This is a genomic window from Mesorhizobium sp. M1295 (genome assembly GCF_040318135.1).
In the GTDB taxonomy this organism is placed as follows: Bacteria; Pseudomonadota; Alphaproteobacteria; order Rhizobiales; family Rhizobiaceae; genus Mesorhizobium.
This window is the reverse complement of the sequence record NZ_JAMYLU010000020.1, coordinates 1-113,163: the sequence shown is the minus strand read 5'-3', so window position 1 is coordinate 113,163 and position 113,163 is coordinate 1. Positions and strand designations below refer to the sequence as shown.

The 113,163-nt window shown below is 60.6% G+C and carries 113 protein-coding genes and 7 pseudogenes (1 of these 120 only partly in view); 65 read left to right on the top strand and 55 right to left on the bottom strand.

Annotated elements, in window-relative coordinates; genetic code table 11:
- The 7 genes and pseudogenes from NKH29_RS24785 to NKH29_RS24755 all read left to right on the top strand — a co-directional run.
- On the top strand, positions 1-79 hold the final stretch of the coding sequence (locus NKH29_RS24785) for an ABC transporter permease (RefSeq protein ID WP_353000776.1). The gene continues 941 nt to the left of window position 1, outside the view; the window shows 79 of its 1,020 coding nt (coding positions 942-1,020); its start codon lies off the left edge, out of view; the stop codon is at positions 77-79.
- Between the two features lie 126 nt (positions 80-205).
- Positions 206-1,052 (top strand): annotated as a pseudogene (locus NKH29_RS24780) (ATP-binding cassette domain-containing protein).
- An 88-nt stretch (positions 1,053-1,140) separates the two neighbouring features.
- Positions 1,141-2,145: a Gfo/Idh/MocA family oxidoreductase gene (locus NKH29_RS24775; protein WP_353000774.1), complete on the top strand. Its 1,005-nt coding sequence runs from the start codon at positions 1,141-1,143 to the stop codon at positions 2,143-2,145.
- Positions 2,142-3,101 carry a sugar phosphate isomerase/epimerase family protein gene (locus NKH29_RS24770; RefSeq protein WP_353000772.1) on the top strand — a complete coding sequence of 320 codons (960 nt, stop codon included), beginning with the start codon at positions 2,142-2,144 and terminating at the stop codon, positions 3,099-3,101. The genes NKH29_RS24775 and NKH29_RS24770 overlap by 4 nt, the downstream gene beginning before the upstream one ends.
- Positions 3,102-3,112: 11 nt before the next feature.
- A complete protein-coding gene (locus NKH29_RS24765) occupies positions 3,113-3,421 on the top strand; it encodes a MocE family 2Fe-2S type ferredoxin (protein WP_352790324.1) in 309 nt (102 codons plus the stop codon).
- Positions 3,422-3,427: 6 nt separating this feature from the next.
- A complete protein-coding gene (locus NKH29_RS24760; RefSeq protein ID WP_353000770.1) occupies positions 3,428-4,207 on the top strand; it encodes a TIM barrel protein in 780 nt (259 codons plus the stop codon).
- A gap of 139 nt (positions 4,208-4,346) precedes the next feature.
- Positions 4,347-5,171 carry a 3-methyl-2-oxobutanoate hydroxymethyltransferase gene (locus NKH29_RS24755; protein ID WP_352790330.1) on the top strand — a complete coding sequence of 275 codons (825 nt, stop codon included), beginning with the start codon at positions 4,347-4,349 and terminating at the stop codon, positions 5,169-5,171.
- Between the two features lie 899 nt (positions 5,172-6,070).
- Here NKH29_RS24755 and NKH29_RS24750 read toward each other — a convergent pair.
- Positions 6,071-6,301, bottom strand: a complete 231-nt coding sequence (locus NKH29_RS24750; RefSeq protein ID WP_095521422.1) for a helix-turn-helix domain-containing protein — start codon at positions 6,299-6,301, stop codon at positions 6,071-6,073.
- Positions 6,302-6,855: 554 nt separating this feature from the next.
- On the opposite strand from NKH29_RS24750, the gene NKH29_RS24745 reads away from it, so the two are divergent.
- Positions 6,856-7,302, top strand: a complete 447-nt coding sequence (locus NKH29_RS24745) for a helix-turn-helix domain-containing protein (protein WP_352496483.1) — start codon at positions 6,856-6,858, stop codon at positions 7,300-7,302.
- Entirely contained in the window at positions 7,268-7,873 is a 606-nt protein-coding gene (locus tag NKH29_RS24740) for a PIN domain-containing protein (RefSeq protein WP_352516125.1), read from the top strand. The genes NKH29_RS24745 and NKH29_RS24740 overlap by 35 nt, the downstream gene beginning before the upstream one ends.
- Before the next feature lie 24 nt (positions 7,874-7,897).
- Here NKH29_RS24740 and NKH29_RS24735 read toward each other — a convergent pair whose 3' ends face one another.
- Positions 7,898-8,710, bottom strand: a complete 813-nt coding sequence (locus NKH29_RS24735) for a thermonuclease family protein (protein ID WP_352590882.1) — start codon at positions 8,708-8,710, stop codon at positions 7,898-7,900.
- A 147-nt stretch (positions 8,711-8,857) separates the two neighbouring features.
- Here NKH29_RS24735 and NKH29_RS24730 point away from each other — a divergent pair, with 147 nt between their 5' ends.
- From NKH29_RS24730 to NKH29_RS24720, 3 genes are all read left to right on the top strand, one after another.
- On the top strand, positions 8,858-9,103 hold the full coding sequence (locus tag NKH29_RS24730) for a KTSC domain-containing protein (RefSeq protein ID WP_353000768.1): 246 nt from the start codon (positions 8,858-8,860) through the stop codon (positions 9,101-9,103).
- 61 nt (positions 9,104-9,164) lie between these two features.
- Positions 9,165-10,058 (top strand): ATP-dependent DNA ligase, encoded by an 894-nt coding sequence (locus NKH29_RS24725; RefSeq protein WP_353000766.1) that lies wholly within the window; start codon positions 9,165-9,167, stop codon positions 10,056-10,058.
- Between the two features lie 539 nt (positions 10,059-10,597).
- Positions 10,598-11,236 (top strand): glutathione S-transferase family protein, encoded by a 639-nt coding sequence (locus NKH29_RS24720; protein ID WP_352496487.1) that lies wholly within the window; start codon positions 10,598-10,600, stop codon positions 11,234-11,236.
- A gap of 156 nt (positions 11,237-11,392) precedes the next feature.
- On the opposite strand, the gene NKH29_RS24715 is transcribed toward NKH29_RS24720, so the two are convergent.
- Both NKH29_RS24715 and NKH29_RS24710 read right to left on the bottom strand, forming a co-directional pair.
- On the bottom strand, positions 11,393-11,635 hold the full coding sequence (locus tag NKH29_RS24715) for a hypothetical protein (protein WP_353000764.1): 243 nt from the start codon (positions 11,633-11,635) through the stop codon (positions 11,393-11,395).
- A gap of 9 nt (positions 11,636-11,644) precedes the next feature.
- Positions 11,645-11,827 (bottom strand): hypothetical protein, encoded by a 183-nt coding sequence (locus tag NKH29_RS24710; protein ID WP_352496489.1) that lies wholly within the window; start codon positions 11,825-11,827, stop codon positions 11,645-11,647.
- Between the two features lie 81 nt (positions 11,828-11,908).
- On the opposite strand from NKH29_RS24710, the gene NKH29_RS24705 reads away from it, so the two are divergent.
- Positions 11,909-12,202 carry a hypothetical protein gene (locus tag NKH29_RS24705; RefSeq protein WP_352496490.1) on the top strand — a complete coding sequence of 98 codons (294 nt, stop codon included), beginning with the start codon at positions 11,909-11,911 and terminating at the stop codon, positions 12,200-12,202.
- Between the two features lie 64 nt (positions 12,203-12,266).
- Here the strand turns inward: NKH29_RS24705 and NKH29_RS24700 are convergent, their stop codons facing one another.
- Positions 12,267-12,413: a hypothetical protein gene (locus NKH29_RS24700; protein WP_352496491.1), complete on the bottom strand. Its 147-nt coding sequence runs from the start codon at positions 12,411-12,413 to the stop codon at positions 12,267-12,269.
- Between the two features lie 55 nt (positions 12,414-12,468).
- Between NKH29_RS24700 and NKH29_RS24695 the strand changes: the two genes are divergently transcribed.
- Positions 12,469-13,626 carry a S1 family serine peptidase gene (locus tag NKH29_RS24695; protein WP_353000762.1) on the top strand — a complete coding sequence of 386 codons (1,158 nt, stop codon included), beginning with the start codon at positions 12,469-12,471 and terminating at the stop codon, positions 13,624-13,626.
- A gap of 225 nt (positions 13,627-13,851) precedes the next feature.
- On the opposite strand, the gene NKH29_RS24690 is transcribed toward NKH29_RS24695, so the two are convergent.
- Entirely contained in the window at positions 13,852-14,931 is a 1,080-nt protein-coding gene (locus NKH29_RS24690) for an FAD-binding oxidoreductase (protein WP_353000760.1), read from the bottom strand.
- An 88-nt stretch (positions 14,932-15,019) separates the two neighbouring features.
- On the bottom strand, positions 15,020-15,877 hold the full coding sequence (locus NKH29_RS24685; protein ID WP_352496494.1) for a LysR family transcriptional regulator: 858 nt from the start codon (positions 15,875-15,877) through the stop codon (positions 15,020-15,022).
- Between the two features lie 134 nt (positions 15,878-16,011).
- Here NKH29_RS24685 and NKH29_RS24680 point away from each other — a divergent pair, with 134 nt between their 5' ends.
- From NKH29_RS24680 to NKH29_RS24655, 6 genes are all read left to right on the top strand, one after another.
- Positions 16,012-17,094: an amidohydrolase family protein gene (locus NKH29_RS24680; RefSeq protein WP_352496495.1), complete on the top strand. Its 1,083-nt coding sequence runs from the start codon at positions 16,012-16,014 to the stop codon at positions 17,092-17,094.
- 11 nt (positions 17,095-17,105) lie between these two features.
- Positions 17,106-17,459: a Rieske (2Fe-2S) protein gene (locus NKH29_RS24675; protein WP_292653661.1), complete on the top strand. Its 354-nt coding sequence runs from the start codon at positions 17,106-17,108 to the stop codon at positions 17,457-17,459.
- Positions 17,460-17,558: 99 nt separating this feature from the next.
- Positions 17,559-19,166 carry an ABC transporter substrate-binding protein gene (locus tag NKH29_RS24670; RefSeq protein WP_352590893.1) on the top strand — a complete coding sequence of 536 codons (1,608 nt, stop codon included), beginning with the start codon at positions 17,559-17,561 and terminating at the stop codon, positions 19,164-19,166.
- A 100-nt stretch (positions 19,167-19,266) separates the two neighbouring features.
- A complete protein-coding gene (locus NKH29_RS24665; protein WP_353000758.1) occupies positions 19,267-20,313 on the top strand; it encodes an ABC transporter permease in 1,047 nt (348 codons plus the stop codon).
- 14 nt (positions 20,314-20,327) lie between these two features.
- Entirely contained in the window at positions 20,328-21,194 is an 867-nt protein-coding gene (locus NKH29_RS24660; protein WP_502896978.1) for an ABC transporter permease, read from the top strand.
- Entirely contained in the window at positions 21,184-22,815 is a 1,632-nt protein-coding gene (locus tag NKH29_RS24655) for an ABC transporter ATP-binding protein (protein WP_352496498.1), read from the top strand. The genes NKH29_RS24660 and NKH29_RS24655 overlap by 11 nt, the downstream gene beginning before the upstream one ends.
- 342 nt (positions 22,816-23,157) lie before the next feature.
- Here the strand turns inward: NKH29_RS24655 and NKH29_RS24650 are convergent, their stop codons facing one another.
- Positions 23,158-24,030, bottom strand: coding sequence for a ferritin-like domain-containing protein (locus tag NKH29_RS24650; RefSeq protein ID WP_353000756.1), 873 nt, complete (start codon positions 24,028-24,030; stop codon positions 23,158-23,160).
- Positions 24,031-24,550: 520 nt separating this feature from the next.
- Between NKH29_RS24650 and NKH29_RS24645 the strand changes: the two genes are divergently transcribed.
- The 6 genes and pseudogenes from NKH29_RS24645 to NKH29_RS24620 all read left to right on the top strand — a co-directional run bounded on the left by NKH29_RS24645 (position 24,551) and on the right by NKH29_RS24620 (position 30,560).
- Positions 24,551-24,763 (top strand): cold-shock protein, encoded by a 213-nt coding sequence (locus tag NKH29_RS24645; protein WP_031194806.1) that lies wholly within the window; start codon positions 24,551-24,553, stop codon positions 24,761-24,763.
- Between the two features lie 479 nt (positions 24,764-25,242).
- On the top strand, positions 25,243-25,494 hold the full coding sequence (locus tag NKH29_RS24640; protein ID WP_352590899.1) for a BrnA antitoxin family protein: 252 nt from the start codon (positions 25,243-25,245) through the stop codon (positions 25,492-25,494).
- 168 nt (positions 25,495-25,662) lie between these two features.
- Complete coding sequence (locus NKH29_RS24635) at positions 25,663-26,802, top strand: metallophosphoesterase family protein (protein ID WP_353000755.1); 1,140 nt, start codon at positions 25,663-25,665, stop codon at positions 26,800-26,802.
- Positions 26,799-28,886, top strand: a complete 2,088-nt coding sequence (locus tag NKH29_RS24630) for an AAA family ATPase (protein WP_352911518.1) — start codon at positions 26,799-26,801, stop codon at positions 28,884-28,886. The genes NKH29_RS24635 and NKH29_RS24630 overlap by 4 nt, the downstream gene beginning before the upstream one ends.
- 2 nt (positions 28,887-28,888) lie before the next feature.
- Positions 28,889-29,200 (top strand): annotated as a pseudogene (locus NKH29_RS24625) (MarR family winged helix-turn-helix transcriptional regulator); the annotation flags it as partial.
- 244 nt (positions 29,201-29,444) lie between these two features.
- Positions 29,445-30,560: a Fic family protein gene (locus NKH29_RS24620; protein WP_352885455.1), complete on the top strand. Its 1,116-nt coding sequence runs from the start codon at positions 29,445-29,447 to the stop codon at positions 30,558-30,560.
- A gap of 277 nt (positions 30,561-30,837) precedes the next feature.
- On the opposite strand, the gene NKH29_RS24615 is transcribed toward NKH29_RS24620, so the two are convergent.
- The gene (locus NKH29_RS24615; protein ID WP_353000780.1) at positions 30,838-31,827 is read right to left on the bottom strand and encodes a Tim44 domain-containing protein; all 990 of its coding nucleotides are present in this window, start codon (positions 31,825-31,827) and stop codon (positions 30,838-30,840) included.
- A 351-nt stretch (positions 31,828-32,178) separates the two neighbouring features.
- On the opposite strand from NKH29_RS24615, the gene NKH29_RS24610 reads away from it, so the two are divergent.
- The 5 genes from NKH29_RS24610 (at position 32,179) to NKH29_RS24590 (ending at position 37,061) form a co-directional block, all read left to right on the top strand.
- Complete coding sequence (locus NKH29_RS24610; protein ID WP_352484283.1) at positions 32,179-32,898, top strand: FadR/GntR family transcriptional regulator; 720 nt, start codon at positions 32,179-32,181, stop codon at positions 32,896-32,898.
- Between the two features lie 15 nt (positions 32,899-32,913).
- Positions 32,914-34,119: a mandelate racemase/muconate lactonizing enzyme family protein gene (locus tag NKH29_RS24605; RefSeq protein WP_352590911.1), complete on the top strand. Its 1,206-nt coding sequence runs from the start codon at positions 32,914-32,916 to the stop codon at positions 34,117-34,119.
- Between the two features lie 39 nt (positions 34,120-34,158).
- Positions 34,159-35,142, top strand: a complete 984-nt coding sequence (locus tag NKH29_RS24600; protein WP_352848460.1) for a sugar ABC transporter substrate-binding protein — start codon at positions 34,159-34,161, stop codon at positions 35,140-35,142.
- Positions 35,143-35,346: 204 nt separating this feature from the next.
- Positions 35,347-36,327 carry an ABC transporter permease gene (locus NKH29_RS24595; RefSeq protein ID WP_353000753.1) on the top strand — a complete coding sequence of 327 codons (981 nt, stop codon included), beginning with the start codon at positions 35,347-35,349 and terminating at the stop codon, positions 36,325-36,327.
- A gap of 2 nt (positions 36,328-36,329) precedes the next feature.
- Positions 36,330-37,061 (top strand): ATP-binding cassette domain-containing protein, encoded by a 732-nt coding sequence (locus NKH29_RS24590; RefSeq protein ID WP_031194992.1) that lies wholly within the window; start codon positions 36,330-36,332, stop codon positions 37,059-37,061.
- 52 nt (positions 37,062-37,113) lie between these two features.
- On the opposite strand, the gene NKH29_RS24585 is transcribed toward NKH29_RS24590, so the two are convergent.
- The 16 genes from NKH29_RS24585 to NKH29_RS24510 all read right to left on the bottom strand — a co-directional run bounded on the left by NKH29_RS24585 (position 37,114) and on the right by NKH29_RS24510 (position 54,146).
- Positions 37,114-38,028 (bottom strand): sugar-binding transcriptional regulator, encoded by a 915-nt coding sequence (locus tag NKH29_RS24585; protein WP_352717644.1) that lies wholly within the window; start codon positions 38,026-38,028, stop codon positions 37,114-37,116.
- 183 nt (positions 38,029-38,211) lie between these two features.
- Positions 38,212-39,267 carry an NAD(P)H-dependent glycerol-3-phosphate dehydrogenase gene (locus tag NKH29_RS24580; protein ID WP_353000751.1) on the bottom strand — a complete coding sequence of 352 codons (1,056 nt, stop codon included), beginning with the start codon at positions 39,265-39,267 and terminating at the stop codon, positions 38,212-38,214.
- On the bottom strand, positions 39,268-40,350 hold the full coding sequence (locus tag NKH29_RS24575; RefSeq protein WP_023722153.1) for an ABC transporter ATP-binding protein: 1,083 nt from the start codon (positions 40,348-40,350) through the stop codon (positions 39,268-39,270).
- An 80-nt stretch (positions 40,351-40,430) separates the two neighbouring features.
- Complete coding sequence (locus NKH29_RS24570) at positions 40,431-41,756, bottom strand: iron-containing alcohol dehydrogenase (protein WP_353000749.1); 1,326 nt, start codon at positions 41,754-41,756, stop codon at positions 40,431-40,433.
- A complete protein-coding gene (locus NKH29_RS24565; protein ID WP_353000747.1) occupies positions 41,749-43,278 on the bottom strand; it encodes a xylulokinase in 1,530 nt (509 codons plus the stop codon). Before NKH29_RS24565 ends, NKH29_RS24570 begins: the two co-directional genes overlap by 8 nt.
- Positions 43,279-43,343: 65 nt before the next feature.
- Positions 43,344-44,873 carry an ABC transporter substrate-binding protein gene (locus NKH29_RS24560; protein WP_023722150.1) on the bottom strand — a complete coding sequence of 510 codons (1,530 nt, stop codon included), beginning with the start codon at positions 44,871-44,873 and terminating at the stop codon, positions 43,344-43,346.
- Positions 44,874-44,920: 47 nt separating this feature from the next.
- Complete coding sequence (locus tag NKH29_RS24555) at positions 44,921-45,820, bottom strand: carbohydrate ABC transporter permease (RefSeq protein ID WP_023722149.1); 900 nt, start codon at positions 45,818-45,820, stop codon at positions 44,921-44,923.
- Positions 45,820-46,731, bottom strand: coding sequence for a carbohydrate ABC transporter permease (locus NKH29_RS24550; protein WP_352590931.1), 912 nt, complete (start codon positions 46,729-46,731; stop codon positions 45,820-45,822). The genes NKH29_RS24555 and NKH29_RS24550 overlap by 1 nt, the downstream gene beginning before the upstream one ends.
- Before the next feature lie 779 nt (positions 46,732-47,510).
- Complete coding sequence (locus NKH29_RS24545; RefSeq protein WP_352484293.1) at positions 47,511-48,203, bottom strand: amino acid ABC transporter permease; 693 nt, start codon at positions 48,201-48,203, stop codon at positions 47,511-47,513.
- A 19-nt stretch (positions 48,204-48,222) separates the two neighbouring features.
- The gene (locus NKH29_RS24540) at positions 48,223-48,939 is read right to left on the bottom strand and encodes an amino acid ABC transporter permease (RefSeq protein WP_353000745.1); all 717 of its coding nucleotides are present in this window, start codon (positions 48,937-48,939) and stop codon (positions 48,223-48,225) included.
- Positions 48,940-49,008: 69 nt separating this feature from the next.
- Positions 49,009-49,836: a transporter substrate-binding domain-containing protein gene (locus tag NKH29_RS24535; RefSeq protein ID WP_353000742.1), complete on the bottom strand. Its 828-nt coding sequence runs from the start codon at positions 49,834-49,836 to the stop codon at positions 49,009-49,011.
- A gap of 24 nt (positions 49,837-49,860) precedes the next feature.
- A complete protein-coding gene (locus NKH29_RS24530) occupies positions 49,861-50,601 on the bottom strand; it encodes an amino acid ABC transporter ATP-binding protein (RefSeq protein WP_023721559.1) in 741 nt (246 codons plus the stop codon).
- Between the two features lie 56 nt (positions 50,602-50,657).
- Complete coding sequence (locus NKH29_RS24525) at positions 50,658-51,221, bottom strand: peroxidase-related enzyme (RefSeq protein ID WP_352484296.1); 564 nt, start codon at positions 51,219-51,221, stop codon at positions 50,658-50,660.
- Complete coding sequence (locus tag NKH29_RS24520) at positions 51,218-51,700, bottom strand: CMD domain-containing protein (RefSeq protein WP_023723195.1); 483 nt, start codon at positions 51,698-51,700, stop codon at positions 51,218-51,220. Before NKH29_RS24520 ends, NKH29_RS24525 begins: the two co-directional genes overlap by 4 nt.
- Complete coding sequence (locus NKH29_RS24515) at positions 51,697-53,166, bottom strand: NAD(P)-binding domain-containing protein (protein ID WP_023723196.1); 1,470 nt, start codon at positions 53,164-53,166, stop codon at positions 51,697-51,699. The genes NKH29_RS24520 and NKH29_RS24515 overlap by 4 nt, the downstream gene beginning before the upstream one ends.
- On the bottom strand, positions 53,163-54,146 hold the full coding sequence (locus NKH29_RS24510; RefSeq protein WP_352484297.1) for a LysR family transcriptional regulator: 984 nt from the start codon (positions 54,144-54,146) through the stop codon (positions 53,163-53,165). Before NKH29_RS24510 ends, NKH29_RS24515 begins: the two co-directional genes overlap by 4 nt.
- Positions 54,147-54,376: 230 nt before the next feature.
- Here NKH29_RS24510 and NKH29_RS24505 point away from each other — a divergent pair, with 230 nt between their 5' ends.
- The 5 genes from NKH29_RS24505 (at position 54,377) to NKH29_RS24485 (ending at position 60,629) form a co-directional block, all read left to right on the top strand.
- On the top strand, positions 54,377-55,447 hold the full coding sequence (locus tag NKH29_RS24505; protein ID WP_352817326.1) for an NAD/NADP octopine/nopaline dehydrogenase family protein: 1,071 nt from the start codon (positions 54,377-54,379) through the stop codon (positions 55,445-55,447).
- A gap of 803 nt (positions 55,448-56,250) precedes the next feature.
- A complete protein-coding gene (locus NKH29_RS24500; RefSeq protein WP_353000739.1) occupies positions 56,251-57,924 on the top strand; it encodes a LuxR C-terminal-related transcriptional regulator in 1,674 nt (557 codons plus the stop codon).
- Between the two features lie 202 nt (positions 57,925-58,126).
- On the top strand, positions 58,127-58,807 hold the full coding sequence (locus NKH29_RS24495; protein ID WP_352848479.1) for a hypothetical protein: 681 nt from the start codon (positions 58,127-58,129) through the stop codon (positions 58,805-58,807).
- Positions 58,808-58,869: 62 nt separating this feature from the next.
- The gene (locus tag NKH29_RS24490; protein WP_353000737.1) at positions 58,870-59,094 is read left to right on the top strand and encodes a hypothetical protein; all 225 of its coding nucleotides are present in this window, start codon (positions 58,870-58,872) and stop codon (positions 59,092-59,094) included.
- A 17-nt stretch (positions 59,095-59,111) separates the two neighbouring features.
- Entirely contained in the window at positions 59,112-60,629 is a 1,518-nt protein-coding gene (locus tag NKH29_RS24485; protein WP_353000735.1) for an alpha/beta fold hydrolase, read from the top strand.
- Between the two features lie 243 nt (positions 60,630-60,872).
- Here the strand turns inward: NKH29_RS24485 and NKH29_RS24480 are convergent, their stop codons facing one another.
- Positions 60,873-61,919 carry an NAD(P)-dependent alcohol dehydrogenase gene (locus NKH29_RS24480; protein WP_023723149.1) on the bottom strand — a complete coding sequence of 349 codons (1,047 nt, stop codon included), beginning with the start codon at positions 61,917-61,919 and terminating at the stop codon, positions 60,873-60,875.
- A 728-nt stretch (positions 61,920-62,647) separates the two neighbouring features.
- Between NKH29_RS24480 and NKH29_RS24475 the strand changes: the two genes are divergently transcribed.
- Both NKH29_RS24475 and NKH29_RS24470 read left to right on the top strand, forming a co-directional pair.
- The gene (locus NKH29_RS24475) at positions 62,648-63,067 is read left to right on the top strand and encodes a hypothetical protein (RefSeq protein WP_353000734.1); all 420 of its coding nucleotides are present in this window, start codon (positions 62,648-62,650) and stop codon (positions 63,065-63,067) included.
- A gap of 1 nt (position 63,068) precedes the next feature.
- On the top strand, positions 63,069-63,635 hold the full coding sequence (locus NKH29_RS24470; RefSeq protein ID WP_352496462.1) for a type II toxin-antitoxin system VapC family toxin: 567 nt from the start codon (positions 63,069-63,071) through the stop codon (positions 63,633-63,635).
- Between the two features lie 87 nt (positions 63,636-63,722).
- Here the strand turns inward: NKH29_RS24470 and NKH29_RS24465 are convergent, their stop codons facing one another.
- The gene (locus NKH29_RS24465) at positions 63,723-63,902 is read right to left on the bottom strand and encodes a hypothetical protein (protein ID WP_023723152.1); all 180 of its coding nucleotides are present in this window, start codon (positions 63,900-63,902) and stop codon (positions 63,723-63,725) included.
- A gap of 167 nt (positions 63,903-64,069) precedes the next feature.
- Between NKH29_RS24465 and NKH29_RS24460 the strand changes: the two genes are divergently transcribed.
- On the top strand, positions 64,070-64,753 hold the full coding sequence (locus tag NKH29_RS24460) for a phosphotransferase (protein WP_353000732.1): 684 nt from the start codon (positions 64,070-64,072) through the stop codon (positions 64,751-64,753).
- 341 nt (positions 64,754-65,094) lie between these two features.
- Here the strand turns inward: NKH29_RS24460 and NKH29_RS24455 are convergent, their stop codons facing one another.
- Entirely contained in the window at positions 65,095-65,334 is a 240-nt protein-coding gene (locus NKH29_RS24455) for a hypothetical protein (protein ID WP_352790366.1), read from the bottom strand.
- Positions 65,335-65,379: 45 nt separating this feature from the next.
- On the opposite strand from NKH29_RS24455, the gene NKH29_RS24450 reads away from it, so the two are divergent.
- Together NKH29_RS24450 and NKH29_RS24445 are read left to right on the top strand one after the other, a co-directional pair.
- Positions 65,380-65,769, top strand: a complete 390-nt coding sequence (locus tag NKH29_RS24450) for an antitoxin Xre/MbcA/ParS toxin-binding domain-containing protein (RefSeq protein WP_031195508.1) — start codon at positions 65,380-65,382, stop codon at positions 65,767-65,769.
- Positions 65,766-66,284 carry an RES family NAD+ phosphorylase gene (locus NKH29_RS24445; RefSeq protein ID WP_353000730.1) on the top strand — a complete coding sequence of 173 codons (519 nt, stop codon included), beginning with the start codon at positions 65,766-65,768 and terminating at the stop codon, positions 66,282-66,284. The genes NKH29_RS24450 and NKH29_RS24445 overlap by 4 nt, the downstream gene beginning before the upstream one ends.
- A 123-nt stretch (positions 66,285-66,407) precedes the next feature.
- Here the strand turns inward: NKH29_RS24445 and NKH29_RS24440 are convergent.
- Positions 66,408-66,576 (bottom strand): annotated as a pseudogene (locus NKH29_RS24440) (integrase); the annotation flags it as partial.
- A gap of 270 nt (positions 66,577-66,846) precedes the next feature.
- Here NKH29_RS24440 and NKH29_RS24435 point away from each other — a divergent pair.
- From NKH29_RS24435 to NKH29_RS24410, 6 genes are all read left to right on the top strand, one after another.
- Positions 66,847-67,656: a class I SAM-dependent methyltransferase gene (locus NKH29_RS24435; protein ID WP_084643179.1), complete on the top strand. Its 810-nt coding sequence runs from the start codon at positions 66,847-66,849 to the stop codon at positions 67,654-67,656.
- A gap of 628 nt (positions 67,657-68,284) precedes the next feature.
- Positions 68,285-69,553 (top strand): amino acid ABC transporter substrate-binding protein, encoded by a 1,269-nt coding sequence (locus NKH29_RS24430; RefSeq protein WP_353000728.1) that lies wholly within the window; start codon positions 68,285-68,287, stop codon positions 69,551-69,553.
- A 161-nt stretch (positions 69,554-69,714) separates the two neighbouring features.
- The gene (locus tag NKH29_RS24425; RefSeq protein WP_352496556.1) at positions 69,715-70,587 is read left to right on the top strand and encodes a branched-chain amino acid ABC transporter permease; all 873 of its coding nucleotides are present in this window, start codon (positions 69,715-69,717) and stop codon (positions 70,585-70,587) included.
- Positions 70,588-70,595: 8 nt separating this feature from the next.
- Entirely contained in the window at positions 70,596-71,582 is a 987-nt protein-coding gene (locus NKH29_RS24420; RefSeq protein ID WP_352496557.1) for a branched-chain amino acid ABC transporter permease, read from the top strand.
- Positions 71,579-72,325 carry an ABC transporter ATP-binding protein gene (locus tag NKH29_RS24415; protein WP_352885444.1) on the top strand — a complete coding sequence of 249 codons (747 nt, stop codon included), beginning with the start codon at positions 71,579-71,581 and terminating at the stop codon, positions 72,323-72,325. The genes NKH29_RS24420 and NKH29_RS24415 overlap by 4 nt, the downstream gene beginning before the upstream one ends.
- Positions 72,322-73,038, top strand: coding sequence for an ABC transporter ATP-binding protein (locus NKH29_RS24410; RefSeq protein WP_352915306.1), 717 nt, complete (start codon positions 72,322-72,324; stop codon positions 73,036-73,038). The genes NKH29_RS24415 and NKH29_RS24410 overlap by 4 nt, the downstream gene beginning before the upstream one ends.
- Before the next feature lie 319 nt (positions 73,039-73,357).
- Here NKH29_RS24410 and NKH29_RS32700 read toward each other — a convergent pair.
- A pseudogene (locus NKH29_RS32700) lies at positions 73,358-73,507 on the bottom strand (ISNCY family transposase); the annotation flags it as partial.
- A 103-nt stretch (positions 73,508-73,610) separates the two neighbouring features.
- On the opposite strand from NKH29_RS32700, the gene NKH29_RS24405 reads away from it, so the two are divergent.
- Positions 73,611-73,781 (top strand): hypothetical protein, encoded by a 171-nt coding sequence (locus NKH29_RS24405; RefSeq protein WP_023723176.1) that lies wholly within the window; start codon positions 73,611-73,613, stop codon positions 73,779-73,781.
- 52 nt (positions 73,782-73,833) lie between these two features.
- Here the strand turns inward: NKH29_RS24405 and NKH29_RS24400 are convergent, their stop codons facing one another.
- Positions 73,834-74,100, bottom strand: a complete 267-nt coding sequence (locus tag NKH29_RS24400) for a response regulator transcription factor (protein ID WP_352885442.1) — start codon at positions 74,098-74,100, stop codon at positions 73,834-73,836.
- Between the two features lie 141 nt (positions 74,101-74,241).
- On the opposite strand from NKH29_RS24400, the gene NKH29_RS24395 reads away from it, so the two are divergent.
- The 6 genes and pseudogenes from NKH29_RS24395 to NKH29_RS32695 form a co-directional block, all read left to right on the top strand.
- Positions 74,242-74,697 (top strand): SRPBCC family protein, encoded by a 456-nt coding sequence (locus tag NKH29_RS24395; protein WP_352590985.1) that lies wholly within the window; start codon positions 74,242-74,244, stop codon positions 74,695-74,697.
- A gap of 203 nt (positions 74,698-74,900) precedes the next feature.
- On the top strand, positions 74,901-75,959 hold the full coding sequence (locus tag NKH29_RS24390) for an adenylate/guanylate cyclase domain-containing protein (RefSeq protein ID WP_352911051.1): 1,059 nt from the start codon (positions 74,901-74,903) through the stop codon (positions 75,957-75,959).
- An 881-nt stretch (positions 75,960-76,840) separates the two neighbouring features.
- Positions 76,841-77,269, top strand: coding sequence for an SgcJ/EcaC family oxidoreductase (locus tag NKH29_RS24385; RefSeq protein ID WP_031194889.1), 429 nt, complete (start codon positions 76,841-76,843; stop codon positions 77,267-77,269).
- Positions 77,270-77,339: 70 nt separating this feature from the next.
- Entirely contained in the window at positions 77,340-77,525 is a 186-nt protein-coding gene (locus tag NKH29_RS24380) for a hypothetical protein (protein ID WP_156948243.1), read from the top strand.
- A gap of 643 nt (positions 77,526-78,168) precedes the next feature.
- A complete protein-coding gene (locus NKH29_RS24375; RefSeq protein ID WP_353000726.1) occupies positions 78,169-79,914 on the top strand; it encodes an adenylate/guanylate cyclase domain-containing protein in 1,746 nt (581 codons plus the stop codon).
- A gap of 161 nt (positions 79,915-80,075) precedes the next feature.
- Positions 80,076-80,212, top strand: a pseudogene (locus NKH29_RS32695) (integrase); the annotation flags it as partial.
- 179 nt (positions 80,213-80,391) lie between these two features.
- Here NKH29_RS32695 and NKH29_RS24370 read toward each other — a convergent pair.
- Together NKH29_RS24370 and NKH29_RS24365 are read right to left on the bottom strand one after the other, a co-directional pair.
- On the bottom strand, positions 80,392-80,541 hold the full coding sequence (locus tag NKH29_RS24370; protein ID WP_023721868.1) for a hypothetical protein: 150 nt from the start codon (positions 80,539-80,541) through the stop codon (positions 80,392-80,394).
- A 348-nt stretch (positions 80,542-80,889) separates the two neighbouring features.
- Positions 80,890-81,104: pseudogene (locus NKH29_RS24365) on the bottom strand (LacI family transcriptional regulator); the annotation flags it as partial.
- Between the two features lie 309 nt (positions 81,105-81,413).
- Between NKH29_RS24365 and NKH29_RS24360 the strand changes: the two are divergent.
- The 5 genes and pseudogenes from NKH29_RS24360 to NKH29_RS24340 all read left to right on the top strand — a co-directional run bounded on the left by NKH29_RS24360 (position 81,414) and on the right by NKH29_RS24340 (position 85,579).
- Positions 81,414-83,264, top strand: coding sequence for an SDR family NAD(P)-dependent oxidoreductase (locus tag NKH29_RS24360; RefSeq protein WP_353000724.1), 1,851 nt, complete (start codon positions 81,414-81,416; stop codon positions 83,262-83,264).
- A gap of 645 nt (positions 83,265-83,909) precedes the next feature.
- Positions 83,910-84,128 (top strand): annotated as a pseudogene (locus NKH29_RS24355) (DsbA family protein); the annotation flags it as partial.
- Between the two features lie 44 nt (positions 84,129-84,172).
- Positions 84,173-84,517: a DsbA family protein gene (locus tag NKH29_RS24350; RefSeq protein WP_352859594.1), complete on the top strand. Its 345-nt coding sequence runs from the start codon at positions 84,173-84,175 to the stop codon at positions 84,515-84,517.
- 400 nt (positions 84,518-84,917) lie between these two features.
- Positions 84,918-85,184, top strand: coding sequence for an AbrB/MazE/SpoVT family DNA-binding domain-containing protein (locus NKH29_RS24345; protein ID WP_031194881.1), 267 nt, complete (start codon positions 84,918-84,920; stop codon positions 85,182-85,184).
- Complete coding sequence (locus tag NKH29_RS24340) at positions 85,181-85,579, top strand: type II toxin-antitoxin system VapC family toxin (RefSeq protein WP_352516340.1); 399 nt, start codon at positions 85,181-85,183, stop codon at positions 85,577-85,579. The genes NKH29_RS24345 and NKH29_RS24340 overlap by 4 nt, the downstream gene beginning before the upstream one ends.
- 87 nt (positions 85,580-85,666) lie before the next feature.
- Here NKH29_RS24340 and NKH29_RS24335 read toward each other — a convergent pair whose 3' ends face one another.
- From NKH29_RS24335 to NKH29_RS24305, 7 genes are all read right to left on the bottom strand, one after another.
- Positions 85,667-85,906, bottom strand: a complete 240-nt coding sequence (locus tag NKH29_RS24335; RefSeq protein ID WP_352590998.1) for a ricin-type beta-trefoil lectin domain protein — start codon at positions 85,904-85,906, stop codon at positions 85,667-85,669.
- Positions 85,907-85,960: 54 nt separating this feature from the next.
- Positions 85,961-86,809, bottom strand: a complete 849-nt coding sequence (locus NKH29_RS24330; RefSeq protein ID WP_023721860.1) for a carbohydrate ABC transporter permease — start codon at positions 86,807-86,809, stop codon at positions 85,961-85,963.
- A gap of 6 nt (positions 86,810-86,815) precedes the next feature.
- Positions 86,816-87,697 (bottom strand): carbohydrate ABC transporter permease, encoded by an 882-nt coding sequence (locus tag NKH29_RS24325; RefSeq protein WP_198030552.1) that lies wholly within the window; start codon positions 87,695-87,697, stop codon positions 86,816-86,818.
- 158 nt (positions 87,698-87,855) lie between these two features.
- Positions 87,856-89,109, bottom strand: a complete 1,254-nt coding sequence (locus tag NKH29_RS24320) for an ABC transporter substrate-binding protein (protein ID WP_031194880.1) — start codon at positions 89,107-89,109, stop codon at positions 87,856-87,858.
- 698 nt (positions 89,110-89,807) lie between these two features.
- Entirely contained in the window at positions 89,808-90,953 is a 1,146-nt protein-coding gene (locus NKH29_RS24315; RefSeq protein WP_352483933.1) for an ABC transporter ATP-binding protein, read from the bottom strand.
- Between the two features lie 142 nt (positions 90,954-91,095).
- Positions 91,096-92,034, bottom strand: coding sequence for a PfkB family carbohydrate kinase (locus tag NKH29_RS24310; RefSeq protein ID WP_023721856.1), 939 nt, complete (start codon positions 92,032-92,034; stop codon positions 91,096-91,098).
- Entirely contained in the window at positions 92,031-92,837 is an 807-nt protein-coding gene (locus NKH29_RS24305; protein ID WP_352496431.1) for a beta/alpha barrel domain-containing protein, read from the bottom strand. Before NKH29_RS24305 ends, NKH29_RS24310 begins: the two co-directional genes overlap by 4 nt.
- 232 nt (positions 92,838-93,069) lie before the next feature.
- Here NKH29_RS24305 and NKH29_RS24300 point away from each other — a divergent pair, with 232 nt between their 5' ends.
- Positions 93,070-93,831: a DeoR/GlpR family DNA-binding transcription regulator gene (locus NKH29_RS24300; protein WP_023721854.1), complete on the top strand. Its 762-nt coding sequence runs from the start codon at positions 93,070-93,072 to the stop codon at positions 93,829-93,831.
- Between the two features lie 97 nt (positions 93,832-93,928).
- Here the strand turns inward: NKH29_RS24300 and NKH29_RS24295 are convergent, their stop codons facing one another.
- From NKH29_RS24295 to NKH29_RS24270, 6 genes are read right to left on the bottom strand one after another with little or no spacing between them, the layout of a single operon-like run.
- On the bottom strand, positions 93,929-94,921 hold the full coding sequence (locus NKH29_RS24295; RefSeq protein ID WP_352548581.1) for an ROK family protein: 993 nt from the start codon (positions 94,919-94,921) through the stop codon (positions 93,929-93,931).
- A complete protein-coding gene (locus NKH29_RS24290) occupies positions 94,921-95,643 on the bottom strand; it encodes a ribulose-phosphate 3-epimerase (protein ID WP_352483931.1) in 723 nt (240 codons plus the stop codon). Before NKH29_RS24290 ends, NKH29_RS24295 begins: the two co-directional genes overlap by 1 nt.
- A complete protein-coding gene (locus tag NKH29_RS24285) occupies positions 95,640-96,473 on the bottom strand; it encodes an alpha/beta fold hydrolase (protein ID WP_352496435.1) in 834 nt (277 codons plus the stop codon). The genes NKH29_RS24290 and NKH29_RS24285 overlap by 4 nt, the downstream gene beginning before the upstream one ends.
- Complete coding sequence (locus NKH29_RS24280) at positions 96,473-97,291, bottom strand: sugar phosphate isomerase/epimerase family protein (RefSeq protein WP_352483929.1); 819 nt, start codon at positions 97,289-97,291, stop codon at positions 96,473-96,475. Before NKH29_RS24280 ends, NKH29_RS24285 begins: the two co-directional genes overlap by 1 nt.
- The gene (locus tag NKH29_RS24275) at positions 97,291-98,367 is read right to left on the bottom strand and encodes a Gfo/Idh/MocA family protein (RefSeq protein WP_023721849.1); all 1,077 of its coding nucleotides are present in this window, start codon (positions 98,365-98,367) and stop codon (positions 97,291-97,293) included. The genes NKH29_RS24280 and NKH29_RS24275 overlap by 1 nt, the downstream gene beginning before the upstream one ends.
- Positions 98,368-98,377: 10 nt before the next feature.
- A complete protein-coding gene (locus NKH29_RS24270) occupies positions 98,378-99,151 on the bottom strand; it encodes a sugar phosphate isomerase/epimerase family protein (protein WP_353000778.1) in 774 nt (257 codons plus the stop codon).
- 437 nt (positions 99,152-99,588) lie between these two features.
- Between NKH29_RS24270 and NKH29_RS24265 the strand changes: the two genes are divergently transcribed.
- Together NKH29_RS24265 and NKH29_RS24260 are read left to right on the top strand one after the other, a co-directional pair.
- Positions 99,589-100,737, top strand: a complete 1,149-nt coding sequence (locus tag NKH29_RS24265; protein WP_352811980.1) for a Gfo/Idh/MocA family protein — start codon at positions 99,589-99,591, stop codon at positions 100,735-100,737.
- 15 nt (positions 100,738-100,752) lie between these two features.
- Positions 100,753-101,730 carry an alpha/beta hydrolase gene (locus tag NKH29_RS24260; protein WP_352811982.1) on the top strand — a complete coding sequence of 326 codons (978 nt, stop codon included), beginning with the start codon at positions 100,753-100,755 and terminating at the stop codon, positions 101,728-101,730.
- On the opposite strand, the gene NKH29_RS24255 is transcribed toward NKH29_RS24260, so the two are convergent.
- The gene (locus tag NKH29_RS24255) at positions 101,718-102,740 is read right to left on the bottom strand and encodes a LacI family DNA-binding transcriptional regulator (RefSeq protein WP_352859537.1); all 1,023 of its coding nucleotides are present in this window, start codon (positions 102,738-102,740) and stop codon (positions 101,718-101,720) included. The genes NKH29_RS24260 and NKH29_RS24255 overlap by 13 nt on opposite strands.
- Before the next feature lie 56 nt (positions 102,741-102,796).
- Here NKH29_RS24255 and NKH29_RS24250 point away from each other — a divergent pair, with 56 nt between their 5' ends.
- Together NKH29_RS24250 and NKH29_RS24245 are read left to right on the top strand one after the other, a co-directional pair.
- Positions 102,797-103,147, top strand: a complete 351-nt coding sequence (locus NKH29_RS24250) for a hypothetical protein (RefSeq protein ID WP_352848513.1) — start codon at positions 102,797-102,799, stop codon at positions 103,145-103,147.
- 301 nt (positions 103,148-103,448) lie between these two features.
- A complete protein-coding gene (locus NKH29_RS24245; RefSeq protein WP_352848517.1) occupies positions 103,449-103,694 on the top strand; it encodes a type II toxin-antitoxin system Phd/YefM family antitoxin in 246 nt (81 codons plus the stop codon).
- 111 nt (positions 103,695-103,805) lie between these two features.
- Here the strand turns inward: NKH29_RS24245 and NKH29_RS24240 are convergent, their stop codons facing one another.
- From NKH29_RS24240 to NKH29_RS24205, 8 genes are all read right to left on the bottom strand, one after another.
- A complete protein-coding gene (locus NKH29_RS24240) occupies positions 103,806-104,636 on the bottom strand; it encodes a BtpA/SgcQ family protein (RefSeq protein WP_352811987.1) in 831 nt (276 codons plus the stop codon).
- The gene (locus NKH29_RS24235; RefSeq protein ID WP_352859532.1) at positions 104,633-105,541 is read right to left on the bottom strand and encodes a ribokinase; all 909 of its coding nucleotides are present in this window, start codon (positions 105,539-105,541) and stop codon (positions 104,633-104,635) included. The genes NKH29_RS24240 and NKH29_RS24235 overlap by 4 nt, the downstream gene beginning before the upstream one ends.
- Before the next feature lie 3 nt (positions 105,542-105,544).
- Positions 105,545-106,315, bottom strand: a complete 771-nt coding sequence (locus tag NKH29_RS24230) for a glutamine amidotransferase (protein WP_352848525.1) — start codon at positions 106,313-106,315, stop codon at positions 105,545-105,547.
- Positions 106,316-106,343: 28 nt separating this feature from the next.
- Positions 106,344-107,432 carry a phosphotriesterase family protein gene (locus tag NKH29_RS24225; RefSeq protein WP_352848528.1) on the bottom strand — a complete coding sequence of 363 codons (1,089 nt, stop codon included), beginning with the start codon at positions 107,430-107,432 and terminating at the stop codon, positions 106,344-106,346.
- 4 nt (positions 107,433-107,436) lie between these two features.
- A complete protein-coding gene (locus tag NKH29_RS24220; RefSeq protein WP_352483919.1) occupies positions 107,437-108,441 on the bottom strand; it encodes an ABC transporter permease in 1,005 nt (334 codons plus the stop codon).
- Positions 108,438-109,235 (bottom strand): ATP-binding cassette domain-containing protein, encoded by a 798-nt coding sequence (locus NKH29_RS24215; RefSeq protein WP_023721835.1) that lies wholly within the window; start codon positions 109,233-109,235, stop codon positions 108,438-108,440. Before NKH29_RS24215 ends, NKH29_RS24220 begins: the two co-directional genes overlap by 4 nt.
- Before the next feature lie 74 nt (positions 109,236-109,309).
- Entirely contained in the window at positions 109,310-110,248 is a 939-nt protein-coding gene (locus NKH29_RS24210) for an ABC transporter substrate-binding protein (RefSeq protein WP_352915269.1), read from the bottom strand.
- A 116-nt stretch (positions 110,249-110,364) separates the two neighbouring features.
- The gene (locus tag NKH29_RS24205) at positions 110,365-110,976 is read right to left on the bottom strand and encodes a cupin domain-containing protein (RefSeq protein ID WP_031194868.1); all 612 of its coding nucleotides are present in this window, start codon (positions 110,974-110,976) and stop codon (positions 110,365-110,367) included.
- Positions 110,977-112,311: 1,335 nt separating this feature from the next.
- Between NKH29_RS24205 and NKH29_RS24200 the strand changes: the two genes are divergently transcribed.
- Positions 112,312-112,893: a sulfocyanin-like copper-binding protein gene (locus NKH29_RS24200; RefSeq protein ID WP_352718092.1), complete on the top strand. Its 582-nt coding sequence runs from the start codon at positions 112,312-112,314 to the stop codon at positions 112,891-112,893.
- Positions 112,894-113,163: the final 270 nt, after the last annotated feature.

The window sequence follows — 113,163 nt, the reverse complement described above, 5'->3', positions numbered from 1 at the left end:
CCAGTCGTTCCGCGACTTGGCTCTGTATTTCAGACCGCGGAGCAAGCGAACCCTGCCGCGGGAGCCAGCAAACCCATGAGAAACGAGTTGCCACAGGAGCCGTGCCCAGCGGTCGCTTCGATCAACGAGCATCGTGCTTCTATGAACACGGTCGCCGATCAATCGCATCAGGCAAGCCGGTTCGCAGATGAAGAGTGAGCACGCCATGAACGACAAACCTGCCATTCTCGAGCTGAAAAGCGTCAACAAATCCTTCGGTCCGATCGATGTCCTGCACGATATTTCGCTGAGGGTGCGCGCCGGCGAAGTGCTTTGCCTTCTCGGCGACAACGGCGCCGGCAAGTCCACCCTCATCAAAACGTTGGCCGGTGTCCACAAGCCTAGCAGCGGCCAGATACTGATGGATGGTCAGCCAGTGACCTTCACTGGACCGAGTGAGGCGCAGGGACGGGGAATCGCCACGGTGCATCAGTTCGGCGGCACGTTCCCGCTGATGAGCATCGGGCGGTCCTTCTTCGTCGGCGTCGAGCCGACTAAAGGTTGGGGACCGTTCAAGATCTACGACCGCAAGCGCGCCAACGAGATCGCGGTGAAAGCGGTCCGGGATTTCGGAATTACCCGCATTGATGACGGTGACCGCCTGGTCGGCGGCCTGTCGGGCGGAGAGCGCCAGTCGCTTGCCATTGCCCGCGCTGTGTATTTTGGAGCGCGCGTGCTGATCCTGGATGAGCCGACCGCGGCGCTCGGCGTCAAGCAGGCCTCGCATGTGCTGCGTATCGTCAATGAGGCCAAGAAGCGTGGCTTGGCGGTGGTCTTCATCACCCATCAGGTCATGCACGCCATGACCGTCGGCGATCATTTCGCGGTGCTGATCCGCGGCGCCATCGCCGATGATTTCCGCAAGGGCCAAAGGTCCCGCGAGGAGATTACGGATCTGATGGCTGGCGGCGAAACGATGGCCGATCTGGAGGCTCAGGTCGAGGGGTTACATGGAAACCCATGAAAGGCATCCGCCGTCCTTCCAGGTGCTGGGGGGCCCAGCCGCTCGTTAGATTTCTTAAAAGGCGCCAACCAGGAGTGGCTCCATGCCGCCGAGTTGGCCGTTGCCCGTAAATTCGAAAAAGCAAAAGCAGGACAGAAATGACAATCCGCATTGCGGTGATCGGCGCCGGTTTGATGGGCGCGGATCATGCCAAGATAGTTGCCGAGGAACTGCCCGGCGCAACCCTTCAATTGGTCTGCGACATGGATGAGCAGCGCGCTCGTTCTGTTGCCGGCGCGTGTGGCGCTATCGACATTGCCACCGACCCCAAGGGCGCCATCACGCGGCAAGACGTGGACGCCGTGATCATTGCGAGTCCCGATTTCACGCATGCGCCGCTTTCGATGGCCTGCATTGCCGCCGGCAAGCGCGTCCTATGCGAAAAACCGCTGTCACAAGCGTCGGCTGACTGCATCGCGGTGATGGAAGCCGAACAGAAAGCGGGGGCGAAATTCGTCCAGCTCGGCTTCATGCGGCGTTACGACCGCTCCTATCAGGAAATGAAGCAAGCGCTCGATAATGGTCGTCTCGGCCGGGCGCTGATGATGCACAATTTTCACCGCAATGTTGAAACGCCTGCGGCCGACTTCACCGGTGCTATGGCCATCACCAATTCGGCCCCGCACGAATTCGATGTCGTGCGATATGTGCTCGGCACCGAATATGCTGCCATCTCCGCATTCCAGCCAAGCCGCTCGGACGCGCGTGTGGCACCTGTCGTCATGGTGCTGGAGACGGTGGACGGGCAGCTCGTCAACATCGAGATCAACAACAACGCCGCCTATGGCTATGACGTTCGCGCCGAGCTGATTGGCGAGAACGGCGCCGTGGCAACCAACAACGTTGCCTACACCCGCACGGAGTCAGCGCTTACCCAAAGCACAAACTACGACGCCGACTGGCGCACCCGCTATTACGATGCCTATCGCCGCCAGAACCGCGACTTCCTTCGCTTCGTCGTGACTGGTGAGTTCCCCACGACCGCCTCGGATTGCTGGGACGGCTACTGCGCCGCCGTCGTTGCCGAGGCTGGCGTGGTAGCGCTGAAGGAAGCCCGTCGTACGCCTGTCCAGATGATTGCAAAGCCGGAGTTCTACGCGTGAAGCTGGGTTTCGTTTCAGACAGTCTCGGTAATCTGCCGCTCGACGCCGTGCTAAATCATGCCAAGCGCATGGGGGTGTCCGGCATCGAGGTGAACACTTGCGGCTGGTCGACCGCCCCGCATTTCCGGCTTTCGTCCATGCTGGGTAACAGGGAAGCGCAGAAGCGGATTGCTGCAGCCTTCGAGGAACGCGGCCTGGAGATCATAAGCCTCAACGCCAACGGCAATCCGCTGCACCCAACCGATCCGGCCCAAGGCCAAGGCTTGAAAGACACGATCCGCGTGGCCGGCGAGATGGGCATTCGCACCGTCTGCACCATGAGCGGTCTGCCGGCAGGCAGCGCTAGCGACAGCATGCCGAACTGGGTCGTCTCGTCTTGGCCGACGGAAACGCAGACCATCCTTAGATATCAATGGGAAGATAAGCTGATACCCTTCTGGACCGAGATCGCGGCGCTGGCGAAGGAAAACGGTGTCGATCGCATCGCGCTCGAACTCCACGGCAATCAGTGCGTATACAACGTGCCCTCGCTCCTGAAACTGCGGCAAGCGGTCGGACCTGTCCTAGGCGCCAATCTCGACCCCTCGCACCTGTTCTGGATGGGCGCTGATCCTCTCGCTGCCGCCGACGCGCTAGGCGAGGCCGTCTATCACGTTCACGCCAAGGATACGATGCTCAACCGGCCGGTTCAGGCAACGACCTCGCTGCTTGAGAATGGGAGCCTGATGAACATTCCGGCACGGTCCTGGAGCTACATTACACTTGGGTTCGGGCACGGCGAGGAGTGGTGGCGGCAGTTCTGCTACCGACTCAGGATGGCTGGCTATGACGGCTGGCTTTCCATCGAGCACGAAGACGTCCTTCTGAATTCGCTGGAGGGACTCGAGAAGTCCGTCGCGCTGCTCCAGGGCGTGATGCCGTCCGCTCCCGCAGACTTCAAACCGCAAGATATCTGAGGAGAGAATCAATGCCCTGGGTTGACGCTTGTGCCGCTGACGAAATCGAAGCCGAGGAAGCCAAGCGCTTCGAGGAAGGCGGCCGTACCTTCGCCATCTTCCGCAACGACGCGGATGAATACTATTGTACAGACGGGCTTTGCACGCATGAGAAGATCCACCTCGCGGACGGTCTCGTCATGGGTAATACGGTGGAGTGCCCCAAGCACGCTTCCGTTTTCGACTTCACGACTGGCGAAGTAGAGACGCCCCCTGCCTGCGAGAACCTCAAAACTTACAAGACGAAGGTCGAGAACGGCCGCGTCATGGTCGAGGTTTGAGCCGTTATGAGCCAACCCTTCCAGTTGGCCGCCTGCGCCGAGATGCTTTGGCTTGATCGTCCGATGACTTGGCGCGTCGCACGTCTGCATGAGATGGGTTTCGGCGTCGGATTGTGGAATTGGCCGGACCATGACCTCGCAGCGCTCGAGAAGTCGGGGGCGACCTTCACTATTATGAACGGCTACCTCGAAGGAAGGCTCGCCGACGACGAGGGCGCCGACATGCTCTTGAAGTCCGCCCTAGAGACCGCAAGAGTCGGAAAGCGCCTCGGGATTGCCAGGCTCAACCTGCACGGCACCGGTCTCGGCGAAGGCGGCATTCCTATTGTGAAGTCTGAGGTCGAGACCGGCCCCATGTGGCTGAAGGCGCGGGATACGTTGAACCGCATCTGTGACATGGCCGAGGCCGAAGATGTCGTCTTCACGTTTGAAAACCTGAACCTGCTTGACCACCCGGGCTGCCCCTTCGGCTCGACGGCAGCGGTGCTGGCGTTGGTGTCATCTATCAATAGACCCCAACTGCGGATCAACCTCGACCTTTATCACACTCAGATCGGCGAGGGCGATATCGTGCGCTGGTGTCAGAAATGCCTGCCCTTCATCGGCGAGGTGCAGGTGGCCGATAATCCGGGTCGTTGCGAGCCGGCGACAGGCGAGATGAACTGGCCCAACATCGCGAGAGCTCTGTTCGACATGGGGTATCGCGGGCCGGTGGGTCTGGAAGCCTTTGCCCAAAACGATCCTGAGGCAGCGCTGGTCGCTTTCCGGCGAGCTTTTACGGTGTGAGCCATGCGGGGATGCTCATCGGCGCGACGCGGGGCGGGCGCCATGATCAAGGGCGGCAAGCTGTCCGACCATGCTTTCCGATCCGAGCGCCGCTCGCAGATTCCTTTCAAGTTCACCTGACCTGCAGTGGAGGCTGATTATGGGCATGTATCACAACCGTCCTCATGTCGAGGATATCCGAAAGATGAAGAGGAACGGACAGAAGATATCCATGCTCTTCGTCAGCACGCCCGACGAGGCAGCCGCCGCTGCCGCGGCAGGCATTCACATGCTCTCCATCGAGGGCCGATACTTTGACCAGGAAATGCGACAGGCAGCCGGCGACTGTTTCGTTCAGGTCGGTCTGCCTTACGGCGGCTGGGGCAGCTTTGCTGGCCGTCCGCTCGCTACGGCAGAGGACTATCTGCGTGCGGCTTTCCACTTTGCTGGCATTGGCGGCGACGCCTTCTACTGCTCCGCGTCCTACGACATCCAGAAGGCGCTCTGCGACAACCACCTCCCTGTCGTCGGGCATATCGGCCTGATCCCTTCGTACATCACCTGGACCGGTTGGCGCGCAGTCGGAAAGAGCGCGGAAGAAGCGATACGCCTCTGGCGGCACACCCAGAAACTCGAGGAGATCGGTGTCTTCGGGGCGGAACTGGAAGTCGTGCCCGACCGGGTGGCGAAATTCCTGACCGAAAACTCGTCACTGGTCATGCTTGGCATGGGCGCCGGCGAGCATGCAGATGCGCAATACCTCTTCACAGAGGATGTCTGCGGCTATGGCAAGAACCATAAGCCTCGGCACGGAAAGGTTTACCGGAACCTCGGCCCTGAGCTGCAGAAGATCCAAGACGAGCGCGTGGCGGCGTTCAGGGAATACAAAGCCGACGTCGATTCCGGGCGGTACCCCGGTTACGAGCACACAGTTCCGATTGGGGACGCTGACTTCGATAGCTTCATGCGAGCAGCCAAAGGGTGACAACCATGCGTGCGGGGCTATCCGATTGCTCAGGAGCGGGTGTCAGGCAAGTCGAAGTCCGCAACACGAAGGCGCCAACGCTTGCTGAACTCAAAATGCTGATTGCCAAGAGGGAGCTGATCCTTCCGGCGAAGTTGGAAACTCTCGCTCGCGTGATGTTTGCAGAGCCAGACTGCGTTGCCTTCGAAAATTCCGCCTCGATCGCTCGCCGGTGCAACGTGTCAACGACAACCTTATCTCGCCTCGCTCCGCGCCTTGGCTTCAGGTCTTTTAAAGAAATGCAGAACTGCTTCCGAAATCACATCCTTGATCGAAAGGCCCAGCGCAAGCCGAGCTGATAACTCGGCTACATCGATCACTCAGAAGTCAGACCCGCGCCTTGAGCAAGCCCGCGGCCCAAAGTTCAGCTTTCTAGCCCGGCGTACCCAGAAGCTGACTTTCCGCTTAGGCCCAATTTCAGTGATCCCGATTAGAGGCCAGTGGGGCCGTTCTTGAGAGCAATATATCGTTTCGGCGAGCGGCGATTGCCGATATCTCCGTCGCTCAGTAGGTTGGTCAAAGGGTGCAGTGGCGCGAAATCGACGCTGCATTGTGGGGCAGGGAAGGCGCATGTCTTGCCCCAATCAATGCCGTTGCGCGATAATTGGCATTCTGCTCACTACCACCCGTCACACCGCGATAGAGTCGGTGGCAGGGGAAACTCGTAAGCCACTGACTTTGGAGAGAATTTGGATCGAGGCGTAGAACATTGTGATCCAGCATGCCGTGGGGTGTCGAGCGGGATTGTTATGAGCCACCCGCGCCACTCCATATCTATCTGATAGTTAACGTGAAAATTGGGATAGCGAAGTTAGTGAGGGCGGTTTCTGGGGTGCGTAGGGAGCTCTATTCGACGAGGTTCACGATTGCTCATGTTCCTTCCCGTTGAGTCGATTTGTCGCGCGGCACTTAACAGTTTGCTGATTTGCCCATTGGTTTAGGTCGGCCACGGGATAGACGATGGACTTTCCAATCTTCACGAACGCTGGCCCGACGCGCATTGCTCGCCAGTTGGCCAATGTCCCGGTCGAGATAGCGCCGCGAAAACGTTCGCTCACTTCCTCCGGTGTCAGATAAAGTGGTTCCGTCATCTTCTACCTCAAACCAAGTCTCGGTTGGGATGATCGGGTCCGCGAATGATGAACGGAGACGACCTCCTACGCTCGGGGTCGACAAGGCAATCTTCATTGAGAACATCAGTCGATACCGGGGCGTCACGCATCTCTACGGCGACTTCGCGCAAGACTAAAAGGGGGTTCTGACCACGGTAGGACCATCTCGGGCTGCCGGCTAGAAAAAGGCCGGAAGGAAGCGCGATCATTAGTCTGATGCTCCGGGCAGGATCAACCAGCAGGGCCCTCCGAAGGCAGAGGTCACAGGTTCGAATCCTGTCGGGTGCGCCAAGGTTTTCAATCACTTACGTCCTTTTCACGGGCTGACCTCTGGGCCGTCCCACACTGCCTTCCCACATAAACGGCTTTTGGCAAGTTGGAAACGTCAGGGGCGTGGCTCCGGCGAGCGAAGATCGGCACCTGCGGGGAACGGGAACCAAAGAGGTGACGGTTCGTTCACTTGTTTCGGTTATTTCGGATATTGCGATTGTTGATTCGCGGTGCTATATCCGTTGAACACAGGGAAGACGACCATGACAACGCTGCTCGAACGACCGATATTGCCTTCGGCCGACGACGCCGAATTGGCTGCGCAGGCCAGCCGCCACCTTTCTAGAGCCAAACACGAGGGCGCTGAATTGCGCGTTCAAGTGGATGGAGGAGAGATGCTGCGCCTTCCTAAGGCAGTGAATGATCTTCTCTATCATTTGCTGACCGAAATGGCGCAGGGTAACGCCGTTACCCTGTTCCCAATCCATGCCGAACTGACGACACAGGAAGCCGCTGACTATCTGAACGTGTCACGTCCTTATCTTGTTCGACTTCTCGAGGAGGGCAAGGTGAAGTTCCACATGGTAGGAACTCATCGTCGAGTTAAGTTCCGTGATTTAGATGCGTTCCGCAAGTCAACTGAGGAAGAGCGTCAGCGTGTAATGGACGAACTAGCTGCCCAAGCGCAAGACTTGGGGATGGGCTATTAGGAAGTCCAGTTACACCGTCATTCTTGACGCCTGCGCACTGTACCCAGCCCCGCTGCGAGACTTCCTCATGGAGCTCGCAGCGGGAGGGCTGTTCCGTGCGAAATGGACCGAGCGCATTCATGACGAATGGATTCGTAACGTCCTTAATGACCGCAAGGACCTTAAGCCAGAGCAGTTGTTGCGGACGAAGCAGCTGATGAATCAGGCTGTACCTGACTGCTCGGTCGAAGGCTACGAGGATCTGATCGAAGGCCTGAAGCTCCCAGACGGTGATGACAGACATGTTCTTGCAGCCGCCATCCACACGGCTTGCGACGCCATCATCACTTTCAATCTAAAAGACTTTCCGCGAGACTACCTAGCGAAGTTCCAGCTAGAGCTCCTGCATCCGGACGAATTTCTGTTCCATCAGTTCGGGCTGAATACAGCTGCGGTCGTTGTGGCGGCGCAACGCTGTCGCGCGCGCTTGAAAAACCCTCCTAGGACGGCAGAGGAATACCTCGACACCCTCGAACGGCAAGGGCTCACCAAAACCGTGGCCGAACTCCGACACTACGCCGCCGTCATTTAGTCGCAGCCGTTCGCACTCGGCACATTAACACAGCGTCTCGCATGCCACGCCGTCGCTATCGCGGTCCAACTTTCCACCCCAGGAGCAGTTGCTAAGATACCATTGGGCCTCGTCGCACGAACTGATCTGCTTGCACGTTCGCCGCGGCTCGCATGAGTAACCGTTCTGCGCGACCAACTTGCGGCTGACGAGGCCAAGCGGCTGGCTGGGCGTCGCCCTATCGGCGTGCGCCGCCCGCCACTCCCAGGGCGCCTGAAACGTTCCGACCCACAGACCGACCTTCGCCGCCTTTGCCTTTGCTTGCTGCTCCGCGTACGCGCCGTGGCTGTAGCGCGGCCAATCCAGCGCCTGGCCGTTCTCGACCATCCATGAGGCGACACTGGAGCCGTCCGCCCGCCAGCAATCGCCGACAAAGCGGCCGTAGCGGTCCCAAGTGACGAAACTGCATTGCACCGGCCTCGAGGCGGCCAGGAACGTGTCCAGCGCGTTAGCGGCCCGTCGCCCGCAGGAATACTCAGAACCGTTCGCGTCGTTGCAGTACTGCCGGCTCTCGGGCGCATCGATGCCGTTGAAGCGGATGCGCTGGCCGTGGATCTCGATCGTATCGCCATCGATGACAGACGCGACACCGGCGATCGGCGCCGGCTTTGAACCGATCCAGTTTGATACGTTGAGCTCGGGCACAGGATCGCTATGCTGCATGACGAACTGCGTCACGTAGGCTGCCATCGCCGCCAAGGCCACGAACACGAGCCGCTTCGGAACGCCAGCCAGTTGGCGCACGCGCCCCGGCTTACGCCACTGGTCGGTTCGACCATTATAGCGAGACTTGCCCAACCCCTGTCTCCTCTTGAGGGGCAGAGTGCTTCTAATTGACGGCCAAGTCTAGAGCCGACGGCGGTCGGGTTCTTGGCCGGCGCACCGCACTGACCCAGGAACGCCACCGCTTCTCTGATCGTTGACTGCTTTTATTGAGCCGCGGTCATGCCATCTACCTCGATCCGCAAAACGGAATATGATCCCGGCAGCAAAACCCTCTCGGTGTGGTTCGTGGCCAGCGGAAAAGGGTACGTATTCGAGGACGTCCCACCGGAAACTTACGCCGCGTTCCGAGCTGCATTCGCCAAGGGCCGCTACTTCGACGACCATATCCGCAATCACTTCCGTTACCGAGATCGGTATGGCATCCGATCTGCCCGCGTCTCCTCCCTCCAGAGACGCGGGCTTTGAGGTTCGCGGAACCGAAACGTTCAAAGTTTATTGAATCGGGTTGGTGTGGCGTGGAGTTTGTATGAACGGGGCGAGGCTGGCGTTTATCCGTCCGATGGAGCCCAAGCTGGTCGCAAAGCCACCCGAGGGTGAACACTGGATTCACGAGATCAAGCTCGATGGCTACCGAACCCAGATCATCTTAAACAGCCCTGACGATATTCGCGCCTTCAGCAGCAGCGGAGCGGATTGGACGAGGAAATACACCGGCATCATCGAGGCGGCGCGGGATCTCGACGTCAAGAGCGCGATCTTTGAGGGCGAGGCGGTCGTCACGGGCGTGAATGGCCTGCCCGATTTCGACGCACTACAGAAAGCCGTACACAGCGATCGCTACGCCACGATCCTCGGCGCCTTCGACATCATGCATCTTGACGGCCACGATCTGCGCGACGTTGGCTGCAAGGCGCGCCGGGAAATTTTATTTGGCATCATCAAGCCGAACAGCCGCATCCAGTTCAGCGAGGCTCTACCCGGTGATGCCAAGTCGATTTTCTACCTCGCTGACCAGGCTGGCCTTGAAGGGATCGTCTCCAAGCGCGCCGACAGCCCGTATCGGAGTGGCCCGACGTTGAATTGGCTGAAGACTAAGAGCTGGACGGTCGAGGAATTCGAACTGCTCGGCGTCGAGCGCGAGCCGGGCAAGGCGGCGTTCGCCTTGCTCGCGCATCCCGACGCCGGAAAGTATGTCGGTTCAGCCTTCATCTCGTTGGGGCGCGACATGAAGGAGCGGCTGTGGAAGCGGGTCAAGGAACATGCCGGCCCACCTCCGGGCGGCATCAAGAAGCGACCGGCGACGCTGTGGGTTGAGCCAGGCGTGAAGCTACGGATCAAGCATCTTCGTGGCGAGCACAGGTATATACGCCACGCTTCGCTGCTTGGCTTCGGCGACGATCCGGAGCGTCCGGGGAGATAAGGGCTCGCCTGCCAAATCCAGCAATGGCCGGCGGGCCCCCATCAGCGCAATGAAGGGACTTTTCTTGCTCCGATTTCTCCTTTCGGAGATGACGCTACCAACTATGAATGGGATGCGGCAGTTCCCGACGCCGCCCGTGCACCGGACCATTGAGCAGTCAGGTCAGACTTGGGTCCCGATGATCGGAGCGACGGTGCTGGGGCGCACCTCAATTGGGGCAGCGGGTCAGTCGCTCGACCGTCTCAATAATCGCCTTTGCCAGCGCCTCGCCCTCATGCACCGGCAGCGGTCCATAGAGCGTTGACCGCCTGCTCGCTCGGCAGCACGCCGGCGGGGCAGGTTAGCTCGATCGCTATGCGAACGAGCTGCAGGCCGGTTCTTTCGCGTGCTTGGCTTTTGCCCGCGAATGCGGGACTGTCCTGATCGTCGGCTTGTTCCAATCGAACCACCTGCTAGTTACTCCGATCTCATCCCGCTTCTTGGAAAACGGGTTCGCACCCGACGTGATGGGGGGTAAGATGCGGTTTTCGGAGGAATTGATGCATTACACACTCCATGCTGCGCCAGGCTCTTGCTCTTTTGCACCTCACATCGTCATGGAGGAGATTGGAAGGCCCTATTCGCTGGCGTTGATGTCGCCAGGCCATCCCGAAGCCAAGACCGACGAATTTCACCGCTTAAACCCGAAAGGGCGAATCCCTGTTCTCATTGCCGACAATTTCACTCTCACTGAAGCGCCGGCAATCTTATTTCACCTGGCCCTGACGAATCCAGACGCGCGGCTCCTGGGAGCGGATGCAGAAAATATCATCCGTTCCATCGAATGGTTTAACTGGCTATCGAGTGCGGTTCACGCGGTCGCCGTCCGAATGATCTGGCGCGCCGACTTTTTCTTACCGGATCAATCGATGTACGAGCCCTTGATTCATAAAGGAAAGGAGCACTTGGCTTCTGCGTTTGCCCTTATAGAATCCAAGTTGACGGACCGAGATTGGGCCGTAGGAGAGTCCTATTCAATTGTTGATCCGTATTTGCTCGTATTCTACAGGTGGGGAAATCGTATGGCCGTTGACATGCGAAATACCTACCCAGCTTGGACCTCTCATGCACGTCGGTTGGAGGAGCGAGCGGCTGTGCAACGAGCCTTAACGCAAGAGGGAATATCCCTCTGGGAGTAGCTGTCGCGTTGCCGAATCCAAAAATTCACAAGACCATCGATCCTACGCGGTCGTGCTTAAATGTCTGGTAGCGTTGTTTAGCGGGAAACCAACGCTACGGCCTCATAAATGTAGTTCTCGTCCATCGTCAGGATACTGGCGCTGCGGTGGCGATCGTCAAGGCCGGCCAGCACGCATCATCGCGCGCGCGATGGCGAGCTGCGCCTCGACTTTGGCGTTTTCCTTCTGCGTCATGTTGTCGGCCGCGATCAGCCGCCGAAGCGACCGCATGATTTCGCCGCGCGTCCAACCTGCTTCGGGCATGCAATCAATGATCGCCTGAAAGCCTGGCTCCATCGCCTCCTGGCAATCGATCTCGCGGTCGGCATATTCGCCCTGTCGTCTCGGCGGCGTGATCATGCTCGCTCCCTAGAGATACGCTTCGCCGTCCGCACCATGTTCAAAACAGAACCAGTGCGACGGCTGTTTGGGCTTGGCGAAGCACCATCCTGCATCCTTGCCACAGTCGGGACGCTCGCACCTATGGTGCTGAATGCCAGGCCGCGTGACGGGCTCTATTGCGCCGGGAAGGCGGATCAGGTCGTCGCTCATCGGTAGTTTCTCGGCTTAGGTTGGTTCGAAAGATTCCATAGCCGGTCTTGACGATCAAGGAAATGTTCCTTTTCTGTTCTCATGGCGCACGATCCGATCGACACGCTGGGCAAGGCGACCCGACACAATATGCTCGTCAAGGCCGAATGCAGCTGCGGCAATGTCCGCTACTGCCGCTCGGCCGATCTCATGATGGTCTATGGCGGCGGCGCCGATCCGCTGAAGCTCAAATTCGACTGCAGCCGCTGCAAGCCAACAGTGAAGATCACCTTGCTCGAGATTCACCCCGAGCATCTGCCGAAGCGCCTGATGATCCACAAGCCGATGAAGATTGACGGCAAGATCGTCTGGCATACGGAACGGTTTAGGGCATGACTAGCGATGCTGACCTGAATGGGTTGGCCGGCGCCGCTGGGATTGGGGCCTGACAGGCGACCGGCTAGACAAAGATAAGCGACGTCCCGCCATTAGCGGACGCGCTGGCCGCGATGCGCGCCTGAATACGCGCCCAATCCGCATCAAGGACTGTCTGCGGATCACGACCTGAAACTTCCAGGTTCTCCACCCAGCCACGATAGAGCTTCATTTGGTTTGCTGCTGTTACCTGCGCAGGCACAAAGGCAAGTAGCGCGCCGGGAGTGATGCCAAACTGGGGCCTCTTTGCCGAGAAGTCTCCAGTGTTTGCAATTCCAACCGCGCCAGTGGCTATCTTGGAACCAAGCGCCGACTTGACGCGTAAGCCACGCCCGGCAGCATTTCGCCAGAACGCCAGTTGGCACATCTGGCCAAAAATCGTGCTGTCGGCAGTGACACCCAGCGAGTCGATAGTGCCCGCACCGCATGTGCGGATCGCTGGGGTCGACGTCGACCGCGCTGACGACCACGCGACGGTTCTTCTTAAGAAGCCAGTCAAAGGTGGTGTGCCCATTGCCTTAGCTATGGCGCCGATGCCAAAAGACCAACCGATCATTACGATTTCCGGCTATCAGGATATTGCGAGGAAGGAGATAGACAACCGAGACGCCGTGGTCCAAGCCTGTGCCGTCCGCGACGTTGAATTTTCGCAAGGTGATTGGAATAGGCCGACGGTTTACCATTCCGATTGCGACTTGCACCCAGGCATGTCGGGAGGAGCAGTTATCGTCAAGTCCGAAAGTGGCTTGAACGCCGTGGCTTTGATGATCGAAAGCGGATTGGAGAAATTGAACGGACTTGACTACGATCTTCGGACTGGAAGTTACGGGTCCATGACCGGCCTGGATAACACGTTCCTTTCCGACATCATGGATTTGCGCAAGGCCACTCCGAAGAAAAAGGGAGTGGTCTGGAGCCACTCTCCAGCAAACCGGCCTCCATCGGCGGGGGCCCAATGTGTGACCCGCAGCAAGTTGATCACGCATACCGCGACGGGCAGCTTTCTGTCGTTGCATTTTCACAGCGATTGCGCAACGTCCATCCAATGCACACTGTCAGGCAGCTACAGACTGGCTCGGAGGCTGTTCGATCGATTTGATGACAGTTTTACCCTGGCGGTCGGGGAAACCAACACGCGCAAGTTCTACGGCGTGAACTCGGAGATGGAGGAGTACGATCAGTTTCGGTGCGAGGCAGTGGGCACTACTCCACCCGCCGAGCAAAGCAAGGGTGTGCATGCGGAGCAAACCGAGGCTCAGCCGGCCGAGCCAAGCAAGGTTACGCCGAAAAAGGTCAAGACCGTGACTATCAGGACCGGCGAATGTGCAAACAAACAGAATTGCGTTTCCAATAACTCCACGCCCGGAACGTCGAACAGCAAGTAATGTGTTCGAAGCGAATTAGAGTGTGCTATGGGATTTCATGCTCTTGGTTGCAAAGACAGCCAATTGGGCACTCGTTCCCTAGCGATTGTGCACGAGACGATCTCGCTGGTGAAAGTGATAGGCGGAAAAACAGGTTCCGAAACGCTAACCACTTGCGGTCGCATTAGTATGGCTTGGTCGTGGAACGCAAAGGCTGACCCGATTTCGTCCCGCGATGCGGTACAGTTAGAGATCAAGCAAAACGTCGCCATGTGGGCGGCTGCAGCACGCTAGGATGTAGCCTGCCGATTGATCCTCCAAGGTCAGCCCGCCTAGGTCATCCATGACGACTTCGCCGGACAGCTTGGCGATCCGGCACGTACCGCAAATTCCCTGCTGGCAGGCGGTGGGGATGTGGACGCCACATTGGCGCGCCGCTTCCAGCAGGGTCTCTCCGGGCGCACAGTGATGCGCAATGCCGGAGCGGGCGAAGCGGACCGAAGACGAAATCTTTGAAGCCAGTTCCGAACGCGAACCGTTGCCGCCTCCGAAGCTCTCCTCATGAAACTGTGAAGGGGCGAGGCCGATTGCCTCCAGGCACCGGCGTGCCGCCTTCATGTAGGATTCCGGCCCACAGGCGAAAACGGTCCGGCTGTGAAGATCGGGAACCAGATTCAGGAGCATTTGACTGCTAATGCGTCCAGTTGGACCCGTCCAGGCTGGGTCTTCCTGACGGCAAATGCAAGTCACTTGAACATTGGGAAAGCGAGCGGCAAGTGCGTCCAGTTCGAGCCGAAAGATGATGTCGTCCGGCGTTTTCGCACTGTGAATGAAGTGGATATCCTGGGCGGCTGCGCGGTCGGTAAGTGCCCGCAACATAGACATGACGGGAGTTATCCCGCTGCCACCTGAAAGGAAGAGGGACTTTCCATGCGGCAGATCGTCGAGATTGAACGAGCCGAGCGGCCCTTCGATCTCGATCGCATCGCCCGGCATCAAATTGTCATGGAGCCAATTCGAAACGAGCCCGCCCGGCGTCCGTTTCACGGTAATCTGAAGGTCGAGCGGTCGCGTCGGTGGTGACGAAACAGAGTAGGAGCGCGTCACCGCGGCACCGTCGATCCTCAGGTGCACCAGAACATACTGGCCAGCGCTGAAGCAGAAGATTCGATCTGAAGCGGGTGTGAGAACGAATGTTTTCACATCGTGCGTTTCGTCGATCACGCGCCGGCAGTGCACAAGCTGCGGTGTGGTCTGTGCCCACTGCCGGTGACGCTTTGTTGGGACGAAGCCGGAGGCTGCAAAGGCCGCGTTTGCATTCATCATTCAACTCAGGTTTGGAGTCGAGCCAAGATGCCATTTCAAACCCCGCTGAACAGCCGCGCAATCCTGCCTTTATGATCGGTAATTTCGATTAAACTTCCAGTGACATCACAGCGACCTGGAGGGCTCGGATGCCTTTGCGAATGATGGGTTCGTGTTTGCGGCGCGCGAGTATCGCGGTGTGGACTGGCTGGTGCAGCGTCGGCGCTCCCTCGACCAGGAACGATCGGAGTTCAGCAGTGAACCTGCGCGCATCGTCGCTACGCATATAGCAGGTGCCACCCGTTCGTCGGAGCATGATCTCCGCCAGAGTTTCCGATCCCGTCGAAAGCCGACAGATCGCCAGCTCGGCCAGCAGCTCTGCGTGCGTCTTTTCCAGCACGGCGGTATAGCCCGGGCGAATGTACGTTTCAGGGTCCACGTCGGACAGCGTTCTGGCAGCCGTCGAAACCATCACATATTCCTCGACCATCAGATGTTCGTAGGCGATCTCAGGCAGGTAGCGAGGCGCATAAAGCACGGCGATATCCAGATTTCCCATGCTAAGATCGCTGACCATCTGGTTTGAATAATCCGACTCGACATGGATCGAGGACTTTGGAAGGGCCTGGCATAGTGTCTCGACCCATCCGGGCAGGACCGAGCGGGTCATGCCCACCTGTGCGGCGATGCGCAAGGTGCCCTCGAAACGGTTGAACGCCCGCACGTCGTGGCGAGCTTGCGACCAGGTTGACAGCAGGGATCTGGCGTACGCTTCGAACCGCCGTCCCGCGGCTGTCGGCTCAGCGCCGGCGCGCCCGCGCTGAAAGAGCTCGGACCCGATCGCGCTCTCGAGGTTCTTGATGCGGGTGCTGATCGTCGACTGGGTCAACCCCAAGCGATCGGCGGTACGATTGAAATTTCGCGACTCGATGATGTCGAGAAAGGTTTCGATGTGATCTAGCTGCACGGGACCTCCCGATCGAAAAAGTCGATCATATTGCGCAGGATCATAAGCTTGATCAAACAATACTCAAGGCGGAAGCTGCCCTCGGTGAAATCGGCCGGCAGATCGACCAGGCTGAAGCTACGGAGCTGAGCAACGTGTTCATAGTCGACTGCGATTGTCACAATTACTGGTCAAGCGCGACCGTACTGGAGTCCTACCTTTCCGGCCTATGGAAGGACATGTTCGTTGAAGGCGAGAAGACAGGCCCCGTTGGCGCCTTCCCGCATGGCCATCGTCCCTGGTTTCATCCGCAGGACTTCTCCCGCAAGGACGTCCGTCCGAAAACAGAAGCCGACAACTATCTCATCATGAAGGAAAAACACCTCGACAAGTACAAGGTCGATGTGGCGATCCTGACCGGCGATGAGCCGATCGAGGCTTCCACCCTCGCCAATCCTTATTATGCCAGCGCCCTCGTCAGCGCCTACAATGACTACCAGATCGACCAATGGCTGCCGAAGGACGATCGCTTCATGGGCTCGATCATCATCGCGCCACAGGATCCGAAGCTCGCGGCCGCCGAGATACGCCGTCTGGGCAATCATCCGCGCATGGTTCAGGTTCTCGCTTCGCAAGGCTCCGTCAAGCCTTATGGCGATCCGTTTTACCATCCAATCTACGAGGCTTGCGCCGAGGTGGGGCTGCCCTTTGCCATACATCTGGGCGGCCATGGCGGCGTGAATTCGACCGCGATTGCTCCGGCCCCGACGACATTCTTCTGGGAGACCCATGCCATCCTGCACATGTCGGCGATTTCGCATGTCGCAAGCATGATTGCGCATGGCGTCTTCGAAAAATGGCCGGACCTCTACTTCGTGGTCATCGAATGCGGCGTCGCCTGGGTGCCGTCGGTGCTGTGGCGCCTGGACGCCGATTACAAAGCCCTACGCAAAGAGACGCCATGGCTGAAAATGCTGCCTTCCGAATACTGCCGGCGCAACATCCGCTTTTCCACGCAGCCACTGGAGCAGCCCGCAAATATTCAGCATCTCTGGTCCACTCTCGAGGCAATGGACGGAGAAAATACGCTGATGTTTGCCTCAGACTATCCGCATTGGGATTACGACGATGCCAACACGCTGCAAATCCCTCCTGCCTGGAAGAGCAAGATCATGGGGCTGAATGCGCTGGAGGTTTACAAACGCATCCCCCGCGCGCAAGCGGCGAATGCCGCCTGAGGAAGCAGACGATGCCCGAGAAGACATACATCTGCCGCGTCGACGAGATCGAAACCGGATCTCCCTTCATCGCCAAGATCCGCAGCCTTTCGGTCGGCGTTTTTCGCATCGGAGACTCATTCCACGCGCTGCTGAATGTTTGTCCGCACCGCGGCGCTCCGCTTTGCGAGGGGCCGCAATGCGGAACAACTGCACCGGTCGAAGAGGCGCAATTCATCTATCACCGCGAAAACGAGATCGTGCGCTGCGCCTGGCATGGCTGGGAATTCGACATCAAATCAGGCGCGGCCCTGGTCGATCCGTCCGTTCGCGCGCGCACATTTCCAGTAACCGTCGAAGCGGGCAGCATCTATGTGACGGCCTGATTGAGGTACGGATTCGAAGAGTAGAAGAAAGGTGATCGAAACTAACTTCACAGGTGCTTGACGAACAATAACGCGGAAAATCCGTAATGGGAGAGTCAAATGTCAGAATCTGAATACAAGCTTGGTATCGCTCAAAGCCTGATTGGTCACGGCAAGATTTCCCGCCGTGACTTCATTCATCTTGGGCTGGCCGCTGGGCTGACGGTCACCGCTGCGGACAAGCTCTTTGTCAGCACGGCCCGGGCCGAACCGCTGCAGGGCGGCTTCGCCAAGCTCGGCATGGCACATGGCGCAACGACGGATTCGATCGATCCGGCCGGCTACCCGGACACATTCACACAAACGGCATTCTCCGGCTCGATGTCCAACAGCCTCACCGAGGTCGACGCGAAAGGTAACGTCCAACCGGATCTTGCCGAGAGCTTTGAATCATCCGACGGCGCCAAAACCTGGGTCTTCAAGCTGCGCAAGGGCGCAACCTTCCACAATGGCAAGAATGTGACGGCGGACGATGTCGTGACTTCGCTGCGCTATCATATGGGCGACGAAACCAAATCGGCGGCGAAGCCGCTGCTTGAGCCCGTGGCCAGCATCAAGGCGGATGGCCCGGAGACGGTTGTCTTCACGCTGAAGAGCGGCAACGCCGATTTCCCCTACATCATGAGTGACTACCATCTGGTCATCATGCCGGCCAAGGACGGCAAGGCGGATTGGGGATCGGGCGTTCGCACCGGTGCTTTCGTGCTCGAGAATTTCCAGCCCGGCGTCTCGGCCAAACTCAAGCGCAATCCGAACTATTTCAAGAACGGCAAGCCCTATCTCGACGAGGTGGAGTTCATCGCCATCACCGATCTCGCCGCTCGCATGGCCGCGTTATCGACAGGGGAGGTGGACTATATTGGCCGCGCCGACCTCAAGACCCTCGGCATGTTGAAACGCAATCCCAAGGTGGAGATCGTCGAGGTCACCGGCTATGGCCACTATACCTTGCCGATGAATGTCACGGTTGCGCCGTTCGACAATCCAGACGTCCGAATGGCTTTGAAATGGGCGATTAACCGTCAGGAGATCGTCGACAAGATCTTTCTCGGCCACGCCACGGTGGCCAACGACAACCCGATCGCCCCGGCGATCAAATTCGCCACGAATCCGCAGCCGCAGCACAGTTTCGATCCGGAAAAATCCAAGCATTACCTGAAAAAGGCCGGAATGGAAAAGCTGAAGATGGACCTCTCGGTCGCCGATGCCGCCTTTGCCGGCGCTGTGGACGCGGCTGCCCTCATCCGCGAGACGGCAGCCCAGTGCGGCATCGACGTAAACGTCGTGCGTGAGGCCGAGGACGCCTATTGGGACAATGTCTGGCTCAAGAAACCCTGGTGCGCTTCCTATTGGAGCGGTCGCGCGACGGCCGACTGGATGTTCACGCAAGCCTTCGCCGCAGACTCCAGCTGGAACGAGTCGTTCTGGAAAAATCCCCGCTTCAACGAGTTGCTTGTCCAGGCGCGCGCCGAGACGGACGAGGCCAAGCGGGCGGCAATGTATGCCGAGATGCAGCAACTGACCCATGATGATGGCGGCAGCATCGTGCTGGTCTTCAATAATTTCGTCAGCGCCAAATCCAATAAGCTCGCACATGGCGAGGTGGCGCCGAACTGGGAGAATGATGGATTGAAGATGGCCGAACGCTGGTGGATCGCCACTGCGTGAGAGTGCGGGCCGGACCCGCGATGGCTATTAGGCTCCGGCTTGCAACCGCGTGCCCTGACTGGTGTGGCAGGGCGGCGGCAGCAACGAGAAACGCGTACCCATGAACCCCGTCGCAAGAACGGTTCTGCAGCGCCTTGGCCTCGGCCTGGTCACGCTGTTCATCGTGTCCATCATCATCTTCTCTGCGATTGCAATGCTGCCGGGCGACTTCGCCAAGGCGATGCTCGGGCAATCGGCGACACCCGAAACGGTCGTCGCCTTCCAGCGAGAAATCGGCATCGACCGTCCGCCTGTCGAGCGCTATTTCGTCTGGGTCGGGCAGATGCTCCACGGTGATTTCGGCTCTTCATTCGCGAGCCGCACCGGATACCGGCGCACCGTCGCCGAGATTATCGCCCCGCGCCTCTACAATACGATGTTCCTTGCATCGATGACGGCGCTGATAGCAGTTCCGCTGGCCCTGGGATTGGGCATCCTCGCTGCGCTCTACCGCAATGGCTGGTTCGACCGGCTGGTGAACGCAGTGACGCTGACGACCATTTCGTTCCCCGAGTTTTTCGTCGCCTATATGCTTGCCTACCTCGTCATCTCGCGCGACACGTTCATCGGATCCGAGTTCGCACAATCCCTGCCGCACTGGCTCGCGGTCTCGCTGAACTGGATACTCAATGCAGTTCCTAAGTTCCCGACATTGTCGAATGTGAACGATCAGACGCCGTTTTGGGAACATGTCTGGAGAGTAGCCTTGCCGGCGATCACTCTTACGCTCGTCATCGTGGCGCACATGATGCGAATGACACGAGCGGCGATCATCAACATGCTGGCAAGCCCATATATCGACATGGCGCGTCTCAAGGGAATGTCGCCCATGGCCATCGTACTCAGGCATGCCTTGCCCAACGCATGGGCTCCGATCGTCACGGTGGTGGCGTTCAATCTTGCTTATCTCGTCGTCGGAGTGGTCGTGGTCGAAGTGGTATTCGTCTATCCCGGCATCGGTCAGCTGATGGTTGACGGGGTCAAATCAAGGGATGTTCCGGTGGTCCAGGCCTGCGCCCTGATTTTCGCCGCGACCTACATCCTGCTCAATCTGACCGCCGATATTATTTCCATCGCCACCAATCCAAGACTCTTGCATCCACGATGACCAGCTACGAACCCATGGCTCAGGTTCACAGGCTGAGGCGCTCGCGCGCCACCCGTGCGAAAACGGCGCTGAAGAAGGCACCCTTCAGTGCATGGTTCGGCATCCTCGTGATCCTCGGTTATGTCATCGTTGCGGTGTTCGCGCATTGGATAGCCCCATACGGCGAAACGCAGGTCTTCAGCGAAGCCTTTGCACCGTGGAGCCAGCAGTTCAAATTGGGAACCGACCAGCTCGGCCGGGACATGCTCACGCGCCTGATTTACGGTGCGCGCAACACCATCGGTATCGCCGTCGCGACCACATTGCTGTCCTTCGCGGTCGGCGTCTCGCTCGGCCTTCTTGCCGCATTGTATAGGGGATGGCTCGACCAGATACTGTCGCGTGCGGTGGACGTGTTGATGTCGATCCCAAGCCTGATCTTCGCCCTGGTGCTGCTCTCGATCTTCGGCTCGTCGATCACCAGCCTGATAATCATCATTGCGCTGCTCGATTCCACCCGCGTCTTTCGGCTCGCACGCGCCGTCGGGCTTAACGTGGCAGTGATGGAATATGTCGAGGTGGCGCGATTGCGCGGCGAAGGCCCGAAATGGATCATCGCCAAGGAAATCCTTCCCAATGTCATGCCGCCGCTGGTCGCGGAGTTCGGTTTGCGATTTTGCTTCGTATTCCTCACAATCGCGGCACTGTCCTTCCTGGGCGTCGGTATTCAGCCGCCGACCGCTGATTGGGGGTCGATGGTGCGCGAGAATGCGACCCTGATCACCTACGGTGATGTCACGCCGCTGCTGCCGGCCGGCGCGATTGCCCTCCTTACAGTCTCCGTGAATTTCGTCGTCGACTGGTTCCTGCACGCAACCAGCGGGTTGCGCGATGAAAGGTAGCGGTCCGGGCTCGCGCGAAAAAGGCAAGGATCTGCTGCAGATCCGCAACCTACATGTCGAGGGTTTCTCGGACGAGCGGTGGCATCCCATTGTCCGCGGGGTCGATCTGGCGCTGAAGCGGGGGGAGGTTCTTGGCCTGATCGGCGAGTCAGGCGCCGGCAAATCCACCATTGGCCTCGCCGCGATGGGTTACGCCAAGCCAGGCTGCCGTATTACACAGGGCTCGATCCTGTTCGACGGAATCAATCTTCTGGCACTCAGCGAAACAGGGCGGCGTCGCCTCAGAGGCTCCCGCATTGCCTATGTCGCGCAAAGCGCAGCGGCCTCTTTCAATCCGGCCCACCGACTCCTTGACCAGACTGTCGAAACAGTCGTGGCGCATGGGATTGCCAGCCGCGAGAAAGCGAACCGGAGTGCCGTCGATCTCTATCGCCGTCTTCAGCTTCCAGATCCGGAGACGATCGGCTTTCGCTATCCTCATCAGGTTTCCGGCGGACAGTTGCAACGGGCAATGACCGCGATGGCGATGGCTTGCCGTCCGGACCTCATCATCTTTGACGAGCCAACGACGGCGCTCGATGTGACGACGCAGGTCGAAGTTCTCGCCTCCATTCGCAACATCGTGGAGGAATTCAACACCGCTGCAATCTATGTGACGCATGATCTGGCGGTGGTGGCGCAAATGGCGGACCGGATCATGGTTTTGCGCCATGGACTTACCGTGGAGGAGGCAGAAACGCGCCAGATGCTCGCCTCGCCCAGCCAGGAATATACCAAGACGCTCTGGGCCGTGCGCAAGCTCGCCAAGCCCGAAGTTCCGGCCGATGACTATCTGCTTACGATAGACAACGTCACGGCGGCCTACGGCCGGGCGGTTAAGGTGCTCCAGGATGTCTCCATCAACGTTCCACGTGGAAGAACAGTGGCTGTGGTCGGCGAATCCGGTTCCGGGAAATCGACGCTCGCTCGCGTTGTTACCGGCCTGCTGCCGCCGCTTTCGGGATCGATTTCCTTTGCTGGCCAGGCCCTTTCCAAGACCCTGAAGGCGCGCCCAAAAGAGATCTTGCGCCGCATACAGATGATTTATCAAATGCCCGACAACGCCCTAAATCCGCGGCAGACGGTCGAAGAAGTCATAGCTCGTCCGCTTGAATTCTACCTCGGCCTCAAGGGTGCACAGCGGGATAGGCGGATCGGCGAACTCATGCACATGGTCGAGATGAGCGAAACTTACCTGGATCGTCTGCCGGCCGAACTGTCGGGGGGTCAGAAGCAGCGCGTTTGCATCGCCCGAGCGTTGGCTGCCGATCCGGAACTCATCATCTGCGACGAAATCACGTCCGCGCTCGACCAGATTGTGCAGGAGGAAATCCTGAAGCTCTTAATGCGGCTTCAGCGCGAGCTCGGCATGAGCTACATTTTCATCACCCATGACATTGCCACCGTGCGAGCGATCGCCGACGAGATTGTGGTCATGCACCAGGGGAAAGTCGTTGAGCAGGGATTAAAGAGCGAAGTTCTCACGCCGCCGCATGCCCCCTATACCGAACGGCTTTTGTCCTCCGTGCCGGAAATGGATCCGGATTGGCTCACAAGGCTGCTCGCCAGCCGGAGGATGTGATCGTCGGGCAGAGCGTCGCGTGTCTTCCATATCGCCACCATTTTACAGCTTGGCGGTCGGCCGTACGGAACAATGCGGGAAAATTGGCGGTTCTCGCCGCACCAACTGCAGAGCCTGCTTCTCGGCAAAGCGGTCGGTTCGTTCCGTCCATCGGAACGAACCGAGCGCACTTTCCTGACGTTCTTGTGAACGCCGCAATGATCGCGGTTCGGAATTCAATCAATCTTGGGTGGGGACTCCTGCAGCGGATTTGAATCGTGATCGTCGCGCAGCCGTACCAGCAGTGCCGACCGCAGGTCCGCTGCGTCTCTTCCGGCGATCCGATCGCCGGTCGCGAGCGGGTCAGGTGCTCTTCAGGGTCCCGTTCATCCCTTCCGGATAGAAGCCACCCTTGCTGACGCCGTCCTTGTCGGTGAGATAGACGATCCGCAGCACTTCTTTCGGCGTCCTGGTGAACGCGATCGCGTCGGGCGTCGAGGGAACGAAATTGGCCTTGCCATTCACCTGGATGCCCTGGTCCTTGTCTTCCGGCCCGTCGATCTTGTCTCGTGCATCGGAGACGGCGTTGGCGGCCTTCCAGCCTTTCTCTCCCTTCCGGTATAGAGTGGAGCGCGCCATTCCCATGTGGTAGGCCTCGACCGCCAATATGCCCGCCGCGGCGGCGAGGAAGTCCTTGTTCTTCAGAAGCGTCGCAGCACCGGCATAGGCGGTGACGCCGACATCCTCGAACAGCATGCCGCCGAGAACAAAGTTCGTTTCGTTGCCAAAGGGGTCGAAGTCCCGCCCGAGGCCCGCTGCCTCCGCAACCGCTTTGAACCCAGCATCGAAATCGATGGCCGGCCTGTCGACTGCGTTCTTTGCAAGCGTCTTGCGGTAGAACCGGACATGCGCGAGTTCGTTTTCAGCAACCTCCTGCATGAATTCGCCGATGGCGGGTGTCTCGAAGGACACTTTCTTTCCGCCGACCACATCGCCGGGTTTGGAACCGGCATCGGCGGCGTCGATGCCCTTTCCGGTGGTGCCGCGAAGGTAGTATTCGGCCTCCATGTATTCCAAGTTGAGCGCAAAGCGGAAAATGTCCTCGTCCTGCAGTTCCTCCTTGGCATAGGCGCGAGAAACCGGCGCCAGGCCCGTCGTGGCGGCGAGGCTGGCTCCCAGCCCAAACTGCAATGCGCGGCGACGGGAAAGGTGGAGTGAAGGGATGGCACGTATCATGGCTTCCTCCCAAAAGCCCGCCGGCGTCACCTGTTTGGCACCTTATCGCGGGCAACGCGCCCAACTCCGCCATAGGCGAAATGTTCCTGTAAAGGTCGGACTTTGCAGGGGTTGCTCCCGGATCAATGGCTTTTTGGGCAGCGTAACGTCGGAGTTGGCATCGACTATTTGTGACCAAGCCTCGAGTCCAGACATTGAGGTGACACATTATGAGCCGGATAGGCTACGCCCGCGTCAGCACGGTCGACCAAGAACTCGAAACGCAAGTCGGCAAGCTAAGGGCCGGAGGGAAACGAGCGGGCCGTGATAACCCAGGACAGCAAGGATGGCTGGAGGGGCTTCACGCCGGAAAGGAAAATTCCTGTCGACTTGTGAGACGAGTGGGCCATCCGAGAGAAGTTGGTATTCTGGTCGATCCATCCGGCCTTGCGATTTCTCGCTTTTGCTGCGTCTATCTATGAACCGGTCTGGCCTCTTCGTCGGATCAAACACGCTGGGAAGTCACAAGGAGTATATGCACATGGCAACTGGAACCGTGAAGTGGTTCAACAGCACTAAAGGGTTTGGGTTTATCCAACCCGACGATGGCGGTCAGGACGTTTTTGTTCACATCTCCGCCGTCGAGCGCGCTGGTTTGTCGAACCTCGTTGAGGGCCAAAAGATCAACTACGACATCGAGCAGGACCGACGTACCGGCAAGTCTTCTGCTGGCAATCTCCGCAAAGCGGGTTGATTTCTCTGGCGCGCCGTGGCGAAAGCCGCAGGAGCGCGGCAAGTCGCGAATGTACTGACCGCCGTGTAAAAAAAGCGCGCGAAGCTTGGTGTGATGGAGAGACCTGGGCAGCAGATTGCTGCGACGCTTCAGAAACGATCGTGTGAACCAGGTTGTCAGGTAACGGAAGGCGGGAAGTCCCCCGCGTTTTTCGCGTTTGCGTCCTCCAGCGTAGGATGGTTGGCGACGTGGTGTTGCCCCGTGGAGCACTTTGGCTTGTTGTATCCTACAGCAATGTCATTGAAGATAGCCTGAGTTTGGCCCCACATGGACATCGCGTCGGATTTTTCCTCCCCCTTTGTAGGTTTAAGCTGCCTTCATACTTGGCCAGGCTCAACAGTCCGGCCTTTTTCTTTTTGTGTGGGCTGCGGTACATTGGTTATGATGCGCATTCGCTATGAGGCGCTCGACAAGCATTATGACCAGTCAGGATCATCCAAATGGCAAATCCTCCACGCCGACCCACAAATCCGATGTCAGCCGCTGAAGCCGCCTTCAAGCCGATCAAAAAGCCGGCGGCGCCGGTTCGCGAACCGTCGGCTGCTCCAAATATCAGAGAGCTTGTTTCGATCAGGATCGATAGGGCGGTGCTGGACCACTTCCAGGAAGATGGACCAGGCTGGCAGGATCGGATCAACGACACCTTGCGGCGCGCTATCTCCAAAGAACCGACCAATGCCGATGACAAATGATCAGACGACTACTGATCGGCACGGCGCTGATAGCGGCGACGCAGATGGAGTTGAACGGAAGTATAAGCGTAAGCGATTGCGCACCATTTGGACAACCGACAACGCGCATCCTGGAATTTTTTCATCGAGCCGCGGCCGAACCCCTCTATGCTCCGGGCGGAGACCCGAATGGCATTTCGATTCGTACACACGGCCGACATTCACCTCGACTCGCCGCTACGTTCGCTGGTGCTGCGAAACCCTGATCTTGCCGAACTCGTGGGGGACGCCAGTCGCCAGGCATTTGTCTCGATAATAGACCTCTGCCTTGCGGAACGTGTCGATGCGCTCGTCATTGCCTTATCGCGCATATCGAAACAGCTCGTTTTTCCTGACACGGTCACGATCTTCGGCGGCCGCCCCCAGTCGGTGCTGCAAACGGCCGGCGGGCTTGACGTCGCATTCCATGGATTGAGCTTCGCGAACCCAAAGGCGCCGGAAAGCCTGCTGCCCAAGTATCCGGCGGCCCGGGAAGGGGCGGTCAATGTGGGCATCATGCACACCAGCCTCGCTGGATCGCCCGGTCACGATGTCTATGCCCCTTGCAGCATCGCTGACCTGCACGGCCATGGTTTTGACTATTGGGCGCTTGGGCACATCCACGTGCGCCAAGTCCATCCTGGAGCAAGCACCGTTGTGATGACGGGAATGCCGCAGGGCAGGGACATCAACGAGGCCGGAGAGAAATCCGCCACTCTGGTCACGATACGAGAAGACCGGTCCGTCGAGATCGAGGAAAAACTGACCAGTATCGCGCAGTTCGAGCGGGCGAGCGTCGATCTGACCGGGACGGTCGAATGGTCTGAGGTCGTCGGCCGTGTCCGTTCCGCGCTCGAAGGTATCCGGGGTTCCGTCAGATCCCGCCACGTTGTGGTCCGTCTCGGACTGGCCGGGGCGTCGCCGTTGTCATGCGCGCTGATCCGCGACAGGGACCTGCTGCTGGCCGAAGCCGAGCAGGCGGCGGAGCAGACGGGCGACACATGGGTCGAAAAACTTGAGCTTGATCTCGCTCCACAGAGCGCGGAAACAGCCGATGACGTCGCCGATCCGATTTTCGAACTCGCGCAATCCATGCATGCCAATGTCAAGTCTGAGGCCTTCCGCGCCGAGGCGAGGGCGCTTGTCCAAAAGATGATTGCCGATCTGCCGCCGGACGGGCGCGACTTCGCCGGACGGGACGAAGCTGGGCTGGAACTGTTCATCGACAAGGTGCTTGCCAGCGGTGCCGACCTGGTCACGGCCCGCCTCAAAGCAGGTGGAGCGCAATGAGGCTCCGGCGCCTTGATCTTATTCGTTATGGAAAGTTCACCGACGGGACGATCGAATTCGGCCCAAGGCCGGAGTCCGGTCCCGACTTCCACATTGTGTTCGGGCTGAACGAGGCCGGCAAGTCGACCGCACTTTCCGGTTATCTGGACCTGCTGTTCGGTATCGAGGAACGCAGCCGCTACAATTTCCTGCACGAGTACAGCGCGATGCGTATAGGCGGGGTGCTCGAACTCGCCGGCACTGAGCACACATTCACGCGCACGAAGCAGCGCACCAACTCGCTGCTGAACGCAATGGAGCAACCGGTGAGCGAGGTGGCGATAGCAGCCCATCTCGCAGGTCTGTCGCGGGACGCATACGAGACCATGTTCTCGCTGGACGACGAGACGCTGGAAGCAGGCGGAAAATCAATCCTGGAGTCGCGTGGCGACCTGGGCAAGCTCCTGTTCACGGCCAGCGCCGGTCTTGGGCATGCGAGCGACATGTTGAGCGCGCTAGAGACCGAAGCGGACGGGCTCTATCGCAAGCAGGCTCACGGAACCGAACTTGCGCTGCTCAAGAAGCGCCTTGCGGAACTCAAGTCGCGCAGGGACGCGATCGACACCTTGGCCTCGACTTTTGAGAGCCTTGAGGCCGAACGTCTTGACGCGGCGGAAAAATACGACCGCAGTATTGCTGAACGATCATTGCTGTCGGCTCGGCTTGACACCATTGCCAGGTACCTTCGCGCTATGCCGATCCTCGCCGACATTCGACGCAAGGCGGCCCAGCTTGCCGAGCTGCCTGACATCGCTTCACCATTGCGGACCTGGACAGGCACCGTCACCGGATTGATCGATGACGACGCCAGCCTGAGAACGCGGCTGTCAGGGAACATCGACGACGCCGAGCGAGTGACGACGAAAATCGTGTCGGTCGATGTGGACGAGGCGATCCTGGCAATGTCCGAGCGGGTTCGGGCGCTCGCGGATCGCAAAGTGCGCCATGTCTCCGCAGGCCTTGACCTGCCAAGCCGCAGGACCGAGCTGCAGATACTCGACAGCGCCGTGGCGAATTGCCTTGCCGCCCTTGGAAGATCGTCCGAGGCAGATCCGGCTGCGCTGCTTTTGCCTGCTGCCACAGTCGGCGCTGTTCGCGCCATGCTCGAAGAGCGATCGGGAATCACCACCGGCGTACGCGTTGCCCGCAACGAATGCGCGGCGGCGCTCGATGCACTTCAGGCGGCACGCGAGCGGGTTGGGCAAGAGAGGGGGGTGCCCGAACCTGCCAGGGCAAGGCTGGCCTCGGCCTTGTCGAAAGCGCGAGCCAGCGGGCACCTAAAAGACCTCAGGATGGCCCGCGAGGCGGAGGACGCGAGCACGGTTCGATGGGAGGCGGCAATCGCTCGACTGCATCCCTGGTCCGGAGACGCCGGGGCACTGGCCAGGGTGCCCGTCCCGAGTGTCACGCAAGTTGGTGCATGGAAGGTGCGGGCAGCTGGGTTGGGAAAGGGCAGGGCTGTCCTTTGCGAACGTCTCGCCGAATACCAGGAGAGTCACGACCTGCTCTCGGCTCGCCTGGATGCGCTTCGTGCCTCGATCGATGTGCCCGACGATGAAGCCGCCGCCGCCATCCGCCGCGCCCGAGACAAGGCGTGGGCCAGGCATCGGGGCGAACTTACTGGCCAAACTGCTGACGATTTCGAGGCGCTATTGGCGCGTGACGACAGTGTTGCAGCGGTTCGGCTGGCCAACGCGCGAGAGCTCGCGGAGATCCGGACAACGCTCCGCAGCCTCACCGAAACAACAGCCGCCATCACACGTATCCGCGACCAGCTTGCACAGATCGACCTGGACGATCAGGCTGTACTCTCCGAACTTCGCGAGGTGGCCAGCGAGCTACTGGCAGAGTGCCTGGAATTCTCGCCCGAGCGTCTGATCGAAACGATCGAGGATCATACCTCTGCCCGCATTGATGCGCTCGCGGCCTGGGAGGAGGTCGAGCTGGCACGCAAGAAGGCCCGCCGCGCGCTCGACGAGGGAGAGCAGATCCAGCAGGAGTTGATCGGCGGTGCTACTTCCGGCAAAGGCAGCATGCCCCCTTAGAGATCACAACCAGACCCGAGGACCTCCCGGCGGCTTCCGGCGGGATTCGGCGGCCTGATCAGCAGCTCTGCTTTGCGCTCTATTCGGCAAGCGGGCTGATGACCCGGCTTTACCGGCCGCTGCTCGATCCGCTGGGGCTGACCTACCCGCAATATCTGGCGATGCTCGCGCTATGGGAGCGAGCGCCAAGCACGGTGGGCGAGCTTGGCGAAGTGCTTGGGCTTGATTCGGCGACGCTGACGCCGTTGCTCAAGCGGCTGGAAGCATGCGGCCTGGTCACACGCCGTTGTCATCCCGTCGCACCACGTCGCGTGTCGCTGCACGTGCGGGGTATGAAGAACTTAAGCCGCTCATTGAGCTGGGAGAAAAAACCGAAACGTTCGAGCAACGATTGAGCGCGGCCCGCAATGCGGCGGCCCTACAAGCATGATTAAATTGATCTGGATGGTTAGCCGTTGGATCGCGCCGGGGCAAAGCCGCGACTTCTGAGGCATAGAGAAGATTGCTATAGCTCACAATTGTTGCTATCGTGAGTTATAGCAAGGTGCCCTATCACTCATGGTATGGAATTGGGAGCAAGCGGACTGGCCGCATTTTACCTACGATAAGAAGGCGTTGGAACCGCTGGAAAGCGAGTTCCTGTTGCGATCGGGCGAGTTCCTAGGCGTCTTTCGTCATGTCGGTTCCGACGATCGCGACCAGATCCGCATCGATCTTATCAGCGAAGAGGCCTTGAAGACATCCGCGATTGAGGGGGAGTACCTCGACCGCGAGAGCCTGCAATCATCCCTGCGCCAGCAACTTGGTCTGGGCGGCGAGACCAGGCGCATTCCGCCTGCCGAGCGGGGCATCGCTGAAATGATGGCCGATGTCTACTTGCATTTTGCCGATACGCTGACGCATCGCACTCTTTACGCTTGGCATACGATGGTGATGTCGGGTGAGCGTCGTATCGAGACCATCGGCAACTACCGCCAGCATGCCGATGCCATGCAGATCGTTTCCAATCGGCTGGATAAGCCCAAAGTTCATTTCGAAACGCCGCCCTCCGCGCGGGTGAAACCCGAAATGGATGCCTTCACTACTTGGTTCAACGATACCTCACCCAAAGGCAAGACACCGCTCCCAGCGTTGACGCGTGCCGCTATCGCGCACCTTTATTTCGAGAGCATTCACCCGTTCGAGGATGGCAACGGTCGCATAGGCCGTGCCCTCTGCGAAAAGGCGCTGGCGCAAAATCTGGGTGAGCCCAGCCTCATCGCGTTGGCCTATACGATAGAGCGCCGCCGCAAGGCCTACTACGACCATCTGGAGGCCAGCAACACGAGCAACGCGGTAACAGATTGGCTGCTCTACTTCGCCAACACGATCCTCGAAGCGCAGCGCGTAACGCTCGCTCGTGTCGAATTCTCCGTCGTCAAGGCCAAGTTTCACGAACGCTACCGGGATCACTTCAACGAGCGCCAGGAAAAGGTCATCGCCCGGATGTTCCGCGCGGGCATCGACGGGTTCAAAGGGGGGCTCAGCGCCGAGAATTATATCGCCATCACGCAGGCATCGCGCGCGACGGCAACAAGAGATTTGCAGGACCTCGTTGCCAACGGTGCACTGATAAGAACCGGCGAACGGCGACACACACGTTACGCGTTGAACATTCTTGATGGCCCCACGTAAACCAGAAGAGGCAGGCTGTCAAAGAGCCTGCCTGCCTGAGCATCGAGGGGTGGCGGGCTGCAACCCGGCAGGAGGTTCGTCGATTGGGTTACACGAGACCGGAAACGCAAAAAGTCGCGCGGTGCGATGCTGATTGTCCGGTCCCGGTTGAAGCCGGTGGTATAATGTTACCTCAACGCGCGTTGGGGGAAAGAAGCGCGCGGAAGGGGCGCGCTGGCCTTCGAGTGGTAGCGAGAAACCTGAACAAAACTCTTGGCAGACATCAAGGCCGGGCACATCAGCTCGGCTGCTGTATTGCGGCAAGCTTCCAGTCACCGCCGTTCTGCCGCGTAAAGGTCCACAGTTCGGTTGTCTCTGTCGGCTGATCGGCCTGGCCCTCGACAATCTTGTCACTGATGCGATCGCGGGTCACGTCGCGAGACTCGTAGCGCAAAGCAGCGGTCGCGTAGTCGCGGTCATTCTCCCGCCAGCTTTCCGCAATATCGGCCTCCAACAGGCTGACGTCCGACACGTCATTCCGGACGCCCTTTTTGGCATTATCGGCAAGTTCCTCGGACAGATAGGAAACCATCTCGGGCGTCACCAACCGGCGCAAGGCAGCATGGTCCTCGCGCCCGAATGCTTCTTGAACTTCCGTCAGCCGTTGCTGGAACGTGTCGAGGTCGGTTTTAGTGAGCGCGATCTCATCGGAAGGGCTGGCCTGGCTCGTTCCGCCAAATCCCGACCCGATGCCTGGAATGGGGAATGCTTGGACGTTGCTCGGCTCGGGCCGGGCTGCTGCGCTTCGCCCAAAGCTCCCAGCACCTCGCGAGGCACCGGCCATAGCGGGCTCTGGGTTTTGCGCCGATTGCGAGCGGAAAAAGCGAATGGCCAGCATGACCACGCCGCCGATCAGCAGCACTTGAAGGAGAAGGCCGAACATGCCGGCCAAGCCGCCGAACCCATGGCCCAAAAGAACGCCGATCAAGCCGCCGAGCAGCAGCCCCCGCATCATCGATCCACCGAGGCCGTTGAAGAAGCCTGGACGCTGGAATGCCTGCGGCTGGCGGGCCGCATTGTTCGTTGCCGCATTGGGCGTCATCGAGCGCTCGACCGGTGCGGAAGGCTGTGGCGCCGTCCTGGTCGGCGGGACCGGCTGGAAAGTGCGCATGCCGCGACTGCCGAAGCTGCCGCCACGGCGCGCATCGGCGTGATCCACAGCGACCATGGAAAATGCCAGGAACAATCCCGCAAACAAAATTGCAAACCGTCCTGAACGCGAAATCAGCATAGGCAAGTCCTCAAGTGACACTCTTTCCGCTCATATGGGGTGCGTCGATCGAAATATCAGTGAATCATCCGCCAAGAAAATTCGAACGACATGGTCGGCGGCACGCCGCTGTTCACGACGAGAATGTCGAGCGCACCAAGCAGACAATCGCCTGCTCGACCGCGCGGGCTCCTGCACCCGGCCGACCCGGCGACGGTCGCGTCAAGAGCATCGTTCGTGCAAGCCTCTTGCCATCGGTCTCTTGGCGACGACGCCGGCCCGCCTGATCTTGACATACATCTTTCTCGCATACTATCAACACCTCAGGCAAACCTGCCATACAGGTTGGCCCCCTGAACTGGAGATCGCGTGAGCACGGCGGTATCCGCAAAACATTCCGACGCAGCGAGCCTGGTCAGCAATACGATCGGCGAGATCACGCGCCATATTCGCGCGCATGAACTCGGGCCCGGCGACCGGCTGCCCAGCGAGGCCGCGCTTTCGAGACAATTGAGCGTCTCGCGCACCGTGGTTCGCGAGGCCTTCAGCTCGCTCGCCGCCATGCGGCTTATCGACCTGAGGGCAGGCAGACGGGCTACCGTCGCCGAGCTGGATTATGGCGCCATGTCGCTGGTGATCGAGCATGGCGTCCACACCGAGCAGATCACGGTGCAGCAAATCTACGACGTGCGCCGCACGATTGAGACCCGCACCGCCATGCTGGCGGCCTTGCGCAGAACAGCCGACGAAGTGGAAAGGATCAGGACGCATGCGCTCGCCATGCGCGAGAATTTCCAGCGGCCGGAACAGGTCATGGAGCACGATCTCGCCTTTCACCTCGAAATCGCCAAGGCTGCAAAGAATCCGGTTTTCAGCCTCATCGTCGGCGCGTTCGAGCGCGTATCGCGCCAGACCTGGCCGATCGGCTGGCGGAGCCGCCCTTCGGATGCCGAGCAGTTGGAGATGATCCAAATCCATATCGATCTCGCCGAAGCAATCGAGACCGGTGATCCTCAGTCCGCTCGCGACCTGATGGCGAGGCATTTTGACGAGAGCGTCAAGGCCCTGCTGGCGGCTGGCATCGCCTGAGGAGCGGGGTGCGCGATGAAGATCACGAAACTGGAAACGCTGCGGCTCAAGGAGCGGCCGAACCTTCTCTGGGTCCTGGTTCACACGGACGAAGGCCTCGTTGGGCTGGGCGAGACCTTCTTCATGGCCGAAACCGTCGAGACCTATCTGCACGAATATGTCGCGCCGTGCGTGATCGGGCGCAACCCCTTGCAGATCGACCTGCTTGCCGCCGATCTCGTCGGCTATCTCGGTTTCCGATCGACGGGCGCGGAAGTCAGGGGCAACTCCGCTTTCGATATCGCACTGTGGGATCTGTTCGGAAAGGCGACGGGTCAGCCGATCGCACAACTCCTCGGCGGTTTCACCCGGCACGAGATCAGGACCTACAACACCTGTGCCGGTACCGAATACATCAAGAAGACCACCGGCCAGACGACGGCCAATTACGGGCTCGATAAGCCCGGCGACGCCTATGATGATCTGAACGGCTTCCTTCACCGCGCCGACGAACTGGCGCATTCGTTGTTGGAGGAAGGCATCACGGCCATGAAGATCTGGCCCTTCGACATGGCCGCCGAGAAAACGCGCGGCTTGTATATTTCGCAGCCTGATTTGAATTCCGCGCTGGCGCCATTCGAGAAAATCCGCAATGCGGTCGGCGACAAGATGGACATCATGGTTGAATTCCATTCAATGTGGCAGCTGCTGCCGGCCATGCAGATCGCCCGCGAGCTTGCCCCCTACAAGACCTTCTGGCACGAAGATCCGATCAGGATGGACAGCCTGTCCAGCCTGAAACGCTATGCCGAGGCTTCGCTGGCGCCGATATCGGCTTCGGAGACGCTCGGTTCCCGGTGGGCCTTCCGTGACCTTCTCGAGACCGGGGCGGCCGGCGTCATTATGCTCGATATCAGCTGGTGCGGCGGGCTCTCGGAGGCGCGCAAGATCGCTGCCATGGCTGAAGCATGGCACCTGCCGGTCGCGCCACACGACTGCACCGGTCCAGTTGTGCTCGGCGCATCGACCCACCTGGCGCTCAATGCGCCGAACGCGCTCGTCCAGGAGAGTGTCAGGGCCTTCTACAAGACCTGGTACCGCGACCTTGTGACCGCTTTGCCGCAGGTGAAGAACGGCATGATCACCGTGCCTTCCGGACCGGGCCTCGGCATGGAACTGAACCCGGAGATCGATCGCGCCTTCACGGCGCTTCGACGGGTGACCGACGCATCGACTCTCTGAAAATGAACCTGAAGCAGCTTTCTACGGAGGAGGAGAACCATGAAGAAGCTACTTATCTCGGCAGCCTTGGGAGCAGTACTGGCTGGAGGCTCGGCAATCGGCTCACGCGCGCAGGAGCCGATGAAAATCGTTTTCACACATCATTCGTCGGCGTCAAACCCGTTCTGGCAAGCTGTGAAGAAGGGGTTTGACGACGCCTGCGCCAAGATCCAGGCCAATTGCCAGATGGTCTTCACGCAGACCGAAGGCTCGATCGAGCAACAATCGGCCAACATGCAGGCGGCGCTCGCGGCAAACCCGGACGCGCTGATCACCTCGATCGTCGACAACAATGCCTTCGACCAGATCATCGCCGACGCCCGCGCTGCCGGCGTCACGGTCATCGCATCCAATGTCGACGACACCGAGGGAGCAGCCGGCAATGCCCGCCAGGCTTTCATCGGCCAGGGCTTCATTCCCGCCGGCTACGAACTCGGCAAGAAGATGTCCGAGTTCTTCCCCAAGGAAGGCAAGATCAGGGCCCTCGTCGGCGTCTCCGCGCCCGGTCAGAACTGGTCGGAACAGCGCGCTGCCGGCGTCATGAAGTTCCTTGAGGAATACAAGGCCGCGAATGGCGGACGCGAAGTGGTCATTGAACGGCTCGACACCGGCACAGATGGCGCCGTCGTCGCCGATCGTGTTGGCGCCTATCTGTCTGCCCACCCGGACACCACGGTGTATTTCGACACCGGCCTTTGGCATGCCTACGTCGCCCAGGTACTGATCGATCGCGGCATCGAGCCGGGCAAGGTGCTGATGGGCGGCTTTGATATCGTCTCGGAAGTCCTGCAACAGATGGAAGCGGGTTATATCCAGGTCCAGGTCGACCAGCAGCCCTACATGCAGGGCTTCATGCCGGTGATGGAAGCCTATCTCGCCAAGAACGTCGGTCTGCTGCCGGCAGACATCGACACCGGCAAGGGCATCATCGTCAAGGAAGACGTGCCAAAGCTCAAGGGACTGGCCGCAAAGGGCGTGCGGTAGGCACGAAGCCGGCGTCCTCTCCTCGTTCTTACGGGGAGAGGTCGGCTGGACAAGGGGGAGGGCCAGGCAACACGGTCTTAGGCGTTGGCTCCGTCCCCATCCTCCAGCGGCATCTTCCCCGTCAAGGGCGGTAGAAGACAGACTGCCGCCATCCCCTTTGCCGATGCGATAACCAGCGGAAACGATCCCGAGCCGGAGCGAATGATGAAGCGTTTGATGAAGATTTATCTGGAGAAGCCGGAGCTTGCGGCGGTCGTGTTCCTGCTCCTGCTCCTCATCGTCTTTCAGATTCGCTCGAACGGCGTATTTTTGAACACACAGAACCTTCGCGGAATGCTTGGGCTGCTGCCCGAAATGGGGCTGGTCGCGATCGGCGTGACCCTGCTGATGATATGCGGTGAGTTTGATCTTTCGGTGGGCTCGGTCTTTGCGCTGACCCCGATGACCATGGCGGTGATGCTCGCGGCAGGCGTTCCGTTCGCGCCGGCCTTTGCCGCCGGCCTCGCGATCGCTGCCCTCATCGGCTTCTTCAACGGGTTCATAACGATTCGTTTCGCGATACCAAGCTTCATCACCACGCTTGGTATGCTGTTCATCGCGCGTTCGCTGACGGTGGTAATCTCCGGCGGCTTCCCTCCTGTCATACCAGCTAACGCTCTGCCCAAATGGCTGTTTACGGTCTATGTGGGACCGGGCGACCTCTTTCGCATGTCGTTCTTCTGGTTTCTCGCCATGGCAATCCTGGTGACCGTGCTCCTGTCGCACACGAATTTCGGCAACTGGGTGCGCGCCACCGGCGGCTTTCTGCCCGCCGCGCAATCGATGGGCATCCCGACGGCCCGGGTGAAGGTCGCCTGCTTCATGATCTGTTCGGTGCTCGCCGGCTTTGCCGGTACCATTCAGGTGATGCGGCTCGGCGCCCCGCTGCCGTCGATCGGCGAGGGGCTGGAGCTGCAGGCCGTGTCGGCTGCCGTCATCGGTGGCGCCTCGTTGGCTGGTGGCATCGGCACCATCTTCGGCGGCATCATCGGGGCTGCCCTTATCCGCGTCATCGACAACGGACTGGTGCTGAGCCAGGTTGACGCCAACTGGTTCAAGATGGCGATCGGCTTTCTGACTATCTTCGCGGTCGTCATGAACGCATGGCTTCGAAAGCGGGGCAGGGCAATGAAGGTGGAGACCTGATCATGGCGGCCCCCATCATCGCGATCAAGGGACTCCAGAAATGGTATTCCGGCGTCCACGCCTTGAAAAACGTTACGCTGGATATCTATCCCGACGAGGCACTGGGCCTCGTCGGCGACAATGGCGCCGGCAAATCGACGCTGATCAACATCCTCTCAGGCACCCAAAAGCCCGATGGCGGCGAGATCAGGATCGAAGGTGAACCGGTCCGCTTCTCTAACCCGCGCGACGCCATGGAACGCGGCATCGAGACGATCTACCAGTACAATTCCATGGTCCCGACCATGACCATCGCCCGCAACGTTTTCATCGGACGCGAGCCGGTGAAGGGTTCGGTTTTCGGTATCGGCATCCTGGACCAGAAGCGCATGCGTGACGAAAGCGTCAAGGCGATCGCCGACGTCGACCTGCATCTGCGGTCGCCCGACGCGCTGGTCGGCGAACTGTCGGGCGGCCAGCGCCAAGGCGTGGCGATCGCCCGGGCCATGCACTTCAAGTCGAAAGTCATGATTCTCGACGAGCCAACCAACCATCTCTCGGTGAAGGAAACGCGAAAGGTGATCGGCTTCGTTCGTGGCCTCAAGGCCCAGAACATCACTAGCGTCTTCATCAGCCACAACATGCATCATGTTTTCGAATGCTGTGACCGGGTCGTGGCGATGGCGCGCGGAGAGATCGTTCTGGACAAGCCGATCGGCGAGACTTCGATCGAGGAAATCCACGAGGTGCTGTGACGTGAAGAAGCAATCACTCGCGAGCCACTCTGCTGGTGGAGATCAGTCTGCGCTACGGCTTTTCCGTAAGGATCGCCTCAGCGGTTTTCTCGTCGGTGATCAGCACATCGACGACACCCAAGCGCAACACGGCGCGCAGCACCGGAACCTTGTCGAGGCCGCCGGAGGGCAGGATCACAGTGTCGACGTCGCGCAGATGTTCGGGGGCGAGGCCGATGACGCGACTGTTTAGCGGGTGATCGACCAGTTGTCCGTCGGCGCCGATCCAGTGGCCGCAAATATCGCCGACAGCTCCGGCTTGGCGGAGCGATCTGAGATCATCGTCCCCTACCAGTCCGATCCGAAAGATGGTGGCGTCCTTGTGCACCGCGCCCACCGAAACGAAAGCGGCGTCAACGTCGCGGGCATGGGTGAAAGCATCTTCCAGAATTGACTGGCGCATAAGCAGATCGCGTGTGGCCTCGGTATCCGTGAACACCGGTGCTGCGATGTAGAAGCATTCCGCGTCGAAGAGCGCCGCGAGCCGGGAAGCGATCTCGTAGATGTTGATCGCCGATCCACGTGTGAGCCCGCCAAGCAGGGAAACGATCGACATTCCTTTGACCGGGCGCACGGTCACCGACCGCAGACTGAGCTGGAGCGTCCGCCCCCATCCCACGCCCACCGATATCCCGTCACGGATTCTAAGCGACAGGGCTTCGCCGGCGGCGGCTGCGATGACCTGTGGCACCAGAGCAGGATCCGGCGGTGTCGGGACCACGATTGGATCCGAGACACCATAGGCGTCCCGCAGCCGATTCTCCAACTCGATGCAGTTCGCCACCTTGGAATTGATGCGAATCTGAACGATCCCCCGCTGGCGCGCATGCGCCAGCATCCGGTTGACGCGAAGGCGGGTCAGGCCAAGAGACTTGGCGATTTGCGCCTGGGTGAGGTCACCGACATAAGCAAGCCAGGCGGCGCGCACGAGCAGCCCTTCCTCGCGATCGGCCGTGACGGAACTCGTTACGGCTTGGCGGCCGTCGCGTTTCTTTCGTGCTGGTTTCTCCATCAGATCATCCTGTCCACTCCGCGGCAGCGGGTTCAGAGCGGGCTCGGCCGAGCCATGTGCTCATCGATATGAGGCATCAATCGAGTTTCCCCGGCTCCGCTAGCCTCGATGATAGCGGTCGAAGGACAAAACCAGCGGAGCATCATGGCAAATCGCGTCGATGATGGCAGTCGTCAGCGGCAGGCGATCATGGGGAAGTACACCCCGGCCCATCATATTCTTCAAAGCCTGACCAAGGTCCAGCGCCAGTTGCGCCCCCTCAACCGTGTCCGAACTCATATGTTCGCGCTTCGCCACGGAATAGGGCAGGCCGCGGCCGAGCAGGCGTCCCATGCGACCGTTACGGCCCGCCTGGCAGGTCACATAAAGATCGCCGGAGCCGGCCAGCCCCAGCACTGTTTCGATTTTTCCACCCAGAGCTTCGACCAGAATCGCCATCTCGGCGAGGGACTGCGAGAAAAGCGACGAGGCAAGGTTGTGCATGAGCGCACCGTCGGGCGCCTTGCCGTCTCGCTCAAGCAGCCCGACGGGAGCCCCAACGGCGAGTGTATAGAAGTTCTTGAAAGCGGCGCAGATCTCGACGCCAATGAGATCGGATGATGGTCGCGCATGATAGAAAGGCGCGCGCAGGATGCGTGACGCCGCGGCCAGCTGGTCGGGATCGTGCCCAGCCACGATCACGGAGGTATCGCGCTGTGCGGCCAGTTCGCCGGCAATGCAAGGTCCGCCGACGGCCATCACCGAGATCGACAAGCCAGTACGTTGCTCAATCTCGCGGGCAAGCAGATGCGGCAGGATTTCGATGCCTTCCTCGCTCGCGGCGAGTCCTTTCGTAATCATAAGTATCGGCATGGGCGACTTGATGCTTTCAGCAATGCGGTCGATCGCCCAAGGAACGCCGGCCGACGAGACGCCGAGTACAAGCAGGTCGGCTCCATCGTTCATCGCCGTCCCGAATTCGGTCCAGGAACAGGCGGCTACCGCGTCAGGCAGAGTGATGTTGAGGCGAGGGTGATGACCTGTGTCGGCCACAGAGCTGACGATCTCCTCGTCGAGATGGGTGCCGACAAGAGTGATGCGGTTACCCGCGTGAGCGGCCGGAAGCGTCATCGCAGAGCCCATGACGCCAGCGCCGAGGATAATGATCTTCGCCATTCAGCTTCTTTCCTTGTCCAGCCGCTCGCCGCTGCCTTGGTCGAACAGGTGGATTCGCTCAGGCGCTGGCTCCAGGTGGATCACAGCTCCAGGAGAGAGCTCCATGCGGTCATGCAGCACCGAGCAGATCGCAATGTTGCCCATGGCGGCAAAGATATGGATTTCGGGGCCAGTCGGCTCGACAACCGTAATTCTCGCCGGGATGCCGCGCCCGTCTGCCACAGGTCGAAGATGTTCGGGCCGAATGCCATAGATCACCTTTTGGCCGGGCCGGACCGCAGCCTCTGGCGGAAGCGGGAGGGATAGCTCGTCGGTCCGCACCACCCAGGCGTCGCGCTCGGAAGCCACCTCGCCATGGAACATGTTCATTGCGGGCGAGCCGATGAAGGAGGCGACGAAGAGGTTTGCCGGGCGATCGTAGACATCAAGCGGGCGCCCGATCTGCTCGATCTGGCCGTCGCGCATGATGACGATGACATCGGCCATGGTCATGGCCTCGATTTGGTCATGCGTGACATACACGGTGGTGGTCTTCAGCCGCTGGTGGAGCTCCTTGATTTCCGTGCGCATTTGCACGCGCAGCTTGGCGTCGAGGTTGGACAGCGGCTCGTCGAACAGGAAGACAGTTGGGTCTCGCACGATAGCGCGACCCATGGCGACGCGTTGCCGCTGGCCGCCCGAAAGCTGGCGGGGATACCGTTCCAGATAAGGGGTCAGATTGAGGATCGATGCCGCCCATCCGACCTTCTGTTTGATTTCTTCGTTGGGGCGTTTCTTCAACTGCATGGAAAACGCCATGTTGTCGAAGACGGTCATATGCGCGTAAAGCGCGTAATTCTGGAAGACCATCGCGATATTGCGGTCTTTGGGATGAAGTGTGTTGACGACCCTGTCTCCTATCGTGATCTCACCGGACGTGATGGGCTCGAGCCCGGCTATCATGCGCAACAGTGTGGACTTGCCGCACCCGGACGGCCCCAACAGAACGACGAACTGGCCATCCTCGATCGAGAGATCGAGTCCATCGATAATCGAGAGGGCGCCATAGTCTTTCTTTATGTTGCTGATGGTGACAGACGCCATAAATTGTTATCCTTCGATTGCCCTTGCCGGTTGGGTTCAACTTTCGCCATGCGAGTCATTGGCGACGGTCGGATGCGGTCTCACCATTCGCTCTCCAGAAACTCCTCCAGCAGCCCTGCATCGGCGGCCAGATTGACAAAGGACCATCGGCCACGGATTTCCCGCGAATAGCGAATGGCGTCGTGCCAAAGCGCGCGCGGCAGGCCTAGTTCCGTGCCGGTGACCGGCCCCCCGGCAGCCTTGAGTGCTGCCTCCATGCGGGCAACCGGCATCGCCATCGGCCGAACCTCCTGGCGCAGTGCCGGCCAGATTTCCGCAAGCCTGCGGTTGAAGATTTCCGTCTGGCGGACGTCGAGAGCCGTCTTCCTCATCTCGGCAATGCAAAGTGGTCCGAGCTGCGCGCCATAGCGGGCCAGCATCGCCGCCTCGTCGATGGCGGTCGGCTTCACCTGCGGCGGTTCGTCCATGTCGAGCAGCCGCGCTTGCAGACGCGCCATGACCATCGACGCAACCCCCACCTGCTGACCGTGCGTGGTGCCGGGATGATGGTCTTGCGCGAACATGTCGACCCAATGGGAAATCTGGTGCTCTCCCATGGATCCAGGATGGGAAACGCCGGCGAAGCACACACCCATCGAGCACAGCGTTAGGACGCGCTGGAGATGCCCGACGGCGGTGATGTCGTGCCTGGCAAGGCCAGGCGCATTGGCCAGCATCGGCTCCTCATCGCCCGCCTGCAGCAGGTAGGGCACGGCAGAATAGTAGGTGTCGAACAGCCGATGCGAAGCCCACCAATCGATCTGGGCGGTGGGACGACAGAGGCTGTCGCCAAGCCCGGCGGCGCTGAGCCAGGCGGGTGCTGCAGCCGACACGCCAAGGTCCAGGAAGATGCCCCGCGGCGCGTGCGAGGGCAGCGAGATCTTGAGCCCGGAGGCCAAGGTCACCGATGCTGTCGAGGCGCCGTAGCCATTCATCGAGGCGGCCGTGCCGAAGACGGCATAGGGCCGCTCGTCGAGGAAGGTTGCATGCTTGCAGCTGTCGTTGAGGACGCCGGACCCGACGGCGACGACCCCGTCGGCATGACGCGTCTTCTCTCTGACCATCTGGATCGTTGCCTCATCGCAGTCGAGTCCGTCAGGCAGCACGATTTCGTCGATGTTGGCGATGGCACGCAGCGCCTTCGCGACGCGCCGGCCCATCACATCGACGGTGTTGATATCGGACACAACTGCGATGCGGCTGCCTAGCGCCAGGGGCGCAACGAGATCCGCCTCGCGGCCCTCCGTCGTCTCCAGCAATTCGATCGTCTGGAACGGCAGGATCGTGGCCGCGCCGGTCTTGGGATCTGTCCAGCGTCCCGCGACAACGTCCTCGATCAACGCGTTCCAGTTGGTCGTTTCAGCCATGATCGGCCTCCATGAAGGCCGCGAGGCGCTGGTTCCAGGCTGAAAGCGTTGGCCAAAGATCGGCATGGATCGCAAGAAGTTCGGCGTAGAGCTCGGCCCGTCTCGTGTCCGGTTCGAAGGTTTTGGCCGGCTCGCTGGCCATTGCCAAGGACGCTTCGGCGATGGTGGAAAACCAGCCCACGCCCTTTGCCGCCGCCATCGCCGCGCCAAGCGAGGAGGCTTCCACCGTCGTCGAACGCTTTATGGGACGATCGAGTGCATCCGCCAGAATTTGCATCCACAGGTCGGACTTCGCTCCTCCACCGATGGCTATGAACTGGTCGATGGTCTGGGCGGCAGCCGCAGCGGCCCGCTGACTTGTCGCGGCCTGATGCAGCGCTATGCCTTCCAGCACGGCGCGATAGATGTCGCCGCGGCGGCTGGAGCCGGATAGCCCGGCAATCACACCACGGGCCGCGCTATCCCAGTGCGGGTCCATGACGCCCTGCCAGTAGGGCAGGAGCATTATGCCGCCTGCGCCGATCGGGCTCGCAGCGGCTTCGGCCTCGAGCGCCTCCAGAGCATCGCTTGCGCCATGCAGATCGACGCCAAGCATTTCGCGCGCCATCCAGTCGACGAGAAAAGTGCCGGCGCGAAGGCACGTCTCATAGATATAGCCGTCATCGGCGACCGCCGTCTCGGTGCGGAAGGCCTGGTCGTGGACGTAGTCCGTGCCGAAGCTGCCGGAGACGACCGCCGTGCCGAGGTTGATGTAAGCGCATCGCGGCTGCAACACACCAGCGCCCGTTCCGGCGCATTGACCGTCGCCGCCGCCGGCGACGATCGGCGTGCCCTCGCGCAGGCCGGTCGAAATGGCCGCTTCCGAAGTCAGTTGGCCCAGAACGGTGCCGGGCCTTGCCAGGTCCGGCATCATGCGCCGGGCGATGCCCGCTGCGGCGAGTATTTCGTTCGACCAGTCCATAGCTCGCATATCGAGTATGCCCATCGGGTCGGCGGATGCGGTGGACGTCACCCACCGGCCGCTCAAGCGAAAGACCAGATAACCGTGGACTTCGGCCATTCGCTCCACGCGGGCAAAAATCTCGGGCTCTTCCTCGCGAAACCAGATCATGCGGTAAAGGCAAGGAATGACGTCCAGCGGCTTGCCGGATATTGCGTGGACGCGTGCCGCGCCGAAGCTCTCGCCGAAGCGGCGTGCTTTCCGCCGGGCGCGCTCATCGAGCCAGAGCGTTGCCGGCCCGACGGCCTGGCCCTCCTCGTCGAAAAGGCCGAAGCTCTCGCGTTGGTTGGCAATCGCAAGGGCGGCAATGCGTGCGGGCGAAACTGTTGCCGCGACAGAACGAAGCGCCGTGACCGTCGAGGCCCACCATTCGGCCGGATCCTGCTCGAAATAGCCCGAACGCGGGTTGGACATTGCAAGCGGTGCACGACCTTCAGCCACGGCCAGACCATTGCGGTCCCAGGCGATCGCCTTGGTTGCCGAGGTCGAGGAATCGATGCCGATGACGAGATCCGGAACCATTGCCGCCACATTGCCAAACGGCGAGGGCGGCCGAAGCCGCCTTCGCCCAAATCACCGACTAGCCGCTAAAGACCGGCATCCTTGACTTTGCCGTCGACAATGCCGGCAATGGCATCCAGGCATGCCTTGGCATCGCCGCCATAGTCCTGGCCCGTAAGCAATTTGCCGAGTTCAACCGGGATGTCGTTGTTCGACAGATCCGCCCAGATCGGCATGTCCGGCTCCGATCCCATCTGGTTGTCGATAGTGTATTTGATCGCCTCGAAATGGCGTGTCGTTCCGGGCCCGACAACAGCCTTCGCCTTGACCCGAGGATCTGTAAAAGAGGAATTGCGCATCGGCGAGGCGCCGCCGCCGAGCGTCGATACCCGCGCCATCACATCCTTCGAGCAGACCCACTGCATGAACAGCCATGCTGCTTCCTTGTTCTTGGAATATTGCGACAGCGAGATCGTCGAGCCACCTTGGTGGCCGACGGCCGGGATTTCGTTGAAGCCGCAATCGGCGGCGGCGCGGCGGCCAGGAACCTCCTTGGGCGCGGGCAGGGCCTCGAACAGGCCTTTGACCTTGGAATCGTTGGCGTCGAAGCCGGGGAAATCCTCGCCCCAGGTGATTGCCATGGCGGCCTGACCCTGTGTCAACGCCTGTCCCTGACCGTCCCAGGTCCAAGTCGTCGCCGAGGGCGGCGAGTTTTTGACCAGCTCCTGATAGAATTGCAGTCCGGCCACGCCGCGCTCGTCATTGCCGACAAACTTCTTGTCCTTGTTGAAGATCGAACCGCCATGGCCCCACAATGCGAAGGTCCAGTCGCATTCCAGCGAATAGTGGCCGGACTTCGCCTGGCACGCTGTGCCGAAGATGCCGTTGCTTTTTTCTGCCTCTGTGAGCGCCTGCACGGCCTTGAGGTAGGCGTCGAGATCTGTCGGCAGCGCAATATTGTGTTTGTCGAAAAGATCCTTGCGGTACATCAGGATGAAGATCGGAATATCGAATGGAATTCCGCACTGTTTGCCGTTGTACATGGCGATGCCGTCGACCAGCGGCTTGGAGAAATCGTCCCAGTCGAAGTTGGGCATCGCCAGTTCTTTGTTCTGGTCATAATACTCGCGCGGATCGACGACATCTTGTGCAAATGTCGCCATCCAGGACTGGTCGAGATAGTAGACGTCGTAGGTGCCAAGCTGGCCCTGCACGTCTTGCGTGGCCTTGGCGAGAACCTGCTCCAGCGGCACGATCTCGACTTCCACCTCAATGCCGGTTGCCTTGGTGAATTCACCCGCGACAAGCTGGTTGGCCACGATCGTTGGCGGCGTCGCTTCCGAAGTGTAGCGGATTTTGGTGCCGGCGTATGGTTTGCCGACGTCGGCCAGCCACTTCAGCATATCGGCGTCCTGGGCGCGGGCTTCTTCAACCCCGAGGCCCAGCATCCCCCGATTGGTGCGGCCACCACCTAGCATAGCCGATCCGAAGGCAGAAAAGCCGACACCAGCGAGCGCCATCTTCCTCATGAAGTCGCGTTTGGTTATTCGGCGCGCCGTAAAGTCATTGCAGGTATCGGCGACGAATGTCTTCTTGTCGTGTTCTCTGAAGCTCATGATCGTTCCTCCGTTGCGTTTTTGTCGTCGTTCTTCTCGCCTGCGCCTCACTCCTTCAGGGACCCGAGGGTGAGGCCGCGGACCAGATGCCGTTGAACCAGCAGGATAAAGATGAAGCTGGGTATGATCGCAGACGTGCCGAGCGCTGTGATGTAGCCCCACTCGGTCGCGGTCGAGGTGACAAAGGTGGAGATCTTCACCGGCACAGTGCGGATCGACGTTGTCAGGAACAGTGAGAGCAGGAACTCGGTCCACGAAAAGATGAAACACAGCACAGCCGTCGCAGCGATGCCGCCCTTGACCATGGGAAGGACCACGCGTCGGAACGTCTGCCAGCGCGTCGCGCCGTCAATCAGCGCCGCCTCGTCAACCTCGCGCGGAACATCGTCGAAGAACGACTTCAAAAGCAAAACCGCCAGCGGCAGGTTGATCAAACTGTGAACGAGGATGAGCCCCGTATAAGTATCGCGTAAGCCGAGATCGCGGAACATGAAAACGATCGGAATGACGATCGCGATTGGCGGCATGAAGCGCTGCGAGAGAATCCAGAACAGGAAGGACTGCTGGCCGCTGAACTGCATTCGCGACAGGCAATAGGCGGCCAGAGTGGCCAGCAGCAGCGTCAGCGCCGTCGATCCGACGGCTATGACGGCGCTGTCGAGCAGCGACTGGCGGGAATCGTAGGAGCTGGCGCCACCCTTGATGACCCCGGCCGCCTCGCCGCCCTGTTCCATGCCGATGTCGACGCGCGAAACGCCAAGCAAGGTCACACGGTAATTGTCCGGCGTCGGCGTGAAATCGACGTAGACCGGTCCGCTGCGGTCGAAGATCGCCGAATAGGGTTTGATGGACGACAGCGCCCACCACGCGATCGGGAACATGAAAATCGCCACCACCAGGACGGCGAGCACGTCACGGGCGATGGTTTGGGCGCGCGACGACTCCATCAGAACCTCACCTTGAACAGCCTGACGAACAGGTTCGACACGACGATCAAGACGACGAGCACGATCAGCGACAGGGTCGCGGCATAGGGAAAGTCTCCGGTGAAGTAGATACGGCCAGCGTAGAATGAAAGCGTCTCGGTGGCCGTGCCAGGCCCGCCGGCGGTGATGATGTAGACGTAGTCGTAGATGCGAAAGAGATCGACGCCGCGGATCAGCACCGCGACCGCTATCACCTTGCGCAGCATCGGCAATGTGAGCCGCAAGAACGTCTGGATGCCGCTGGCGCCGTCGATCGCCGCGGCTTCGAAAGGTTCCTTCGGCAGCGCCCTGAGCCCTGCCAGGATGATGAGCACCATGAACGGCGTCCATTGCCATATGTCTGCCAGCAGGATCGCCGCCAATGCGGTTCCGGGCTGCGTCAGGATCGGCTGCGCCGGCGAGATCAGGTCGACGGCATAGAGGTAGAACGACAGGACGCCGAAAGAGCCGTCCTGCATCAGCAGGAACATCATTCCGGTCACCGCAGGCGGCACCACCAGCGGCAGTGTCATCAGCGCCCGCAGCACCCCGTAACCTTTGCGATCGGTGTCAAGCAGAAGCGCGATGAGGATGCCGAGCGCAAGCTGAACCGCAAGCGCGACGAAGGTGTAGATCAGCGTGGTTTCCAGCGAATACCACATACGCGCATCCGAGAAGGCGCGCGTCCACTGGTGGAGCCCGGCGAAGTCAAGCTGCCGGGAGACGACATTGCGTTTGTGAAACGATAGCCAGACCGAATAGGCGAGGGGATAGATGCCGAAAACGAGAAGCATCACCGTGATCGGCGCGAGCCAGGGGAAAGGATGCTCGGCCGTCATGAACCGGGGTAGCGCCCACCTGGAGGTCGGCCGCGTGAGGGCTGCGCTGCTCACGCGCAAGTCTCCGCTCGGTGACCGAGATGCATCGGCCTTCTCCCTATCGGCCAGATTCTGCCAACTTGAACTTTTGTAAGTTTGTTGTGCCTTTTGTTAAGAACGTGTCGGACGGCCGCCGATTTGTCAAGTCGGTTCCATCAGTGCTCAAGGGATTGCTCGCGGTCCCACGGGACGCCGTCATCGCCGGATATGGAGTTCCGTTTGTAGGGAACGCCGCTGGCAATGCCGTGTATCAGCATCAAAAGCGCGAGGGCCGCCGCCAACTTGGCGGCCCAAGAAGCTACGGAACGCGTCCAGGAGATTGGGAGGACACGCCGGGGCTTTTTGGAACTCCTCCGGGCCCATCATTGTCGTTATTTATCAATGCTTTAGCGCTATATTTTGGCTCAGTTAGCCAAGTCATAGCTGGCGAACCTTCGAGTAGCGCATTGATATTGTTGATTTATGGTGGGCTTCCGAGGACCGCCGGTCGATTTGCTGCGCAAATGGGAGACATAAACGGAATCGAACGCGCGTTTCAGTTGAGGAGAAGCTGATCTTCCTACGGGTTGCCGCTATCGTCGGTACATGCGCAACGTTGCGTCGGGGCGATCAGTGGCTCCAGTCGGCATGAAGCCAGCCAGCAGCGCAAACAATGCGGTCAATCAAATCGCACCAAAATCATCTGTACATACATCGGCTACTCGGGTTTCTCCTCAAGCTTTTCATCTCCGAAAGAATTGTCTCCCAGGTGCGGCTCGATATCCGAAGCTTGGCGATTCTATCCCGCATCCTTATCACGTCCGCACCCTCAGCGCCTGCTCCAGCCTGTCGGCAATCTGGGTGACGATATAGGCAATCACCATGTAGATCACGACGGCAATCACGAAGGCTTCTAGGTAGTAGTAGTTCAGCGCGGCGGTCAATTGGGACTGGGCGAAGATATCGACAACCTCGATGGCGAACCCGAGGGAAAGTGCCTTCATGATGACCATCATCGAGGTTGTCAGGTCGGGAATTGCGGTGAGGGCCACCTGGGGAAATAGGATCCGTCGGAACAGTTGGCCGCTTGTATAGCCGAGCGAATGGGCGGCGTCCGACTGACCGGTGTCGAAGGCGTTCAGGGCTCCTTTGATGATTTCCGCTTGGAACGCCGCAACGCAGCCGGTGACTGCAATGACAAGGATTACCCAGTTGGGCGTTTCGTGGGCGTTGAAGTTGATCGCGAGCAACGAGAGCAGGAACTGGAATGCCGGGGGCAGACCGAAATAGGCGAGGAAAATCACGATCACCATCGGAACGCCTTTGAAGACGACCTTATAGGCCATGATGAGCTGTCGCAGCACGGGGATCCGCCTATGTTCGACGAGCGCAAAAAGGCTGCCGACGATCGTGGACAGGATGAAAATCGTGAAAGCCATGCCGAGCGTCACGGGTACGGCGCCCAGAATTTCCTGCGAGTCCTGGAGCAGAATATCGGTATCAAACATGGTCGGATTACCCCTTACGTCACACGCTCGCGACGGCCGCGTTCTTGATCTGAGCTGTTGTCGTCGCCTCTGGCGCTTGCATTGGCGAGCGAAGCTCGAAGAAGCGCACGATGAGCCACGCGACGAGGCACATCAGCGAATAGATAACCGCCAGCACGAGGTACGTTTCGAACTGGTACTGGTTATAGTCGCGCTCCATGATCAAGTGCGCGGTCGCCATCACATCCGCTGCCCCGATGTACATGACCAGCGCAACGTTATGGATCAGGTAGATGATGGCGTTTCCATAGCCCGGCAATGCGAAGTGCACCGCTTGCGGGCCGACTGCGCGGGTGATCTTCTGTCGGAAGGTATATCCCAGACTGTCGGCCGCATCATGCTGGCCGCGATCGACGGCCAGGTATGCAGGTCGCATGACTTCCGACAGATACCCTCCATGATAGAGGCTCAGCCCCACCATCGCAGCGATCGTTGCAGAAATAAAATCCTCGGCGCCGAACAGGATCACCAACAAGGGCAGCCCGTAGAACGCGACGAATAACTGCAGGACGACGGGAACACTCCGGGCATAGGACACGTAGAGGTCAGTCAGGTGACTGATCACCGGTAACCTCCGAACTCGGAGTGTTGTCGCGACGAGAGCCAAGCAAAAGCCGACGACCATGGCCGTAACGGTGATGGCGAGAGTCAGCGGCAACGCCGAGAGCAACTCGGGAATCATAGCAGAAACATCCACTTTGAAACGCTCCTTCTTGCAATTCAGCCTTACCGCTGGCTATCGCTACATGGTTGGGAAAAGGTCCTGTTACTTCATGTATTTGACGATGTCCTCGCCGAACCATTTCTGCGAGAGCTTTTCGATCGTGCCATCGTCTTTTAATTCCTTGAGAACCTTGTTCACATCGTCGGCTAAAACCTTGTTTTCGTCCGACCTATGAATCAGCATGTAGGTGTTGTTGCTGAAGACCGGATCGGATGCCACGATATCGAGCTTCTTTTCCTCGATGACGGTCTGCTCACCGAGATTCGAAGGCAGAACAAGCGCGTCGAATTTGCCGTTCTGAACTTCGTCCAGTCGGTTGGGATAGGGAATACCGGCGCTCGATGCCGTAACATCAAGCTTGTATTGTGGATTTTCTTTTTGCCAGTTCATGATGAACTTGTAGGTGCCGCCGCCGGCCGTGGTCGGAACGATCCTCTTGCCGACCAGGTCCTTCATTTCCTTGATGCCGCTGCCTTTTTTGCTGTAGATCTTCATCAGGCTGGCGCCCATGGGGTTTTCCGGAATGAAGAACTGCTTGGCGCGCTCAGGGGATTTGTAGTAGCCACCGACGGCGATGTCATACTTGCCCGTGGCGAGGCCGGTTTCCTGCGCGATATCCGAAACACCTTCCATTTCGAACTTATACTGCGGCAGCTTTGCGTTGATCGCTCTCAGAAGATCGGGTTCATAGCCTTGCGGCTCTACGCCGATCGCGCCCCATGCCAGCGGCTTGGATTCGGCAGACGTCGCGATCTTGATCGCGCGAACGGTCTGACCATTGCTGATCCCCGCGGTTGCAAGAGCAATTGCGATGCCGCCGGCAACAGCCAGGGCAGCGCGACGGGAAAAACTGGATGTGATTGCAGACATTTCTTAGGTTCCCTTCTTGTTGAGCTATTGAAAAGCGAGTTCTGACTGCAGGAATTGAGCAAGTCGTGGGCTGGATGGTGCATCGAAGATCTCAGCTGGACTGCCATCGGCGGCAACCACGCCACGATCCATGAAGACGATCCGGTTCGAGATGTTCTTTGCGAATTGCATCTCGTGGGTCACAAGCAGCGAAGTGATCCCTGACGACGTGACATCCTTGATCACCTTCAGAACTTCACCGACGAGTTCAGGATCCAGCGATGACGTAGGCTCATCGAAGAGCATCACGTCGGGACGAACCGCCAGCGCACGCGCGATGCCGGTGCGCTGGAGCTGGCCGCCCGACAGCTGGGACGGATAGCTGTCCCGCTTCGCTGAGAGACCGACCCGGTCAAGCTCTCGCAGCGCGATTTCACGCGCCTCGTCCGTTGACTTGCGCTGCACGACGACCAGCGGATCCATCACGTTCTGGAGGACGGTCATGTTCTTGAAGACATTGAACTGCTGAAAGACCATCGCTGTGCGAAGCCGGATCGCCTGGACAGCGGTCTTGTCGGCGCGCTGGTAGTCCATCCGAATCTGGTCGAACGCGATGGTTCCTGACGACGGCTTGGCCAGGTAGTTGATGCATTTCAGCAGCGTGGTCTTGCCGGTGCCGCTGGGGCCGATGATCGACACCACGTCACCCCGCTTTACCGAGAGATTGACGCCGTTCAGGACCTGCGTGCTTCCGTAAGACAGCTTTACATCTTTGAGTTCAAGCATTTCTGGTTGGTCCTTCAGAGTGGGGGGACGGACTGCTTTGACCGTATGCGACGTCATCATCCGCTCTCCGCGTGGCCGAGAACGTGCATCAGCCGGTTTGCCCAGCCGAAGATCGCTATGGCGTGGACAAGGTCGATGATCTCGGCATCATTCATGCCCACGGCACGCAGCGAGGCGATGTCGTCTACCGTTGCTTCCGACGGCGCCGCCGACAGACGGCGGGCAAAGCTGTAGATTGCCGCATCGCGCGGCCCGAGCGCCTCGGGTTTGTCGAGATAAAGCGCGGTGACCACATCATCGCTCTTGGTCAGCTCTGCATGGCGGCGGGCGTGAACAACGGCGCAGAATTTGCAGCCATTGACGATCGAGGCACCCAATGCGCCAAGTTCGCGGTCGCGACGGGCAAGCCCGCCTTCGACATACATGATCGCGTTGAACAAGACGGTGCGGGCAAGATAGCTCTCGGGATCATGCACAAGGGTGCGCACATACTCCGAAACTTTCTTGGCCGATGGCGTGACCTTCATCGCTTCGAGCTGTTCCGGCGTGGCCTCGGAGAGCTCGACCGGTGCGATGTGGGGATGCCAATTGAGCGGCTTCAGGCGAACAGAGGAAATCATGCCAACCTCAACAATCGCAGACCGGTCGCCACTCGGGTCTGAAAATTGACGAACGCAATCAGTTCGGAGAGTGCGACGATCTGAGGATTGTTCAGTCCGGCCGCAGCGAGGAGGGCGATGTGGCTCGCCTCCGCCTTTTTCGGCATCAGCGTGATCAGGTCGACGTGACGGGCGATGGTCGCCAATGGCTCATCGAGATCCGTTTCGCCCCGAGCCAATGCCCTGAGCTGCTCTGTCGGACCAAGTTGGGCCAGTTGCACATCATATTCGGCCATCAGGACGGGATCGGCATTCAGAGCGGCCATGCGACGGGCCAGAGCAACCCTCAAATTCGGCGCCAGCCCCTGATCGTTTGCCGGCTGCAGGACGGAGAGGCGACATTCCTCCGCCCCTTGCACAAATTCGGGCCGAAACCGCCGCGCAGCGAAAAGTGCATCGTTCGGCGAAATACCGGCGGCCTTGTCCATTGCGTCGATCACAGCGCGGCCTCCTTATGCAGCAAGGGTGTTGAATCGACCCATTCGTCGCCCAGAAGCTCGGGCGTGTCGTAGGCGATCAGATTGGCGAAGTGGGTTTCGACATCTTCGGCAAACAGCGACGCGGCAATGCCGCGGACCAGACGGTCGGCACCGGCACTGACGGCCGGGATATCGCCGGAGACCTTGCCGTGGGTCAGCATGGCGGCATCGTTGAAGCAGTGGATATGTGCTAGCATCGGGCAGGAGCCGGGAACGTGTTCGCGAAATTCGAAGGCGGGACCGAGATCTGGCGCCTCCGACATGCCTGTACGAGCCGGCCCCATATCCGGTGTATATCGGCCATCCGACCAGGTGCGGATGTGTGGGGCGAGTGCTGCAAATTCCGGGCGGTCGCTGAAATCGTTTGAAAAGCCGGTTGCCGCGATCATGAAATCGTAGCGCATCGGCCCTTGTGTGGTTTCGACCAGAAGGCCTTCGGCATCTTCCTTTACCGCGACTATGCCGCAGTCGAGAAAGAACCGGGCATTCGCACGACGAGACACCCGAAGCGTCGATGAACGCGGCGGCGGTGTTTGGGTCGAGGCGGTATAGTCGAAGAATTTCCACTTCCAGGCATCGGGCAGGTGATAAATGCCATGTACAACGCCCTGGCTGCCTATGCCGGTCAGCTTGTTGATGCGCGGCATTTCCTTGCGCCGGATCAACATGTCGACCGAGCCGGCTCCGGCCTCGAGCGCCGTCGCGGCATTGTCCATCGAAGAGGCACCGGCGCCGATAACCGCCACACGCTTACCTTTCAGTGCGTCGAAATCGATGTCGTCGGCAGAATGGGCCCAATAGGCGCGATCGATGCCCCTGAGGAAATCGGGCACGGCAAAACCGCCGAGACCGGACCGACCGGTGGCCAGAACGAGGCGACGGGTGAGAACCCGGCCGGCTTCCGCGCCCTCGATATCGATTGCAATCAGATCACCAACGGCTGCGACGCCGGTCATGCGCACGCTGTTGCGCACCGGCAGACCAAGAACCTTCCGGTACCAGACCAGGTAGTCCATCCACTGGCCCTTGGGGATTTTGTCCAGCGACTGCCAGGCCTCAGGTCCCCATTGTGCCGTAAACCAGGCGCGGAACGTGAGCTGCGGCAGCCCGAGCGACGGACCGTGGAGGGTTTTCGGCGAGCGCAGCGTCTGCATACGCGCAAAAGTTACCCATGGTCCTTCGAGCCCGGCCGGAGCCGCATCGTAGGCAACGACATTGGTTATCCCGGTCAGCACAAGCTTTGCCGTAGCAGCAAGTCCGCACATGCCGGCGCCAATGACAACGACGTCACGGACCGGGGCGCTATCGTGCGTGCGCTTGGGGACCCAAGGCTTGGCGGGCAGCTCGAGAAAGTCGAGATCCTGCGCGAGCTGGGCTTCCAGCGCGGCAAGGCCGCTCGATGCTGCCGGGGTGGGAATATGCTTCATATTCCCGTCCCGTTATTTGTGCCCGAGGCGGGATCGGTGACCAATTGGCCGGCCAAAGCTGGATCGAGTTTCCTGAAACCGGCGATCGACCGTTCAGCCACCGCTTCGACCGCATCCATCAGCGCCTGCGCAACTGGACGAAGGGGACGGTTTGCGGCAGCCACAACACCCCAATAAAAGAGAACGGTTACGTCGAGAGGGCGAATGACGACACCGGGCAGGGGCACGCCGTATGCCGTGAGGGGATCGATGACAGCCGCGACCCCAGTCTGACGCACGATCTGCAACGCGCCATAGGCAGTATTGGTCCGGATCACTGGGCCGGTGTCGATGCCGCGAGCCGCCAGCGCTTTGGCGACGTGCAACTGAAAACGCAGTGGATTGAGCAGCGTGGCGACGCGGCGGCCGGCAAAACCCGAAAGCGGCACGACATCAAGTTCAGCCAGCGGATCGTCCTCCCGCACGGCAGCGACGTCAGGCGCCGAGTACAGCCGTAGAACATCCAGTCCGGGCGTATCGAGCGGCAGGCTTGAAAACCCGATCTCGGCGCGTCCGCTGCGCACCTCCTGGGCTACGATCGAAGGAAGAAATTGCCCGAGATGCGTCTCGTGTGGAAGCTCGGCACCTTGGAGCTCGGCCAGGGCCGTCGGGATCAAGCCGGTCCCGATCGCAGATGTTGTGACAATCTGCAGGATCCGTCCCCTGCCGGCGGCGATCATTTTGGCTCGCGCTGCGAGTTCGGTGAAGGACATCAGCAGGCGCCGCGCTTCCTCTTCAAAGGCGACTCCCTCTTCAGACAACTGCACCCGTCGGCCGATCCGGTGCAGCAATTCGAAGCCAAGCTCGGCCTCGAGATCCTGAATCGTGCGTGTCACCGCAGGTTGGGAGCGCCCGAGCATGTCAGCCGCCTTGGTGATGCTGCCGCTGGCGGCAACCGCAAGAAAAGTCTGAAGGTCCCGGGTTTCCATGGTCTCCTTCATGCGCAATCCGTATGATTGACATCGTCTCATTCGTTTTTGATATATGTCAAGCGGAAACTAATGTTCGTTGCGGCTTTGTGCATTTGGCCGGCTTCAGAGCCGGAATCCCTGGCGGAGGCGGACGAGGACGGCAGACGCGACTCCGGCTTGCGGAACCTCCTGATGAAAACTTTCATGTGTGACGACGGCAAGGATTCTCGAACCACAAAGCCAGCAACAGGAGGAATATTATGCGCGTGAGTATTCTGGGCGCCGGAGCAATTGCTTATGGCCTTGCCGCGTATTTGGCAGGATCGGGACATTCGCCAACGCTTTGGTCACCGTCGGGACAGCGCACCAGGGCGTTGGCTGCGGGTGAATTATTGAAAGCCACAGGGGATATAGACGCGACGGTGCTGGTGCGCATTGCCAAGGATTGCACGGATGCCGTCGCCAACGCGGACGTGGTGGTGATTGCGCTTCCGGCCTACGGCCACAAGATGGTGATGGATGCCGCCGCCCCCCATCTGATTGATGGAATCCCGGTCATCATCAGTTCGCATTGTTCGTTCTCGGCGCTTTATCTCTCCAAGCGGTTGGCCGAACGCAAGGTCTCGTTGCCGATCGTCGTTTGGGGCACAACACTATTGACTGGCCGCCAGCTCGGACCAACCGAAGTCCATGTCACCACCATTCGCCAGAAGCTTGACGTGGCGACGCTGCCTTTCAGTTACCAGGATCAAGGACACGAACTTTGCACGACCTTGTTCGGCGATCGTTTCGTCCAGCGCGACGGGATGCTTGCGATCGCGCTCAGCAACCTCAACCCGCAAAACCATCTAGGTATTGCGCTTCTTAACCTGACACGCATGGAGAAGGCCGAGCAATGGAGCCAGGGGGGAAACGTCACTCCCGCCGTCGGCCGTCTTATCGAGGCTCTGGATGCCGAGCGGCTGGCCATCGCGGCCCATTTCAGCATCGCCGTTCGCACCGTCAGAGAGCATTTTTCACTGTCGTTCCATGTTCCGATGGGAACCGTTTCGGAGATGAACCAGGAGATGGAGCGCCAAGGCCGTGGCGGCTTTGGCCCGACAACCATCGAAAGCCGCTATATTCTAGAGGATGTTCCGTTCGGACTGCTGCCGACCGTACTACTGGGGAAGCTAACGGGGAAACCGGCGATACTCCACGAGTCCGGAGTTTCGATATTATCGGCAGCTTGTGGTCGCGATCTCAAGGCAGATAATGATATTCTTCCTGCGGTCGGCATCGAGGGAATGGCAAAAGCCGATCTTGAAAACCTTTGCCGTAAGGGATTCTAACAACTCTTCACAATGGAAACAGTGGAAGTCAGCATAGCCAATATACCCGATAAGCCGGCAATGCGCCGGCGAGCAGGACATGGTTTCGGCATTCCTTGAAACGTTTCGTCCGCGCCTCTGACACTGAGCCGCCGGACTTAGGCCTCTCTCCATTGTTGTTGAGCCGGTCCTCATTCGGAGTTGTCGTCACTAGTTTCGCCACCAAATGCGAGAACATACGAAGGATATGGTTAGGCTAACCACCCGCTAAGTAGTTGTTTTCGTTGAAAAGACCACGTCGCTCCGGGCCCACCATTGTCGTTATTTATCAACGTGTTAGAGGTTATTTGTGCCCTCGGTTAGCCAAGTCCAAGATGGCGAACCTGCACGCATCGCTTTTGATTTCATTGACTTGTTGTGGGCTACTGACAATCGGAAGAGGCGGGTGAGGAGATCGTGGTCTACCACTCGTCGAGGTTTCGCAAGTAGCAGCTTTTGGTTGCGCCTAGCCTACTCCGATAACATAGCGAGCACTTGCTGCATGAGATCGCGCCAGATCACCGGCCGCAGATGGTAAGGTCAGGAGGGAGGATAAGGTCGGCCCGTTGCGCGGCAGGTCGTCGGACGGCTTGGTCGCGTCATGAGACGACATTTGCATCTTGTGCGACGAGCGTCGCGATCCGACCCGTTTGCTGTCGTCCGGAACGCTCTCATTCGGAGCGCTTAAGTGCATTTCCGTTCATTCATTTTCGAGCATGCTATACTCCGCCTCGGAAAGTAGCCATTGATGGCTAGGATTTCTGTTCGTCTGCGGAGCCAATGGGATGGGCAGCTCAGATCGACAGCAATGCAACAGCGGCTCCCTGGAAGAGACGGATCAGCTCGCTCTCGGTCGTGAGGCTTACGAAGAAAGGGCGTGGGGCGACGCCTATAGGTTCCTCTCGCACGCCGATGAGACGGCTCCGCTTGCTGTGGATGATCTCGAACGGCTGGCGATGTCGGCCTATTTGACTGGGCGCGACGAGGAGTACCTGCGGGCCTTGGAGCGAACCCATCATGCATATCTCGACGCTGGCGAATACCATCGCGCCGCCCGCTGCGCCTTCTGGCTGGGCCTGCGTCTTGTCTTTCGTGGGGAGATGGCTCCGGCGACCGGCTGGTTTGGACGGGCCCATCGACTGCTCGAACGCGAGCCACATGATTGTGTCGAACAGGGTTACCTGATGCTGCCCCACGTCGAACAGAATCTTGCTGCGGGCAACCTTGAGGCAGCCTACGCTGCGGCCAGCGGCGCAGTCGAGATTGGCGAGCGCTTTGCGGACGCGGATCTCGTTGCCTGTGCGCGGCACCTGCAGGGCCGTGTTCTGTTACGTCAGCGGCGGACCACAGAAGGTTTCGCGCTTCTCGATGAGGCGGTGGTTTCGGTCACGGCCGGCGAATTGTCGCCGCTGCTTACCGGCCTGATCTACTGCAGCGTGATCGAAGCGTGTCAGCAAGTCCATGCTCTGGGTCGCGCACGCGAATGGACTTCCGCTCTGGGGCGATGGTGCTCGGAACAGCCCCAGCTGATCAGTTTTAGCGGCACCTGCCTGATGCATCGCGCTGAAATTAAACGGCTCAGCGGCGCATGGCAGGACGCAATCGACGAAGCGCAGCATGCCGTGGAGCGTTTGACGCAGTCAAATAATCGAAAAGATACGGCTGGGGCGTGGTACCAGTTGGCGGAAGTACACCGCCTCCGTGGAGACTTTGAAGCGGCCGAACAGGCATATCGGAGTGCAAGCCAATATGGCTTCGAACCGCAGCCGGGCCTTGCCCTGTTGCGGTTGGCCGAAAGGCACATCGATGCGGCTGTGGCCGCAATCCGGCGCGTCATGGCCGCGACGACCGACCAAGTGAAGCGCATTCGGCTGCTGCCAGCTCACGTCGAGATCATGCTGGCGGCTGACGACATCGAGGAAGCACGGCGTGCCTGCCACGAACTGGCGGACGTTGCAGAAAGCTACGGGACCGAACCGTTGCGCGCCCTTGCCGCCCACGCGCGGGGAGCGGTGGAACTGGCAGAAGGCGAAGCGCAGGCCGCGGCGATTTGTCTGCGCCGGGCAATAGAGGAGTGGCAGCAAGTCGACGCGCCATACGAAGCAGCGCGCGTACGGGTCATCATGGGCCTGGCATGCCGCGCCCTCGGTGACGAAGACGGCGCGACACTGGAGCTGCAGGCAGCACGGACAGTATTTCAGCAGCTTGGTGCCACGCCCGACGTTTCTCGCATCGATGCTCTGCTTGACATGCGGTCGGAGGAAGCCAGCGGTCTCTCTGCCCGCGAGTTGCAAGTCCTCCGCCTGATCGCTTCTGGCAAAACCAACAAGGAAATCGCCAACGAACTGCATTTGAGCGGAAAGACAGTGGACAGGCACGCAAGCAATATCTTCAACAAGCTCGACGTCCCCACTCGCACCGCCGCCACCGCTTGGGCCTACGAGCACCGCCTAGTCTGAGCGTGCCCGGCAATGGGTGGAATCACCCATGCATCGTCGGCGCCGATTGGGTAGTTCGCCCGAAGCGCCGCCTTCCCTTCCGGCCTAAGCTTGCACCTGTCGGCTATGGATGCGCGGCGCCTCGGCGCAACTCGCCTGCAGACTGCAGGACGGACTCGGTGATCGCGCTGCAAACATCCGGCCACAATGAAAGGAGGAAGCGATGTCACGTACCGATACCAGGATGCGGGTCGCGGGCGCCTGGCTTGCGATTGCTTCTGTACTCTTAGGTTTCGTCCTGGTCGGTCACGGGCCGATTCATCCCGACCTCGCCCTTCAAATGCACATCATCGCCAACAACGTCACCCTGTGGGTGGTCGTGCATTGGGCCGCCGCGGCAGCACTGTCGCTGTTCGTCGTCGCGAGCCTGATCGTGTTGACCGCGGGCTCTCGCCTGACCGAACACTGGTGGACCCTATCCGCCTGGGCGGTGGTGCCGGTCGGCGCCCTCTGGACGATGACCACCGCCGTGGCCGAGGCCACCACCGTCGCCGATGCCGCCGCCGCCAACGATATGGCGCGCTTCACGGCCTGGTGGGCGTTCGCCGAAGGCAAGGCCAACGGATTCATGTTCCTGTGTCTGGCGGTTGTCGTGATCGCCGGCAATGAGGCGCTGAGCCGGCAACAGATAACGCCGTCCTGGGCGTCACTGGTCGGAGTTGTGGCTGGGCTTGCTGCCTTTGCCGGCTGGCCGTTGGGCATGTGGTTCGGCATCTGGCTGGGCAGCCTCGTCTGGGTTGCTTCGTCTTTCGTGATGGCCCTTTGGACGTTGTGGTTCGGATTGGGGCTCGCGCGAACCGAGATCAGCGTGTCAACCGCTCGCAGCTCGCGCTCTAGCACGTGAGCAACCCAAGAGGCCAGGCGGCATGTGCAAGACGAAATCGCCCTATCAACATGAGGGAGGCCATGATGACTCACGTTGAAGACTACACCGCCACCCCGGCGGCAATTGAATCGAACCGCATATCCGGAGAAGCTGCGCGCAAGCGCCTGCTCACCGGGCTGTCGATCGCCGAACGGCGGCTCGAATTGGCCGGCATCTCGACCGTGCTACTGGACGGGGGCGCGGGATCACCGATCGTGCTGTTGCATGGCCCAGGAGAACAGGAGAACATGCAGCAAAGTGGCTGAGAATTCTTCCGGAGCTTGTGAGAACGCATCACGTAATCGCGCCCGATCTGCCGGGCCACGGCACGTCGGGGACCGTCGAGGGTCCGATTCATCCCGATCGTGTTCTCGCGTGGCTTGGCGAACTCATCGAACGCACCTGCCCAACACCGCCCATTCTTGTCGGCCAAATTCTCGGCGCCGCAATTGCTGCTCGCTTTGCCGCCAAGCACGGTAGCCAGCTCCGCTGCTTGGTGCTGTCGGACGCGCTCGGCCTTGCGCCGTTTCAGCCGGCGCCTGAATTCGGTGCGGCCCTCGCCGCGTTCATCACGGAGCCAAGTCCGGAAAGCCATGACCGCCTCTGGCAGCAATGCGCCTTCGACCTCGACACGGTGCGTGATCATATGGGCGAGAACTGGGAGCGGCTGCGAGCCTACAATCTCGATCGCGCGCAGGCGCCGGCGTTGAAGCCGACCCAGCAAGGTCTGATGGAGCAGTTCGGATTTCCCGCAATCCCATCAGAGGAACTAGCGCGCATCAGAATCCCGACCTTCCTGATCTGGGGGCGGCACGATCTTGCCACCCCATTGCCTGTAGCGGAAGCGGCGAGCGTCCGATATGGGTGGCCGCTCCACATTATCGACGGCGCCGCCGATGATCCGCCGATCGAGCAGCCTGCCGAATTTGTAAAGGTGCTGCGGGCTGCGCTTGCCGCAGCCGGATCCGCGACTCCTCAGGCGCTGCCGGACACACGTGAGGCTTGGGACCGAATTGCCTCGGGTTACGATCGGACGAATACCGAAACACAGATGTGGCTTGGCAATGAGAGTCTGGCCAGGGCAGGGCTCCGCCCAGGTATGTGCCTTCTTGACATTGCATCCGGCAGCGGCGCGCTCAGTATCCCGGCAGCTCGGATCGGTGCCGAGGTAGTCGCCGTCGACCAGTCGCCCGTCATGCTCCGCCTGCTGCGAGAGCGCGCCAGCCGCGAAAGCCTGGAAATTGACGCCCGCGTAATGGACGGGCATGCGCTTGCCTTTGTCGACGACAGCTTCGACGTGGCGGGATCTCAGTTTGGGGTCATGCTCTTTCCCGACATGCCGATGGGCATTCGGGAGATGACGCGGGTTGTCAAACCTGGAGGGCGGGTGCTGGTCATTGCCTATGGCGACCCGCATCGAATTGACTTCCTCACTTTCTTGGTTGGGGCCGTTCAATCGGTACGCCCGGAGTTTAATGGTCCGCCAATGGATCCGCCGCCACTGCCGTTTCAGCTCAGCGATCCGGAGCGGCTTGCCCGCGAACTGGCAAAGGCTGGACTGAACGGCGTCAATGTCGAGATGATCACCGAGAGCACGGCGTTCAAGTCAGGTGCTGAGCTATGGGATTGGATCGTATGGAGCAATCCGATTGTCGAGGAAGTGCTTGGCAGCCTCGCGTTGAGCGAAGGCGAGCGCGCGGTCATTCGCCAGACGCTCGATCGCATGGTGCGCGAACGGGCCGGCGATGACGCTTCGGCCATTCTGAGAAACCCCGTCAATATTGGCATCGGGACCAAATGACCGCGCGGGCGATGGACCGGAGGATGGTGGCCGAGAAGGTGGCGCGCCCGAACAGATTCGAACTCCTGCCCCGGGGCCTGGAGGAGCGCAAGGTGCGACGAAGTCGTTTCTGGGTTTTATCCTAGGGTTCGCCGGACCATACGAGATGATACGAGACATATGGGTTGGCGAACCAGCCGCGGCTGTCATGGCTGCCGTTATGGATCGCTTCCTAGTCGGCGAGCTGTAGAAAACAGCGTCCCCTTAATCCGGCAATCGGATCTGAAGCTTTACGTCCGCCGGCCGGGCTTCCACTGCGCGGTCGAAGGCGGTGATGGAATCTTCGAAGGGGAAGGTCGCCGAAATGAGTGGCTTCAGGTCGACCCGGCCCGACCCCATCAGCGCGATTGCCCGCTCATATTGGTGGGCATAGCGGAAAACGGTCTCGATACGGACTTCCTTGGTCGAGGCCGTGGCAATGTCGAGCGCCACAGGCGCCACGGGCAGGCCGACCACCACCGCCGCGCCACCGGGCCGCGGCAGATCGAGCAGGGTCTCCCATGCCTTGGACGAGCCCGAGCATTCGAAGACGACGTCGGCGCCCCAGCCGTCGGTCAGGCGCTTTACCTCCGCCGCCAGGCTCTTGTCGCGGATGTTGACCGGGATCACACCTTGATAGCCGCCGGCGATGTCGAGCTTGGGTTGGGCGAGATCTGCAACAATGGCGCGGGCACAGCCGCCGGCGAGCGCAGCGATCGCCACCATCGTGCCGATCGGCCCTGCGCCAATCACCACCGCCGTGTCGCCCGGCGCGATCTTTGCTTTGGCAGCCGCCTGCAACCCGACAGCGAAAGGCTCCACCATGGCGCCTTCGGCGAAGCTGACATTATCGGGCAGTTTAAAAGTGTAGTTGGCGGGGTGAACGACATAGGGTGTCAACACGCCGTGGATCGGCGGCGTTGCCCAGAATCTGACAGCCGGGTCGATGTTGTAGAGGCCGAGCCGGCTCGCTCGCGAATTCGGGTCGGGGATGCCCGGCTCCATACAGACGCGGTCGCCGACCTTCAGATGCTCGACGCCTTCGCCTGTTTCGACGACGGTGCCAGCGGCTTCGTGACCCAAGACCATCGGCGCCTCGACCACGAACGGGCCGATGCGGCCATGCGTGTAGTAATGCACGTCGGAACCGCAGATGCCCACCGTATGGATCTTGATGCGCACTTCGCCCGGGCCAACCGTCTGCGGCAAGTCGATGTCGCGCAGCTTGAGTTCGTGCTGGCGTTCAAGGACAAGGGCGCGAACGTTCGTCATCGACGTAATCTCCTCTAATGCCGATTGTTCGAGGCCTCCTCGACCTTACTTGCATTCGGCACGCTCATCATAGCCGCTTATCCGCGGCTTCAAAATCCAGTTCGGAAGGGTGTTGCTTGATTCCGACTATGCGTACCAACTTCCCGGCCAAGGGCTTTGAAGGCCGACCATGACGCTGCGGAATTAGCGTTTGGATCATCCAGCGTGCTCTGAGGTATCCAGTGATGGGTTGGCAACAGGACAGGAACCCAGTGTTTAGAGGGCGACGTGCACGCTCGGTGCACACAAAAGTCGCCCATTTTTCGGTTCTGTTTTGGCGAAGCGGCGCAACAAGGGATGCGGTGACGCGATTTTGCGGCATTGTCGCCCGGCTTTGGCCGCCCGAGCGACAGAGCGCCTGACGTTAGGCGATGTAGGTGCTGCGTCGATCATGGCTCCACCAGTTGCTGGATTGCGTGCATCGGTAGGACCAGCCGGAGGGAGTCCGGCAGCCGCACGAAGCCGTTTCCCTCATAGAGGGCAGCGGCGCGCTCGCTGAGGAACCGACTGTGGCCGCGCTCGCATAGGCGCGCCGCACGGCGTCGGCGAGAAGCATCGCATCCAGGCGTTCGCCCTGCCGGGCTTCCGAGACCGCCAGCCGTCGCCGCATTTCGGTGGCTCCTTGAAAATTGTCTCAATCATGTTATGTTGGACGAAATCGTGAAATGTCAGACATTGGAGGCTGCGTCATGGCGAAGGCAGCGAGGAAGAAACACACGGGTGGTGGCGCGGAACGGCAAGGGAGATTTGCCATTCAGAAGCGCGCCGGTATGGCCGGTATAATCGAAATGACGAGGAAGGCCGGCGAGCCACTTCCGAAGACTGGTCGGGCAACAAAGACCGGCAAGTCTGTCGCGGTCAGCAGAACCCGTGTTGAGGCCGTCATGAAGGCGGCGGAAGGTTCTGGTCTGCTGGGTGAGAAGAGCACGCGGATCGGTGGTCGTATCAGTCCGGCGCTGATCGAAAAAGCCAAGAAGCAGACCGGGATCAAGACTGACACCGACTTGATCGAATTCGCCCTCGCCAATGTCGCCCTCGACGACAATTTCGGACAGACGTTCAGAAAGACGAGAGGCACCGTCGATCCGACGCTTAAGCTCGGGTTCTGAGTTGACTGACTTTGATTTTGCCAGTTCTGTCCGCTGGGCACGATTCGATCCTCAGGAAAGGCTGTCTCGCCGCAAGGACGACGACCTTCCGTTCCTCGGTGATACTGCCGAGGCGGGGCAAGAGCTGATGCTCGATACCTGTGTCTACATTGATGGTTTGCAGAGCCACGCCCCGGATGTTGTCGCCGATCTGCTCGATCTCAGACTGAGTAATCATTCGACGGTTGCCATCCAGAAACTCATGCACACCGTCGGCGTGCTGGACCCCAAGCATCCCGGTACAAAGACTGCAATCAAACAGATTGGCGCTACCGTTCGCGGCATGCACCCGCATCGTGTCTTCGCACCGGATACGGACGTGCTTGGAAAAGCTGCGCTGCTGTCCGGCATCATGTGCCGCCTTCAGGGCTACCAGAAAGATGCTCGCCTCCGCGCGCTTCAGGATTGTGTCTTGTTCCTGCAGGCGCAGAAGCTAGGGTTCACGGTACTCACAGCGAACATCAGCGACTTCGATTATCTTCTTCAGCTAATTCCGACCGGACGGGCGCTGTTTTACCGGCAAGCCTGATCGTCACGCCCGGGACACCATCATTTGCAAGCTCTGCTTAGCGTCCCGGAGCACAAGAATCCTATCAATCGGTTCCTGATCTGGGATCTACCGTCCGGTCATTCGCGGCGTGCTGAAGCAAAGACACTCACCATCGCGCTCGCGATTGTCGACATTGCCGACGTGGCCCGACATCGACGCATCCATCATGCTGCCGAGGCCGCCGGCGATCTGCGCGTCGCCACGGTTTACTCCCTGGGAATAGGGGGACCTCTGCTTGATGCTCATAGACCGCGATCGCCGGGCTGAGGTATCGTGGCGAAAATTTCTGGGCGTCGGCATCTATGCCAAGCGAAGCGCCGCAAGGAAGATTTTGATGGCATCGGTGGAGGTAGGACAAGAGTGTGGAATGCCTCGGGTGCTGCGCATATTCGAGCTCGGCAGGACGAGAACTCATGATGCATGACGACCAGGTGGATATCGACATCGATATCGCCCGCCAGATGATCCGCGACCAGTTTCCCCAGTATCGTCATGAAGACATCACCTCAGTTAGATCGTCGGGAACCGTCAATGTCATCTTCCGCATTGGCTCGAAGAGCACGGCGCGGTTCCCACTGAGGGCGATGAATCCGACCGAATGCGCCAATATGCTTCGGTCAGAGGCCGCTGCCATGGTCGAGATTGGGGAACATTGCTTATTTCCGACGCCTCAACCGATTGGGCTCGGCGAGCCAGGTCCTCACTACCCAATGCCATGGGCGTTACAAACTTGGATCGAAGGCGAGGTTGCCACGCCGCACGGGCTAAGTGGATCGACGACGTTCGCCCTAGACCTTGTACACCTCGTGGCATCGTTGCGCCAAGCGGACACACGGGGCCGACGCTTCGACGGGCAAGGACGTGGTGGACATCTCTTCGATCATGACGATTGGATGAGTGTTTGCTTTGAAAACAGCGAGGGCCTTCTTGATGTGGCTCGACTGCGCGATTTGTGGACTCGCTTCCGGGCGTTGCCATCCGCTGGGCCTGTCGTGATGACTCATAGGGACCTTATCCCAGCAAACCTTCTCGTGCGGGCGGGCGTCTTGTCGGAGTGCTTGATGGCGGCAGTTTCGGACCAGCCGACCCGTCGCTAGATTTGGTAGTCGCGTGGCATCTTCTAGACCGCGAGCGAAGAGCGACCTTTCGGTGCGCCCTTCAGGTTGAAGATCTTTGGTGGAAGCGTGGTGTTGCTTGGGCATTCCAGCAGGCAATGGGTCTCGTCTGGTACTACCATCGCACCAACCCCGCCATGAGTGCGCTGGGGCGCAGCACGATCTCTCGCATTCTCGACGATCCGGACATCTGAATCGCGCAGTCCCTCCGTCGGGACGGACGTTCGTTTCCTAATCGGGGTTTGTCTACCATGCGCCGGAGTGTCGCGAGACACCGAACCAACTGCTCGCGGCGCCAATCGCACACATCACGAGGATATCGCTCAAACTTTTGATCGGCCACCAACCTCCTCCCTCCGCTTGCCTTCGTCTTTGAAAGACAACGTCAGCGTTTCGTGCAATTTGCCGAGTGTGCCGTCCTTGCGAAACCGAATTCCCTGGAGGACGAAGGTGACATGCCCGCTGAACGAGATCTGGCGGGTGCTGTCGCCCGGGGCACGCGTCCAGAAGCCGCCAAACAACGCCATGCGCTTGGGGGCTTGAAACCAGTCGAAAAGCGCCATATGTTTTGCACAGTAAATACGGCTGCTAATATGACAAGGAACTCCATGGGGCAAGCCCTCAAGAAATCCATGCAGAATGAACCCCTGGTTTTGTCCTATATGGACCGTGCCGGGAAAATTGCCGTTGACCAGGTGGCCGACAGCTTTGGAATGTCCAAGGGTCAGTTGGCTCAGACGGCCGGGCTTGCCCGCGAAACCCTCTATCGGCTGGAGCGCAGCCGCACGGCAAAGACGCAGGGGCGTCTGCGCGAGATGCTCGAAATCATCAGCCGCGTGACGGATTGGGCGGGAGGCAAGGAACAGGCCATGGCCTGGTACCGAGCCCAGCCGCTGCCGGCATTCGGTGGACGTACCGCCGAAGCCCTCGTGAAGGACGGCAAGGCCGCTGCTATTCGCGACTACCTCGATCACATGGCCCTGGGTGGCTTTGCTTGAGGTTTGTCGGAACCTGCTACAGGGCGCATGATCCACGTTGGGCATTCAAGCCGAGTTCCGGTGATGGAGCGGCGATCAGGGGCGCTCGATTCAATCCCAAAGGTGTGCCCGCGCTATATCTGGCGCTGACCGTCATGACGGCTGTCAAGGAAGCCAACCAGGGCTTCGCGCATCGCATCGACCCCTGCGTGCTGTGCTCTTATGAGGTGGACTGCGAGGACATCACTGATCTGACAACCGAGCAGGGGAGGGGAGAATCTTCTGTCACGCTTGCGGACATGGGGAGCGCCTGGGCCACGGCTCTCAGCAACGGAGAGCGACCTGCATCCTGGTCCATCTATGACCGGCCGCGGCCTGAAGGCATTGCTGGAATTCTGGTGCCGAGTTTTGCTCCGGGCGCGGAGACGGAAGACCGCAATCTGGTGCTATGGGACTGGGGTCCCGATCTTCCGCACAAAGTGAACGTGTTCGATCCGAGCGGTCGGCTGCCGAAAGACCAGCTGTCCTGGCGATGAAACAGGCCCGGAGGCTCCGGGGCAGCCCGAATGGCGGAAAACCAGTCTTTTGGCGCTCAGGGTGAGGCCGTTCGCGCGAACCTGAGCGGCGGAATAACGGCAGAGGAGGGGTTTTTTGCCTCGTTAGAGGTCGGAAGCCCTGGTCAGGTTGATGCGGAAGCGATCTCTGCGGCGCTGATAGCGGCGGGTCATCTCCGAGGAGTTATGGCCGAGCTGTTTTTGCACATAGCGATCGTCGACCTCGGCCGACGAGGTCAACGCGCAGCGAGTGGCCGGCGAATTTGACGATGCGGGCCATTGTCGAGGAGCAGCGGGCAAGGCGCAGCAATGACGATGATCGAATTTTTCTCTTCAAAGGCGGGGTTCGAATAGGACAACTAGGACTAGCAGCCCCGCCAGCGCGTGTTCCTGCTGGCCGCTGTCCCAGCGTTAGCGCGAGGGCCTGGCTCCCACGCCCTGCATCGTCAGCGACCGATCGGGAGCACGGGCTGCTCCGCAGACTCGACTTCATATCAGCTGGCGCTAATTATCGTCCCCTGGGTGAAAAAACCTTAGAGGCGACATGCTGAAACCATCAAGGAAGAACAATGTTCGAGAGAGCCGACTTCTTTCTCTTTTTCGCAGCTATGGTGATCGTATCACAGTACGGCGGGTCACACGCAAACTTCATTCGTACCGAGATTGGCTCAGAGCCTTTGCCCTGACGCACCTCCCGACGAGCAAGGCTCATCACTGCAATGCCTGCGATCGCGATGTAGCGGCTTTTTACCGTTTCGGAGCGTACACTCTTATCTGCCCGCTTTGTCATGCCGTGGATCGTGAGCGGTTTTTGATTTGTGCTCTAGACCGTAGGCTTATCAAGTTGCCGGCGGGGCAGCTTGAAATTCTCCAGATTGCGCCGAGCGAGAAGGGTCTTTCAAAGAGACTCTCTCAAGCGGGCAATCTAATCAAAGCCGATTTCGAGCCGGGACGGTACGGGCCCGATACCGTGAAAATTGACCTGATGGACATGCGTCGCACCAGCGATCTCGATATCGTCGTCTTAAGTCATGTCATGGAACACGTACCTGATGATCGGCATGTGTTTCGGCAACTTTGGTCATCTCTTAAGCCCCGAGGGCAGGTCTGGATCCAGGTGCCGCTTATTTATCGCCAAACGATCGAAGCGACGCCATCTATGTCACTGAGCGAGCGGGACGAGCGCTTTGGTGGATCGGATCACGTGCGAGCCTACGGACCGGATATCAAGGAGCGTATCGAGGACGCCGGCTTTACGGTCACCCGAATAAATTCAGATCGTATACCCGCCGCGGATCGCGACCGGCTTGGGCTTCTCTCCGATACTCTCTTTGTGGCAGAACGGCCCGAGTAACCCAATTTGGAATGAAAGCATTGTTGCCACGCTTGTCCGCTTGGGCCTGCCTTCGGGCGCCGGGCCGGCTTTGCCCAGCCAACCCGGACGCGAGCGGACAGATTTGGTTCCGTGGGGCTCCATCTTCGAAACTGCGGCGACCGTTTTAAAGAAATCAAAAGGCTGCCGAAGGCGTCATCTTGGCGACGAGGCCATGATCGGCGAATCCCACCCCTCCGCGACCATGATCCGAGGGCTATCTCGCGCCTTGCCTCTCAAAAAGTGGTTTGTCTACCATGCGACGGAGCGTCGCGAGGAACATAAATCAACAGAAAAATCAATGCCTTAATGACTAGACCTTCGTTCCTTGATGCCTCGCAAACTTGTCTAGGTGCAGAATAGGAGCCGCGTCTACAACTGCTCGCGGCGCCAATGGCGCCCAAAAGGCATACGTCGACGAAGCTGGTGCACGACGAGGCACTGAGCATCCACAGCCTGCGGCGCCTCTACGCGTTGATGACCCGAAGCCGCCTTACGCATTGCCTGTTGACCCAGGCATATCTTCTCTGTCCGCACAAAAGGCATACAGTGGTATAAACAGGAGATATCGTCGGTTTCCAATCTGATAACGGATGAAGGGAGTTGAGTGATGTTCACGAACAGCAAACGTTTTTCGCGCCGTCGGTTCCTCGGCGTCAGCGCCGGCGCCTTCGCAGCCGGCCCGTTGGGCCCGTTTGTGCGAGCGGCATGCGCGCAGGTGACGACATTCAAGGCCGGCGTTATCACCTCGCTGTCGGGCGAGAACATCCTCGGCGGCAACCTGACCAAACGCGGTTACGACCTATGGGCGGAGGCCGTCAACGCCAAGGGCGGGGTTGAAGTCGCCGGCGAGCGTTTCAAGGTCGACATGTTCTACGGTGACGACCAAAGCAACCCCGCGACCGGCGCCGATGCCGCCGAGCGCCTGATCGTCCAGAATGAGGTCGACGTGCTATTCGGCCCTTACACCAGCGGCTCGACTATCGCCGTGCAGCCGATTTGCCAGAAGTACCAGGTGCCGATGATTTCCGGCTCCGCGGAATCCCCAAACGTCTGGAAGGCCAAGCCGGAATTCAACTTCGGCATCATCCCGGCCGTGGACACCACTGCGGGTAAATCGCTGGCCGTGCTGGCGAAACTGTCTAACCCCATGGCCAAGACGATTGCTGTGATCGGCGTCAACGAACCCTTCTCGAAGGAAACCGGCGAAGGTTTTCGCGACGGGGCCAACGAGGCCGGATTGGAAGTCGTCGCCTACGAATTGGTGCCGGCCTCTGGCGACCTTACCCCCGTCATCTCTAAGATCGCAGCGCTCAATCCCGATATCGTCGCCGTCGGCGGCCATGAGGAGCCGCTGATCAATGTCGTCAAGACCTCCAAGTCGCTGAACTTCCGGCCCAAGGCGCTGATAATGCACTATGGCGTCACCGACCCGGCCTTCGCCCAGGCGCTCGCCGCGGACGCCGACGGCACCTGCGGCGTCTCCGTGTGGCTGCCGTCAGTTTCATATAAGGACGACCTCTTCGGCACCGCAAAGGAGTTTGCCGAGATGGCGCAAAAGAAGTCCGGGCACGAGCCCGACTATACCGAAGCGGCCTGCGCGGCCAGCGGTCTCGTTTTCGGCGATGCCGTCAAGCGGCTTGGCAAGAAGCCGGGGCTCACGCCTGAAGACAGGGTGGCTCTTAAGGACGCGATAGCCGCGACCGACATCCAGACCTTCTACGGACCGATCAAGTTCGAGAAGGAAGGCAACCACTACCACGACAACGTCCAGCCGGTGCCGGTGCTGATCCAGATTCAGGGTGGCAAGACCGTAGCGGTGGGGCCGAAAGAGGCCGCGGCAGGGGACCTCACCTACCCGCTGCCAGCTTGGAAATAGCCGGTTCTGGACAGGGTGGGGGCGGCCTCGTCGCCATCACCCTTGCCCGGCGCAATGACGGTGGTTGCGCGTGCTCGGAAAATGACGGACCATGCTATCGTGTGTACGGCCGCTTTGCCGCGGCACTCCGCTCTTTCGTTGGCTGACGGACGGTTCCCGCGTTGGATCTATTCCTACAGACCTTGCTGAACGGCCTTCTGATCGGCGGCGTCATCGCCACTTTTACGATCGGTTTCCAGCTCGCTTTCGGCGTGCTGCATGTCATCGATTTCGCGGTGGGCGGCTGGGTCGTGCTGGGCGGCTATCTCGGCTACTATATGGGTGCCGGACTTGGTGTCGACGGATTCCTGGCGATCCCCGTGGCCTTCATGCTATTCGGCGCCATCGGCTATCTGATTGGGCCGATCCTCTACAATGTCCGCAACAGCCGCACGGCGCGGCCGGAATTGATGGCGCTGGCGTTGACCTTCGGCCTGTTCACACTGCTGCGCGGCGGCATGCTGACCGCGTGGGGCTTCAATACCCACAGCGTGCCGACCGTGTTGAGCGGAGAGAGCCTCGCCGTCGGCCCCGTGACGGTGCCACTGATCCGCGTGGCCGCGGCGGTCTTCGCGATCGCCATCGCCGGCGGACTGTTCCTGTTCCTCTACCGCACCCGCTATGGGTTGGCGATCAGAGCGACGGCTGAAAACCGGCAGAACGCCGCACTGATGGGCGTCAACATCCGCCGCCTCAGCGCCACTGTTTACGGGCTCTACGCAGGCATCACTGCCATGGCCGGCGTACTAATGGGTGCAATCTTTTCAGTGAACCCGGAAGTCGGCCTGCGCTATACTCTGTTCGCATTTTTCGTGGCTGTGCTTGCTGGCTTGGGCTCCGTCGGCGGTGCCCTCGTCGCCGCGCTGCTGCTCGGCGTCATCGAAGCCTTCGTCGCGACCTATGTCGGGTCGAGCTATTCGCTGCTGGCGATCTTCGGCACCCTATTCCTCGTCCTTCTCGTGTCTCCGCGCGGGATCCTGCGGCACGGCTTGTGAGGCGGGACATGAAGCCACGCTGGGCCGTCCTCCTCCTGCTGATCGCCGTAATCGTTGTGCTGGCGCTGCTGCCGATGCTGGTCAACAACTACTGGCTGCGCATTGCCACCGGCGCGCTGATGTGGGCGGGGCTGGCCTGCTCCTGGAACATGCTCGGCGGCTATGCCGGCTACATCAATTTCGGCCATTCGGCCTTCTTCGGGCTCGGCGCCTATGTTACGGCGCTGCTGATGGGCGACAGGCTCGCCTGGCCCTTCTTCGCCACCCTCCCGGCCGGTATCGTGGTGACGGCGCTGTTTGCCATCATCATCGGCGCGCCGACGCTGCGCCTGCGCGGCGCCTATTTCGCCATAGCCACCTGGGCCTTCGCCGAGGTGCTCATACAGTTCGCCTCGGTGATGGACTTCACCGGCGGCATCGGCGGTATTGGGCTGCCGCCCTTTCTTGACGAGCGCTTCTTCTACTTCGCCATGTTCGGCGCGGCTGCGCTCACCTATCTCATTACGTGGGCGCTGTTCGAGCGCTCGCGTTTCGGGCTGAAGGTCAAGGCACTGCGCGATCATGAGCCGGCGGCCGAGGCTATCGGTATCAATACTTCGCTGGTCAAGCTGCAGACCTTCGTGCTCAGTGCCGTCACCGCCTCGGTATTCGGCGCGATCTTCGCCTACTGGGTCACGTTCATCAATCCGAAAAGCGTCTTCGGCGGCGACATCACCGATCAGATGGTGGTGATGGTGCTGCTGGGCGGGCTGGGCAGCCTGTGGGGGCCGGCATTGGGCGGTGTGGCGCTCTTTGTCGTAAACCGCATCATCTGGATGTATTGGGGTGACACCGCCTTCTATATCGCCATATTGGGCGCGGCCATCGTGCTGGTGGTGCTGTTTCTGCCGAACGGCATCGTCGGCATGTTTTCGAGGCGCGTGGCCAAGTCTGGCGCCGTGCTGGACAAGGCGGTCGGCAATCTTGTCGGCGGCGGCCCGGGACGGCCCAGTTGAGCGCCGCCGAGGGCAAAACGGCTGGCACCGGCGAACCTATTCTCGTCGTGCGCGAACTCCACTGCCATTTCGGCGGCATCAAGGCCGTCAACGGTGTCTCCCTGGACGTCGGTCGGCGCGAGATCGCCGGCCTGATCGGACCTAACGGGTCTGGCAAGTCGACTCTGTTCAACCTGATATCGGGCACGGTGACGCCGGATCGTGGCCAGATCCGCTTCGACGGTCACGAAATCGGCGGCCGAAAGGCTCACGCGATCGCGCGGCTGGGGCTTGCTCGCACCTTCCAGATTCCGGCCATGTTCGACAATATGAGCGTCACCGAAAACCTGCTGGCGGCTGCGGCCGAGGGCCACTGGCAGGGCGCGCGCGAACGGGCGGCCGATACGCTGGCGCTGCTCAAGCTGGAGCATGTCGCAGACAACCGCGCATCCGATCTTTCGGGCGGCCAGCAGAAACTGCTGGAGTTCGGGCGCGTTGTGATGCGCCAGGCCTCGCTCATTCTGCTCGACGAGGTGACAGCGGGCGTGCATCCCAGCATCCGCAAGATCATCGTGGAGGCCATCGCGCGGCTGCGCGAGCGCGGCACCACCGTCCTGGTCATCGAGCACGACATGGAAATGGTGCGGAACGTGTGCGACCGCATCATTGTCATGGATGCAGGCCGTGTCGTGGCCACCGGGCCTTTCAACGACATCGTTCGCAATTCGGAAGTTATGCAGACCTATCTGGGGCGGCCACAATGAGCACCACGCTCACCGCCGACAACATCGTCACCGGCTACGGCAAGCAGGAGATCGTCCATAGCGTCTCGCTGAGCGCGGAAGCTGGCAAGATTACCTGCATCTTCGGGCCGAACGGCAGTGGCAAGTCGACCCTGCTCAAGGCCATTGTCGGCGCGCTGCCGGTGTGGAGCGGTACGGCGCGCCTGGGTGAATCAACACTCTCCAACCTTGCCGTCCATGAAGTGGTGCGCCAGGGTCTGGTGTTGATGCCGCAGGGCGGCGGTGTGTTTCCGCGCCTGACAGTGATGGAGAATTTGCGCATGGGTGGCTACGCCATCGCAGACCGGCGGATAGTCGAGCAGCGCATCGAGGCGCTGATCGAGCAATATCCCTCTTTAGCACGGCGGCGGCGTACCGCGGCCGGTTCGCTTTCGGGCGGCGAGCAGGCAATGCTTGCGCTGGCGCGGGCACTGGTTTCGGAACCGCGCTTCATTCTGCTGGACGAGCCTTCCGCCGGATTGTCGCCGGCCATGGTCATCGAGACGCTCGAACGCATTACCACCCTCACCGCGCACGGCATTGGCATCGTGATGGTGGAGCAGAACATCCGCGAGGCGATGCCGATTGCGGACAAGCTTTACATCCTGGCGGCCGGCGAAAAGCGCTTCGAGGGGACGCGTCGGGACGTGCGCGACGACCGGCAGATCATGGAAATCTATATGGGGGGAGCGTGAGAGAAGCGGTCGACACCCCAGCGCGAGTTGCAAATGCCAAATGTGGCTTGGCGGTTAGTTGTAAGAAGGCGGTCATTTTCGGCAGTCAATTGGGAGAATGATCAGGCTGAGTTCGTTGTCGTACAGAAGTTCAAGCCTGCTGCTCAGAACCTGAACACTCGCCCTGTGGCCGACTTGGCGAGACCTTTGCGTCGAGCAACATTTCCGTTCTCATATCCAACTCCCGTCGTTCGTTTCGTGGAATGCCGAAGATATCGCCGCAAAGGGAATATTCAGATCACCGGCCCGGCGCTTCGCCGAAGCCACCGGCAGGATCGTCCTTGCCAAAGCGAGCGTTGAAGTCCGCCATGAACTCAGGTGCATAAGCATTGGTCTCCTTTGATCGTGCTGATGACGCGCAGGCGCAGTGCCTTCACAAGCCGGTCCTGGAGTGTCTGATGGCGCGCTCAACACGTCCTTTGGCAACCGGCACGCGTCCGCCTGCAGAATAATAGAGAGATGGTCCCGAAATGGATGTTGCGTAGGAGCCCGGGATCGACGGGCGTCACTGCAGCACTTCTTGATGGACTATCATGTCCGCGGCCCGCTGGCCGATCATCATACTGGGCGCATTGGTGTTGCGGCCGATCAACTTCGGCCGCGTCCAGGAGGGCAAGGGCCGCAAGGACCGCCACTCCACGATGTCGCCGCGACTGCACGAACTGCTCCGCGTCTGGTGGCGTGAGGGCGACGACGGGGCATGAAGCTGCCGCAGCTTGCCTGTTTCCGCGCCGAAACCCCGGTCACTGACGGGAATCAGCTACGCGTAGGAGCACCGCGCCAGTTTTGGCGCTTAGGTTCTGCGAATTTGCAGAGGTGCCGGTCGATGGTCTTTCCGCTGAGGCAGAGCTCATGAGCGATCACCTTATTCGACCTGCCGGTCGCCACCAGCCGCAGCACGTGCAGCTCGCGTGGCGTCAGCCCGAAACCAATCTCCGGTGATGCAACTGATCTCTGAGAATCGATCCTCGGGATATCGGATGCGGCACCCAACGCTTCGAACGCTCCCGAAGCGGAGCGCATGCGCCGCGGCTGTGATCGGCGAGTGCCCATCGGAATCTCGCCACACTTGTCACTCCAGAGTAGATGTCCGATCCTATTCTATCGCACGAGCAGCCAACTGGTTTACAATTGCTCCAACTGTCGCAACTATGGAGGAAGCCGATGCAAGAGGCCCTCGTCGTCCGCCGCGAGACACACATCCCGGCGCCCCCCGCTGCGCTGTTTGCCCTCCTGACCGATCCGGAGAAGATCCTGCGCTGGATGGGAACGGAGGCGCAGCTCGAGCCGCAGTCCGGCGGGCTCTATCTCGTCAATGTTACCGGGGCTCGCGTCGCTCGCGGCACCTTCCGGGAGGTGGTGCCGGTGCACCGTCTGGCATACAGCTTCGGCTGGGAAGAGAGCGATGAGGTGCCGCCGGGATCGAGCCTGGTTGAGATCGATCTGATCGAGCAGCCGGACGGAACGCTGCTGCGCCTGACCCACACCGGCCTGCCCAATGCCGAGCAATGCGCCGGCCATGCGGAGGGCTGGGCTCATTACCTCGGCAGGCTGGGCGAGGTTGCAGCCGGGCGTGATCCCGGCCCGGATCCCAAATACGGCCACACGGGCAGGGGGTGACGGCCTTCCGCGCGCGATATCGCCGCCCGTGAGCCCGTTGCAATTTGACGGCGGACGCCGGCTCGCAGGGCGGGTCGAACCCGGCGCCATCGAGGATCGGACCGTACCAGCGCCGGGGGCGGGGGGAGGATAGATCGGCGGGCCGGCTGCGCATCGTCACGGCGCGGATGACAGGCCGGGTGCGGTGGCCGCATAATCGCGCCATGGATCTGCCCGCGCCTCTCGCCTGGCTGGTGGACGAGGCCGGCGCCTCGGCCGCCCCCGATCGGTTTCTGGCCGAGCTCGGCGGCCGACTTCTGGCTGACGGCCTGCCGCTGGCCGGCGGCGCGCTGACGCTCGCGGTGCCGCATCCCATCATCACCCGCCGCACCTGGCTTTGGCGGGCGGAGACAGGGGCGGTGATCGAGGCGCTGAGCTTCGCCGGCGGTCCGCTCGGCCAGGCCGGGCGCGACTGGCTGGCGGAGCTCGGCCCGGTGCAGGAGGGCCCGGTTGGCCGGGCGCCGGATAGTCCGGTGCTGGGCTGGGCTGGAACCCGGCCGTTCGGCCCCGCCGAGGCTGCCCGGCTGCGCCAGGCCGCGCGCTTCGCCGCGGCGCCCCTTGCCGCACTTGCGGCGCGGGCGGCGCTGACAGCGCTGCTCGAGGCTTATCTCGGCCGGCGCAGTGCCGCCCGGGTGCAAGGCGGGTCCCTGCGCCGCGGCACCGGAGAAACCATTCGCGCCGCGCTGCTCTATGCCGACCTGCGCGGCTTTACCGCCCTGTCCGAGTCAACCGAGCCCACGACGGTGATCGCCGCGCTCGACGCCTGGTTCGACCGCGTCGCCGGCGCGGTGCACGCCTTTGGGGGCGAAGTGCTGAAATTCATCGGCGACGGCATGCTGGCGATTTTCCCGGTCACCGCTGCGCCGGCCGATGCCTGCGAGGCGGCGCTGCGCGCCGTCGTCGCCGCCCGCGCCGGCATGGCCCATCTCGATGCGGGGCGGCAGGCGCAGGGCCTGCCCCGGCTGCCGTTCGGCGCGGCGCTGCATCTCGGCGAGATGCTGTGGGGCAATATCGGCGCGGTCGACCGGCTGGATTTCACCGCCATCGGCCCCGCGGTCAACCTGGTCAGCCGGCTGGAGGGGCTATGCCGGCCGCTCGGCCGCTCGGTGCTGATCTCGGGCGCGCTCGCCGCCGAGATCACCACACCGCTGGTGCCGCTGGGCGAACACGTGCTGCGCGGCATCGCCGCGCCCTGCACCGTCTTCACCCTGCCGGATGCGTAATCGCGGTCCTGCGGGGCGGCGGCGTCAACCGCAGATTTGGTTAGCTTGATTTTGGCCATCTAGTCGTCTCCGAACGTCAAAAACTAGGAGCAGAATAGGGGCACTCAGACCACTGCTCCGGACTACTGCCGCGTGCTAGAGAAAGGTCGAAGGCTCAAGAACGCAAGCTAAGTCCTTGCATCGTAGTGTCTTTTCGCATTTTTACTTGCAAACGGCGGACATGAACTTAGACGAAATTGGCGGGCTCTTAGTCGGCTTCCGCCCCCCTTCGGCGTCTGCATCCGGTACGGTTTCATCAAAGATGACCGACCAGACAACATCCATCAGCCTGCGGCGCCTGACGCCAGGATTGTCACTTGGGGGAAGGCCGGACTGGCGCCCTGAGCATTTGTGGCGCAACTGCGACGCATGGCATGTGCATGGAATGGCGCGAAGACACCGTCCTCGGGCAAGGTGCGGCAACGCTATCATGTCACGATGATAGCCATCAATTCGCTCTTCTGCCGTGCAGACTTTGGTCTTCCGCTTGATTGGCGCGAACGCGACTTCCTATTCCAAGCGCGCTCGAATGCTTAGGCTCAGGTTTAAGGTGGCGGCGCATTGCGGTCTGGGCAATCAAAGGTTGAGCCTTCTTCACATGGAGAAGGCTGATCGCCAACGCCGCCATAACGTTCAACGAGTTTTGCGAATCCGTAGGCGAAGGCGGAAAGAAGAGCCAGGATACTATTCGGATGGCCATAGGGGATCGTAACAGGATCCCACATTGGATGTCGCAATTCCTCCGCTGCCGCTAGTGCGTCAATTTGAAATTTGACCTTTGCCGTGTCGCATCCGGTCCCGGCTCCTATATGCTTAGCGGAGGTACGCAGGAGACGTGGGTCATGAGCGTGACGTCTGATAAGCCCGAGCATGTCGCTACCGCTTTTGCGAACGCTTGGAACCGGCATGACATGGATGAGTTTGCGTCTCTGTTCGCTTCCGATGCTAATTTCGTTAACGTCGTAGGTGTTTGGTGGAAGAACCGATCCGAGATCGAAGCGGCGCACCGAGCCACCCATGACACCATGTTTCGGGATAGCCGATTAGAAGGCGATATCTCGTCGGTTGTGGAATTGGCTCCGGGGCTTGCTTCTGTTCATTACACTTGGACGCTAACGGGAGCATTTGCTCCGGACGGCTCCCCGGCCGGGGTTAGGAAAGGCATATTGCTTCTGATTGTCCAAGAAGGGCAGTCGGGATGGCGAATCAAGGTGGCTCAGAACACGGATATTGTTCCAGGCGCAATCGCCCCAGCCGGCTCGAAAGGCTAGCTCGCGTCAACCAGAGGCGGAACAGGGCGTCCGCCAGCGAGCCTGACCACCAATACGTATGCGTGCCGGAATGCCGAATTCGACTGGTTTGATCCTCGTCACCGAGGCCGTCAACGCCACGCGTACCGAATTCCTGGTCTTCGCCAAGGCCCATGGCGCCATGGACCTGAGGGTACCGGCCGAGGTGGGCGTCGTTGCGAAAGTGACTATCCTCGGCTCAGGCAAACTCGATTTCTCCGCCGTGACAAAATGGTGAGCGGCGAAGACATGAAGCCCGAGCGGCTTGACAATAGCCGACTGAGGAAGTCGGCGTGTTTGCCCAATCACATGCAACTAAGGCCATCTTGGCTCAAAGGTAGCCTTTGGCCGAGGTCGGTTCTGAATTGAAGCCGGCCTACATCTATCACGAAGTGAATGGCAGTTTTGCGCTTTAATATCGGCCGCAGAGGCGGATTTGCTTTCGCCAAAAGCCAGACATCGCAGCTGACCATGCTGAAGGTCGCGCCCGCACCACCTGCCGACCTCAGCACCTCTAAGCGCAAACGTCTGGTGTAATGCCCGATGCGCGCGCTCGCAGGCCATCTCGCTGTTACATCGCCGTGACAAAAGCACCGCCACGGTGGCGTCAACCGGTTACACAGGGCAAGAAATATCTCCGGCCTTCTGGGAGTGACGTGTCAGCGTCTCCAGAGGCTGCGTGGGCGCGGCGACTGGAACGCTCCACGCCTCGCAAGAGGGATAGCGAAACCTCGTGAAGGCAAGGTCGAGCTGCGTTCTGCGTTCTATATCGGCGGCGGGCGGCGACCGGAGAGATGGATACCATGCACATGGGGCGTCTGGAAGTTGGCAGGACACGGACACGGGGCGGCCCGCGTGCAGGCGCTTGGCTGAGCGATGCAATGACCACGCAGCGCCACCTCGCAGCGATCCTGGCTTGCGACGTGGTCGGCTATTCGCGCCTGACGGAGCGCGACGAGCGCGGCACGCTCGAGCGGCTGAAGATGTACCGCAAGGACCTCCTCGAACCGCTGGTCTCTGTGCACCAGGGTCGGATCGTCAAGCTCACCGGCGACGGCATGCTGTGCGAGTTCGCGAGCGTCGTTAACGCGGTGACCTCGGCAATGGCGATTCAGCAGGCCCTGGCAGAACATGAGGCGGAGATGCCCGAGGAAGAGCGGATTCGCTTGCGCATCGGTGTCAATCTCGGCGACGTGGTCTGCGAGGAGGACGGCGACCTCTATGGTGACGGGGTCAACATCGCCGCCCGACTCGAAAGCATCGCCGATGCCGGCACCGTGGTCGTCTCCGGCACCGCGTACGACCACCTTCAGGGCAAGCTCGATTGCGGCTTCAGGCCGCTCGGCAACCTGCGCCTCAAGAACATCGAGCGGCCCGTGCGCGCCTACCGCGTCGAGTCCGACGCCAGCGCCTCGGTGGCTGCATCGCCTCCCTTGCCCGAGAAACCCTCGATCGCGGTCCTGCCTTTCACCAACATGAGCGGCGACCCCGACCAGGAATACTTCGCCGACGGGCTGGTGGAGGACATCATCACGGGATTGAGTCGGGTGAACTCCTTCTTCGTGATCGCCCGCAACTCGTCCTTCACCTACAAGGGCCGGGCGGTAGACCTGCGCCAGGTCGGGCGCGAGCTGGGCGTCCGCTACGTGCTAGAAGGCAGCATCCGCAGAGCAGGATCGCGGGTGCGTATCAGCGGGCAGCTGGTGGACGCGATCAGTGGGCACCATGTCTGGACTGACCGCTTCGAGGGCGATGTGAGCGACATCTTCGACCTGCAGGACAAGGTGACCGAGAGCGTCGTCGGTGCGGTCGAACCGAGCATCCGGCTGCAGGAGATCAAGCAGGCGCGCATGAAACCGACCGAGTACATCAGCGCCTACGACCTCTACCTTCGCGCGCTGCCGCGCTTCTACAGCATGACGCGCGAAGGCTTTGCCGACGTGCGCCGGCTCACCAACGAGGCGCTCAGCATCGACCCTGGCTTCAACTTGGCGAAGGCACTCGGCGCCTATATCCGCAGCCTATCCGTGAGCCAGTGCTGGCACGAGCCCGACGATATCCGAGTTGCCGCGCGCATGGCGCGAGAGGTACTGGCGGAAGCGCGCGACGATCCCACGAGCCTACGCTTCGCCGCGCAGGTGATCGCCTACAGCGCGAAGGACTACGAGATGGCGTTGCGCACGATCGAGCGATCCCTGCTGCTCAACCCCAATTCGGCGCAGGGCCATACGGGCAGCGGCTGGGTGAACGCACATTCCAGCCGCCCGCTCGTCGCCATCGAGCACTTTCACAGGGCAATGCGGCTGAGCCCGATCGACCCCGAGAAGGGCATCGCGCTCTCCGGCATCGGGATGAGCTACCTGATGCTCGAGCGCTACGAGGAAGCGCTGGCATGGGGAGAACGCGCGCTGCACGAGATGCCGAACTACGGCTCCTCGCACCGGGTGGTGATCATGGCGCTGGTCGAACTCAACCGGCTGGACGAGGCGCAGGCGGCGGCGCGGCGTCTTATGAAGGCGTTCCCGACCTACACGCTCACCCTGCAGAGACAGATCAACCCGTGGCTGGACGAGGTGTTCGCCGAGCGTTATGTCGAGGCGCTGGGCATCTCCGGCGTGCCAGAGTGATCGTCGCAGTTGCAAAGATGCCCGGCGAGGCGACGTTCCCTTGAGCTGCGTCGCTTCTGGAAGGCCAGTTCTCTGGCGGCTTGTCTTAGGACTGAGCGCGTAGAGCAGCGTGAACAGCCGGCGAGCTCTCCGTTGAATTCGCGTCGAACTTCCGGTTTCGATCCGCTTCTTATAAGGCAACAGGCAACCTCCGGGCGGTTCAGATCCTGCTTGGGCACACCGAGATCGAGAATACGGTTCGCCATCCGGATGTCGAGGTCGGGGACGCGCTCACATCGCCGAGGGAACCGAGATCTGATCACGATGGCCTCTCGACTTCGCGGAGAGGTCATCATGTTCTGAAAAGCCACCGCTCAGTTACTGGGCTCGATTTCCGCAATGCGTCGCATCACAGCCGTTCGGCATGGAAGATGGTCATCCCGAAAACCGCCGGTCCACTGTCGCCCATCAAAGGCGGAACTATGCGGCGTTGAGGCGCTAGGCGAATTTGCGCCTCGTCTCGGCGGTTGAGACGAGCTCTGCTACTTCCTGAAAGCGGTCGCTAGCGGCGATCACAAGCCAGATCCGGCCGAGCACCCAGAGGGAAAGCGCCCACCGGAGCAGCAGCCAGAGATGCGGTGTTGGCATTTTCGGGCCCCCTGAATCCGGCCCGGCTGAGTTTGATGGAGAAGTTCGAACAGGCGCCAGGCATTAATCGGCAGCAGCACCAGTTCCATCAGGCTCAGGGTAGGCTGCCGATGAGGGGCGCCATAGGCGGCAAAGCACAAACAGCTCAGCACCGCCGTTATGCGCAGCCACAGCATGGCTTCATTGAGGCTTCATTGAGTAGGTGAGAACGGCGAAGAAGCTTCCGAGGAAGCCGATCGTCTCGGTCCAGATCATGATCATATTTCTTTGGTTGAGTGAAGCCGGTGGGCCTTGGTCAGCCGGAGAAGCCGCCGTCATCGAGAAAACGTCTCCGCGTCCGCCGTTCCTCTCCTGGTCGCGGCTGGCACTGACCACGACCGAGCATTGGCCCCGGCTGCGCACATGTCCTCAAAAGTCTGCGCCATGGCGGAGAAGTAACGATTGTCGTGGATGGGCGGCATCAGTCCGACCAGGCCCGATCGCGAGCCTCCCAAGCCCCGCGCCTGCAGATTGGTAGTGTACTGGTGGCGTTCGGCGAGGCTGAGAATTGTTTCCGCCGCCGCAATCCGATGGCGCTTGCACGGCGACACGCTTCCTTCACCGGCCTGATAATCACGGCGAACTCGGAGCCGATCGCCTCGATCGACAGCCAATACGCGGCGTCAAGACGATAAGGCGATCCGGCTCGGCATGATCGCGGCTGCGCTTGCGCCCGTTCCGGCCCGCTCGCATGCGATCAGCCCGCTGGCCGACAAGGCGAAGGTGCGCCTCGATACGTGAGTCTGGTCGGCATCGATCCACGGAATGATGCTTGACCTCAAGTTAACTTCAGCTTGTACCAATAAGTTGTACGGATTGAAGGAGTATCGTCAATGCTGACCAACATTGATCTTCAGGGACTTCGTGTAGCAGTCACCGGCGGCACGTCCGGCCTAGGACTGGCGCTTGTCCGGCAGCTTGCCAGAGAGGGTGCGTTCGTCGCCTTCGTTGCCCGCACTGCCGCGAACGTCGAACGCATCGCTGACGAGACGGGCGCACATGGCATCGTCGGCGACGTCGGCAAAAAGGACGACATCTACCCGATCGCGTTGCAGGTCACCGCGAGCCTAGGCGGGCTCGACGTTCTGATCAACAATGCGTCGAGCCTCGGGCCCGTTCCACTGGCGCTCCTTGCCGATACCGAGTGCGAGGAGCTGGAAAAAGCGCTCGCGGTCAACCTCGTCGGCGCGTTCCGGCTGACGAAAGCACTGTTCGGTGCACTTGCCGCGTCCGCGCGCGAGGACCGTGGCGCGCTGGTGATCAACATTTCCAGCGACGCGGCGGTGAACGCTTATCCCGGCTGGGGCGCGTATGGTGTGAGCAAGGCCGCTCTTGCTCACCTGACGGCGATTTGGGACGAGGAGGCGAAGGCCGACGGCATCCGGCACCTCGCGCTCGACCCCGGCGATATGGACACCCCGCTGCACGCGCTGGCGCTTCCTGACGCCGATCCGTCGACATTGAAGCGTCCCGACCTGGCTGCTGCCGAGATCATCGAAAAGATGCTCGATACGTTGCCTAGCCGGCGCAACACTTCTCGCCGAGACACGCGGATGATTGCCGCCGACCGTCCGGATCGGCGCGCCGCCAGGCTGCTCGTCGTGGAGGCGGACGGCGCGACGCGCGACCTGCCGCGCACTGAACTCGCGATACTGTTCGATGCCGGCGATCTGGTCATCGCCAATGACGCCGCGACCTTGCCTGCCAGCTTGCGCGGCACGCACCTTCCCAGCGACGAGGCGATCGAGATCCGCCTGGCAGGCTGGCTGACATTTCCCGACCCAACCAACTTCCTGGCGATTGCCTTCGGCGCGGGCGATCACCGCATGCGCACGGAAAATCGGCTGCCTCCGCCCCCGCTATCACCAGGCGATCACCTCCGGCTCGGCCGGCTTGAAGCCGTCATAGAGCGCCTTCTCGACCATCCTCGCCTTCTCGAATTGCGCTTCCGAGGCGACCGCGCAGCGGTGCTTGCAGGAGTGGCGCAGCACGGCCGGCCGATCCAATATGCGAATGTTCGCGAACCGTTGGCACTTTGGAATGTTTGGACGAAGATTGCCGCCGGGCCGGTGGCGTTCGAGGCGCCATCGGCAGGGTTCGCACTCGACTGGCGCACGCTCCAGGCCTGGCGTCGGCGAGACGTGGGCTTCGCAACACTCACGCATGCCGCGGGCGTGTCTTCCACCGGGGACCCCGCGCTCGACTTGCGCCTCCCTTTCGACGAGCCGTACCGCATCCCCGAGCGCACGGCGGCCCAGGTCGCGCGAGCGAAGCTCCGCGGAAGCCGCATTATCGCAATCGGCACGAGCGTGGTGCGCGCGCTTGAGGCAGCTGCCAACCCCGACGGCAATGTGCGTGCCGGAAACGGCATTGCGAACGGGCGCATCGCGCTGGGCACCCCACTTCGCGTGGTCGATGCGATTCTAACAGGCGTCCACCAGCCCGGCGAAAGCCATTTCGAGCTGCTGCGCGCCTTTGCCGACGATGCTCTGCTCGCCAAGGCCTCCGCGGCCTTCGCCGAGCACCGATATCGCACGCATGAATTCGGCGATTCCATGCTGCTCAATCGCCAACGGCTGGATCGATCGCGGACAGAACCAGGAAGTGCGCGAGACGAAGCCTCTACTCTAGGCGATCCGATGATCTTGGATTTCCAAGGCTTTCGAAAACGACATTTTGATTAAGTAATTCATCTAAAACAACTATTTTGACACTAGTAACTTCGACTCTAGGGGTCCGGAGTTCGAATTTCGCCGCCGGGAGTCACGCGCGAGCTGCGGCTGAGACGCGGATAGGCCCGCGCCCTGTGCCGCGGTGATCGCCACCACGTCACCAATGCCTATTCGCCGCGCCAGGGTGAGCCGGGAGCGACGATGGCGGTATTCAAGTTGACGCTAATACAATATTGCCTACGCTCCAACGTTGGGCGATAGTGTGCGTCGGGAGGCAGGAGGCCATAGTTGGCTTTAGCTTAGACTTTGCCCAATCACGAGAGAATACCTTGCAGCTCGTGAATCGGTTCAAGGCAGCAGCTTGTGCTTCAGCCTAGGCGGAAGATGCCAGGTGGATCGTCTCTTCCACTGTAACGTTGCGTGGTTGGGAAGCAATTCGGCAAGCCTTTTCACAGAGCGAAGACAGGGATCTCGCTTGCGCAATACAGGAACTCAGCAATTACCCTGATGTTTGGGCAGGATGCCTTCGATGCGCCATGACGACCAGGAAACTGGGAGGCGACGCGTGAAGTCTTGGTAAGGGCAGCTGGCAGCGTAGTGGTGGCGTCGGCGATCGCGTGAACGCCCGGGCTCCAGACAGTGTCGAGGAGACAGCGGATGAGGCAACTCGAATTTTTCTATTTCCTTGGGAGTGGTTATGCATACCTCTCCGTCGTGCGTATCGGCCCTTTGGCGAGGGACGCTGGCATTACCGTCAGATGGCGTCCATTCAATGTCCGCACCGTCATGGCGGAAAACAACATTGCGCTTCGCCCGCAGACCGCCAAGGTCAAATACATGTGGCGTGACGTGCAGCGCAGGGCGCGAACTCACGCGCTACCCTTCGTAAATGCACCCACTGGCCAACCGACCCCGACCTTCTGGCCAACAGGGTTGCAATGGTCGCCGCGGAAGGCGGCTGGTGTGAGGACTATACAATCGAGAGCTTCAAGGCTTGGTATTTGGAGGGCGTGGCCCTCGGCGACAGAGCCCACCTTGAACACGTGCTTCGGCCACTCGGCAAAGACGTGGATGCAGTGATCGCTCAGGCCAACGCACCCGCCGCCCACGAGCGGCTCAAGATGGAAACCGATGCGGCGCGCGAATACGGAATTTTCGGTTCGCCTGCGTTCGTGGTAAATGGCGAAACTTTTTGGGGAGACGACCGGCTCGAAGAAGCGCTTTCTTGGGCAACCGGTCGGCATCGGTTGCAAGATGTCCATTAGCACGGAAGTGCGCGAGCCCCTTGGATCCGCCAATCGTGGCTGACCTGCCCTGTTTGTCCGCTATGAGCGAATTCGCCAAGGTGATGGTCGTTTCTGGCCGGCGGCGGAAAATCTGAAGAAGATCGCAGGGCAGATGGAGGGCAGCGGTCCAGACCGGCCGCAACGTCGAAAAAGCTATCTCGAGATACTCGAAGCGACCGTTCGTGATCCACTCGACGTTGGGAAATCAACGAATCTGCCGAACTAGGGGGCGAGAGCGAATCCACAGTCCCTGGCGGCTTTCTAAACGGCAGGAATGCGATTCTGTCGCCGCATGGACGCCAAGCTTGGCCCCGACGATCTGCATTGATAATAATGCAGATTTGCATTATCTTATTGCGATGAACAGGAAATGTTTAATATGACAACGTTGACAGTGACGACAAGGGGACAGGTGACGTTCCGCAAGGACGTGCTGCAACATCTGGGCATCAAGCCGGGCGAGAAGATCGAGCTTGATCTGCTGCCCGACGGTCGGGCGGAATTGAAGGCGGCACGGGCGAAAGGGTCATTCCGGGACCTCCACGGCTTCCTCAGAGGCAAGACGAACGGCCAGGTGCTCAGCATCGAGGAGATCAACGAGGCGATAGCGGAAGCGGGCGCCGCGGCCGGGTCCGGCAAGGAATGAGGGTTACGGCCGACACGAATGTGCTGCTGCGCGCCTATGTCGCCGATGATGAGGGGCAGGCGGCCGTTGCCGTCGACCTGCTGGCCAAAGCGGACATCGTGGCCGTGAGCTTGCAGGCCTTGTGCGAGTTCGCCTGGGTTCTGGCCAGGCAATACCAGACAGAGCGCGAAAATATTGCCGCGGCGATCCGGGCGTTGCTGAACACCGCGAATGTTGTCGTCAACCGGCCGGCAGTTGAGGCAGGGCTGTCAGTCCTCGATGCCGGCGGCGATTTCGCGGACGGCGTGATCGCTTTTGACGGCGGCTGGCTTGGCGGGGAGACTTTCGTCTCGTTTGACCGGAAGGCCGCCAAACTGCTTTCGGCGCAGGGACAATCCGTACAGCTTCTTTCCTAAGTTTTCCGCGGTGGTCTTTCGCACTGCGCTGTCGCGTCTGTTAGAGGCTGCTGCGAGGAATCGAATTCTGTTTGTCCCGTGCCACAATCATCTAGGTGCGGCAGGCAGGAGAGGCAGGTGCCAAATCTGATTGCGCGTGCCGGGAGTGCAGCTTTCCATAGTGAACTGTGCGCCGTCATGCGCGGTCAAGCATAGGCCGGAAGCACGACTCCTAAGTTGGCCGCCAGTATGATCCCAGCGTTGATTGCTTCCCTGCTGGCAGGAATGGACGATCACGTTCGAACCGGGTAGCCGGACATTGGGGGTGTTTGTGTTCAGCAACACCATTCCGGCCAATCCCTCAACGGGATGACGAGAGCGGCGAACTGGGAGTCCAGCCGCTCAGATCTTCACCGACCCGGCGGCCAAGCCCGCGAGGAAATAACGCTGTGCAATCAGATACAGGATCAGAAGCGGGAGCGATCCCAGCACGCTCATCGCCATCATCTCGTTCCATTCGAACGCATGTTGGCCCATTAGCAACTCGATACCGATTGGAACGGTCCGCATGTCTGTCGACTTCGTCAAAGTGAGCGCAAAGAGGAACTCATTCCACGCCAATAGAAACGTATAGACCGCAGTCGCTACGATGCCAGGCACTGAAAGAGGGATAACCACACGCCACAGCGCTGTCCAACTTGACCCCCCATCGACCAACACCGCCTCATCGAGTTCCCTTGGCAGGGTATTGAGGTAGCCCGTCATCAGCAGAATTGCGTAAGGCAAGGTGAATACCATGTAGGTTAGAATCAGCGCGAAGTAGGTGTTGAAAATACCGAAGGCGACGACCATGCCGAAATAGGGAATGAGAAGTGTGATTGGCGGGACGGTCTGTGTGCTGATGATAAAGACGTTGAGCGTATTCTTAAAACGGAATGAATAGCGGCTGAAGCCATAGGCCGTAAGAACGGCGACCAGCAGCGTCAGAAGCGTTACCACTCCCGCGACGAGATAGCTGTTGAGAAAGAAGCGCACCTTGACCGGATCATTGAAGATCGAAAGGTAGGCTACGTTGGTGAAATGGTCGGGCAGCAGCCTCGGCGGTAGGGCAAAGATCTCGGTGTTCGATTTCAACGAAGTGAAAAACATCCACAGGATGGGAAAACCTGCAAAGACCAGACCGGCCGCGAGCCCCAGATATGTCAGTACGGTGGGCAATACGGTGTTTTTGAAAGAAGAGCGCTTTGCCATTGCCGGTCACCTGGCCTTCTGGTGTTTGATGTAGAAGTAAGTCGCGCCCATCGAGATGATCAGGATGAAGATCGCGCTCGCCGAGGCTTGTGAAAATTCGTAACTCGAAAACGCAAGCTTATAGGTATATGTGCTTAGCACCTCGGTCGCATGGATCGGGCCACCGCCCGTTGTCATCCAGACCAGCGGGAAGACCTGCATCGTCCAGATGAAATCCAGCAAGGCGATGCTGATGATGATCGGCATCAGCTGCGGAATCGTGATGTACCGGAACTTTTGGAACTCATTGGCCCCATCGATGCCTGCGGCCTCGTAAAGGTCCTTGGGGATGCCCTGCAGACCGGCGAGCAAGCTGACCATGTAAAGCGGGTATCCCGCCCAGATGTTCGCAAACGTCAACGCATGGAGCGCGGTTTTCGTCGAGGAGAACCACTCGACCTTGAAGTTGACGATATGGAGCGCCATCAGGATGCTGTTGACCACGCCGTTGGGATCCAAAAGCAACCGCCATATGATCGCGATGATCACTGCCGTAAAGAGCCAGGGCAAGATGTAGAGAACACGCAGAATGCTTCTAATCACCGGATGGACGCGTTGGGTGTTCAGCAAGAGCGCGAAGGCCAAGCCGATTAGAAGATGGAAAATGACGCTCATCACCGTGAAATAGAGGGTCTGCCCGACCGACTGCCAGAAAACCGGATCTGCGAAGATCGTCACGTAGTTCCGCAACCCTACGAAAGCAGCGTCCTTTTTCATGATCGCGCCGTCCATCAGCGAATAGCGCAGGACCGTGATCATGGGAAACAGCATGAGCAGGCAAAACAAAAACGTGGCTGGTGCCACGTAAAACAGCGGGATCAGCCTCTTTCTTGTCTTGTAAGAGATCATGCCACGCTTGCGCACTTTCGTTGGCGTGACGATCAGACCTTCGTTGGCGAGGCTCATGAGGTGTAACCCGTTTGATCGTAGGAACGTATCGTCTGGTTACGATGCAGCGGCAGCGCGATAGAACCATATCGCGCTGCCGGAATTGTCTGGAGCTGCGCCTACTTGGCGAAGTCAACCAACCACTGCTTTTGCGTATTGGCAGCCGCGTCCTTTGCGGTTTGCTGGCCGTCGAACATCTTTTGCACTTCGACGTTCATGTCTCGCATCAGGTCCTCGGCGACGGGCAGGCCCACGAATTCGTTGGCCAGGTGGCCGCTTTGGTAGATCTTGAAGGCTTCCTCAAATAGCGGGTCCGATTTCGAGAAGTCAGGCTTCGCGTGCACATTGCCTGGAAAGGCGTTTGCGAGCGATACCAGGCGGCCGTTCACTTCCGGGCTCATCAGATATTCAACAAGCTTCCAGGCCTCAGCCTTGTGCTCGGTGCTGTTGCTGATGCCGATGCCCCACGAGGCATAGGGCAGTCCGCGCTTACCCGAATAGCCATCAACCGCAGGCAGGGCAGAGATGCCGAACTTGAGATCGGGGTTGCGCTGGCGGATAAGATTGATATGTGCCAGCGAGTCGATCATCATTCCAACGCGGCCGTTGACGAACTCTTCGACCTTGTCCTGTTCCTTCTTGGCAAAGATGCCTGGCGATATGACGCCGGCGTCCTGCAGGGACTTGATGTATTCGAGCGTACCGACCACGGCACTATTTTCCACATCGGGCTTACCGTCCTTGAGCATCGACGCCCCGGAAGCCCACACCCAAGACATCACGTCGTTCTGGATGCCGCCGGGATTTTGCAGCGATAGCGGCAGCACCCACCCGTATTCGTTCTTGTCCGTATTGGTCATCTTCTTCGCGGCAGCGGCGAATTCTGTGCGGGTAGTCGGCATCTTGTCGACACCGGCAGCCTTGGCCAGATCGAGATTGACGAAGACCGGGTATACGAACGAGGCTAGCGGGAACATGACGCTTTGGCCGTTGACCTTGATGATGTCAGCGATCTGGCTCGGGTCATATTTGGCGTCGGCCATTAGGCTGTCCATCGACGCGATTGCGCCCTGCTTTGCAAGCCCGTTGACCCATGCGCCGTCCAGGCCGACGACATCGCTGAGCGTACCCGACGCGGCGCCGACCACGATCTGATCATGGGTGGCGGAGTAGGGGCCGCTGACAAGCGTCACCTTGATGCCAGGGTTTTTAGCTTCGAACTCATCCATGATGCCACGCAGAGCGCCAGCGGGCATTTCGGGCTCCCACCATTGGATGAATTCGAGATTGGTCTCAGCGAAGGCGCAGGTGGCAGATAGTACCCAGACGGCCACAGCGGACGAAGCCGCTACAATATATTTACTGACGTTCATGTTTCCCTCCTCGGAGCGATGTTTTGGCTCGATCCTCCCGATCGCGATCAAACTAGGTTCCCTTCCGGGTCTTTGTGTCAATCAAGAACTGGGATCGTGAAGAATGGCTGGGAAAATGGGAAGCCAGAAATAAATGTAAGCAGTTGAATAATATGCGCTTTTGTCTAAGTCTTTCCGGCGTATTTTTTCCATTGTACACATTGCTCGCGTCGCATTTCTCGGCTAATTTCGTAACCAAACGAAAGCCAGTTTGCTAAAAAGAAAACAAATGAAAGGCGCATCGATCGGACGGAAAAGCGGGCTTTCGGCGAGGTCACGCACTTGCGAAGACGTCGCAATTTAGACGGCGTTCAGGCGACTCTTGATCGCTTTGTTGGGTGACCAATGGGCACGAGACGATCTCGAGCTCCCGGTGAAAAAATCGGCGTGTCGCACGCTGAACGATGTCGAGCAGGGTTGCACCGTTTGCCAAGGAGGACGGCCCGAAATTTCCCTTGATGCAAAGCCAACGATCTTAGTCGCCCACGAATGCTTGGCTCCTGGCCGGCTACGATCTGGCAGCTTAGAAGTCACGGCCTTAAAATAACCCTCAACCAACCGATTTGATGGTCGAGCGAGGGTTCGCACACCAGAGTGGAGCCAGCGTCTAACGAAATTTGCGCGTCCGATTCTTTCCGGATCAACCCTCGCGGATCACGCTAAATTGCGAGATGCGTCTGGGGATCGAAGAAGTGCAACTTGGCCGCGTTGATCGCAAGATTAATCAACTCGCCCGGCCGGACCGCGCTGACGGCTTCAAACCTCGCTACGGCGTTTGCCGCACCGCTTAGATCTTCAACGGCATCTGGGTCGCCGGAATCGATTCGAACCGCATCGACACTCAGGTGAACGACAAGCTCGGATCCCAATTCCTCCGTCGACTTTACGATTGCCGGCAGAGTGGCATGGCGCGATCCCGATTCCAGACTGCTGTCGTAGAGATCCTCGGGGCGTATGCCGAAGATGAGTGTCTTGCCTTCGAAGGCGGTCAGACCAGGCGAGCGCTCAAACGCACTCGTCGGCACCGGGATCGAAAAGGTCGGCAGGTCGATCCTGCCATTGTGCAAACGGCCTTCGAACAGGTTCATCGATGGCGACCCGATGAAACCCGCCACGAAGGCATTGATTGGCCGATTGTACAGTGTCTTTGGCGTGTCGACCTGCTGAAGCACACCGCCTTTTAAGACCGCAACCCGGTCGCCCATGGTCAAGGCTTCGGTCTGATCGTGTGTTACATAAATCGTGGTCACCCCCAACTGTCTTTGCAGGCTGACAATTTCCGCGCGCATTTGCACGCGCAGCTTGGCATCGAGGTTTGACAAGGGTTCATCCATGAGAAAGGCCGCCGGTTCGCGCACCATCGCGCGCCCCATGGCGACCCGCTGGCGTTGTCCGCCTGATAGCGCCGCCGGCTTACTGTCGAGCAGCGTTTCCAATTGCAGGGTCTTTGCAATTTCATGGACGCGCTTCGTGCGCTCGGCCTTGCTCTTCCCCGCAAGCTTCATCGAGAAGGCTATGTTGTCGAACACTGTCATATGCGGATAAAGGGCATAATTCTGAAAGACCATCGCAATATCGCGGTCCTTCGGCGCCAGATCCTCAACATTCTCGCCGCCAATGCTCAGGGTTCCGCTGCTGATCTCTTCCAGCCCCGCGATCATGCGCAAGGCAGTCGATTTTCCGCATCCCGAAGGGCCAACGAGAATGAGGAACTCGCCATCGTTTATCGTCAGGCTAAGATCCCTGATTGCTTGGAATTTCGTCCCGTAGGTCTTGCAAATCTTGTCCAACACAACAACGGCCACGTCACATCCTCCCTATTATCTGCGCTAGCTAAACGTCGAATAGCCTCCACCCAGCGCGACTGCAGATCGAACCGGCAGTGTCATCGGCGCAGCCAAGGCGCGCTCCTTCCCCCAGAAGCGGCAATATCCGAGCGATGAATTCTCAGTCTGGCGACGTAATCGGTATGGGCACAGGCGCATTTTCTTTCGCCATCCACGCGAGACAGGCATTGTGGTCTGGCAGAGCCATACGGCCACCGCGGCCCGTTACCGAGATCGCGGCCGCGGCGTTTGCATAAACAACGCAGGCGACAGGCTGCTTTCCCTGTGTAAGGGCAAAGGCATAGGCCCCATGGAAACAATCCCCCGCGCCGGTCGTGTCCACTGCCCTGACCTTGTAGGCCGGAACGTGCCACAAAACGGCATCGTCCTTTTGCCGGAGGTAGGCGCCTCGATCGCCATCGGTCAACACGACCGCGGAGCGGTCATCCGACCACAGCTTGCGCAGGATCGCCGTCGCCTCTTTTTCGCCTGTATAGGTCTGCGCAAATTCCAGAGGGAATACCAGGTGATTTGATAGGCGGATCAATCGGTCGGTTGCAGGTCCGATTGTCCACTCAATATCGGCGATCACCGCCAGACCCAGCGTGCGGGCTCGAGCAACGACCATCTCCGCCTGCGTGGCGTAGCCGTCGATCAACAGTACCTGGGCTTGCGCAAGGACGCTGTCGGCCAGCGCATCCGAGGTCCCGTGCGGCACATCATCATCATAGGCGATGAACCGGTCACCATTAGGCGCCACAGTGATCACCGACCGGATCGGCCTGGCATCGGAACGACGTGGCGCGAACGATATGTCGACACCGTGTCGTTCAAGTTCGCGGGCGCTGACATCTGAATGTGGCTGATCGCTCAGCCAGCCGATGAAACCGGCACGCCCGCCCAACTTGGCGACAGCAACGAGTGCCGTCGCCACATTGCCGCCGTGGTCCCTCGTGCGATTTGTCACCCTCCCTTTGCCGGCACCCAGCGGGCTGTCGACATAGATGATGTCGTCAATCGCCAAGGCTCCGAAGCCCAAGACCTGAAGATCGCCGGTCACGGCTCACGTGCCGCAGCCGCCAAAGCGTCTTGCGGCGCCATCCCGTCGTGAATGACGCCCTTGAACGCACGCGCTGCCATCGTGGTGTCACCATGCCCCCACAAATTGCGCCCCACGACCGCACCCTTCGCGCCGGCGCGCAGGGCTTCAGAGGTCTGGGTCAGAGCGCCCAGAAGATCCTCGGTCTTCGGGCCGCCGGCGATAACGATGGGAACCGGGCAAGTGGCGACCGTTTCCTTGAATGAGTCGAAGTCCCCAGTGTATCCGACCTTGATCACGTCGACGCCGGTCTCAAAGCCAATCCTAACTGCATAGGCGATCTCGTCGGGCGTGAAGACGATCTTGCAGCCGTTTGAATAGTCGCGCGGATAAACATGAGCAACGACCGGCATTTCGAAACGAGCAGCAGCGTTGACCGTATCGGTAAGCCAGCGAATGTAGTGGCCCTCGGTATCGCCCCGCACCGGAATGGCGACGGCCAGCGCATCGGCACCGTAGCGCACGGCATCTTCGGGTGTCGCGATCAACTGACTGATTCGATCGTCGGGCGTAAAGCATCCCGCCTGAATGACCAGCGCCGCCTTGCCGGCGTAAGCCGGCCACAGATGACGCGCCGCACCAGGCTGAATGCTGATGTAATCTGGCTCTCCGGCCATCACTCGCTTGAGCGCGCCGGGGAGATCCGCAAGGCCGCCCTCACGGACGTTGCCATAGCCTACGAAATGGTCGACCGCACCACCGAACAGGTTTCCAGATCGATGCGAGAACAGCCGCGACAAGCGAATTTTAGTTCCAAGGCCCATATCGGTGCAGTCCCTTCGCGATTTTTGATCTGACATTGAGGGACCCTAACTCGAAAGCAAAACAATACTCAATATTTCGATTTCTTTCGTTTTGATATAAGATTGCGATTGCGACCGCTAGCGTTCGCTACGATGACGCGCTATCCCAAGGATTCGCAAACGCTTGCCGGTTTGGGGTTCGATTTTCGAAAGGTTAGCGTGCAGCTATTCAAACAGCAATTCGGGGTCACACATGCTGGCGGAACAACGACGACATCAGATCATGCTCGAGCTTCAACGGACCGGCCAGGCGCGCACCAGCCAACTGGCGGAAAACTTCGGCGTGTCCGAGGTGACCATTAGGTCCGACCTGGAAATTCTGGACGCAAAAAAGCAGTTGATCAAAACGCATGGCGGCGCAATTGCCTTGCCCGCTGATTCGCCCGCCGCGGCCTTCGAAGAACGGATGTACCGCAACTTCGATGCCAAACGGCGTATCGCGCAGATGGCGGCGCGCCAGATCATAGACAACCAGTCCGTGGTGTTCGACAGCGGCTCGACGTTGCTGCAGGTCGCAATGCAGATGCCCCCGGTCAGCAATGTCGTAGTAGCGACAACCGCGATGAACATCGCGCAGCATCTGATGTATCGTCCCGGACTGGACGTGCATATGATAGGCGGTCGGGTCTATCCCGAGACGGTCAGCACGATCGTGTCGGATTTTGACAAGGCCGTGGGCGGTCTTGTGGCTCACCAGGCATTCGTCAGCGCGCATGCGATAGATCACTCATTCGACGTCGTCGATGTCTCAGAAGACATTGCACGTACGAAGCGTAACCTGGTTCGTATGGCCAGGCGTGTGATCCTTGTGGCAGATTCAAGCAAATGGGATATCGGCGCCTCGTCCAAGGCATTCTCGTTGTCACGTGTCGATCTGATCATCACCGACACTGGTATGCCGTATGGGATTCGTAGCCGATTGGACAAGCTGGGAGTCGAAGTGCGCTACGTGTGAGTGCCTTCCGTCTGCCATCAGCCTCTCGGTGCCGCGCTGCGTTTGACGCCGGAGTTCGAATTCGCTGCGGCCGAAGCGCTCCCGGCGAGTGCCGGCGTCATCTTCTCTCGTCGTTCTGCGCCATTGCCAGTGACGTTCCTGGCTTGCCCTCCCGCAGGATCAGGCTTGCCGCGCCGACCAGGCCGGCCTGGTCGCCGAGCTGCGCCTGTACGATCGGCACATCGCGATAGGCGGGCATCGCCCGCGCTTCGACGGTGCCCCTGACAAGCGGCGCCAGCAGATCGAAGCCGTTGGCGAGGCCGCCGCCCATCACGATCAGATCAGGCGAGTAGAGGTGCAACAGATTGGTGAAGCCGATGCCCAGCCACTTCGCCTCGGCCTCGACCAGTTCCAGGGCCCTGATATCGCCGGCGCGAGCGGCCTCGACGACGTGCCTGGCCGAGACATCGCCGTCGCCGGAAAGACGCCTGAGCAGTGAGCCGTCGCCGGGAGCCGTCAGCCGCGTGGCATGCCGCCCGAGCGCGGTTCCCGATGCCACCGCCTCGAAGCAGCCGATGGCGCCGCAGAAACAGCGGTCGCCTTCGCCGGTGATGGTCATATGGCCGATCTCGGCTGCCAGCCCGCGTCGGCCATGATAGATGTGGCCATCGGCAACAACGCCGCCGCCGATGCCGGTCGACACGGTGACGAAGACCACCGATCCGCTACCCCGGCCGGCGCCGAAACGCCATTCGCCCAGCGCGGCTGCATTGGCGTCGTTCTCCAGCCGCACCGGCAGGCCGAAATGCCTGCCCAGAATGTCGAGCAGCGGCACGTCGTGCCAGCCGGCCAGCGTCGGCGGCGCGATCACGATCCCGGCCTTGGGATCGAGCGGCCCCGGCGCGCAGACGCCGATGCCGGCAATCTCTGCCTGCGGCCGCTCGACCAGGAGCCTGCCAGCAAGTGAGATGATCTGGCCGATCACCGCTTCCGATCCCGCACCCGCCAACGTCGGCGCCGAAACGCGGGCGACAACCCGACCGTTGCGCTCGACCAGCGCGCCCCGCAGCTCCGTTCCGCCGAGATCGAATGCAAGCGCAACTTTGGTCATCAGGCGGCGACCTTCAACCCATGCAGCCAGGCCATGCGTTGCGCAAGGTCGGGGTCGCCGAACGCCAGCGATCCGAGCACCACCGTTTCGGCCCCGGCAGCACGCAGGCGCGGCACCGTCTCGTGTCGGATTCCGCCATCGGCAGCCAAGATGATTTGGTTCTCTCGACCTGCTTTTCGCATCAGCGCGCGCGCCTCGATCAGGCGCGGGCAGGCCTGGTCGGACAGGGCCTGGCCCTTGACGCCGATCGACGTGCCGAGAAGCGTCACAAAGGCAACTTCGGGCAAGAAGGGCGTGACGGCGCAGACAGGCGTCTCCAGCCTGAGCACCGCGCCGGCCTCGGCGCCTAGCTCATGCGCCAGCCGCACGGCGCGCAACCCGGCCTCGCCGTTTTCAACATGGACGCTGATGAGGTCGGCGCCGGCCTCGATGAACTGGCGCGTTTGCTCCTCGACGATTTCCGCTTCGACCATCAGATGCACATGGATCGGCTTTGTCGTCAGCTTGGCGATCCGTGCCACCAGATCCGGAAAGAACAGGAAGCCGGGGGTGAAGCGGGCGTCAGCGACGTCGATGTGATGCAGGTCGACATAAGCGTCTATGCGCTTCAGATCGCGCTCCATGTTGGCCAGGTCGGCCGACCACAGGGAAAACTCGCCGAGCAGCCGGTTGCGCGGCAAGGCGGCGATGGCAATACGGCCGGATAAGGATTTGCTCGTCATGACGCAACAAGGCTCCGGATGTTGAAGTGGGCGTGAAGGAACGTGGTGATCTCGGCCTGCAGCTCGGCGAAATGCCTTTTGCCGTCGAGCGCCTTGGCGGCGATCTCCACAAAGGCCGCGCCGGGGATGGCATCCGCAAGTGTATGCGCGGCCGATAGTGGATGCACCGCATCCACAGTATTGCCGATGACCAGCACAGGAATGCCAAGGGTGGCGGCGTCGCTTGCCGAGACCTCAGCTCCATCGGCAGCGATGTCGGCCAGGACTTGCGCAAACAATGCTGCATCCGGGCGGTCGAAATAACCGAACAGCGAGGCGAGATTGTCTGGTGCCTCGCTCTGGAGGTGCGCGGCGATTTCAGACCGCGAGAAGATCGTCCTGGCCTTGTCGGGGCCATGATCGAGGATGAGGCCGGCGACCTCGGCGATCGGCTGCAGGTTCACTGGCGCGCGTTCGAACGTCCAGGCCGGCCGCACAAGCATCAGGCCGGCGACGCGGTCCGGACAACGGCAGGCAAGGCGTAACGCAATCGCGGCGCCCATGGAAATGCCGCCAGCGACGAAACGGTCGAGGCCGGCCTGATCGGCGGCGGCCAGAACATCGTCCGCAAACATCGCCATTGAAAACGGTCGGCGGCTGCCTAGATCGGACTCACCGTGTCCGCGGCATTCCAACGTGATGCGCCGGCAGCCGGCGTCGATGGGGAAAGCCTGCGCGACCTGTGCCTCGCCGCCGCCCAGCCCGTGCTGGAAGACGACGGCAAGCCCGTCGCCCTCATCGGAAATCCGCAGCGTGGCATCGTCGCGAAACAAGGTGGCCGGGCGCGCCATCAGGCCAGCCCCTTCAGGAACCGGGCGACGCCTGGTGCCTCTTCGGCTGAAAGGCCGTGCGTGACCAGCGGCCCGTCAAAGCCTGACACTTTGAGCCGGGCGACGAAATCGGCGAAGTCGACGACGCCGCGGCCGACGGTGGCAAAGCGGCCGTCGGCGAAACGGTCCTTAGCGTGGGCCATGGCGACGTGGCCTGCGGTGCCTTCGACTGCTGCAGCGACGACGGCGCGTGCTTGCCCTGTGCTCGCCTGTTCGAACAGGTTCGCCGGATCGAGCACAATGCGCAGCCGCTTCGAGCCCATCTCTGCGATAATGCGCATCGCGTCCGCTGCCGATGTGACGATGTTGGCCTGTTCGGGTTCGATGCCGAGATCGACACCGTGATGCTCGGCCAGAGCAAGCGCCTTTTCCATCTCGCTTGCCATATCGGCCCAGGCCGACGGATCGGCATTGCCAGGGTGATGCGCCCACTGGTCGTCCGCGTTGCGCGTTCCCGTGCACAGGGTGACGAGCGGAACCGAAAGCGCTGCCGCGGCCTCGATGACCGCGCCAAGACGGCGCAGGCCGTCGTGGCGCACCGTCATGTCCGGATGGGCCATGTTGTAGGTGCCCGACAGCGCCACCAAAGCGACGCCGGAGGCATTAGACGCAGCCGCAATAGTGCTGATGGCGTGATCCGGCACCGCATCCGGCATCGACGGCAGGCCGGCGCAGGCAAGGTTGAACTGGGTAACGGCAAATCCGGCGTCGCGCACCGCGGCCAGCACACCGGCCGGCTCGCTTCCCGGAAAAGTCTTGGCGAAGACCCCGATCTCCATCAGACCGCTCCTGTTACGCCAGCAATCTCGACGCGTTGGCCGGTTTCGACCGAGCGGGCGATCGCCACCATGGCGCGGATCGAGGCGAGGCCGTCCTCGACGTCGGCGCCACGCAGCGGCGCGCCGTCAAGCACGGTGTCGGAGAGGCCTTCGAGCTGGCGTCGGAAGAAATGGCCGTCCGCGCCAAGCGGCTTGCGCGACGTTGCATCCTTCTCATGGAAGATATCGACCTCGCTTGCCCGGAAGTACCAGGGATTGAAAGTCTTCGCGATCACCGAGCCGTTTTCGCCGTAGAGCTGGAAGCCCTCGTGCCAGTCCATGCGCACAGCCACCGTCAGGTCGAGATGGCCAAGCGCTCCGTTGGCGAATTCCGTTTCGACGAACCAGCAATAGGCGCCGAAACGTTGGTTGAGACGGGCGCGCACCGCGAGGATCTCACCGCACAGGAAGCGTGCGGTGTCAACGAGGTGCGAGCCATGCGCAAGCATGAAGTACCGCCTGAGATCGGCCTTCGGATTACCGGCCGGCTTGCGCGCCAGCCGGCTGCTGACCGGCAGCGGTTGGATGGCATCGGTGTTGGTGTAGCGGTGGGTGGAATCGCAATACCAGGCTTTTAGCGCCAGTATCTCGCCCATCTCGTCGCGGACGAAATCGCGCGCCGCCTCAAGAGCCGGGTCGAAGCGCTTCATGTGGCCGACCTGCAGCACCTTGCCGGAGCGCATGACCGCGTCGGCGAGTTTTTGGCCCTCTTCGACCGAGACGCCGATCGGCTTCTCGCACAGCACATGCTTGCCGGCCTCGAGCGCCTTGATCGCCATCGGCACGTGATAGGCGTCCGAGGTCGCGACGATCACCGCCTCCAGTTCCGGGTCGGCCAGCATGGCGTCGTAGTCGCCATACATCTTCTCAGGTTCATAGGTCGCGCCCATGCGCCCCAAAAGGTCGGGGGCGGCATCGCAGATAGCATAAAGGTCGGCGTTCCTTGCTTTGACGCAGGATTCGAGGTGGGCGAATTGCGCGATCGGCCCGCAGCCGAGCACACCGACACGAAGGCGGCGGTCTTGTTTCCGGATCATGATCTGTTCCTCACGCGCCGTAGCCGCGCATCGTCTGGCGGTTGGTCTTGACCGCGGCGGCCGGATCTGCGGCAGCGGTGTCGGATTCTTCCTCCAACACCAGCCAGCCGTTGAAGTTGGGCGCGGCGCTGGCGATGGCGATCACTGCCTGGGTGTCGCAGATGCCCTTGCCAAGCATTGCCCAAGTGCCGCTGGCATCGACATCCTTCAGGTGAAGGTAGCGGATGCGGTCGCGATGGGTTGTGAGGGTGTCGATCATATCGTTGTGGCCGCGCAATATGTGGCCGGTGTCGGGCACCCAACCGACCAGCGACGGATCGATCAGCCCGAAGATACGGTCGTAATCGGCGCGGTCGAACAGCAGCGTGTTGTGGTGCGAGCTCGGATGTACCGCGACATCGACGCCGGCCTTGCGCCCGAGCTCACCCGCCCTGTTGTAGATCTCGGCCGCGATGGCGAACCTGTCGTCGCGTCGGCCGTCCGAGACGACGGTGGCCGAGCCCATCGACACCATCGCGCCCGGAAAAGCGGCGGCGAAGTCGATCCAGCGCTTCGCGGCCTCGAGGTCGGCGCCGATCTGCTCCTTCAGTGTGAAGCCGTTCTTCGAACCGAAGGCAAAGGAGACGAGGGTGAGGCCGGTCGCCTTCAGTGCGGTGGCGAATTCCGCCGGCCTGCCGGCATAGCGGCCGATCATCGTGTCGGTGATCTCGATGCCGGCATAGCCGCCATCCGCGATCGCCTTCACGAGATCGTCGGGGCCGCCGGCAAAGCGGTCTCCCAACATTTCCCAGGTAAAGGTCTGGCAACCGACTTTCAGGTTTTTCACGATCGTCCTTTCCTTCCTTGATGCCGCCCTGCGTCAGCCTCCCCCGAGGCGGTGTTGGCAAAGCTCGGCGCGCGACTGGCGCGAGTCCGGCGAACGCCCAGTCCTGCGCGCAAGCCGCGCTACTGCACCAGCTGCCCGGCGCTTCCAGTGAGAAATTGCCGGCGGTCGGCGATCATAACATGAGCACGGGCTTCGAGCCGGCGGCCGGCCGATTTTTCATGTCAGTCATTTCTCCTCCCAGGGCCGGCAGCGCGCCCGACGTTCGTCAGCATTTTCGCATGTTCTATAACAATTTTACGCGCGTCAATATTTAAAATGTTGTATAGCGGCTTGCGAATGTGATCCGTTGCCGCGCAGCGGTCCAGGCCGCTGACGTGTTGGGAGGTACGATCGAAATGCACGGGAAATCAAAGACAAAGCTCGGCATCGGCGTTGTCGGGTGCGGCAACATCTCGATGACCTATTTGCGCAATGCGGCTCTGTTCGGTGAGGTGGAACTGCGCGCCTGCGCCGACATTTCCGCCGACATGGTGGCCTTGCGCGCCAGCGAATATGGCATCCGTCCGCTCAGCGTCGACGCGCTTCTGGCCGACCCGGAGATCGACCTCGTCCTCAACCTGACCATCCCGTCGGCGCATTTCGACATCTCATTTTCAGCACTTTCGGCGGGCAAGCATGTCTTCACCGAAAAGCCGCTGGCGACCTCGGCCAACGACGGTCGCCGTCTTGTCACGGAGGCGGCGAAGCGCGGGCTGCTGCTCGGCTCGGCCCCCGACACGTTTCTTGGCGCCGCCGGCCGGCGGGCGCGCCGCCTCATGGACGGGGGTGCGATCGGCCGGCCGGTGACCGGCACCGCCTTCATGATGGGGCGCGGCATGGAGCATTGGCATCCCAATCCGCAATTCTATTATCAACCCGGTGGCGGCCCGGTCTTCGACATGGGGCCATATTACCTGACTATGCTGGTCAACCTGCTCGGGCCGGTCGGCCGCGTGATGGCCATGGCAACGCGTGGCCAGGAGGAGCGCCTGATCACCGCAGAGGGTCCCTACAGGAACACCACCTTCAAGGTCGGCACGCCAACCAGCATCCTGTCGCTGCTGGAATTCCGCTCAGACGCTACCGTCGCCTTCGGCGCCTCCTGGGACGTCTTCAAGCACTCCAACCATCCGATCGAACTGCATGGCACGGAAGGCTCGCTCAAGCTGCCCGATCCGGACACATTCGGCGGCACCGTCTCGCTTTCGGAGCGCGGAGCCGACTGGGCAGACTTCACAAGCGAGAGCGAACTCTACGGCGCGCGCAACTGGCCCTTCGCCGCGCCCGATCGCGCCAATTACCGCATGCTCGGCGTCGCCGACCTTTCACGCGCGCTGTTGAGCGGAAGAAAGCCGCGTGCGTCCGGCGACCTTGCGCTGCATGTGCTGGAGATCATGGAAGCGATCCTCGCTTCGGGAGAAAGCCGCGAGTCGGTTGCAGTCAATGGAACCGTCGATCAGCCGCCACTCCTTGCGGAGGACGAGGCGGCAAGCCTGCTTGCCTGAGTTTGGGAGCCGTCCATGACAATATCGCCTTCGCCCTTGCTCGATCCGGAAGCCCGGCATGTGCTCGACCTCGGCCGGCAGGCGGCCGCCAAGCCGTTTGAGGCCGGCAGCCCTCAGGAAGCCCGCCGCGCCTATGAGCAGGGCTTTCCGACACTGCAGGGCGAACGCGAGCCGGTCGCCTCGCTGACCGAGCGCACCATCGCCGGACCAAGCGGCCCATTGACGCTCAGGATCTATCGCGGGCTAGGAGCTTCCGCGCACGGCGCGCCGGCGTTGCTCTATCTGCATGGCGGCGGCTGGGTGATCGGTAATCTCGACTCCCATGACGAGATCTGCCGCTGGTTTGCCAACATGGCCGCCTGCGTCGTCGTCTGTCCCGACTACAGGCTGGCGCCGGAGCACAAGTTCCCGGCGGCGATCGAGGATTGCCGCGTGGCGCTTGCCTTCATGCAAAGTGCCGTCGACGATCTCGGCGTCGACACGAAGCGCATCGCTGTCGCAGGCGACAGTGCGGGCGGCAACCTCGCCACGGTGCTCTCCCTGCTCGCGCGCGAAAACAAGAATCCGCCGACGGCGCAGCTGCTGTTCTACCCGAATACGGACGCCGCGCAGACGGCCGACAGCTATTGCCGCTTTGCCGAGGGTTTTGGTCTCACTGCGGCAACCATGACTTGGTTCCGCGACCACTATGTTACCCATGCCGGCGATATCAACGATTGGCGCGTGTCGCCGCTGAAGGCGCCCAGCCTTGCCGGTGTGGCGCCGGCCTTTGTTGCCATCGCCGGCCATGACATTCTCGCCGACGAAGGCGAGGCCTACGCGAAGCGTCTGGAAGATGAAGGAGTGCCGGTCGCCCTGCGCCGCTGGAATGGCCAGATCCACGGCTTCGTCTCGATGGGCCGCCATAGCCCGGCTGCACGGCAAGCGGTCAGCGCGGCGGTCCGCGCATGGCGCGGCTTCGATCTCGCCTTTGGAAATGCTCAGGCCGATTGACGCATGACCAGCGTCGCGTCGAGATTGATCTTGGGTGCAACCGCAGTCCCGTCCTCATCAAGCAGGGCCAGCAGCGTCTCCACACTGCGTCCCGCCATAGCGGCGAAGTTCTGCGCCATGGTGGTCAAGGCAGGACAGGTGTAGCGGCTGAGCGGGTGGTCGTCATGGGCCGCGACGCGCAGGTCGCAATCGCTTTTGCGGCCGACCTTGCGACCTTGCGAATAGGCGGCCGCCATGACGCCGAAGGCCAGGCGGTCATTGGCGCACAAAATGGTCTTACCCGGCAAGCCACCATTGCTGAGCATTGTCTCCATCTGCTGGTAGCCGATGCGTTCGAAATCCCAGGTGTATTCATGGGTGTCGCCAATGATCACCGGCTCTTGCCCGAGCCGTTGCATGGCGCTTACATAGTTGTGCAGGCGTTCGCGCGTATTGTGATTGACGTGCGGGATGTCGAAATAGACCGGCGCGCCGCCGGAGCGGCAGAGGTAATCGACGATCGTCGAAACGCTCTGGCTGTTGTTGTTGCCGACGAACGGCGTGCCGCTCTCGAGATAGGTGTCGAAATAGACGATCGGTATGGCCTGCGTCAGCTTCTCCAGCGCACGGTGGTCCGAGCGCAGGCCGAGCGGCGCGATCAGCCCACCGGAAACTTTTAGTGACAGGATGGTTCGCGTCGCTTCCACTTCGAGTTCGCGCGAGCCGTGCGAGGAGATCACGATCGGCCAGTAGCCTTCGTGGCGCAGCCTGAGTTCGATGCGGCTGACCATCTCGGAATAGAAAGGATCGGCGAGAGTCGGCACCACGATGCCTATGCTGCGGGTCCGTTTGCGGTTCAGGTTGCGGGCAAACAGATTGGGCTGATAGTCGGACGAGCGGAGTGCCTCCTCGATCCGCTTTCGCGTCGCTGGCTTGACGCTGGTTGGATCCTCGAAATATTTCGACAAGGTCGGCCTGGAGACGCCGCAGGAGTGGGCGAAATCCTCCATGGTCTTGTGCGTCATCGGCATTGAAATCCTCTCGTCACAGACATCCGATCCCGGGTGGTTCCTCGGCGCTGCCCGCCATGCGTGCAACTGCAAGACGAAAATTTACAGATAATGTCCGAGAGTTTCCATGCGTAAATTTATTAATTGACGCAAAAGGCGCAAGCGGTATTCATCGTCGGGTGAGCAATGGGAAATTCGAGTCTCGCGGCGAGGCGGGAGCGCAGCGCCGGAACGAATTCCGCGAGATGGAGAAACTGGTCAGTGCCGGCGAGATCCTTGTCGAGATCAGCCGACACCCATGCGCGGTGACTGTTTGGAGCCCTGTGGTGCCGGCACGCTACGATGAACAACTAAACCAGCTTCAAACAGGCTTGCCAAAGGAATTGGGGCTGGCAACTGCGAATCCGCAGAGGCGATGCGGGACTTGATCCAAACAGTTACTGTGTCTCGAGATCCGTCGAAGATCGGCGGCATCGAAGTCGAAACGGGCGTCCAACGGCACTACTGGGCGAGATGCCTTCCCCACACTCATCGAACTATCGCCTCCGACTTCGTTGCTGTGGTTGAGCGAAGCTACCATCCTGATCAAGCCATTCCTAACGGCGAATTCGGGCCATTGGGTCGAAATCCCTTCCTTGCTAGCAGCCGGCTAGGCGCGAGGAAGTCGCTCAATAGTAGAAGATCGACCCGAGTAGATTAAGTTGCATGGACTAAGTCGCGGGGCCCGCAATGCACACCGTCAATATTCACGAGGCCAAGACGCATCTGTCTCGTCTTGTCGACAGGGCGGTCAAAGCTGAATCCTTCATAATTGCGAAATCCGGCAAGCCGATGGTGAAGGTCGTTGCCATAGACGCACCTGCGGCCGGCGAAATGCGTCGCGTTGGGTTTATGGCCGGGCAGTTTTCAGTTCCAAACGATGTTGATCGCATGGCCGATGAGGAAATCGGGAAGCTGTTTGGCGGCGACGCATGAAACTTCTGCTCGATGCCCATCTTTTGCTCTGGGCGGCGGGCGAGCCCGAAGAGCTCCCGCCCCTCGCGCGGGTGACTGCGGCCCTTCGGTGCGGTGGGGGGTTGAAGTCAGCTATCGCCTCAGACCACCCATGAACGCCTTTACTCGAGCAGAGTCGACTTGGTTCCACCAGACGCCGTCGTGCTTCAGCGCGCTGGCGATGATGACCCCGTCGACAATGGCGAGGATATCGTTGGCGTTGTCCGGCGTCACGCCGCTGCCGACCAACGTCGGCAGGCCGGCGGCCTGCTTGATCATGCTTATGTAGCCCAAATCGGCGGCGTGGCCGGTGCGCTGGCCGGTGGCGATGATGGCGTCGGCGTCGAAGAAGGCCAGGTCTTTGACCAGTTCCTCCACTGGGCGGTCGGCGACGATGGCGTGTGCGCCATGCTTGACATGGGCATCGGCGAAAATGCGGATGCCGTTGGCGCGCAGCCTGGCGCGGTAGCGTGCCGCACGGCCCGATTCGCCTTCGACAAAGCCCTCATTGGCGACATAGGCATTCGCCCACTGATTGACGCGGACGAAGCCGGCGCCGGCGGCGCTAGCGATCGCCAAGGCCGGGATGGCGGCATTGGCCAGCACATTGATGCCGATCGGCTTGCCGAGCTCGCGGCGGATGCGGTCTGAGACGACAGCCATATAGGCCGCCGTCTCCGGTCCGATATCGTCAGGCTTGGCGAAGGGGATGTCGCCATGGTTCTCGACGATGACGCCGTCGCAGCCGCCATAGAGATAGGCCCGGGCATCGTCGAGCCCGCGCTGGTAAATCGCCTCGATCGCCTCGCCATCATAGCGCGGCGCGCCGGGCAGCGGCGCCAGGTGAACGACGCCGATCACCACCTTGGTGCGGCCGAAAAGGTCCACGAGCGCGTCGCCGCCGGATTGGCCGATCTGGGTCATGAGAGCTCCATTTGATCGATGAGCGCCGCCATCTCGGAGGCGGAAGGACAGGATGCCAGCGTGCCCGGCCGTGTCACGGCGATTGCGGCGGCGGCGAGCGCCAGCTCCAGTGCCGAGGTGACCGGCATGCCCCGGGCAAGCCCGCCGGCCAGACAGCCGCAGAACACATCGCCGGCGCCGCTGGTGTCGAGTGCTTCGACGCGCGGCGCCGGCAAGCGAAGCGGTTCCGTCTGGTCCGGACCAAGCACGAGACAGCCTTCGCCGCCGAGCGTGATCACGACAATACCCGCGCCTCTGGCCGCCAGCGCCCGGGCGGCGGCTGCCATATCGCTCTGGCCGGTCAGGGCTTGCGCTTCGGATTGGTTGACCACCAAAACCTCCGCCAGTCCGAGATCGGGCACAGATGCCGCATCGATGGGGCTGGCGTTGAGGACGGTGCGCGCGCCGTTTTCCATTGCTGCTCGGAGGCAGGCATTGGTCGCGGCGAGGGGCAAATTTCCCTGGCAGACGAGCATGTCGCCGGGCGCGATCCAGCGGGCAAGCGCAGTTTGTTCTATCGGATAGAACGCTTCGCTGCAGGCGACGCCGCTGACGATAAAATTCTCGCCGCCTCCATCGACGACGATGGTCGAGCGGTCGCTCGGCAGCTCGAATTCGCTGACCTCGAGGTCTGACAGTTCGCTGTCGAGCCAGCTCCTGATCCATGCGCCTTCGCGGTCCTTGCCGAGCGCCGTCCAGAACGTCACCTCTGCACCAGTCCGCGCTGCCGCGACCGCCTGGTTGGCGCCCTTGCCGCCGAGGCCGTCAGCGTAGCTCACGGCGTTCAAGGTCTCGCCCACGGCCGGGAAGCGGCCGACGCGAAACATGGTGTCGACGCAGGCATTGCCGACGACGTGGACGCGCATGGCTCAGCTTTCACCGGTCGCCCAGCCCAGCATCTGTTCGAACAGGGTCTTGTAGCCTGGCCAGGCGATGAACTGCGGCGGCAGCCAATGCGGCCCGACATCGGATGTCCAGGCCACGGTGCGGCCCTTGCCATGGTGGCCGGTGACGAGCAGCGGCAGTGAGCCATAGTCCGACGACACGGTAGCCAGAACTTCCGCACCGTCCTTCAGCCTCACCTCGTTGAAGCCGAGCAGGATCGGCCAGTCCGAACCAAGGCCCCTGAGGATGGGATGTGTCGACCCTGGTTTCGGTACGGGCGCAAAACCTTCCGGAACCTCGACGCGGTCGTCATAGGCCAGGCAGCTCACAGGCAGCACGTCCTCGACCGGCGTCTTGCGGTAGCGCGCCCCGCCGTTGATGCCCTGGAAACTATAGTAGCCGCCGAACATCAATAGACCGCCGCCGCCGCTGACGTAACCGCGCAGCAGGCGCAAGCGGTTCGGCGTCGGCTTGGAGTGGACCCAGGTGTCGGGATGCAGCAGCAGCGTATTGGCGCCGATGTCGGAGAGCACGACCGCGTCATAGGCCGACAGCGCCTCCATCGTCTGCGGAAAGCCGCGCTGCGCCTCATGCGCCGGCATGAAGGTGACGTCGAAATCGGTCGCCTTCAGCGCGCCCAGCAATTCGTCGGCGCCGGTGTGGTAGGTGACGGTCGGAAACTGGTCGAAACCCTTGATATGGGTCGCGGTCGACACCCAGGATTCGCCGGCAAGCAGGATCTTCTTCTTGGACATTTGAACTCCCGTCGTAACTCGAGGCCATTCAGAGCCGCGCGAATACGCTTTTCGGATTGGCGATCAGCATGCGGTCGATGGCCGGCTGCTCGACGCCGTGGCGTTTTAGGCGCGGTATGAAATGCTTCAGGATATAGCCATAGCCGAAGCCGCCGAAGCGCGTCAGCATGATCTTGAGGAACACGTCCTGCGACAACAGCAGGCGGTCGCCGAAGCCCGCCTCGACAAGGGCGGCGATGGCGCGTGCATTCTCCTCGTCGGAGGGCGATTGCGCGTCCTGGTCGGCATAGTAATAGTCCATGCCGATCATGTCGTATTCGAGGAACGCGCCGCGCCGGGCGAGGCTTGTCTGGTAGTCGGGGTCGTTGTGGCTCGGGTTCATGTGACAGAGCACGGTATGGCGGAGATCGGAGCCCTCGGCCTCGACGATATCGAGCACCTCGTGCGCCAGCCGCTCCCAGCCCGGCAGATGGACCGACAGCGGCACGCCGGTGATGCGCGAAGCGCGCGCCGAAGCTTTGAGCGACTTGCGCTCCTCGGCGGTGAAATCCTTGCTGACGCCGACCTCGCCGATCAGCCCGGCCATGATCGGCGGCTGCGTCTCGCCGCCGCCGACATCGTTGACGATGAATTCGGTCACCGCGTCCACATCCATGGCCTTCAGCCATTCGGGATGGGTGTGCTCGAGATAGAAGCCGGTGCCCATGACGATCTTCAGGCCGGACATGCGGCTGATACGGGCGAGCTTTTCGGGATCGCGGCCGATGCCGATATTGGTGGCATCGACGACGGTGTGGCCGCCCAGTGCGCGATAGCGCTGTAGCTCTGACAGCGCCAGGTCGGCGTCGTCGAGCGAAACGTTGTCGCGGTTGACGTATGGGTTCATGCGCAACTCGCCGATGATCTCGATGTTCACCGGCTGCTCGGCGACCGCCATGTCATCGGGATGGCAGGGGCATTTCCAGCTGCGCGCGCCATCGAGCAAGATGTGCTCGTGCATCAGCGTGATGCCCATCTCCTCGACCGGAACCGGGCCGAGCACGGTCATCACATGGCCGGTTTCGACCCCGATCGCCAGCCGCTGGCCGGGCACCGCGTCATCGAACAGACCGCCCATCGGCTCAACGGCTCCGCACGGCGCCGCGGAACAGGCGGAAGTTCAGCCAGATGGCGACCAGGATGATCGTTCCGGTGACAATCGGCGTCAGGAAAGGCGACAGATGCGCCAGGATCAGGCCGTTGCCGATGACGGCCACGGTCAGCGCGCCGAGCACCGTGCCAATGATCGTTCCGCGGCCGCCGAACAGGCTGGTGCCGCCGAGCACGACCGCGGCGATGACTTCCAGCTCGAAACCCTGTCCGGCATTCGAAGATCCCGATCCAAGCCGGGCAGCAATGATGATCCCGGCAAGGGCTGCCGCGGTGGCGGAAATCACATAGACGAAGAGCGTCGTCTGCCGCGTGTTGACGCCGGCGCGCCGCACCGCCTCAGCGTTGGCACCGATGCCGGTGACATAGCGGCCGAACGGCGTCTCGTTGAAGGCGAGATAGGCGATGGCCAGGATCGCCAGCGCGATCAGCGCCGGCACCGGCACGCCAAGGAACCAGGCACGGCCCAGCACGGTGAAAGCGCTTCCGGGCTCGATCGGGATCGAATAGCCGCCGGTGATCAGCAGCGCCACGCCACGGATCACCGAAAGCCCGGCAAGCGTGACGATGAAGGACGGGATGCCCTCATAGGCGACGAAATAGCCTTGCACCGCGCCAAGCAGGGCACCGAGCGCCAACATGGCGAGGATAACGACTGACCATGGCAGGCCGAACTGCAAGAGCGTCGCCGACAGCGTTGCCACCAGCGCCAGTACCGAGCCGACCGAAAGGTCGATGCCGCCAGTGGTGATGACGAAAGTCATTGCCGCGGCGACGATCAGCAGCGGCGCCGACTGCCGCAGGATGTTCAACAGATTAGGCGACGTCAGAAAGGCGTCGGTCGCCACCGAGAAGATGATGCAGACGACCAGAAAGAACAGCGCGATCGAGACGACACTGCCATTGGCGAGCAGCGCATCGCGCCAGGTGCCCTTGCGCACTCGTGAGGGCTGGGCAGCGTGGATCGCATCGCTCATGCCGGCGCTCCACCGCGATAGCCGTTGGTGGCGGAACGCGCACTGAATTTGCGGCCGACGATCAGATTGACCACGTCCTCGATATTGGTCTCGCCGATCAGCCGCTCGGCGACATTGCGCCCTTCATACATGACCTGGATGCGGTCGCAGACGAGGAACAGGTCCTGCAGCCGGTGGGTGATCAAAATGACGCTGACACCGCGCGCGCTGACCGCGCGGATCAGTTCGAGCACCGCCTCGACCTCGGCCACCGCAAGCGCTGCCGTCGGCTCGTCCATGATCAGCACGGCCGGCTCGAACGAGGCGGCGCGGCCGATGGCGATCGACTGGCGCTGCCCGCCGGAGAGGTTTTCGACCTTGAGCCGCGTGTCGGCAATGACGATACCGAGCCGATCGAGCATCTGGCGCGTCTCGTCGTGCATGCGCTTCTTGTCGAGAAAGGAAATGCCGGCGATGCGGCGGCGCGGCTCGCGGCCGAGAAACAGATTGCCGGCGACATCGACCGTGTCGCAGAGCGACAGGTCCTGGTAGACCATCTCGACGCGCGCCGCACGTGCGTCCGCCGGCGAGCTGAAGATCACCGGCTTGCCGTCGATCTCGATGGTGCCGGCGTCGGGAACCACAGCCCCCGACAGCACCTTGCTCAATGTCGACTTGCCGGCGCCATTGTCGCCGACCAGCCCCAGCACCTCGCCCGGCTTCAGCGTCAGCGACACATCATCGAGCGTCTGGATGGCGTTGTAACGCTTTGAGATGCCGCTCATCCGCACCCGATAGGTCTGGCCACTGCTCATCTGGGATTCCACGCGATTGCCAGGTATCCGCGGCGCAGCTTCAGGCGGCGCCGCGGCTCGGTCGCCGACGCAGTTTACTTGAACATCGCGCGGTATTGGTCGACATTCTTGTTGGTCACGATCGTCACCGGGATATTGATGATCGGGTCGATTTTCTCGCCCTTCTTGAGCTTGCCCAACGCTTCGACCGCGGCCTTGCCTTCGCCTGCCGGATCCTGCTGCACGACCGCCACCACCCAGCCGTCGTCGATGCCCTGAACGGCCTGCTTGGTCAGATCCCAGCCGAACACCTTGACGTCGCCGGTGCGGCCCTGGCTGGTCACAGCCGAAACGGCGCCGAGCAAGGCGGGTTCGCCGGTTGCATAGAGCGAGTTCATGTCCGGATTGGCGGTCATCAGGTTTTCCGAAGCGCTCAACGCGGTCTCCTGAACGTTCTGGCCGTCGACCGTGTCCAGGAAGGTGACGGCCTGGCCGCTTTCGGTCACCGCCTTCTTGAACCCGTCGAGCCGCTGGTTCTGGATGAATGAATTGAGTGCGCCGACGATGCCGATCTTGGCCTTGCCGCCCATCTCGGTCTTCACATAGTCGGCGTAGAATTTGCCGATGTCCTCGCCGGCCTTGGTGTTGTCGACGCCGATGAACGAGATATTGTCGCCGTCGGGGATCTGCGCGTCGATGGCGATGACGGGAATGCCGGCCGCCTTGGCCGCGGTAATCGCGGGCTTGACGCCGTTGACGTCGATGGCAACCAGAATGATGCCGTCGACTTTCTGCGTGATGTAGTTCTCGATCGCGTCGTTCTGCGCGCTTGGCACATTGTTGGCGTTGAAAATGACCAGCTTGGCGCCAGCGGCGTCGGCTGCCTTCTGCGCGCCCTCGTTGATCTGGTTGAAGAACAGGGCCTGCTGGTTGATGTTGACGAGTGCGAACGTATCGGCAAGCGCCGATCCCATGGCTGCCGAGCCCATGGCAATGGCGGCGGCACAGCCGGCGAGAAGTTTGAACAGACGCATTTTCGGTTCCCCTTGCTTGCGGACCAGACCGGCTGGTTCCCGTTGGTGCTACAGGCACGAGGCAAGCATTCAAGAGACTTGAATATTTGTCAATCCAAATGAACGCAGAGCGTTGCTCAGAAAGTCGCCGGCGTGTTGACCCAGAAAATGCTGGCGCGTTCCTTGCCGATATTGCGGTAATGATGCGGCAGCTCCGACCTGAAAACGAAGGCATCGCCGGTGGCGAGAGCATGTCGCTTGCCGTCGACGATCAACTCGATCCGGCCGGCGAGCACGTAGCCGACTTCCTCGCCGGCGTGCTGAATCGGGCCTTCGCTCTCGCCGTCTGCCTCGATGTGATGGATGTTGCATTGTAAGAGGTGGCCAGGCGAATACGGAATGATGCGTTCGAGCGAAATGCCCTCGCCACGCCGTAGCGCGTCGAGCGCAATCAAAGGCCTTGCGCCCGCCCGGAATACGATCGCCTCGTCGTCATCGACTTGCTCGAACATCCAGCCGATGTTGGTGTCGAGAACCTCGACCAGACGGTGAAGCATGGGCAGAGACGGCGAAGCCTTGCCGTTCTCGATCTTGGACAGCAGGCTTTCCGAGCAATTCGCAGCCGCGGCCAGGCTCTTCAGCGTCATGCCGCGTGTCTGGCGGGCGAGGCGCAGTCGAGTTCCAAGTCTCGCGGCATTTACGGTGGCGTCCGTTTCCGACTCTGGCCGCCGTCGATCGATTTTATTCATCTGTTCGCCAACCATTCAACGGTCAAGGGCAACTATCGCGCGAGCAAAAGACCTCGGCCGACGATTTGCAAGTGCTGATGCGTCAAATTCGAGACTGCAGCCGTAGCTCCGGCCTCTGGCGAATGCTGCTCTCGCATGAACCGTGCTGATGATCCCGCGCCAGTTACCCCTATCGCTTGGCTGTCCATCGTGGTCGAAATCGCCAGCCGTTACCGCGTTGCGTCTCGTGGCGAGTGGACTTGGACAATACGGGCAAGGCGGGCCACACAGCCAATCTACACAACCACGGCCATGCCGACACGATAAAATCTGGACTGTCACCGAATTTGCGGAGTCCGCCGGAAGTCACCCGCGGCAGCGCCCCATGGAGTTGCTCTCGGTAGCGGCGATGTACTCAATGAAATCCCTGAGGCAGTCGCGCACCGCCTGAGCTTCGACAATTTTGAAGAAAGTCCAACAGAATTAATGGACTAGCACCTTGCGGATGTGAATCGCGGAAGCGACGCGCGGTTAATGCTTTAGAAGTATAGACACATCGACACGAGGTGCGAAGAAGCAACGCCAATACAGCTGATTGGTTACGACATATTTATTTTCGCAGATATGGTATTGCCCGTCCGGGGATTGCTGCACACGGTCCCGTGGGATGGTGAAATTATGCGGCAAATAAGTATACCCACCGTCTACCCTGGACCGCACCGAAGACCGAGGTACGGCGCGGCAATCAGAACCACCGCAGCACTTGAATTTGGTCTGTGGGTCAATCTTGTCTTCGTACCAATCATGGGCGTTAGCGGCTGTTGCGGCGGCGATACACATAGCCGTGAAGATGAGCCTTCGCATGGCATTCCTCAAGTATCTGGCAGGCGCTGCTCGTTCGGTTTTCCATATATATTAGCGTTCCATTGAAAATACCATTGGCCCCCCGACCGACTGACGCAGCTCCAGCGAGCGACGCTCGCAACTGAAGGCCGCATTGGGTCACGTCAGGACGACACTTGCGCCGGACAAAAGGTCTGCTCGTGTCGCTCCGGGTTAGAAAAGCATCTGTCCGCTTTCCGGCCCGAAGGAGACCTTTGCCGAGCGGCGATCAGCCTGGCGGGATAACCTTACCCTCCTTCGCTTTTCGGCGGCAGACATCGGCCTGTGCGAGGTGGGGCGTTCGCTTGGGGGCGCCTCCGGCGACGGCGAGTTTTGTTCCGTTCCGCCAAAAGGGGGTTTGCTGGTGTGGATCTTGTTTTGGGGGTATTCTCTTCGTTGAGGGATAGGCCTAGTCGATTTCGATTGCGGTCGCTTAAGCTTGGCCGCTCCGCTCGGGAGGAGCCTCTGATTGCGATGGCGCGCTTTGCCCACCTTGCCCTTCTCGCCTTTGGATTGTTGCCTGGAATTGCGCTGGCTGGGGAGCCTTTCGTCCCGAGCTGGATCAAAAACGATCCGGCAGCCAAGACGGTGGCTATAGAGATTGTCGCCGATTGGAACCAAGTCGAGCGGTACCGCAGGGACAACATCCGGACCGACATTATCGACTTCAACGGCTACTGGGACGGCAATCTCACGATCATCGTGCCAGAAGAATGGTCGGTACAGATCGAGTTCATCAATGGCTCTTCGAATTTCAGGCACGGTCTGATGGTGACCAGGGTCTATGCTCGGTCGGAGATGCCAGTGAAGTTGGAGGCTGAGGATGCGATTTGGGGGGCGTACACCGCTCCGCTAGAGGGGATTAAAATTAATGAGAAGAGACAACTCAACTTTGTTGCCCAGCAGGCGGGGAACTATTTCCTCGCCTGTCCGAGACAAACACACCTGATGGACGGACACTGGATCGGTTTCGAGGTGAGAGGCAATCTTGTGCGGGCCGTGGCAATCGTCCATGAAGACAAGTTTCCGCAGGAGCAGCCCCCAGGACGCCCATAGGGTTGCGCGAGCAACCAGCGCTATGGCTTCGTCGTGGAGATCATTGCAAATCCGTCGCGGCTTATCTTGAAACTCGAAAGTCTGGCCGCGCCCCGACCGGTCTAGAACTGCCCCTGGTTGCCAAGCCACCAGGTCCAAGCTGAGGCATCCAAACAAGCCTTTGGCGCAGCCGGAGCATCGGCGAGGGATAGTGTCCTGAAGGTTCTGCAAAAAGTTTTGGAGAGAGAACGGCGCTTGCTCTGAAGGGCGAGCGGCCATGGCACGGTGGTG

Coding starts and splice junctions, on each gene's coding strand:
- NKH29_RS24240 (WP_352811987.1), bottom strand. CDS start 104,636: ATGACCCAGATCGGCCAATCCGGCGGCGACGCGCTCGTGGACCTTTTC.
- NKH29_RS24665 (WP_353000758.1), top strand. CDS start 19,267: ATGAACCCCGTCGCAAGAACGGTTCTGCAGCGCCTTGGCCTCGGCCTG.
- NKH29_RS24495 (WP_352848479.1), top strand. CDS start 58,127: ATGTCACGTACCGATACCAGGATGCGGGTCGCGGGCGCCTGGCTTGCG.
- NKH29_RS24460 (WP_353000732.1), top strand. CDS start 64,070: ATGATGCATGACGACCAGGTGGATATCGACATCGATATCGCCCGCCAG.
- NKH29_RS24620 (WP_352885455.1), top strand. CDS start 29,445: ATGGTATGGAATTGGGAGCAAGCGGACTGGCCGCATTTTACCTACGAT.
- NKH29_RS24220 (WP_352483919.1), bottom strand. CDS start 108,441: ATGAGCGATGCGATCCACGCTGCCCAGCCCTCACGAGTGCGCAAGGGC.
- NKH29_RS24345 (WP_031194881.1), top strand. CDS start 84,918: ATGACAACGTTGACAGTGACGACAAGGGGACAGGTGACGTTCCGCAAG.
- NKH29_RS24230 (WP_352848525.1), bottom strand. CDS start 106,315: ATGTCCAAGAAGAAGATCCTGCTTGCCGGCGAATCCTGGGTGTCGACC.
- NKH29_RS24565 (WP_353000747.1), bottom strand. CDS start 43,278: ATGGTTCCGGATCTCGTCATCGGCATCGATTCCTCGACCTCGGCAACC.
- NKH29_RS24395 (WP_352590985.1), top strand. CDS start 74,242: ATGCAAGAGGCCCTCGTCGTCCGCCGCGAGACACACATCCCGGCGCCC.
- NKH29_RS24450 (WP_031195508.1), top strand. CDS start 65,380: ATGGGGCAAGCCCTCAAGAAATCCATGCAGAATGAACCCCTGGTTTTG.
- NKH29_RS24235 (WP_352859532.1), bottom strand. CDS start 105,541: ATGCGCGTCCACGTCGTCGGCAATGCCTGCGTCGACACCATGTTTCGC.
- NKH29_RS24745 (WP_352496483.1), top strand. CDS start 6,856: ATGACAACGCTGCTCGAACGACCGATATTGCCTTCGGCCGACGACGCC.
- NKH29_RS24405 (WP_023723176.1), top strand. CDS start 73,611: ATGTCCGCGGCCCGCTGGCCGATCATCATACTGGGCGCATTGGTGTTG.
- NKH29_RS24475 (WP_353000734.1), top strand. CDS start 62,648: ATGGCGAAGGCAGCGAGGAAGAAACACACGGGTGGTGGCGCGGAACGG.
- NKH29_RS24305 (WP_352496431.1), bottom strand. CDS start 92,837: ATGGGCCTTGGAACTAAAATTCGCTTGTCGCGGCTGTTCTCGCATCGA.
- NKH29_RS24250 (WP_352848513.1), top strand. CDS start 102,797: ATGCGTGCAACTGCAAGACGAAAATTTACAGATAATGTCCGAGAGTTT.
- NKH29_RS24570 (WP_353000749.1), bottom strand. CDS start 41,756: ATGGCTGAAACGACCAACTGGAACGCGTTGATCGAGGACGTTGTCGCG.
- NKH29_RS24545 (WP_352484293.1), bottom strand. CDS start 48,203: ATGTTTGATACCGATATTCTGCTCCAGGACTCGCAGGAAATTCTGGGC.
- NKH29_RS24715 (WP_353000764.1), bottom strand. CDS start 11,635: ATGATCACGCCGCCGAGACGACAGGGCGAATATGCCGACCGCGAGATC.
- NKH29_RS24525 (WP_352484296.1), bottom strand. CDS start 51,221: ATGATTTCCTCTGTTCGCCTGAAGCCGCTCAATTGGCATCCCCACATC.
- NKH29_RS24650 (WP_353000756.1), bottom strand. CDS start 24,030: ATGATACGTGCCATCCCTTCACTCCACCTTTCCCGTCGCCGCGCATTG.
- NKH29_RS24260 (WP_352811982.1), top strand. CDS start 100,753: ATGACAATATCGCCTTCGCCCTTGCTCGATCCGGAAGCCCGGCATGTG.
- NKH29_RS24765 (WP_352790324.1), top strand. CDS start 3,113: ATGCCCTGGGTTGACGCTTGTGCCGCTGACGAAATCGAAGCCGAGGAA.
- NKH29_RS24505 (WP_352817326.1), top strand. CDS start 54,377: ATGCGCGTGAGTATTCTGGGCGCCGGAGCAATTGCTTATGGCCTTGCC.
- NKH29_RS24455 (WP_352790366.1), bottom strand. CDS start 65,334: ATGGCGCTTTTCGACTGGTTTCAAGCCCCCAAGCGCATGGCGTTGTTT.
- NKH29_RS24270 (WP_353000778.1), bottom strand. CDS start 99,151: ATGTTGGGAGACCGCTTTGCCGGCGGCCCCGACGATCTCGTGAAGGCG.
- NKH29_RS24600 (WP_352848460.1), top strand. CDS start 34,159: ATGAAGAAGCTACTTATCTCGGCAGCCTTGGGAGCAGTACTGGCTGGA.
- NKH29_RS24515 (WP_023723196.1), bottom strand. CDS start 53,166: ATGAAGCATATTCCCACCCCGGCAGCATCGAGCGGCCTTGCCGCGCTG.
- NKH29_RS24595 (WP_353000753.1), top strand. CDS start 35,347: ATGAAGCGTTTGATGAAGATTTATCTGGAGAAGCCGGAGCTTGCGGCG.
- NKH29_RS24510 (WP_352484297.1), bottom strand. CDS start 54,146: ATGAAGGAGACCATGGAAACCCGGGACCTTCAGACTTTTCTTGCGGTT.
- NKH29_RS24340 (WP_352516340.1), top strand. CDS start 85,181: ATGAGGGTTACGGCCGACACGAATGTGCTGCTGCGCGCCTATGTCGCC.
- NKH29_RS24555 (WP_023722149.1), bottom strand. CDS start 45,820: ATGGAGTCGTCGCGCGCCCAAACCATCGCCCGTGACGTGCTCGCCGTC.
- NKH29_RS24530 (WP_023721559.1), bottom strand. CDS start 50,601: ATGCTTGAACTCAAAGATGTAAAGCTGTCTTACGGAAGCACGCAGGTC.
- NKH29_RS24730 (WP_353000768.1), top strand. CDS start 8,858: ATGCCATCTACCTCGATCCGCAAAACGGAATATGATCCCGGCAGCAAA.
- NKH29_RS24380 (WP_156948243.1), top strand. CDS start 77,340: ATGCCGAATTCGACTGGTTTGATCCTCGTCACCGAGGCCGTCAACGCC.
- NKH29_RS24580 (WP_353000751.1), bottom strand. CDS start 39,267: ATGGCGAAGATCATTATCCTCGGCGCTGGCGTCATGGGCTCTGCGATG.
- NKH29_RS24645 (WP_031194806.1), top strand. CDS start 24,551: ATGGCAACTGGAACCGTGAAGTGGTTCAACAGCACTAAAGGGTTTGGG.
- NKH29_RS24560 (WP_023722150.1), bottom strand. CDS start 44,873: ATGAGCTTCAGAGAACACGACAAGAAGACATTCGTCGCCGATACCTGC.
- NKH29_RS24675 (WP_292653661.1), top strand. CDS start 17,106: ATGCCCGAGAAGACATACATCTGCCGCGTCGACGAGATCGAAACCGGA.
- NKH29_RS24275 (WP_023721849.1), bottom strand. CDS start 98,367: ATGATCCGGAAACAAGACCGCCGCCTTCGTGTCGGTGTGCTCGGCTGC.
- NKH29_RS24265 (WP_352811980.1), top strand. CDS start 99,589: ATGCACGGGAAATCAAAGACAAAGCTCGGCATCGGCGTTGTCGGGTGC.
- NKH29_RS24255 (WP_352859537.1), bottom strand. CDS start 102,740: ATGCCGATGACGCACAAGACCATGGAGGATTTCGCCCACTCCTGCGGC.
- NKH29_RS24375 (WP_353000726.1), top strand. CDS start 78,169: ATGACCACGCAGCGCCACCTCGCAGCGATCCTGGCTTGCGACGTGGTC.
- NKH29_RS24215 (WP_023721835.1), bottom strand. CDS start 109,235: ATGAGCAGTGGCCAGACCTATCGGGTGCGGATGAGCGGCATCTCAAAG.
- NKH29_RS24605 (WP_352590911.1), top strand. CDS start 32,914: ATGAAGATCACGAAACTGGAAACGCTGCGGCTCAAGGAGCGGCCGAAC.
- NKH29_RS24330 (WP_023721860.1), bottom strand. CDS start 86,809: ATGGCAAAGCGCTCTTCTTTCAAAAACACCGTATTGCCCACCGTACTG.
- NKH29_RS24755 (WP_352790330.1), top strand. CDS start 4,347: ATGGGCATGTATCACAACCGTCCTCATGTCGAGGATATCCGAAAGATG.
- NKH29_RS24590 (WP_031194992.1), top strand. CDS start 36,330: ATGGCGGCCCCCATCATCGCGATCAAGGGACTCCAGAAATGGTATTCC.
- NKH29_RS24660 (WP_502896978.1), top strand. CDS start 20,328: ATGGCTCAGGTTCACAGGCTGAGGCGCTCGCGCGCCACCCGTGCGAAA.
- NKH29_RS24285 (WP_352496435.1), bottom strand. CDS start 96,473: ATGGCGCGCCCGGCCACCTTGTTTCGCGACGATGCCACGCTGCGGATT.
- NKH29_RS24760 (WP_353000770.1), top strand. CDS start 3,428: ATGAGCCAACCCTTCCAGTTGGCCGCCTGCGCCGAGATGCTTTGGCTT.
- NKH29_RS24535 (WP_353000742.1), bottom strand. CDS start 49,836: ATGTCTGCAATCACATCCAGTTTTTCCCGTCGCGCTGCCCTGGCTGTT.
- NKH29_RS24200 (WP_352718092.1), top strand. CDS start 112,312: ATGGCGCGCTTTGCCCACCTTGCCCTTCTCGCCTTTGGATTGTTGCCT.
- NKH29_RS24575 (WP_023722153.1), bottom strand. CDS start 40,350: ATGGCGTCTGTCACCATCAGCAACATAAAGAAAGACTATGGCGCCCTC.
- NKH29_RS24490 (WP_353000737.1), top strand. CDS start 58,870: ATGATGACTCACGTTGAAGACTACACCGCCACCCCGGCGGCAATTGAA.
- NKH29_RS24385 (WP_031194889.1), top strand. CDS start 76,841: ATGAGCGTGACGTCTGATAAGCCCGAGCATGTCGCTACCGCTTTTGCG.
- NKH29_RS24500 (WP_353000739.1), top strand. CDS start 56,251: ATGGGCAGCTCAGATCGACAGCAATGCAACAGCGGCTCCCTGGAAGAG.
- NKH29_RS24465 (WP_023723152.1), bottom strand. CDS start 63,902: ATGAGCATCAAGCAGAGGTCCCCCTATTCCCAGGGAGTAAACCGTGGC.
- NKH29_RS24670 (WP_352590893.1), top strand. CDS start 17,559: ATGTCAGAATCTGAATACAAGCTTGGTATCGCTCAAAGCCTGATTGGT.
- NKH29_RS24360 (WP_353000724.1), top strand. CDS start 81,414: ATGCTGACCAACATTGATCTTCAGGGACTTCGTGTAGCAGTCACCGGC.
- NKH29_RS24225 (WP_352848528.1), bottom strand. CDS start 107,432: ATGGGCGGTCTGTTCGATGACGCGGTGCCCGGCCAGCGGCTGGCGATC.
- NKH29_RS24325 (WP_198030552.1), bottom strand. CDS start 87,697: ATGATCTCTTACAAGACAAGAAAGAGGCTGATCCCGCTGTTTTACGTG.
- NKH29_RS24430 (WP_353000728.1), top strand. CDS start 68,285: ATGTTCACGAACAGCAAACGTTTTTCGCGCCGTCGGTTCCTCGGCGTC.
- NKH29_RS24420 (WP_352496557.1), top strand. CDS start 70,596: ATGAAGCCACGCTGGGCCGTCCTCCTCCTGCTGATCGCCGTAATCGTT.
- NKH29_RS24210 (WP_352915269.1), bottom strand. CDS start 110,248: ATGCGTCTGTTCAAACTTCTCGCCGGCTGTGCCGCCGCCATTGCCATG.
- NKH29_RS24245 (WP_352848517.1), top strand. CDS start 103,449: ATGCACACCGTCAATATTCACGAGGCCAAGACGCATCTGTCTCGTCTT.
- NKH29_RS24725 (WP_353000766.1), top strand. CDS start 9,165: ATGAACGGGGCGAGGCTGGCGTTTATCCGTCCGATGGAGCCCAAGCTG.
- NKH29_RS24320 (WP_031194880.1), bottom strand. CDS start 89,109: ATGAACGTCAGTAAATATATTGTAGCGGCTTCGTCCGCTGTGGCCGTC.
- NKH29_RS24710 (WP_352496489.1), bottom strand. CDS start 11,827: ATGAGCGACGACCTGATCCGCCTTCCCGGCGCAATAGAGCCCGTCACG.
- NKH29_RS24635 (WP_353000755.1), top strand. CDS start 25,663: ATGGCATTTCGATTCGTACACACGGCCGACATTCACCTCGACTCGCCG.
- NKH29_RS24410 (WP_352915306.1), top strand. CDS start 72,322: ATGAGCACCACGCTCACCGCCGACAACATCGTCACCGGCTACGGCAAG.
- NKH29_RS24630 (WP_352911518.1), top strand. CDS start 26,799: ATGAGGCTCCGGCGCCTTGATCTTATTCGTTATGGAAAGTTCACCGAC.
- NKH29_RS24370 (WP_023721868.1), bottom strand. CDS start 80,541: ATGCCAACACCGCATCTCTGGCTGCTGCTCCGGTGGGCGCTTTCCCTC.
- NKH29_RS24655 (WP_352496498.1), top strand. CDS start 21,184: ATGAAAGGTAGCGGTCCGGGCTCGCGCGAAAAAGGCAAGGATCTGCTG.
- NKH29_RS24435 (WP_084643179.1), top strand. CDS start 66,847: ATGCTGAAACCATCAAGGAAGAACAATGTTCGAGAGAGCCGACTTCTT.
- NKH29_RS24700 (WP_352496491.1), bottom strand. CDS start 12,413: ATGAAGCTCTATCGTGGCTGGGTGGAGAACCTGGAAGTTTCAGGTCGT.
- NKH29_RS24695 (WP_353000762.1), top strand. CDS start 12,469: ATGCCAAACTGGGGCCTCTTTGCCGAGAAGTCTCCAGTGTTTGCAATT.
- NKH29_RS24775 (WP_353000774.1), top strand. CDS start 1,141: ATGACAATCCGCATTGCGGTGATCGGCGCCGGTTTGATGGGCGCGGAT.
- NKH29_RS24335 (WP_352590998.1), bottom strand. CDS start 85,906: ATGGTGTTGCTGAACACAAACACCCCCAATGTCCGGCTACCCGGTTCG.
- NKH29_RS24400 (WP_352885442.1), bottom strand. CDS start 74,100: ATGCGCTCCGCTTCGGGAGCGTTCGAAGCGTTGGGTGCCGCATCCGAT.
- NKH29_RS24640 (WP_352590899.1), top strand. CDS start 25,243: ATGGCAAATCCTCCACGCCGACCCACAAATCCGATGTCAGCCGCTGAA.
- NKH29_RS24720 (WP_352496487.1), top strand. CDS start 10,598: ATGCATTACACACTCCATGCTGCGCCAGGCTCTTGCTCTTTTGCACCT.
- NKH29_RS24690 (WP_353000760.1), bottom strand. CDS start 14,931: ATGATGAATGCAAACGCGGCCTTTGCAGCCTCCGGCTTCGTCCCAACA.
- NKH29_RS24390 (WP_352911051.1), top strand. CDS start 74,901: ATGGATCTGCCCGCGCCTCTCGCCTGGCTGGTGGACGAGGCCGGCGCC.
- NKH29_RS24480 (WP_023723149.1), bottom strand. CDS start 61,919: ATGACGAACGTTCGCGCCCTTGTCCTTGAACGCCAGCACGAACTCAAG.
- NKH29_RS24705 (WP_352496490.1), top strand. CDS start 11,909: ATGGCGCACGATCCGATCGACACGCTGGGCAAGGCGACCCGACACAAT.
- NKH29_RS24300 (WP_023721854.1), top strand. CDS start 93,070: ATGCTGGCGGAACAACGACGACATCAGATCATGCTCGAGCTTCAACGG.
- NKH29_RS24295 (WP_352548581.1), bottom strand. CDS start 94,921: ATGACCAAAGTTGCGCTTGCATTCGATCTCGGCGGAACGGAGCTGCGG.
- NKH29_RS24280 (WP_352483929.1), bottom strand. CDS start 97,291: ATGGAGATCGGGGTCTTCGCCAAGACTTTTCCGGGAAGCGAGCCGGCC.
- NKH29_RS24205 (WP_031194868.1), bottom strand. CDS start 110,976: ATGAATAAAATCGATCGACGGCGGCCAGAGTCGGAAACGGACGCCACC.
- NKH29_RS24750 (WP_095521422.1), bottom strand. CDS start 6,301: ATGACGGAACCACTTTATCTGACACCGGAGGAAGTGAGCGAACGTTTT.
- NKH29_RS24290 (WP_352483931.1), bottom strand. CDS start 95,643: ATGACGAGCAAATCCTTATCCGGCCGTATTGCCATCGCCGCCTTGCCG.